Below are 115,343 nucleotides of genomic sequence, written 5' to 3' on the forward strand. Positions count from 1 at the left end.
CCTGTCCTTTTTACTTTATTCTATTTATGACAAACCCGGAATCTCCCTATGTTTTGTCGCTTGTTCAAAAGCATATGCTAGTTTAATCAAGATCCCCTCAGAAAAAGCCGTGCTTGCAAGAGTAATTCCAAACGGTCTCCCGTTATCCATATATCCCGCCGGTATCGCTATAGATGGATAACCTGCTTTCGCACATATAGTGGAGCCGATATAGGAAGGGAATAGAATCGCATCGAGATTATATTTTTTCAGTGCAAAGTCAATACCTTGTTCTTGCGAAAAATATATATCTTCTAATCTTGCGTTTATATATTCAGGATTTCTTAACGTATTGGGAAAATCTTTTCTTCCTTCTAACTTAGTTTGCCCATATTTCAAAGCTCTTTCTGCTATGTTCTCGTTAAACTTCATTAACTCTGAAATAGAATGCACCGGAATAGTAGAAGGTAATTTCGAAAGATAGTTATCTAGACTATGCTTTAGTTCATAAAGCGGAACTCCCCAGCTCCATTCTCTATGAAAAGAAGGAATATCAATATTTTCTACTACTGTTGCTCCCTTACTACGCAATACTTCAATTGTTTCCTTAAACAATTTTTCATCATACTCACCAGATTCATAATAATCTTTTGGCGCATTGCTATATACACCAATCTTCGCTCCATGTAAGCCATTAACATCAAGATATTTTGTATAATCATGTTCTGCTATACCTTCACTTTTATGAGTAGCTACATCCTTCTCATCTACCCCAGTTAAACTCCCTAACAAAATAGAAGCATCTGTTACTGTTCTCGCAAATGGACCTGCTGTATCTTGCGAATACGTAAACGGAATAATGCCTCTACGACTAATTAAACCGACAGTCGGTTTAATACCGACTACAGAATTTTGAACAGCTGGACTTAATATAGAAGCATCCGTTTCTGTTCCAACAGATACTACTGTAAAGTTAGCAGCAACTGCTATCGCAGATCCTGTACTTGAGCCACCAACAAACATATCATCCTCACCTGTACCGTAAGGGTTTATTGTTTGTCCACCTCTGGCACTATATCCAGCCCACATGTCAAATGACATTGCATTTGCTAATTCTGTCATATTTGTCTTTCCTATTATGATTGCTCCTGCTTCTCTCAGTTTCGTAACGAGAAATGCATCCTCACTACTAATATTTTGTTCCAAGGCAATCGTACCTGCACTTGTATGCATGGAATCATTCGTTTCAATATTGTCCTTAAGTAAAACAGGTATACCATGTAATGGACCTCTTATACCTTTTATCTTTCTTTCATAATCTAACGCTTCTGCAATAAAAACAGCATCTGGATTGATTTCTAAAATAGAATTAATTTTTGGTCCGTCTTGATCATATTTTGCAATTCTATGAAGATAATACATAACTAATTCTTTTGAAGTTAATTGTCCAGCTTCCATCGCTACTTGTATTTCATGAATTGTTAATTCTTTTTGTAATTGTGTGTTGAACTGAATCTCCATCTTCATTCTCCTTCTATAAAGCCTTTTATTGATATCATGTATCTATTTACTTGTTCATTTTCTCCGCTCCTCGCATATACAACTACAATCCAATTAAAAGAATTCAACTTACCAATGTAAAAACCTTTTATTTCCTGAAAAATATAAAAAGTCTGAAACGAGTTCACCTTCGCTTCAGACTCTTTTACTACTTTACACATACCTCATCTAGCAAATGTAAAAACTCCCCTTGTTTCCCGGCTAATTCAGGGCATTTTGCAATATCAATCCATTCGTAGCAAAATACTAAACCTTCATCTTCCTCACCAGCACTTACAATATGTTCCCAATCATCTTTTACATCTGTTAGTAACGTTACATGGAAGAAATGGCGCTTTTGATATTCTTTTTTGTCTTTCACAAGTATGATGTAATCGGCTAGGAATCTTTCTATGCATAAATGGCGTAATCCAGATTCTTCTTGTACTTCACGTAAAAGCGCCGCTTCTAATGTTTCCCCTTCGTCAACTGTTCCCCCTGGTATTTGTATACCAGCTTCAGGTATATCACGATGTTTAAAAACAAGCAGTTGCATAACTCCTTCTTTTTCTCTTGTTACATATGCGTGTACTTTTTTCTTATATAACACCGTCATAATCCTTCTCTCCCCTCAATTGTTCACTGCGTTACTTCTTCAAGTGTCAGTTGATTTTCATATAAATATGTAGCTTGTGGATTTCCCACATACCTCACATGCCATGGTTCATATCGATAACCTGTAAGCGATTCTTTCTCTTTTGTATATCGAATGACAAAACCAAATTTATGGGCATTTTCAGAAAGCCACTGCCCTTCTTTCGTTTCGCCAAAAATTGTCTCTAATTGAAACTTAGCAGATTGAGATGTAATATCCATAGCTAGTCCAGTTTGATGTTCACTTGTTCCAGGAACTGCGCTAGACATCGCTGTTTTTGCTTCTCCATCTTGTTTTTTATACATCGTATTTAATGCTTTTTGTCGATCAAAAGATCTAAATCCAGAAACCGCAAAAAGAAAAGCGCCCTCCTTATCAGCTTGCTGAAACATTTCCTCAAGCGCACCTGCTGCCTCTTTTCTCATTTTTTTCTTTTCTTGATCACCTTCACTTGAGTAACGCACTTTCGGAATAACTAAATCTGGCGGTCTATATCCATCTGGTAAACGCCTATTTTTATTCACAAGCACAAGCATCGAATTTGGATTACTAATTACCGCAATATCTCCATCCATATTCGCAATCGTTTCTTTCGCTTTTGGAAATATGTTATTTACATTTACCTCACGCGCCTGCTTATCCTTATACATTTTATAATTGATTCCTGCTACTCCAACAATGAGTATCATCGCTATGATACCAAGTAGTGTCCATCTTTTTTTCATATAACGACCTCTTATTTTAATAATTTGGCCATTTCATACTCATCGATGTTCTCTCCATCGATAATAAGAGCAGCTCTTTTGACACCTTCTTTCTCAAATCCAGCTTTTGTATATAGTGCCTGAGCTCTTGTATTGTGGGCCATTACCGTTAATTCTAAACGCCATACATCATGTAATCTTGCCCACTTCTCAGCCTCTTTAAACAATCTCGTCCCAATACCTCGCCCGCTATACTCTTGCAAAATACCAATTACAATACCTGCTACATGTCTTTTTCTTTGAATATGATTTCCATTCACTAAAATAAACCCTACTATTCTCTCATCTTTAACTGCTACAAATATCGTTGCATACTTATTTTCTATAAAGCGATGAATCATTTGTTCTTGTTGCTCGGCTGTAAATCTTCTTTCTCCTGGTTCATATAACATAAATTTCGTTTCTTCATCTAATTTCTTACTTAATTGCAAAAATGGTGCTGCATCTTCTATTTTGATCTCCCTAATCACTTCTATCACCCTGCCAGTTTCATAATAAAAAGTTTTCCTTGTAAAAAGATTTTCTCTATTTTCCTGAAAATCCCTTTGTAAATCTCCCAGTATAATTTGACAAATTTCGATATTACTATAGCAACGACAAATTATGTCTATTCTGTGACATCTCATCATGACAAAAAAACGCAAGCTTTACACTCACGTTTTTTCAAACTCTCCCACTCATTTATGTTTCACTTTATCCATTCACCTTTTCTGCCTGCCAGAAATATTCACCAAACGCTTTAGCAAGGGCATCAATCGATCTATTTAGTTCTTCCTCCGTATTATCTACGCCACCAACTTCAATTAATATTGCTTGCCCGGATAAGTCTTGATTGTAGACACCATTTCCTGTTTGGAATCCTTTTTGAATGACACCACGACTCATTCCTGGATACTTCTTACTAATCGTCTCATGTAAAGCTGTTGCTAATTGCAGGTTTTTTTCATAGTTTTTGTTTCCTTTCCCTATTACAAATGCAAGCTTCGCATATGATTTATCGCCAATGGTTTTTGTCGTAACATTCTTCCGAGCACTGTCACGGTGTAAGTCGAAAAAGTACTGCAATTCTTTATTGCCAGTCATTGCTTCTTGTACAATTTCCCGTGACATTTTGTAAGAACTATTACTATTTAACCCTTTACTAATCAACTTTTGACCGATATCTGTCTTGTCGTTAGTAGCTCCGATCCCTTCGCTTACTAATTGTTCACGAAATCGATCGCCCACTATTGATATGTTCGTAACAGAACTGGTCGCTTTATTCGCATTTGGATCGTTTGCTAAATTAAGTAACGGCAAATAAGATTCCCAACTATGCGAATGATAAATAAACGCAACTTGTCTTTTTCCTGTCGTTTGAGCCGGTTGCTTTTTCTCTTTGTTCGTATCTGGCTTTTGAGCCTGTCCACCTTCACCAGTTCGTTCTTTTACTACTTCTTCAAGTGGAACGCTCGACTCTATCGGTAAGTTAGAATAATTTGTCCCTTCACCCGCAATTACAATTTCTGTATCGTACTTACCAAAACCAGGTAGCTCTTTGCCAACAAAACTGCGTACATCGTTAAAACGAATATTCGTAGCCATCGAAAAGAGAAAAGAAGAAATCGAAAAATCTTGATTTAAATTTCGATACTCTTGTGTAAAATAATGATTCTCTTTCCCAAGAACGTACATGTAACCATTCATCGATAGCTCATTTAACCAATTATATAAATACGTTGACTTTGTCTCTTTCATAGAAGTTACCATCATACTAATAAGAAAGAAAGTCGCTAGTACTGTAGCAATAATAAATAAAACTAACTTACGTACACTTGTGAATTTCACATAAAAAAAGCCTCGATTCATACTATCACCCTCTCTATTCCAAGTTATGTACAAGCTCTAGAGAATAGACCGTCTAAATTCCGGCTATATTGTTTATGAGGTGAAATGAATTGAAGCTACTAATAGGAACATTACCCATTGTACTATCATTTATTTTTTATTGGCTTGCTAAGCATCATACAATCCGTATTGCTTTGCATATTTTAGCGTACTTAGCACTTTATGTACTCGGTACAATTATTTCTATTAATATATATGATGTTTTAATACAAGATTTAGTTTTCATGACAAGCATTCACGGTATTTTACTAAATCCATTTTTTCTTATATCAGGAGCGTATATAGGAATATACACTTTATACTTACTTTTGTCTTACATGATTACAAATATGAAAAATGGAGCGTAATGAAATGCAACCACCATTCATCTGTCATATATGCAAAAAAAGAATTGCGCGAAAGAAAGATCTTATTACTGCCACATCGTACTTCCGCTTATTTTTATTTCACGGTGATTGTTTTAAACGACAGCAAGTGTTCCTCTCACGATTTATTCCTGTGAATACACTTTTTAATTTCTTTCTTATTATATATGGACTTATTTTTGGCAGCATTCTTATGTTTACAGAGCCATCTATCATTTGGCTTATTTTTTTGTTTCCTATTCTATATCGGTTTCTTTCCTATTATTATGTTGAACGTTTTTTCTCTAAATAAAGTGCAGACTGTCCTTTCGGAATACTTAAACATTCCCACTCATTTTCTTTTAACATTTTACCGATGTAAATAATCTGTCCAATATGCAAAGCGTAATGAGAAATTTGTCTTTCAATTGCTTGCATAACAGTCTGTGCTTCACCGCGAATATATACCGTCTGTAATAAATGTTCCGGCGTTAGGACATTCATCGTTTTAAAAACATATTCCCATCCTTCATTCCATACTGTGAGTACCTCTTCCTTAGAATGATAGCCACCTTCAAATTCAGCATCTCGGTTACGATCTATTTTTTCACCATCAGATGTTAAAAAATCCGTCCATCTAGAACGCATGTTTCCGTTCAGATGTTTTATGATAACCGCTATGCTATTAGTTGCTTCATGAGAGGACCATTCAATCTGTTCATGCGATAATTGCGAAAGTACCCGTTCCCCTTGTTTCTTTGTTGCTTTAAAATTTGAAATGGCACATTGTAAATATTCTCGTCCAATATCCATGTTCCCCCGCCTTTACACTAACTAATTTTCGTTCCATTTGGTAATTCCATATTCGGCTGCAGTAATACGACATCACCAGCTTCAGGTACTCCTCCTAAAACAAGTACTTCTGATTTAAATCCAGCTACACGTTTTGGCGGAAAATTCACAACAGCAGCGATTTGCTGACCGATTAAATCTTCTGGGGTATATCTCTTCGTAATTTGAGCACTTGACTGCTTAACTCCAAGCTCTCCAAAATCAATTTTCAGTTTAATCGCTGGAACTCTCGCTTCTTTAAACTCCTCTGCATAGATTACAGTTCCAATTCTTATATCCAAAGTCAAAAAATCTTCAAAATTAGCCATTTTATCATTCCTCCCATTTATTACTTAGACAAAATACTAAAATCCCCTTTTTAAAAAAAGAAAGGCGCCTAAGCACCTTTCTTTTGTAGTTCACTTGATTCATTTGATTTATAGAAGAAGAAACCGAGAATCCCGCCAATACATGATGGGATTAACCATCCTATTCCTTCTTTATATAATGGTAACATTTGTAACACGTTAGAAATCGCGTCAATTTTAATGTTCGCACTTTCTAAACCGCTAAAGAAACTAATTAACAATGCACCTAAAATAGCTCCAATATAAATTGTATTACGCTTCCCAATCCATTTATGGAAGTACGAAAGTACAATTAATACAATTGCAACTGGATAAATGACCATTAACACCGGTAAAGTAACTGCGATTAATTGTGTTAAACCTAGGTTAGATACAATTAAACTAAACACACATACCATTGTTACAATCGTTTTATGCGAAAGTTTTGGGAATAAGTTTGTAAAGAAGCCTGCACAAGCTGATGTTAATCCAACAGAAGTTGTTAAACAAGCGAGTATAATAACAACCCCTAATAAAATTTTACCACTTGTTCCATATAACTCATTTACAACATTCGTTAAAATAAGCCCACCATTCTCTGATACACCAAGTGATGTACTCGTTGAACCAAGATAAGCAAGTGATAAATAGATTAACGTTAAACCAAGTACAGCAATAATACCTGATACTACTGTTATTTTTGCAACTTCACTACTCTCTTTTATCCCTTTAGAGCGGATAACTTGTACAACGACAATTCCAAATACGAGAGCACTAATTGCATCCATCGTTAAATATCCTTGTATAAATCCACCAAAGAAAGCATTTTCTTGATATGCCGCTAGCGGCGCAGCTGGTTCTCCAATTGGATCAATAATTGCCTTTCCGACAATAACAGCAACAATCAATACTAACAATGGTGTAAGAAATTTTCCGAACCAATCCACTAATTTAGATGGATTTAATGATAAATACCACGTTATTCCGAAGAAAACTATCGTGAATAGAAACAGCATGTACCATTCTGAAACCAATGCCTCTGATAGAAATGGCTTCATACCCATTTCAAATGAAACGGCTCCCGTACGCGGAATCGCGAAAAATGGTCCAATCGCTAAATAACTAATCAATGGAAAAATAAACGCAAATATAGGGTGAACTCTAGAAGATAGCGCTTTCAAGTCCCCCTCTACAAACGCGACAGCTGTTACAGCTAATAGGGGTAATCCGACTCCCGTTACAAGGAATCCAATTGTAGCAACCCAAACATTCTCTCCAGCTTGTTGCCCTAAAACTGGTGGGAAAATTAAATTTCCCGCTCCTAAAAATAGTGCAAATAGCATTAAACCAATCGCTACCGTATCACCTGGCCTTAAACGTCCCTTCATACTTTTCATTTGCATAGCACTTTTTCATTGTTTATCTCTATTTTCACAATATGCTATGCATCCTCCTCTCTGCTCAAGATGATAAAATATGCCCCTTACAAAGCAGTGTCTTTCTCCATAATTTCTCCATTCCCCTTATTCTTACTCTAACTATTAATTTTTGATTTTTTTGAATATTTAACCCATTAGAGTGGTATTGCGTGGAGTATAGTTGTCAGACCTCTTTGTTTTTATCACACATATAGTAACATATTTAGTTGAAAAATAAAAACATATTTTCAAATTGATTTTTTTGAAAATCAAAATTATCTACATTTTTTATTCTTTTACACAAATATTGTTACAATCTCACCTTTTATCCCACCATTATGTTCAAATAACTTTATGCACGCAACATAGCAAAAGCCACCCAACATAATTAGATGGCTTTTGCATGTCACTCTATCGTTTCAACTTCACGTGGATTTTTCATCTCTTCCACATACACAACTCTAAATCCATGATCTTCTAAATCTTTCAATAATGTCTCTAATTCACCTTCGTTAAACTCTTCTCCTAATGTAAACATAATTCTACGAACTAATAAGGCATCATTATCAAAAGTCATTAAACTTTGGATACCTGTATATTTTTTTAATACTGTTGATAATTTTTGAATGGCCCCATTATAATCTTGTGTTCCAATCATGACAGAATATTTACTAGAATGAACGCCCCAAGCATCTTCTAACAACTCAAAAACTTTTTTATGCGTTAAAATTCCAAGGAAGACTCCTTTTTCATCAACCACTGATAAATAAGGTAATTTTTTTATTGTAAAAAATACCTTAAAGAACGAAGAATCTTCTCTGACATATCCCTCTTTATCGTTTAATAATTGTAATACACTCTCTTCCAGCGAACCTTTATATTCTAAAATATCTACTTTATATATATTCCCTAAATATTTCTCTTTTTTTTCATCTAAAACTGGTACACAACGATAGCCAGTTTTATTTAAATGCCCCAGTGCTTCCCCTATTGTCATTGAACTTGAGCAAAATAAAACTTCCCTTTTCGGCACATAATTCCCTTTAATCCTCATAAACAGCCTCCTTATGTTAAAATACTTTCTGTGCCATAACTATATTATATTTTCAGAAAAAAATAAACAATTTATTTTACTTTTCTGAAAATTATTCATTTTCTTGTCATAATTTATTCACGTTTCATTCACTTATATCCCCTACAATACTAAACTTCTTTAAGAAAAATATATTGTAACTTACACAGAAAAAAGCTAAAATAAGAATAAGAATTTTCTGAATATTCTAAGAGTAGGTGATTACATGTCTTTATTGCGCTCACATATATGTAAATTTATCGTCGGTGTTCTCATTATTTTTATCATTAGTCCTATCCCTGCTTTATTCATTACACATAAATACTCATACATAACTGGCTTTATAAGCATTTTCCATAACTTCGCACAACTTTCTTCTATGACAATTCCAAAGATTGATTGGATGCACGAATCTATCTTTTTCTCAGCAAATCAGATGGTTCATACTTCTAATCATACAACACCGTTATTCCCTTACATATGGGAAATATATTTTGTATCGATTGTTCGTTTTACCTTTACTCTTGCGATCGGATTCTTCATCAGCTTAGGGATCGGCCATTTATTTTTTAAAGTACCTCATTCTGTTAAGAAGTTCACTTCTTTATTAAGATGGATACCGTACTCTTTTTGTACTGTATTATTACAATGCTCAGTCTTATTTCTACTCCTATACATCGCAAAATTTATAAAACTTCCCTACTACTCATCTTTTATCATCGTTTGTAGTACTTCCATGATTATCGTTATGCAAGCAATAAAAAAATGGGTCCCTTTCTTAAGTAACAGAAATGAATATGAAATAAAACAATCTTCTTTCCTTGTAGATACATTGTTTTTGGCGCTTACTTCAAATCATAAATCTATTCTAGGTTCCATTATTCTTTCATTCGTTTTTATGGAATGCGTTTTTCACGCAAGCGGACTATTACAATTTATCGTTCAATTCGGCGGAAATGCACCTGTAATTGTTACAATAAGCTTACTACTTTTGTATATCCCGTATTGCATACTCTCTTTTCTTCAAACACTATGGACGACAAACCACTTTAAACAACAATCCTACGCTTTAACGAGAAGTATTCCAAAATCTTAATGCGAAATAACCCTCTAGAATCTGAAAGTAGGGGGTTATTCCTTTTGTATAGCGGACAAAATAACAGCACATTCAAAAACTATTGCAGAAACATACCAATATTTACCCTTTTTCTTTGACTATTCTTTTCATTTGGATTTATTATAAAAGCATAACATAATTGCAGGAGGTGACATCTTTATTCCAAACTACGGAATAGAGAACACACTTGGACATATTAAATATTTTTCTCATCTTTGTACTTATCCTAATTTCCGGCTTTTTCGTTGCATCAGAATTCGCTGTTGTAAAAGTACGAAAAAGTCGAATTGACCAGCTTGCAAATGAAGGCAATAAACAAGCTTTAGCTGCAAGAAGTGTCATATCTAATTTAGATGTTTATTTATCAGCTTGTCAGCTCGGGATTACGATTACTTCTTTAGGGCTTGGTTGGCTTGGTGAACCGACTGTTGAACATTTACTACGACCGCTCTTTGAAAAGATTAATATTACTGGAACAATGGCGAATACTTTATCCTTTATTATTGCTTTTAGTGTTATTACATTTTTCCATGTTGTATTAGGTGAATTAGTTCCAAAGTCTTTCGCAATTCAGAAAGCAGAAGCAATCACACTTAAGTTTGCACGGCCACTTATTTTATTTGATAAAATTATGTATCCATTCATTTGGTTACTTAATAGTGCAGCTATCTTTTTCACAAAATTACTCGGCTTAGAGCCTGCGAAAGAAAATGAACTGGCCCATTCTGAAGAGGAACTACGACTCATTTTAGGTGAAAGTTTTAAAAGCGGTGAAATAAACCAAACCGAATATAAATATGTAAATAATATTTTTGAATTTGACGACCGAGTTGCAAAAGAAATTATGGTCCCTCGTACAGAAATGATTTGCTTATCTACTGAAAACACGTTAGAAGAAAATATGAATATCGTCGCAACTGAAAAGTTCACACGCTATCCGATCATCGAAAAAGATAAAGATGATATTATCGGTATGATCAATACGAAAGAAGTTTTTCACGATCAAACAAAAGGCATTCATAAGCCACTTGAATCTTACATACATCCAGTATTAACTGTATTTGAAACTGTTCCAATTCGCAAAACACTCGTACATCTACAAAAGAATCGTGTTCAGATGGCAATCGTTATGGATGAATATGGTGGTACGGCTGGACTTTTAACAATGGAAGATATTCTTGAAGAAATCATTGGAGAAATTCAAGATGAGTTTGATGCGGATGAATCACCTATGATTGAAAAACGTACGCCAAAGCTTACTGTTTTAGATGGGAAGGTACTCATTTCTGAAGTAAATGATATGTTTGGCCTACATATTGATGATAGCGATTTAGATACAATTGGAGGCTGGTTCCTCTCTCAAGCAGTGGACTTAAATATTGAGGCTGGTTATTTCATTGAATTTGCCGGTTTTCAATTTAAAGCACTAGAACTTGATGGACATCAAGTAAAAAAAATTGCGGTACATAAATTAGACACGAAGAAGGAGTTATAAAGTGACAGTATTATTTACAATCTGTATCATTGCCTGTTTCATTGTTTCATTTCTCGCCTTTATTTACCCTATCATTCCTGGCATCCTTGCTGTATGGGCTGGATATTTCATTTACCATTTTGGTATAAATGGCGGAGAACTAACAACTTCCTTTTGGATTATTCAAGTCATTTTCACACTTTTCATTTTCGTTGCTGATTTTATTGCAAATGGATATTTCCTAAAGAAATACGGGAGTTCTAAATGGGGCGAACGTGTCGGTATGATTTCTATCATTGTCGGGTCTTTCTTCTTCCCACCATTCGGTTTAATTATCATACCGTTCTTATCAGTATTTATTACAGAACTCATGCATAAAAAAGCGCCAAAAGACGCCTTTCTAGTAGGAGTTGCTACTGTAGTCGGTTTTTTAAGCAGTACAGTAGCGAAAGCCATTCTCCAAATTATAATGATTATCATATTTGTATGTTATATCATCTTTTAACCATCCCAATCTCGGGATGGTTTTTTAATAAGAAATACCTACTCGACTATTCTCATATTCGTTTTCACTACATAGATTCCACGTAAATTGCGCTGTATCACCAACTGTTATTTTCGCTCCCCCTTCCGGTAGTACATCTTTTTCAGTTCGATATACCCCTGTCACATCACCGTCTATTAAATGCGTCGGACAAACGACCGTCCAACATAAAGTACTACGACTAAGTATCTTATATGCAGCTAAATGATCTTCTGCTGCGGTTGTTGTCTTCCTTTTTGATTCAGTTGATTGAAATCGATATAAATTTAAATTTGTTCTTGCTTGTAAAATACCAGCTGTTCCTATTGTAATGATTTTATGAATGCCTTCTTCTTTCATTTGCTTTATAATTAGTGGCATACTCTTCGCTAATGTCCCATTTTGATCCGTTCCAAGTGCACTAATTACTATATCGCTTCCTTCTATCGCTTTCTTTATATCATTTTCATTCCATGCATTACCTTCTATAACTCGTAACCTTTCATGATGTATTTCCATTCTATTTACATCACGCGCTAATGCAGTCACTTCAGCTAAATCCTTTAATGCTAATTTTATTATGTTTGAACCTACTCGCCCAGTTGCTCCCAATATACATACTTTCATTTGTTTCCCCCTTTTTTCATTCTTTCTCTATTTTTCAATAATCTCACTCAATTTACAACAAAAAAGCTTCCTCATATATAAGAGGAAGCTCTATTATTATTTTACCCCGCCTTAACGGGCAGTAAGACCCTACCTCAAAATTCAGTAAAAACAAAGAAGTTAAGTGGGGATCAACTGCCCGTTAAAGCCCGATTGGTTCAACTAATAATTAGTGGGGGATGCCCCCCACTGATTAAACTTTTACTTTATTTCTTTTCTTTAGAATCCGTAGACTTCTCAGTTCCACTTGTTTCTTTATCCTTTTTGTCCTCTTGTTGTGTTGTATCGTCTTCTTTCTTCTTGTCCTCACCTTTACTACAACCTACCATTAATAAAGAACTTGCAAGTGCCATAGCAGTTAATGATTTAACCCATTTGTTCATTTGCGTTTCCTCCTTTAGATAGAATATGTACAATCCCATATTACTCTCTATTTTTAAAGGAAAGATTGAAAAATAGTAAATAAACGGTAAATATTTGTAAATTTTCTGATAATAGACATAGACTCCTATTCTTTTTTTCTCCATGAAAAATAAGAAACTAAGGCGCCTATCTTTCCGCCTTAGTTTCTTATGCAAACTTCTCATTTTCATATACATGTTTAATCTTATACTCTTTCTTCACAACATATTGCCATACACTATAGGCATAACGGTTCATTTTCAGGAAGCAATTTTCTAAAAACGAGCGGAATTCTGGATTCGCAACTTCAACCGCCACTTGAGCGAACTTTAGTGCTAACCGTTTTAAATGCGAAATATAACAAGTTGCAATATGGACATCCCCTGTATATTTACTATCATTTGCATTTTCGTTTTCATAAAAATGAAATGAAATTGGTTCACAAGTTATATGCTGTACATTCTCTCCTTCTTGAAAATTCACTTGTTCATTATATGCTTGCAGCATATAAGGTAAATGCTGCTGTAATAGCTCCTTTAATTCTTCGTCTCTTACCTTTCCTGTATACTCCCCAACCTTATATATAAGCATATAACTATACCTCATTAATTCTTTCATACAATCCATGAAAGTGCCTCCCTTCTCTTTTGTCTATATGTTATAAATATGATGCTATAACATTTGCTATTCTTGCTAAAAACCAATCCCATTTACTAATTTTCTCAAAATCTTCTTTCGAATATCTTTTTGATTTATGAAAATCTACTTTTAATCGGTTCCATACGTCAGCAACAACTTTTTTATCATATATGAGACAATTAGATTCACAATTTAAATAAAAACTTCTATTGTCAAAATTCGCTGTACCTATATCGACAATTTCTCCATCAATGATTGTTACTTTCCCGTGAAAAAAACCATTCCGATATTGATAAATTTCCGCTCCAGCGTCGTCCATATCTTTCAAATACGGATAAGCCGCTTGTTTTAACAATACCGCATCACTTTTAAATGGTACGAGAATTTTCACATTGACACCACGATGTAATGCATCTTTTAACTCATTCATCATTTCTTTACTTGGTACAAAATATGGCGTAGCAATAATTAAAGACTTTTTAGCCTGCTTTAAAAGCGCTCCATATTTCTCCCATAAACCTTTTCCATCTGAAAATAAATATTGATATTTCACATTCCCTATCGCAGGTAAACTTTCATTTACAGGCATTTTTTCTCCTGTATCTTCTTTCCAGTCAGCAGCAAATTTTCTTTCCATATCCATAGCACCATTGCCATTGACTCGTATATGATAATCACGCCACGGACCAAATTTCGGATCTTGTCCAAGATACTCCTTTCCAATATTAAAACCGCCGACGTATGATACCTTCCCATCTATCGTAACAATGCGTCTATGATTCCGTTGATGCAATGAATAGAATACATGTTTCAGTTTAAGCTTTTTACTAAACGTAAACTGGACACCATTTCTTTTTAGTTGACGAATTATCTTTTTCTTCAGCTTATATCCACCTATTCGATCGACTGACAATTTCACTTCTACTCCGCTCGATGCCTTTTTCTCGAGTAACTGCAAAAATTCTTGGCTTATTTCATCTTTACCTACAATATAAAAATGGATATATATGTACTTTTCTGCATTACGTATATCCTCAAATAAATTCTTATATAACTCTTCGCCGTTTGTATATAGTTGAAAATCACCTAATCGAACTTGTCCTAATTCATATTCACTAGCCATTTTTTTCCCCATTTCCAAATCGATGTTCATCCAAATGAATACACCTACTAAAAAAAGGAGTACAGCGAAAAAGTGTTTCATGGATATTTTCCTTTCTCCATTTACTGTTATTTCTATATCTTCCCTTTTTTAATACATTATCATTCAAGAAAATATGTCATTACATGATATATGTCCATAGCAAACGATAGCTCATTTGCATATTGTATGTTGTATCTTAAAATAAAAGGAGGAAATAACAATGGGCTTCGCACATGGTAATGGATTCGCGCTATTAGTCGTATTATTTATCCTCTTAATCATCGTCGGTGCTGCTTGCTTCTGCTAAGTAGTTATCGTCATATGATATGTGGATGAAAAAACTATAAAAGCGGACACCTATTTTTAGGTGTCCGCTTTTCATATGAAAAACATTTCAGTCCGTTATAATACCGTTAACGACTACATATTCAACTCAAAAAGTTAGTAATGTGGCTACTTTCTTACTCTCCGCCTTACGTATATGACGTTGTTCTGCACGTAACACAGCAATGCGATGTAATTCTTTCTCTTCTTCCGTTTCGGGGATTACTCGAGGAACTGGAACTGGATTATTGTCCTTACTAAGTGCAACGAATGTAACAAATGATGTTGCTGCTATACGTTTCTCACCTGAAATTAAATCTTCTGCTACTACTTTCACAAATACTTCCATAGAAGTTCTACCTGTCCAAATTACAAAGGATTCATAACTAACACAATCTGAAGAGCGAACAGGATGTAAGAAATCTACCCAATCCATAGATGCTGTCACACATTCTTTTCTTGCATGCCTCGTTGCGGAGATAGAAGCAACCATATCCATCTCGGCTAATATCTTTCCACCAAATAGCGTATTATGATCATTTAAATCTGTTGGAAATACTCGGCTCGTTTTAAACACTCTGGATTCATTAGCTGTTTTTCCCTTTACTTCAGTCATTGTTATCACCTCTTTGATTATTTAATCCGCTATTTGCAGACATTAAGACTCCCACCACAAAATTCGGCTGGAGCAAAGAAGTTCGGTAAGAGTTCCATTTCCCATTAACACTAGAACGGTATGAGCTTACTATCACTACACGTTTAATATTAACAACATTCAGAACTCTTAGTCCACAAAAAAGAACCGATGTAATCAATCGGCTCCTCTAAATACATATTGTTCTTTCGGCTGTTCAACTTTATTCCATTTTGTTACTTCTAAAACAGGAATGTTCGCATGGAATGGCTGATAAAATTCCGTTGATATCTCTCCTTCAACTTGAATCCAATCATCATTGTTCCATTCTACCCCTTCTGGTTTTTTCACTAACATACCATATACACCTGAATCCGCTACACAATGTATAATACCGAAACGGAATAAGAAATATTGTTCTTTTTGAGAAGAATCATCTTTGAAAACAAACCCTTTAAAAGATAATTTTTTCCCGGTAAACTCACCAGGATAATTATAAATTGTTTCCATCCCTTTTAGAAAATCTTCATCTTTTAAAGTAATACTATCTTTCGTAACAAACTCTTTTTTCCCTTTCTCCATTACACCACGGTATCCTTCTTTCCCGTAATAAATACTCGTATCAGGTCTTAGAAATTGCCTTGTCATAAATGGATCTTTACTTTCTGCTTGTGCTACTGGAAAATGAAACCCTTTCGCCTTAACAATGTCCGAATCTAATGTTGCAATCGGGAAAAACAATCCTGTGACTATCGGAAAACAAAATAATGTGTACGAAAATGCTTTTTTCCACCAAGTATTTTCATCTTTCGAATGATCATGCCCGCAATGGCTATGATCGCAACCACAATTGTGCTGTTCTTTTTCTTTTTGATGTTCTTTTTGGAAAACGATAATAATTTGAACGACCGTTAAAAAACCTAAAATAATAGCTGCTGTTTTTGATAAATAGGCATACTTCATATTGATATACTTCGTAATATTACCTGAAATATGAAGCTGCGCGATTAAGATTGTAAAACCTAATAATATATATGCTCGAAACATAACCTACCACCCCATCGCATAAATGAGTAGTGAGCTTGCATAAACAACAAGTGTAACTGTAACTGTAACGACAATTACAAATTTCGTTTTAAATGTTGCAAGCATCATAAACATATTTTTAATATCCACCATCGGTCCGTATACGAGGAACGCGACAAGTGATGCTGTTGAAAATGTACTTTGGAATGACGAAGCAATAAATGCATCCGCTTCTGAACAAAGTGATAAAATGTAAGCAAGTCCCATCATAACAGCTGGTGAAGAAAACGGCCCTTGTCCTATAGCAAGAAGTGTTGAAGTTTGTACGAACGTTTGAACTGCCGCTGCAATTAACGCACCTAATACTAAATATTTTCCCATCGAGAAAAATTCCTCAACAGCATGCGTACATACATCCCACATTTTTTTACGTAATGGACGCTTATGATTCACTTCTGGGAAGTGATCATCTCTTAATTGATGTTCTTTAAACATAAATGATAATATAATTCCAACGATAATTGCTACGATAATCGCTACAATAGAACGATACCATACCATGTGCATACTGCTTCCAAAGGCAACGTATGTTGCAAATAATACGACCGGATTAATAATTGGCCCAGTTAACATAAATGCAATCCCGGCATATGGTGGAACCCCTTTTCCGATTAACCGCCTTACAATCGGAACGATTCCACATTCACAACCCGGAAACATCATACCTAAAAAAGTAGCCATTAAAACAGACAGAAATCGGTTTTTCGGCATCCATTTTGCTACCATATCTTCTGTCACAAACATTTGAATGAATCCTGAAATAAATACACCAATGAGCACAAAAGGAAGTGCTTCGATCAAAATAGAGATAAAGATTGTATTCATTTGCAGGAATGCTTTCGGTAATTGAAACAATTCCATGATGTATTTCCTCCAACTTTTCATTAACAATATGTAATTTTAACCCTATTTTATTAATTGGACAAGGCTTATACGGAATTCCTACCTTTCAGATACATTACATTTTATAAGTTATATTCTATTCAAAACTTTGGATTTCATAGCAAAAAAGCTGCTCTAGCGCAGTTACACAACTATGCTAGAGCAGCTTTCTTCTCGTTAAAAGTAACGTTTCTTCCAAAAAACAAACGCTAATGTGAAAGATAGTGTTACACATATTATGAGTACAATTACAAAACCATGTGCTTCCCCTTCAAACGGAACCTTTACGTTCATTCCAAAGAAACTAGAAACCATCGTTGGTAACGATAAAATGATTGTGATAGACGTTAACAGTTTCATAACACTATTTAAATTATTTGATATAACGGAGCTAAAAGTATTCATCATTCCACTTAAAATGTGACTATATATTTCCGCCATTTCAATCGCCTGTTTATTTTCAATTAATACATCTTCTAATAAATCTTGATCGTCTTCATACATTTTTAAAAATGTACTGTTACGCATTAATTTTTGAATTACAATTTTATTCGCCTTTAATGATGTTGTAAAGTAAACTAAACTTTTTTCAAGGCCTAGCAATGTGAAAATCTCTTTATTTTTCATCGACTTATTTAATTGATGCTCTAAATCGATTGTTTTTCTGTTAATTTGCTTTAAGTATCTTAAATAATAAGTAGAAATCGTATATAAGAGCTGAAGTGCAAAGCGTGTCTTTTTAAACGTATAAAATTCTTTAATACGTTGATTAATAAAGCGTTCGAAAATTGGGTTTTCTTCTAAACAAATTGTCACAAAGCAATCTGGCATTACAATCATACCTATTGGAATCGTGTCATAAATCGAATTTCCTTCTTCATCATGTCTAACTGTTGGAATATCCACGATTATTAAGGTATTATTGTCTTCCTTTTCAATACGAGAGCGTTCTTCATCATCTAAAGGGTCTTTAATGAAATCTAAGTCTACATTTAAAGTTTGTACTAGATATTGAATTTCTTCTTCCGTTGGATGAAGTACATTAATCCAGCAACCCTTTTGCATTTCCTCAACCTCTTGTAGTTTTCCGTTTCGGTCTGTTAAATAAATATTTAACATACTATCACCCCGATTCTTTTTACATGTAGGAATCTACCTCTCTTACAGAACAGTTTTTGAACCGCCATTCTCAGCATATGAAACATACGTTTAAATTTCAATAGAAAAATTATTTTGAAAACGTTTTTATAAGAAAAATATTCTAAACAAAGAAAAAGACAGAGTGCTCTCTGCCTTAAAAAGCTTATGTTGCCTTTATAACATATTTAGAAAGCATCCACAAGTTAAAGCCAACTGAAATCGTATAACCAGCGTATGTTGAAATAATAAAACTTACATAATCGAAATACGGAAGCAATACGATATTTAAAACTATCTTTACAATAATGCCAATTACTAATCCTAGCACTGTTTTCTGTTGTTGGTTAATTCCTTGTAACATCGCAGCTGTTACTGTAAAAAGCGAAAATAGTATACAGGCAGGAGCATAATACTGTAAAATAACTCTCCCCATCTCCGGATCATTTCCGGCACCAAATAAAAGAGTATATACTGGTTTTGCTAACAACATCATTCCAATCGCCGCTGGTACCGTAATACCTACTACTAATACATTCGTTCTCGTAAAATGTTTGTACAGTAACTTCACATTCCCTGCTGTATAGGCTTTTGTCATCTCAGGTACGAGAGACATACTAAAAGCAGTCGCAACGGAAACTGGGATGAGTACAACCATCTGAACAAGACCAATTATTGCATTTATCTTCTCCGCTTCTCCTTGCATATACCCTATTTGTATAAGTAGTTTATTAATTGTAAATGTATCAATCGTCTGATACAACGGAATTGCTAAACCAACCACAACAAACGGTATTGAATATGTAAAGAGCTCCTTATACAGTGAGAAGAAAGATTTCGTTGTTTGCGGTATACTTGCCATCTCTTTTTTCTTTAAGTGCTTTCTCCTTCTTATGTAATACGCACTTAAAACAGTTAATCCACCTATCGCTCCCATAAAGGCACCGAACGTTGAAATACCAACTGCTAGCGAGATAGAAGCTTTTAAAATATATAAAACGACAAAGCTTCCTATTAAAATGGTTAAGACCCTAAAAAACTGCTCAACAACTACACTTAAAGCAGAAGGCCCCATCGATTGAAACCCTTGAAAGAATCCCCTTAATAAACTCATTACCGGTACAAGTATTAACGCAAAACTTACAATTTGGATATTAGTAGTGACCGCTGCTACACTATTCCCCGTTTGATCATTTCCATCGATTACAAGTTTAGCTAAATGTGGAGCTAATATATATAGCGTAAAACATGAGATTACTCCCATTATTAACATAAAAAAGATACCGCTCTTTAGCACTCTCTTAACCGTATGATAATCATTCAGTTGATCATATTTTGATACCATTTTTGAAACGGCAAGTGGTAGTCCCATCGTCGCAATGCTGAGCATAATCGTATATGGACGATATGCATACGTGTATAAAACGTACCCACTCGTACCGACCATTGCTGTAAATGGTATAACATATATAAACCCTAACATTTTAGATATCATCGTTGCCATCGTTAAAAATATCGTTCCACGTATAAACGGTGACCCTTTCATCACATTCCTCCGCTACGCTTTATTATTACACATTATGGACAACTCCTTTTTTTTAGAACCGAAACAAATAAAAAAGCCAATGAAAAATCATTGACTTTAACGCGCTGCTTTCTTCTTTTTGAAATACTTCAAACCGAAGTATAAAGCAACAAAAAGAACAGCTCCTATAATTATGTAATGTGTGTAATCAGATGCATACTCTTTAATGTGTCGCCAATTCCCACCAAGCTTTTCACCTAAGTATATAAATAGTATTGACCATGGAATAATCGCAACTACTGTATACAGTGTAAATAGTTTTAATGGCATTTTAGCTAATCCTGCTGGAATAGAGATTGCATGACGTACGACTGGAATAAAGCGTGCAGAAAAGATTACTCCTGCTCCGTAACGCTTAAACCAACCTTCCGCTATGTCTAAATGGTGTTTATTAATAAGTAGATATTTCCCATATTTCTCTACAACTGGACGCCCTCCGTAATATCCAAGCCAGTATAAAAAGATTTGGGCTAAAGTACCACCAATAGTTCCGGCGATAACTGCACCGACAAAACTAATTTTACCATCCGCTACTAAAAATCCAGCATACGAAAGTACAATTTCACTCGGGATAATTTCAATCATTAAAGCTAGCGCTACTCCAAAGTAACCTAAGCTTGCAAAAAATTGCAATAACTGATCTATTATGCTTGCTAACATTTTATTTTCTATCTCCTTTTTTCTTCACATACCATCCCATTATTACATAAAGGTTGCATTCTGCCAATATCTTCATTTCAACAATATGATTGGCATAAGCATGATTAATCTATTAATATTTCTTTCTGAGGTTCTTTCATAAAGGCAAACATTTCTTTAATTTGTTCTTCGGTATTTCTAGCAATCGATAAATTAGGCAATTCATTTTCACCAAAGAACTCCACATCTTCTGTTTCAATACTCGTTTTCTTTTCGCCACCAATAATCTTACAGCCAATAAAAATTTTATATACGTGTGTTGCTGAAGGCGATGGTTGATGTTTTTCTTTATCAAATATAGCGAATAGTTTAAAATCATCCACTTCATAACCCGTCTCCTCTATAACTTCTTTTGCTGCTACTTCTGTTGGCGTATAGCCGATATCAGCCCATCCACCTGGCAATGCCCATTTCCCATCACTTTTTTCTTTCACAAATAATAACTTTTCATTTTGAAAAACGACTGCTCTAATATCAACTTTTGGTGTTTGATAGCCTGTCTCATTTGCAAATAACTTCTCTACAACTTCCCAATCTGTCTTTGTGTAATGTGACATCATGGAAATGGAAATATCCCGTAATTGTTGGAAACGCTCTATATCATACACATCTTTAGAATACGTTAAACCCGCTTGGGCTATAGCTTGTATTTGTTTTACCCAATCAACCCACTTAACTGTCATGTTTCCACATCTCCATTCTTTATTAAGTAAATATTACTTCAATTCAATTAATACATCTTTATTATACAAAAAAAGAGATTGATAATGTTCCAATCTCTTTCAAAATTAATCCAATTCATGTAAGTGGTCTTGTATATACTTTCTTCTTTTATTTATATATTCATCGATCATATCAGCTTCTTGATCAAATGTTTCTAATTTTTCTTTCATATATGGATCTTGTAGTAAATATGGACGAATCGTTTCACACAAACTTTCAACTTTCGGCATCATAAACGAAACGGTAAATTGTTCTTCTAGTATTTCTTCCAAAATACTTCGGTATTGTTTTCTAAATACAGGTATATCTAACAATCTTGCACTTAACGTGTTATAGCCTTGAATGCGAATATACTCATGATTAAGTGGTCTCCCTTGTACATCTCGCCCCCAAGTCGCATCATAATCCCACGGTATCACTTCAAATAAATTTGTTTCATCGTTATGATATAGTGCATAGTTATGAACGAAACCATCAAAGTTTTGTGTAAAAATAACGCCAGCTAACCATCGTAAATATTTATCAACATGCAAAAACTTTCCAATTTCTTTTTCATAAGCTTCCCTCGACAAAGCATTTGCTTGAAATACAAATTCACTCAGCTGTTCTTCACTATTTTTATTCGAATATTTAAATTCATAACCCGCAAAGAGCTCAGTCTTAACATCTTTATCCCTCTCACTCATTAAAGAAAAATTCGCATCATCATCTATCGCATAATAAATAGAACCACTCGGTAATCCTCTATTTTTCAAAAAGTTTTCATCAACTGATTCTAACTGTAAATATACACCTTGAATTTGACCATTAATTTTTATAAATACATGTTGTGATTTTGGTGAAAGTACACCAATATCATGAAAAAAATCTAAAGATAATTTATTTCGTATGAGAGACGGATCCATAAACTCAGAATTTAAATGAATCTCTTTCGCACCTTGAAATTTTTTCGGTTTATAAAACATAACATGATAAGACTTTTTCTCAAATTCACGAATATGAGCACCCCGGTATACGATATCAATATCATACTTCTTTTTTCCATAAGTTAATTTTGCTGGCACTGGACTGTCTGACCAAATGTCTTTTTTTAATTCCACTAAGTACATTGGATGAATAAAAAAATCATATGAAGGTAGCATGTTTTCTCATCCCTTCTCAGTTCTCTTCATTCAATGTATGCGCCTTGTCTTGTCCATACATCCGCTATCATCCATTTATATAAAATTACACTCTTGTCTTGTTCAGAAAGACGTCATATCTCATATCATGTTAAGGAAAAAGAATACCTTTTCACCTGAATACATGATAAGGAGGATTTCTATGAAACGTGATATTAGAAAAGCTGTTGAAGAAATCAAAAGTGCTGGGATGGAGGATTTCTTACACCAAGATCCAAGTACCTTTGAGTGCGATGATGATAAATTCTCTCATCATCGATGTACAACAGGTTGTAAATGTACAACTGGGGGTAAATGTCCAAGAACAAGATGTACTCGCGTGAAACATTGTACTTTCGTTACAAAATGTACGCACGTAAAAAAATGGACATTTGTTACAAAATGTACTCGTGTGCGCGTTCAAAAATGGACATTCGTTACGAAAGTGACTCGTAGAAAAGAATGCGTTTTAGTTACAAAACGTACTCGCAGAAAACATTGTACTTTCGTTACAAAATGCATACGCTTTGAAAAGAAATTTTTCTGGACAAAACGAAGTTTCTGTAAAAAATGCGAATTCTTCCCTAACAGACACGGTCACTCTTGCGATGATTCATGGGATCATGGTAAAGACTGTCACGATGGCGGACACAAGTGGGACGATTGCAAAGGCGGACATAAATTCCCATCTTGCAAAAATAAGAAATTCGATCACTTCTGGTATAAAAAACGTAATTGCTAGTTTTTATACCAACCAAAAAAGGCCGTTTTGCGGCCTTTTTTACATTTATTGAAAATGACTTATATCTGCAAATTGCTTCACTTCACCTTTCCCTTCTTCAAATTCTATTATACTTAGACTAGCACTATGCATAAATGGATCATCCCATACATTTTCTATTTCAATACCCGCAAAATGTCCTACAAGTAGTTTTGCCGCTGCCGCATGGGAAACAATTAATATACTTTCTCCTTTATGCTTTTCTAAAAGAAGTTGTATCCCATCCATTACCCTTTTATGAACAGCCTCAAAATTTTCTCCCGATGTTGACTGGAAAAGATGTGGCTCATACCAAAATAACTGTATTTCGTCTGGGTACTGCCTTTCTATATCATCGACTGTCTGTCCTTCCCATATACCCATGTTAATTTCATAGAAATGCTCATCCGCGATTATCGGTATATCACGTTCGCCCTTTATTAACTCTGCAGTATGAAGGGTTCTTTCACTCGGACTACTATAGATCGCATCGATAGATAAATCTTTCATTCGATCTCCTAATTGCTTAGCTTGTAACATACCATTTTCAGTTAAAGCAGAATTTTTCCGGCCTTGCATTCGTTTCTCTACATTCCATTCCGTTTCACCATGCCTTGTTACATATACCGTTGTCTTCACTTCAATTCCCCCTTACCATGTCGGCCGCAATTCCCACGGTTCTACTCGTCCTACAATCCATTCATCACATTTACTTTCAATTCCTTTTATTACTCCATCCGATATTTCTTCATGGGTAAGCCATCTTCCGTATGTATCTTCTAATATAAAACCTAATATTATTCTATGATAGCTACATCGCGTACCGCCTATTTTTTGTGCGGCTATTCTCGACGCTTTACTGCCTAAAATATGAAAAACGTTGTATGTTTCAGACGACAAGTCTAATTCTCTACAAATGAGTGATAATGCATCCTTTGCACTTGCGTGTATCCATGCGACAACCAATGTTATTGGGCCATTCCTCTCAATTGTGTTTTTAATAGCTAACTTTACATCGTCATCATGATGATAATCTAACGGAAGGCATGTGATACTTTCAGGTGTGGTACTCTCCCGTTTAACATTTTCTAATTTCACTTCATCTCTTCCAATAATAGAAACATGAAACCCTTGCTCACAAAGCCACATAGACACCCTCTTTAGCATTCCCGTTCCACCAATTACTAACGCATGCAACTTCTTTCCCCCTTAGTAAAATGTCATATGAGGTTTATCTTCCCTATAATAATTAATTCGGTCTTGCAATGTCCCTGAATGAAACTCAAACTTATGTCCATCAGGATCAACAAAATATATAGACTCACAATCTCTTACATCCCGTTCTCTTCCTTGTAAAATATGAACATCGTTTTCTTCTAATCGTTGCAGTAGACGTTCAAAGTCTTTCTGTTCAACAGAAAACGCAATATGCGTATAAGATTGATGAATCTCATTTCTCGGAATATGTGTTTCTTCATTAAGTGCTATCCATACTCCACATATGTTAAAATATGCCAATTTTCTCCCTTTAACTAATAATTCTCCCCCTAATACTTTTTCATAAAACATAATAGAGTTTTCTAAATTAGATACCGAAAAACAAATATGATTGATTCCCCTTAACAACTATAATTCCTCCTTATACAAAAAAGATGAGCAAAAATTCACTCACCTTTTATTGTACTATTTTTTTGTAATATATGCCCATTTATAACTGAAGTCCCCGCCAAACGTATGATTCGCGATACCTTTTACAAACGGCTTCTCTAAATAAGCTGTGCTTTGTTGATACGTAGGAGAAATTGCTGCATCTTGACCAATTAAGATTTTTTCAGCTTCCGCAAGTGCATCCCAGCGTGCTTTATCATCTTTTAATAGCTCTCCTTTTGATTTCGCTACTAAATCATCATACTTCGGATTAGAATAATCCATTTCATTAAATGAGCTTCCAGTAACAAACATATCAATATAAGTCATTGGATCTGGATAGTCAGGGCTCCATGCAGATAATGAGAATTCATATTCGAATTTCTTTTCTAAATCTAGCTTCTGCTTGTATGGTTGCTGTTTCAAATTCACTTTAATACCAGGTAAGTTTTTCTCTAATTCTTCTTTAATAAAGTCGCCTACTTTTTTACGGCTACCATTATCATCATTTAGTAATTCAACCGTAATTGTATCTTGACCAAGCTCTTTCTTCGCTTCTTCCCATAATTTTTTTGCTTTCGCTGCGTTATCTTTACTATCACGGAAGTTTTTATTTACAGAGCGGAAGTCTTTTCCATCCGGACCTGTCGTGAATTTTTCAGGTACTAAGAAATATGCTGGCAAAGAACCGTCATTTAAAATGACATCAGCAATTCCTTTTTTATCGTATGCCAAATCAATTGCTTCACGAACTTTTTGATTTTTAAACGTTGCATTTTTTTGGTTAAAACGTAAGAAATACATACGTGGATCTAACTTCGTTTTAAATTCATCTGGCTTATTCTTTTTATATTTATCAACGAATTCAGAACTTAAAATAACTCGATCCGCTTGATCACTATCATATAAATTTACTCCTGTGCTCGTTTCCTTCACAATATTTACATTAATTTCTTCTAACTTCACAGTATCTTTATCCCAATAATTAGGGTTTTTCTTTAGCTGATAACTTCGTTCATGTTTCCATTCACTCATCGTAAATGGTCCATTATATAATAATTTATCTGCTTCTAATCCGTATTTATCTCCTTGCTCTTTCACATATTTTTCATTTAATGGGAAAAATGTAGGGAACGACGTAAGCTCAAGAAAATAAGGTGCTGGTTGCTCTAATTCTACTACCAACGTTTTATCATCTTTCGCTTTAACACCCAATTGATCTGATGGTAATTCTCCTTTATTTACTTTCTGTGCATTTTTCACATCAAATAAAATGAATGCATATTCTGCCGCTATTGCTTTATCTAATGTACGTTGCCATGCATATACAAAATCTTGTGCTCGAACTGGATCACCATTTGACCATTTCGCATCACGTAATTCAAATGTATATGTCTTTTTATCTTCACTAATCTTCACATCTTTTGCCATGCCTGGTGTTGGTTTATTATCTTTATCTAGACGATATAAACCTTCCATTGCATTTACAAATACACGGAAAGATACAGAATCCGTTGATTTAGATGTATCCATTGAAGGAATTTCAGCTGTTTCTAGCAAATTTAAAACTTGTTTATCTGCCATTTCCTTATTCGATTCTTTCTTCGTTGTCGAAGCCTTCTCACCATTCCCACATCCTGCAACCAATACACTCGTCGTTAACGCAAGTGCAGCAATTGTTGTTGTCTTTCTCTTCATTCTTCCTTCCCCCAATCTATATGTATAAATGAAAGCTAGCATAATACATATTATTATACAAAAGATTCAGATTATTTCAAATATTATTTTTGTACAGTAAAAAAAGAAGCGGATAGAACGCCTTTCTATCCGCTTCTTTTTCTATTCCTTTTACTTGTAATCCATCCTCTATGTCAAATGGATTTTGAACTTTAAATATTTCGTCCATTATCTTCAAAAACTCTTCCTCATTTTTGGATTCGCCATTAATCGTCAATGAGTACGGCTCAATCTCGCCCAATTTATAATCAACAACAAATTGGATTTTCACCTTTTTCCTTGGCATATCAGGACTTTCTCCTTGGAACTCTACCAATTCTAATCCCTCTGTGCCACGATAATATACCCAACCTGGATTTCTAAAATAATTTTCAAACGATTCACCAATGGAAAAGAACGGATATTCATATAGTGAGCCTGCACGAACCTTTTGTATAATATCTCGATCAGTCGGGAAAAAGAAATGGCTGAAAAAGATACTAGCAACCGCTAAAATCGTAACGATGGTTGCTCCCATTTTACTCGTTCCACCACTATCACAGATGAGATACTTCTCAACCGATTCATCTTGAATTTCTCGTGCTTTTATTCGATATATACGTCTTTCTGCAAATTGATAATATAATCCATTCGCAAAAATAGCCATTCCAAATAAAATAAAAACGAGTAACAAAAACGTAAGAGGCACCATATTAATGATCGGCAGTGCTACGTTGAATCCCATATAATAAGAAAACGCATCGCATGCTAATAATAACAATATAAATAAAGCTGCAGGCAAATAATACTTACGATATCCAAGCCAACCTACATTAAAAATAGCTGCCCAACCATTCCAGCTCCACCTAGCAATCCGCTTTTCCTCAAGCTCCCATTTCCGTTTGTAATTCGGATATTGTCTCCCTACATATACTTCTAATTCCTTGTCTATTTGCGAGCATCCTTCACCTTGTTCATTATGCAAGGTCCGCTGGCAACTTTCACAATTCAACTGATCTTCCTCGCAAAGTTGCCCACAATTTATACATTTCAAAACAATCCCTCTTCCCATCCATACGTCATTTCAAAATACCTTCGTGTTTTAATAGCCACTCTTTCCTCCATAAACCACCCGCATACCCAACAAGCTTCCCACTCTTTCCTATTACACGATGACACGGAACGATAATTGAAATTGGATTACGACTATTTGCTCCTCCTATCGCTCGTACAGCTTTCGTATTTCCAACCTTCTCTGCAATATCTAAATATGAAGCACTTACACCATAAGGAATAGTATAGAGCGCATCCCATACATTTTTTTGAAATGATGTTCCCTCAGCAGACAGCGGGACCGTAAACTCTTTTCTTTTCCCCTTAAAATATTCATCTAACTCATTTATACATTGAACTATCGTTTCATTTTTATGTTCTTCTTGTCTCTCATCAACAAATATAACAGACGTAATTCCTTTATCGTTCGCTGTAATTTCCAGCAAACCTAATTCACTTTCATAATAAGCCTGGTACATATGTCATCCTCCAATTCAATTCATATTAATTATTGTAACACGAATAGACAAAATTTTTCGTATAAGCGTTTTATTAGGGAAAACAAAAAAGAGAATGATACAATGTAAGAAAATTCAATCTAGGAGGCTGTTGGATGATTTCCAAACTTTTTTCATCTTATACAATTAAGAACGTTACATTAAAAAACCGTATCGTTATGTCACCTATGTGCATGTATTCATCAGAAAACGAGGATGGTCAAGTAACTAATTTCCATCTCATTCATTACGGAACAAGAGCTGCCGGTCAAGTTGGTTTAGTTATGATTGAAGCGACAGCCGTGTTACCTGAAGGAAGAATTTCTAAAAAAGACTTAGGTATATGGGATGATAGCCTAATTGAAGGCTTACATAAAACGACAACTTTTATACATGATAACGGTGCAAAAGCTGCCATTCAACTCGCTCACGCCGGAAGAAAAGCAGAATTAGAAACGGATGCTCTTGCTCCATCAGCAATTCCGTTTAATGAAACAATGAAAATACCAGTAGAAATGAATATACAGCAAATAAAAAATACCATATTAGCTTTTCAGCAAGCTACAATACGATCAAAACAAGCTGGATTTGATATTATTGAAATACACGGCGCTCACGGTTATCTTATTAATGAATTTCTTTCTCCACTTTCTAATAAGCGGACTGATGAATATGGGGGCTCACGTAAAAATCGCTATCGTTTCTTACGTGAAATTATTGACTCTATAAATGAAGTTTGGAACGGACCGTTATTCGTTCGTATTTCAGCAAATGACTATCATCCTGATGGGTTAACGGTTCAAGATTACGTTCAGTATACAAAATGGATGAAAGAACAAGGGGTAGATGTAATCGACTGTAGTTCTGGGGCTGTTGTACCAGCACACATCGATGTATATCCCGGGTATCAAGTACAATACGCGAAACATATTAAAGAGCATGCTAACATTGCAACTGGTGCTGTTGGATTAATTACGACCGGGGCACAGGCAGAACAAATTTTAAATAATAACGAAGCAGATTTAATTTTTATCGGACGTGAGTTACTTCGCAATCCTTACTTCCCAAGAATAGCCGCCAACGAACTTGGCTTTGAGTTACAAGAACCGTACCAATACAAGCGAGCACCAGGGAAAATCCATACGAATAAATAAAGTGAAACTTTAATCAGCCCTCACCAATCGGACCTTTAAAGCGGGATAAAACCAAGAATATTATGTACGACTACTTACAGAGAAATTAAAAGTATACTACAAGACTATATTTGTTATTTTATAATATCATTTTAAGGTGTATCGACATTTTGCTTGATACGCCTATTTTTTTATCTCCTTATTCTAACTACGTTTAGCATTACATTTAAATAACGTTATATAATACAAATAAAATTCAATGAACAAAACAAGCACAGTCACACTCTAAATATGCGACAAGGTTGTGATCCACATTCCATAATGTGGATCACAACTGAACTAACAAAAAAAAATTTCTCAAATTAAGTAGAAAATTGTTTTTTTATTATAATATTATACTGTTTTAAATTCGTTTGTTATTCTATCGTTGTAATTTCATTTGAGTTATAAAAATAGATACCAGTTTCTTCTCGCAATGCAGTGATATACATCCCTTTCGCCACATCTTTCGCTGAAATTGGTTTATACTTTTTGAAAGCCCCTTTAAATATAAATGGAATCATACGAGATAACTTCTCAGCCATTCGTTCACCAAAACGAAATTCTTGTCGATTTCCTACTAATAAAGACGGCCTAAAAATGTGAATACCACCAATCACTAATTTTTGTAATTCCTCTTCCATTTTCCCTTTCACTTGCGAATAAAAGAAAAACGATTTAGGATTTGCTCCCATCGAGGACACAACTAGGAAATTTTGCACCCCTTGTTTTTCAGCTAAACAAGCAGCTCGTAACGTATATTCATAATCTACCTTTTTGAAATTTGCCTTTGTTTTTGCTTTTTTGATTGTTGTTCCTAGGCAACTAAATACGTCATCTACAGCGAAAAATTCTTTATATTCCTCTAACATCGAAAAATCTACTTGCTTTTGCTGTAATTTTTCATGTTGCCATTGCATTGGTTCTCTTACAAAAATAGTAACCGAATCGTAGTAATCTGATTCAAGTAATAGACGCGTTATCTCTTGTCCAACTAAACCACTTGCACCAAGTACTAACGCTGTTCGCTTATTCATATATGCATATACCTCTTATTTTACTTTTCTCTCCTTCAGTAAAATACAACTTTTAGGAGTTTCCTTCTCTCATTTTACCACAAGTAAAGCACTATGCGTACGCATAGTGCTTTACTCACTCTTTTTTCTCATCTTTCTCTCGTAATTTTGTGACTGTTGATGCATCTCCTAAATTACTTATTAATCTTCTTAAAAAAATTAAGACTAAGGCTAATGGGAATACTACCGCTAATATCAATAAAATAGCTTCCATTAAGTAACCCAAACACTCATCCCCCTCTACACCCTCCTTTCATATATATATGAACACAGCGTTGTCACATATGCATGTATTCGCAAAAATAACACATCTATATTTGACAACTTTATAACAAAATCAAATCGGAATGATTATTATTTATTGCAACTTTATAAAAGATGTATTATACTAAGTTCGCAAACTAAAACGTAATTATTCCGTTTTGTATTAAAATGATATTTTTCTTCTATAATTGGGGAAAATATATCCGTAAAAAAAGAAAAGAGGAGAACTTCATGCCTAAAAGATTGACTATATTTTCATTCTTACTTATTTTCACTTTAATTTTTACTGGCTGCTCAAATAAAAAAGAAGGTAAGGCCAAGAAAGATGGAAAACTAACTGTTTATACAACTATTTTTCCTCTTGCTGATTTCGCAAAAAAAATTGGTGGCGACTATGTAACTGTTGAAGCGATTTACCCGCCTGGTGCAGATTCTCATACATTTGAACCAAGTCAAAAACAAACCGTACAAGTTGCAAAAGCCGATTTATTCGTTTATAACGGTGCTGAATTAGAACCATTTGCTGAAAAAATGGAAAAAGCATTGCAAAAAGAAAATGTTAAAATTGTAAATGCATCAAAAGGTATTGAACTGCGTACTTCTACAGAAGACGAGCATCACGATCACGGAGACGGCCATAAAGAGGATGAACATCATCACGATAAAGACCCGCACATTTGGTTAGATCCTACTTTAGCAATGAAACAGGCAGAAAAAATTAAAAATGCACTTGTAGAATTACAACCTGACCATAAACAAGAGTTCGAAAAAAACTTCGCAGCACTTCAAACAAAATTCACTGATTTAGATGATCAATTTAAAGCAGCTGTTACGAATGCAAAAACGAAAGATATTTTAGTTTCTCATGCGGCTTATGGTTACTGGGAACAACGCTATGGCCTAAAACAAATTGCTATCGCGGGTATTTCAGCTTCTGATGAACCATCTCAAAAACAGCTTGCTGACATTACAAAAACAGTAAAAGAACATAATCTACAATATATTTTATTTGAAACTTTCTCTACTCCAAAAGTAGCATCTGTCATTCAAAAAGAAACGGGTACAAAAATTTTACGCTTAAATCATCTTGCTACTATTTCTGAAGATGATGCGAAGAGCAATAAAGATTACTTCACTTTAATGGAAGAAAACGTAAACACATTGAAAGAAGCTACTAACTAATCATTTTTTTAAAGAAGCTGCATATGTCATGCAGCTTCTTTTTTATTTTTCCTTACTTGACTTGACCAAAATAACAAGTAAAATTATCCATATTAGCTTTTAAGCTATATTAATTTAGAAGGTGAGTTGGAATTATGACTCTTCACATTTGTGAAGTAACAGAAAAAAATTGGCGTTCGGTAGCTGCTTTAAACGTCGCAAAAGACCAGCAGCAATTTATTGAAAGCAATGCGTTTTCTCTAGCAGAATCATTATTTGAGGGAAACGGAACGTCAGTAGGGTTATACGATGGAGAAACACTTGTAGGATATGCAATGTACGGATGGTATTGGGAAAAACGTAAAAGCGTATGGTTAGATCGCTTTATGATTGACGAGCAATATCAAGGAAAAGGATACGCAAAACGTTTCCTTCGCATACTCATTCAATTCTTACAAGATAAATTTGAATGTAAAATAATTTATTTAAGTTTACATCCAGACAACAAACTCGCAATGGGATTATACGAGTCATTTGGCTTCCGCTTAAATGGCGATATTGATGACGAAGGCCCAGTTGTAGGTGTTGTAATGGAGTTACTATTAGATGAACATACAAGCCTGTGAAAACGGGCTTTTTATTACCCTTCGTTTTTTGCAATCTAGCATTTTTCCATAGAGTACTTAGTTAATTCCAAAAAATAAGCCTGCAATATATGCAGACTTATTTCACACACTCCTCAAAATGTTCTTGGAACCATTCTTTATTAATATCTTTTCCGATAAACACGACTTCACTTACTCGTTCTTCGCCCTCTTGCCACTCTCTATCGTATGATGCAGCAAACAGTGTATGCACACCTTGGAAAACGATACGTTTATCTACTCCATCAATCGATAATATTCCTTTGTAGCGATATAAATATTCACCTAGTTCTTGAACGACAGCTGACATCCATTCATTTAGCTTTTGTAAATCTAACGGACGTTCTTCACGTAGTACAAACGATTTTACACCTTCTAGATGATTATGCTCTGTATGAGGATAAATTTGTAACGTATCTTTCGTTTTAAATGTCTGAATTTGAAGTAACGATTGAATATCTACATCACAGTTAGTCGCCTCGATTAACTTTGCAGTTGGGTTAATACCTTGCAGTTCCTGCAAGAGATTTTCCTTTTCACTTTCATCCACTAAATCTAATTTATTTACTAAAACGACATCAGCAAATGCAATTTGTTCCTTTGCTTCTAGTCCTTTTTCAAAATGTTTATGTATATGATAACTATCTACTACTGTTACAACACCGTTAATTTGGTATGCAGATTGAATAACAGGATCTAAAAAGAATGTTTGAATAATCGGACCTGGATTTGCAAGACCAGTCGTTTCAATTACTAATCCATCAAAATCCATTTTCCCTTCTGCTTTTACGTCCAGTAATTGTTTTAAAGCGACGAGTAAATCTTCACGTACAGTACAACATAAACACCCATTCGTCATCTCCATAATCTCTTCTTCGACATTCATAATCAACTGATTATCAATACCAATTTGCCCTATTTCATTTACAATCACTGCTAATTTCTGACCGTGATTCTCTGATAAAATGCGATTTAATAATGTCGTTTTCCCTGATCCAAGAAAACCAGTTAATATTGTTACTGGAATCATTCCCTACATCTCCTTATAGCTATATGTTTCTACATTATAGCATATAGAGAAAATCGTTTTTGTAGCAAAACATATTTATTGTATGTAAGACACTGTAACTATATAATAATACATAGTAAGAAAGCCTTTTCAAAAAAAACATTCATTCATCAGGGGGGTACTTATAATGGAACGAGTTCAAATGGCTGAAACGCTAGAATTTTCTCGTATTATTCAAGGTTTTTGGCGTTTAGCAGAATGGAATATGACAAAGCAAGATTTACTTTCTTTCATTGAAGCTTGTATGGAGATGGGAATTACTACTTTCGATCACGCTGATATTTATGGCGGCTATACGTGTGAAGGATTATTTGGAGAAGCGTTACAACTCAAGCCTTCCTTACGCGAAGACATGCAAATTGTCACAAAATGTGGAATCGCTCCCCCATCGCCGAAATTTCCAGAGCGATATGTTGCTCACTACAATACGAGTGCTGAACATATAATAAAAAGCGCGGAAGACTCATTACAAAACTTACATACAGATTATATTGATGTATTGCTCATTCATCGCCCTGATCCATTTATGGATCCAAATGAAGTAGCAGAAGCGTTCTCGCGCTTAAGACAAGAAGGCAAAGTCCGCCACTTCGGTGTATCTAACTTTTTACCTTCACAGTTTAATATGTTAAGTTCCTATTTAGATTTCCCGCTCCTTACAAATCAAATTGAAGTATCTGCGATGCATCTTGAGCATTTCGAAAAAGGAACAATTGATTTATGCCAAGAAAAACGAATCAATCCTATGATTTGGTCGCCTCTTGCTGGCGGAGAAATCTTTACTGGTCAATCACAACGTGCCGTACGTGTACGTGAAACTTTACAGAAGGTTGCTACTGAACTAGGTGTTACTAGCATCGATACAGTTATGTATGCATGGTTGCTTGCTCATCCAGCTAACATGATGCCAATCGTTGGATCTGGTAAATTAGATCGTGTTAAAACAGCCGCTCTTGCTACGAAAGTTAATTTAGATCGTCAACAATGGTTTACAATTTTCGAAAGCTCTAATGGACATCCTGTACCATAATACAGAAAAAGAAGAGCTATTTCTTTACAGCTCTTCTTTTTCATATGTATTTCTAGTCATGGCAAATACACACATATCCCTTAATCCATTTCCATCTACTGCAACACTCGCACTTTCTAACGTACCTTCTAACTTAAAGCCTAATTTCTCAGGTATCGCTCTACTCTTCTTATTTAAAGAATCGCATCGAATTTCTACGCGGTTTGCTTTCAGTTCAGTGAAAGCGAACTCCATTATACCTTTTGCAGCCTCTACCATATAACCCTTTCCACTAAATCTCGAATCGATCCAATACCCAATTTCAAATTGAGGTATATCCCAATTAATACGATGTAATCCAGCTGATGCAATAAATTCACCTGTTTCTTTCGAAAAAACTAGTAATCTTAAATCCTCACGCTGCAAAAATTGAATATGCGATTTTCTAATACTCACTTCTACTTCTTCCTCTGTTTGCTCTTTTTGTGCAAAAACCATCCATGGTTTTAATTCTTTCATAGAAGCTTGAATTGCATCGTATACAACTTTACCGTCACCTGGTTTTGGCATTCGAATAATTAGCCTATCAGTATAAAATTCAGAAGGAAAATCAAATAATAACGGATTCACTTTCAACACTCCCCATATTTCTTTTATATATAATAATATCCATCTCAAGTTACACAGTAAATAAATTTCTGAATTTTAAACCTTTTATTCATTTACCTCTACCGCTACACGCACACCAGATTCAATTGCACCTTGTATCCATCCGTGATATAACGTTGTATGATCACCTGCAAAGTATAATCTCCCCTCTGGTTTTATAATCGCTGGTTGTAGCTCAGATTCTTGACCTGCCTGAAATAGCGCAAATCCTCCAAGTGCATATGGATCCAATGTCCAACTTTTTGATATGCCAGACATGAACTCATCATATACTTGACCGCCTAATATGGTCGCTAAATTTTGTAGTGTGTAATAAATACGATCACCTTTTGATAACCCATCCCATAGCAACGCATCATAAGACCATGTATAGCTGCCTAACATCATAGCAGGTCCTTTCTCTCCAATTCCGTGACTTGGATAATAGGCATAACGAATTGGCAAATCCGTTATAATTCTCCCACCTAACTGTCCTTGTTCTTCCCAAAATCGACTTTTAAATTGCATTCCTATTTTCGTTGCTGGCATATAATGCAATTCACGAATTGCTTTCCATTTTTCATGAGATATAGAATCAAATGGATCTACTTCCACAAAACGCATTGTCGAAAATGGAATTGTAATAATAACTAAATCCCCTGTAATACTACTATATTCAAAAGTTTGCTCGTTTCGATAAAAAGCTGTCACACCGTTATCGTGCTGATGTAGCTTCATTAATTTTTGATTATATATAATATTTTCTTCTAATTTTGGTAAAAAGGACTTTGGTAATCTATCATTTCCTCCTACTATTTCACAAAATCCACTCTCCTCTTGCATAATATATAAAAAACGTAACGTTTCTACAAATGACCTTTCCAAAAAACCTTCTAAATCTAATAGAACACCAATCATCTCAATTGTTACTGGTGAAAAGTAAGTATTATATTGATAAGGATGATACTTTAAAAATTGTCCTGTAGAGTATCTTCCAAAATCCTTTACTACTATATCCCAATTTTTCTCTGGGTTCTTTTTTATAAAATTTATAATTGGCTGTACCGCTAACAATAATAGCTCCTCAGACGTTTTCCCGACTTCATTCATTTCTACAGGATACTTTAATATACTTGGGTCTTTTTCATATTGTTTTAATGTCGTTTTCCGGCCATTTACGTAAATAATATCCGTCTCATTCCTATTAATGAAAGGGCTTACCTGTAGCCCGAATTTTCTTATATACGCCATCGTTAATGTGTGCGAATATGGAATTCTCATTGCCCCTACATCCAAATATAATCCGGTATCTTCCATTCTAACCGTCTCTATACGGCCACCTACACGGTTGTTTGCTTCAAAAATCTTTACTTCATGTCCTGCAGCTTTTAATAAAGATGCCGAAACTAATCCAGCCATGCCTGCGCCTACTACAATAATTTGCTTCGGGCGCGTCGTCTTCTTTAATCCTTTATTTATAATTTTCAACACTTCATCCATCTCAGTGTTATACATTATATCTTTCTGCACAATTCCACCCCTTACTTCATAAAGTGAAACTATAATTAGTGGGGAGTTCTTCCCCCACTGATTATAGTTGAACCAATCGGGCTTTTATGGGCAGTTAATCTCCCACCTATCTTCTTTGCTCCAGCCGAATTTTGAGGTGGGAGTTTTACTGCCCGTTAATGCGGGATAAAATGGGCACTAGTGGTTTAGTGCATTTTATTCATAAATTCCTATAAACATAACAACATAGCAAGTGGAATATTCACTAAAAGTACATAAGAGATAGCTCCCACATATCTTCACGCTTCGTATAATATAGCAACAGCAAAAAAGGCGTGGTTGAAAATGAAACAAACTTACGATTACCACGATACAAAGAAGTATTTAGAAGGAAAGAAACAACAACTATGCAACAAACTTAGTAGTATGCATCTATCTAAAAAAGAGCGTGAACAATTAAATCTTGAGATTGATAACTATGAATATATTTTAGACTTAGTCGAAATGAATCATTATGAACGGGGCTTTTCTCGTTAGAAGTAGATATAGGATGTATCCACTTCTTATTTTGAGCATTTTATTACGCATTTTTCGTAAGTAAATATATAATAGGATGTACATTAAGATTGAGAGGTATATTCTATGATCAAATTAAGTGTATTAGACCAATCACCTATTTCAGATGGTAGTACAGCAGCACAAGCTTTTTCTCATACAGTTACACTTGCACAAGAAGTTGAAAAACTAGGATTCACACGTTTTTGGGTATCTGAGCATCATAATTCCGTCAGCCTTGCTGGTTCAAGTCCTGAAATACTTATTTCTCATATTGCTGCAAAAACGGATCGTATGAGAGTTGGTTCAGGTGGTGTTATGTTACCGCACTATAGCCCGTATAAAGTTGCTGAGAATTTCCGCGTTTTAGAAGCTCTTTATCCAAATCGTATTGACCTTGGTGTCGGCAGAGCACCTGGCGGTATGCCAATTGCAACTCGCGCACTACAAGAAGGAAAAATGGTCTCACTGGATCAATATCCAGAACAAATTGCAGATGTTGCAATGTACTTACATGATCAAGTACCAGAAAACCATCATTATGCAAACTTAAAGGCTACTCCTGTCATTCCAACATCTCCCGAGATGTGGATGCTCGGTTCTAGTGGAGAGAGTGCTATGATTGCTGCAAAACAAGGTGCTTCTTTTGCATTCGCACAGTTTATTAACGGATACGGTGGCCCTGAAGTAATGAAGGCTTATCAGGAACAATTCCAACCTTCCTATTTAGGAGACAAACCAAAATCAATCGTCTCTATTTTTGTTATTTGCGGAGAAACAAATGAAGAGGCGGAAAAAATTGCTTCTAGTTTAGATTTATCAATCTTATTACTAGAACAAGGAAAGCGTACAACTGGTACTCCTTCTATCGAAACTGCACAAAATTATTCATACAGCGCTTATGATTTATTCCGTATAAAAGAAAATCGTCAACGTATGATCGTCGGGGATCCATCTTCTGTGAAAGAACAAATCGTAAACTTAAGCAAAGCGTACAATACTGATGAATTTATGATTGTTACAATTACTCATCGATTTGAAGATAAATTGAATTCTTATCGCTTACTAGCAAATGCTTTTCATTTATAATGATAAAAGGGAGATCCATCAATTACGATGCATCTCCCTTTCTTACTACTTATTGTTTTCATTTTCTATATATTCAATAGCCTCTTTTAATAACTCATCAAAATGATTAGGATAATCATGATTTAAGTTAGGTACAACTTTATACGTATGTTCAATGTGTCTATCTTTTAATAACTGAACAAATTGCTGTGTACATTCAAAACAATCTTCATCTTGATCCCCGCACACTATATACCCCTTTATATTTTTATCTTGTAGCACTCCCAATAACTCATCCCATTCTTCAATCTCTGGAAGCCACGGCGCCACAAAAATAAAACCATCTACATCTATATCTTTTTGTAAAATTGTATACAAAGCTACTCTTGCGCCAGCAGAAAAACCACCCATTATTACACTTTCTACTGTATGATTTTCAATAAACGTAACGTAATGCTCTTTTAATTCTTCTTTCCCTCTTTGTATATCATCCCAAACAAACCCATCTGAAAACTGAATTTGCGAAGACTGTGGTAAAGCCAACGTATAATCTTGATCCAAAACAGATTTCCAATATGGTTCTACTATTGCTATATTTTCTTGATCTCCGTGCATTGCAATAAATAGTTTTTCTTTTTTCTTACCTTCAATAAATTTCACGTCTGCTCGTTCTGTTTTCTTTGCTAATTCTTCTCTCTCTTTACATAATTGAACCATTTTATGAAACTCTTCAAATATATGTAGTGGTTTTAAATCGTCGTCCGTAATTAAATACTCATTTCCATACCAAAAACCCTTTTCTATTATGGCTTCCTTCATTACATGCATCGCTTCTTCTTCAAGCCCTGCTGCACTCGCTAGTGCATATTTGAAATTATATATTTGCGCCTCATTCCCCACTATGCCTTTCGCATGCTCCATTATATAAGTGTATGCTTCCAAACTTCCTTTATTTGCGTAACAATGTAACGTTTCATTTAATAATTGAATGTAAGTCATACTATTTTTCATACCCCATTCCCCCGTAATCTTTTATAATATTTATTTCCCAAACCTTTATACCATTTTGTAATCACTGTATATAGCTCATACTAACAGTACTTAATCATTATTCCTCTTCGTCCAATAAGTTTAGTATAAAGTTTAATAATTAGAAAAATCAATATTTTTAAAAACAAAAAAAGACAACAATATATTTATTGTTGTTTTCCATACTTCTATCCACTCTTTTGTTTTTTTCTGTCTGGTTTACTTGAAACTAAATAATGTTTTTCTGAAATATATAAATTTCTTTTTAATATACGATTTAAATACGGTCCTAATTTCATCCCACATATAAGGCGATCTTCACTACCTTCAACAATTGGAAACATTTCTTTTTCTGTTACGTATTGATCTACTGCTTTTTGTACGATATCAATTTCTTTAACTAGGTTTAGATTTTCTTCTGTATGTTCAAATACCTCAAGCGTTTCCTTCGTAATAAGAAAACTATTTGTTGGAAATGCAAGTAAATACGGCTTTAACAAATCATAATTTACTGTATAATCATCATTTACTAATACTGTATAAACAATATTAGCATTCTTTTCTAGAAACTTAGCCATCGCTTGTTCTAATTCATCTTTCGTTATTTCACGCTCTTCTTTTCCAGTTCTGAAAAAGCGAAACATCGCATCGCCTCCTTTTTACTATATTATAGCATAAAAGAAAACTGAAAAATCACAAAAAAGCCATTGAAAGAATTTTTCAATGACTTTTTTCTTTATATACTTATATTTATTTTAAGAACGCACTTAACATCCATACATGTTGTTCTAATGTTGTATGAATTGCTAATAGCATGTCCGCTGATGTTTCATCACCAGCTTCACCAGCAACTTCCATACCTTCTTTTAATTCTTGAATAAGTGCAGAGTAATCATTCACTAATGTTTGCACCATTTCTTCTGCAGACTCCTTGCTCGTCCCTTCATTCACACTAGATGTTGCAAGATATTCTTTCATTGTCGCTAGCGGTTTACCTTCCAACGCTAAAATACGTTCTGCTAATTCATCAATATTTGTTCCAGCTTCATTGTAAAACTCTTCAAATTTCTCATGTAATGTAAAGAAGTGTGGTCCTGTCACATACCAGTGATAATTATGTAATTTCACATATAACACATTCCAGTTTGCTACCTGCTTGTTTAATACTTCAACAACATTTGTTTTCGTACTCATACAATCCACTCCTCTTATCATTTCATAATGTTTATCTTTTAATAACCTAGTTACATGTTACCATACATTTCCTACCCTTTGGAACGATTGGCTCATATGTAACAAAGTTTTAACACCTTTAATACTTCCCTAATATCTTTTAATTCATGTATGTTTTCAAACACTTCATACGTCTAATTGTCCAAGCTCATACATATGCATAATAGTAAATCAAGCTCATCGTAGTAGAAAGAGGGATAACATGGACAATCAACAATGGCAAGTAGCAAAGAAGGTCGCTGCTACTTATATTGGAACAGTCGTTGGAGCTGGATTTGCTACTGGACGAGAAATTGTTGAATTTTTTACAGTGAACGGATTATATGGAACAATTGGCATATGTGTAAGTGGATTTTTTTTTATTTGGCTTGGCACAAAGATGATGTTACTTTCATCACAAATTGGTGCATTTTCAGCGCAAGAATTTAACAAATATTTATTTGGAGATGTATTTGGAAATGTTGTAAACACACTATTATTACTCGTATTATTTGGTGTAACGAGCGTTATGTTATCAGGAGCTGGGGCGGTATTTGAAGAGCAACTTCGTTTACCAAGACAACTTGGTATTTTCATTATATTGATCGCCTGTCTCATTATAGGTAGTCGCGGATTACAAGGGGTTTTTGAAGTTAATACACTTGTCGTACCTATTATGATGATTTTTATTATCGGACTTGCTATTACAACTTTTTTTCACGGTACAACTCCTATTAGTGACACTATTCCTGCAGAAAGCTGGAATATGAAGTGGATTACTAGTCCTATTACATATGTCGCCTTAAATCTTTCGCTCGCCCAAAGCGTTCTCGTCCCGTTAGCCAGTGAAGTAAAAGATCGAAAGGCCATTTTATGGGGCGGTATTTTAGGTGGTGCAGGACTATCTTTAATTTTATTATGTAGCCATTTAGCTATCTTATCAGTCGATCAATTTTATCAATATAATATCCCAATGGCTGAAGTCATAAGAAAATTCAATGCAACTTTTCACTTTTTCTTTGTTCTTATCATTTTCGGTGAAGTGTTCACAACTTTAGTTGGCAATGTGTTCGGAATGACAAAACAAATGCAATCCATCACCAGTTGGAAAAGTAACAATATTATTTTCTTTATTTTACTAATTAGTTATTGCTTTAGTTACATTGGTTACAGTGAATTACTCCACATTCTATATCCTATAATTGGATGGGTCAGCATCATTTTACTTCCAATCATTGCTTTTAAACAACTTCAAAAAACATAAAAGAAGCATCCATGTTATTGGATGCTTCTTTTATGTTCATTCACAATCATCACATACTTCCCAGTATGGCCCCATTTCGAGTGCTAAATATGGCTTTAATTGCAAGCGAATCATCCGACTAGGCATACGTTCTAAAACAAATTGAATCCCTTCTTCCTCTTCGTCTAATTCAACTTTTGAAATCGCAATTCTTTGCATAGTAGAAATAGGCATTCCATCTTTATATAAAGTGATTTTCACCTCATCATATTCATTAAAATACAATTCAACACTCATTTGATTTTTCAACATTTCATCAACAATTTCATATTTATCTTTTCGTTCCTGGATTATATATTTCCAGCCGCCTCTACCTTCTTCTTTCGGAGCTGCTTGAAATAATGTCATCAAATCCTCGTATAGCATAAGATAACCCCTCTCTTACTAAAAAACGATGAGTATTTTATATACCCTTTATCTCTATCACTATCCATATGTATTGTACCATATATCGCCGTTCTTACCGTATTCATTTGCCTCATAACGGTATGTAAAACACCTGATTCTCTTCATTATTATATGAATTATCTCTTACTTCATTTCTTACTATTCTTCTTAAGCTTTCAAATCATATCAAACTTAATGAAATGCTTTCTTTGTCCATCCTACACTTATTATTTCCTTGCAACAACAAAAAAGAAGAGTGACTTATAACACTCTCCTTAAAAGAATTTCCCAGTAGCTGCTAACGCTAATACTAGTATTAAAATTGTAAATAATAATGATACGATGAAACTAAAAATAGGTAATGCTTTCTTTTCATTCTTCTTAAAGAGTAACTTTAAACTAAGAAAGATGTTTACTGGTACAAGTATAAAATAAAAATATTTAACAATTTGCACCGAACTATTCGAAAGTGTTTTTAAAACAAACACTTCAATTAGAAAAACAATAAAAAATGAAATACTTAACCAAAATGAGACATAACTAAGCCAAGAATGTCTTTTGGTACCCCAATAAACTCCCATAGTAATCTCCTTTATTTGCATTCTATATGATTATAATTATACACAAAGTTAACAAATACCTCTATTTTTCGACAAATATAATACAAAATATTCCTTTAAATATTATTAAGATACTCTCTATCTCATTTAATATTACATAGTAAAAACAGACTACTCCAATAGCATACTGCTATTTTGGAGTAGTCTGTCCTCTGTTAAACTTTAAATCTTTCAATTAACCCTTGTAACTCCTCAGCCATTTGAGATAATGTACCAGCCGCAGAACTAATCTCCTCAATGGATGCTAGTTGTTCTTCTGCTGATGCTGCAACGTTTTGAGTACTCGTCGCATTATTCTGTGCTGTCATTGCAATTTGACCTACTGAAATAGATACTTCATTTGCACCTTTTGACATCCCATTAGCCGTTTCAACCATCGTTTTAATTTGATCTGCAATTTCATTTGTAGATTGTAAAATCTCAGTAAAGTTTTGCTTCGTTTCATTCGCAATAACAAGTCCAGATTGAACTTCTTCATTTACATGACTCATCGATTTTACTGTCTTACTCATGTCTTCTTGTATTTCACATATTAATTTACTAATTTCACTAGAAGATACGCTAGACTTCTCCGCCAATTTACGTACTTCATCTGCAACGATTGCAAATCCTCTTCCATGCTCTCCCGCTCTTGCAGCTTCAATTGCCGCATTCAAAGCTAGAAGATTTGTTTGATCTGCAATATTTTGAATTACTTCTAGTATGTCACCAATTTGTTTTGATTTATTATTTAGTAACTGTATAACTTCATCCGATTGTGAAACAGATTCTGCAATAGACTGCATTTGATTTACTGTTTTTCCTACTAGTTTCCCGCCATCTTCTGCTTTTTCACGAGTATGAGCAGAAGCCGTATTAATTGATGATGAACTTTTTGCTACATGCTGAATTCCTTCTGTTACATCAAATAATAACATTGCACCATTTTCTACGCTCGTTGTTTGCGTTGTTGCCCCGCTCGATATTTCATCCATTGCCATTGTAATTTGCTCAGTCGCTTCGCTTGCTTGTCTTACACTTGCCGTTAGCTCTTCTGATGCTGCCGCAACATGTCCAGCCGAAGTATTAATTCTTCCAATTAGCGTTCGCAATGCATCTGTCATCTCATTGAATCCTTTTGCAAGTTGGCCAATCTCATCATTAGAATGAATTTCGATTGTTTGCGTTAAATCTCCCTCACTTATTTCTTTAGAAGTATTAACTAATCTTTTTAATGGCTTCGTTATAGAAAGTGTCACAAAATAAATAAGTGCTCCGCCTATAACTAATGAAATGAACATAACAATTAACATATTATAAAATACAGGTTGAGCAGCTTCAATTACTTCATTTGAGTACATCGTCCCACCGATTTTCCAACCTGTTTTTACATTTGTAGCAAATACCATTTGCTTTTCGCTACCGTCATACGTATATGAAAAAGCGCCGTGATTATCTTCATAAATTTTCTTCGCCCAAGAATCGGCTGCTTTTTCTCCTGATTTTTCTTGAGGATGTGCAATTATTTTTTGTTTCCCATCTAAAATGAAAGCATACCCTTTTTTACCAATATTGATTAACTTTGTTGTTTTTAATAAATTATCTAAACTTAAATCTACCGCTACAACACCGTTTTTATCTTCTGCTTGTTTTGCAATCGTTACGACAATATGTCCATTTCCTTGTGCCTTATACGGCTCAGTAATTACAATACCACCTTGTTTTGCCACTGCATCTTTATACCAAGAACGTTCTGTTGGATCATAGTCTGCTGCCATTTGTATATTTGGTTCTTGCACAAATTTCTTATCATTCCCAGCAACGTATACTTGTTCAACATCTTTATTCAAATTGATATATTGAGATAACATTTTTCTTAATTCATCTTGATTATCCCCTTGATACATATTACCTTGAATCACCCGTGCAAAATTATTCACATCATTAAATTTTGCATCAATCATTTGATTGATTAAATTATCTAATATTTTTATATTGTCGTGAGCACTGCTCGTAATTTGTGATTCAAAATTCTTTTTAGCCGTTTGATAAGACATGCCTCCGATAATAGAGACAGCCGCAATTAAAATGACAAAAAATGAAATTAGTAGTTTTTTTGCTACTTTCATATCACGAAACCAATTTAATAATCTATCCATTACAAACCTCCTGCTTTTCAATTTCAAAAGTTAAATCTAGTGAATTGTAAATATTTCCTATTCCCGAATTATTATTTTCATAACCTATTATGATGAATACTTTGTAAAGTTTAAACAATTAATTTCTCTTTGTCCATATATATGAATAATATTATTATAAAATTTACAAAAGCAAAAAGCCAAAGGGAACCACCCTTTGGCTTTTCATATTTTTTTATGCTGTTTAGAAATCTTTTTCCACTTATCACGCTCTGCTCTTGCAAGAACAGCATCTTGTTTTCTCATAAAGTACGCCAGTTCTCTTTGTAGTTTTTTATAGCTTTGCAAACGATTTATCGTAATAATTCCGTTATCAATTGCATGATGCACTGCGCACCCTGGCTCATTTTCATGCTTACAGTCCCTAAAACGGCACGTTTTTGCTAATTCTTCAATATCAGAAAATGTTGTTTGAATTGCATCGCTTCCTTCCCAAAGTTGCAGTTCCCTCATACCCGGAGTATCAATAACTAAACTACCACTCGGTAATCGGAACAATTCACGATGAGTTGTCGTATGCCTTCCTTTACTATCTTCCTCACGAATATCTCCCGTTTTTGCTACTTCAAGTCCTATAAGTGCATTTAACAAAGTGGATTTTCCAACCCCCGATGATCCGACTAAAGCAATTGTTTTTCCTGAAGAAACAAATTGCTGCAACGATTCAATACCAGTATGTTCTAAACTATCAACGATGAAGATCGGAACACCAATTGCCACAGCTTCCGTTTCTACAATTTTCTGTTCCACATCTTCACATAAGCTACTTTTTGTTAAAACAATAACAGGCATTGCACCACTTTCATACGCTAATAGTAAATAACGTTCCATTCTTCTTACGTTAAAATCATGATTAAGTGCATTCACTAAAAATAGATAATCTACATTTGCTGCTATTACTTGTTCTTCCGTTCGAGTACCAGCCTCTTGTCTAGAAAAAGAGCTTCTTCTCGGAAAAATACGATGAATAATTGCTTTCTTTTCATTCTCTATTTTCTTTATATACACCCAATCACCAACCGCTGGATAATCTCCCTTCGTTACTGCTTCATGTCGAAACTTTCCAGACAGCTCTGCCATATATTCACCATCATTACAAATAATTCGATATATATGCTTATGCTCAAGTAAAATACGTCCTACTTCAAAGTTCTCTACAGCTTGTTCCTCAAAAAAAGAATCCCAGCCGAATGATTCTAAAATATTTTGATTCAAATTGATATCCTCCCTAGTTTAAGCTAAGCGGAAGGATCGTGCGCTAACTTATACAGTCTCGCCCTTTCCATCCACTTTTGTATTTGGTTTATTATTCATATAAGTTATTTTCGCCATAATACATCACCCCGTTCTCATTTTAATTACTCTTATTATATGGAATATTTATTTAAAAAGCTACTTTATTTAACGTAATTTTCAAATAATTTATTTTTCATCATTCTAATTTGCCCACGGTGATTAATCTCATCTTCTAGCACATGAAACCACAGATAGTGCTGGTTATACGCTACATCGTTAGGCCACTTTCTTTCTGACATAAGCCATTCATCATCTTGTTCACTCAAATACTTCAGAGATTCTTCTCGAACACTTTGTAAAAGTTGTACATAATACTGTATGTCATGACCACGAATTATTTTCCCTGCTTCCCCTAAATACAGTGCGTCCTCCCATATTTCTAATTCTTCTTTTGTAAAGTCGCGCTCTTGAAATGAAATAAGTTGATGAGCTTTTTCTATAGCTGCTATATGTTTTAATAACGCTCCGATAGAATTTCCTCCACTCGGCATAATTAAATCTAATTGCTCAACTGATAGATCTTTTATTTCCTGTAATGTTACAGCCCTCGTATGCTCCAGCATGCTTACTAATTCCCCTATATTTTTTGTATAACCATCCACACTTCTTATTCGATAATCTATATTCATATCACGCACCCCTTTCTACATTCATATTAAGGAATAACCGCTTCATATAATAGACTGAAATATATCAGATTTTTCTGTTATAATTAAATTGAATACGTAATAAACCCAAACAAACTTTCTCAATATGCTTCTATGAAATATTAAAAGGAATCAATATAAAAGAATCGAATCTTATTCACTAAAAGGAGTGGATTCGATGGAAATGTATCAATGGCTAACCGCTATACTCGTTGGTGGCATTACCGGTTTCGTTTCCCATCTAATCAATAACCAAGGTAAGTTATTGCTTCCACGCCGTTTGAAAACTTTTTTTCACTTTGGTTTTTTGACTGATATTCTCACTGGTAGTCTAGCTGCACTTCTTGGACTCGTTTTATTCGATGTCACCTTAATAAAAGAAATTATAAAAGTATCCATTGTGACTGCTATTTCCGGTCAGACTTTCTTACTACACCAAGCGCTTGGTGGTGAACAAGCTAAAAATACACAGATTGGGAAAGCTGATGAGAAGATTCAAGAAATTGACAAATTATTACGACGTTAGTCTATACTTTCTTTAAAAATTATTGCTATAATAAACAATAAATATTTTCTATTGCGTCGTTTGTCAGAAGAGAGGGTGTTTCGTATGACAAAAAAGAAAATAGAAGATTTCTTAACAAACACTGAAAAAGAGGAACTGCTAGAAAACTATAAATGTTTACGAGAAGCCCGCACAAAAAGCGAAGCTAACTATTTTGGTGAAGCAGTAAATCATCTATTAAATAAAGCAAAACAACGAATTATTAGAGATGCAGGCATACACGATGAAAATGCAGCAACTGTTCAATCAAAGAAAAAAGCACTGTTTTAGTTCATTAGCTAAAACAGTGCTTTTTGTTTAGAAAAATTTTCTTCCCGCATTTTTCACATTACTTTCACATCTATTTCACAAATATAAGTAGTCCTATATGATAAACTAAGTATATCCTTTTCCAAGGAACTATATGCCGATTTATAAATCCCTATCTTTATAGGGATTTTTTATTTTTGGATTCCTTATAACTTTGTTGCAATACATTTCTACTACTATTTCTATACTTTTAGTAACCACTGTAATTAAAAGCACATTCATATATTCACACTCTTATTAATTCTGGTTTGCGAAATATTTATATAGGCTTTATGATACAATTCCTGTTTCACTATTTTCAGTAAGTTTTTCACTTTTTCTAAACAGAAATAAAGCTACTACATATAATAACGCAGTAAAACTACCTATAAGTATAAAATTGTGAGATGCTGCAAATAACATTCCTGCTATTGCCGATCCAATCATTTGACCAATATACATAGAAGCATTTGCAAGCGCTGCTCCTGTTCCTCTTGCTGCACTAGACAGGTTTTGTAAGTGCCTCATCATTAATACAAATAAAATCCCTGTCACAAAAAATAAAACAAAGAATAATAGCTCCACAAATATAATGTTCTTTACATAAGGTAGTAATACATATAGCACTGCTGTAAATATAATTCCACCATAAAAAGAAAGGTTATAACCAATTTTATTTACGATTCTTGGGCCCAAAATATTCCCTGTTAAATTTCCTAACCCTAATACAAGCATAGCTGTTCCTATTTCATGAACTTGTAAACCAAATTGAATGGAAAGCCATACACCGAAAAATGAAAATGCAGCAAAATTACCAGTTTGAAAAACAAAATATGCAAAATAAGAAAGTGAAACCTTTGAATCTGTAAGTAATTGTTTATAGCGCTTTAAGATGTTTGTTTTACTTCCACCTATATAAACCGGTTGTATTTCTGGTAATACTACATAGATAAGAATCACAAGTAGTGCTGATAATATACCAATGACGAAGAATGGTGTTGTATAGTGTACCATTGCCAAATACGATCCAACTGGCAACCCTAAAATTTGAGAGATTGCTAACCCTGCTGTTGCAATTCCAATTGCCTTTACAATTTGCTCCTTCTCTATAAGGAGCGGAATAGATGCCCACACTTGTGGAGATACAAAGGCTGCACTTACACCTGCTAAAAATCTAAATGCTAGCATCCATAGAAAACTCGGTGCCATTCCACATAAAAACGTACTTAACGCAAAACAACTCATTCCTATTACCATCACTTTTTTTCTGTTTAAGCCATCTGATATAGGACCAGCAATAAGCGCAAATCCAGCGTATCCTAAAGCATATGAACTCACCATCCATCCTGATAGCTCAGTTGAAACATGATACACCTGTTGTAATGTCGGTAAAAGTGGTGAAATTAAGAAAGTATCTGTACCTATCATAAACATGATCATAAAGAATACAGCTAGTACTCTTTTCATTTAAACCTTCTCCTTTTATATAAAAAGAGGGAACTCCCCCTCTTCTCAACTAAGCTTCTAAAATAGATTCAATCTCTTTCATAACCTTCTCATTCAGTGATACTTCCACCGCTCTTACACTTTCTCTTATTTGCTCCGCTCGTTTCCCACCAGGAATAACAGTATCAATTCCTTTTTTGTTTAGTAACCATGCTAAAGCTAAATGCGAAACTTCGATATTTTTTGCTTTAGCTAAACCTTTTAACTTTTCAACTTTTTTAAAGTTACTCTTATATGTATTTTCTTCAAATAGATTTACACTTTGACGCCAATCCCCTTCGCTCAATTTAAAATCTTCTGTATATTTTCCACCTAATATCCCAAAGGCAAGAGGTCCGTATGGAATAAATGAAATACCTGATTCTATACAATATGGCAAAAGTTCTTCCCCAGCAGCACGATCCAACATATTATACGGTGATTGTACAACATCTATTTGTCCATACTGATTCGCTTCTTTTAATTGCTCTACGTTTACGTTAGATATTCCAATTGCACGAATTTTTCCTTCTTCTTTTAGGCGAGTAAGCTCTCCAATTGAATCTATGTAACTTGTTTCTGGATTTGTAAAATGTAAATAATATAAATCAATATAATCAGTTTGTAATCTTCTTAAGCTATTTTCCACAGCATTTCTTAAATAGCTTCGCTCATTATTAATATAAACCTCTCCATTTAATAACGGCTGTATTCCACCTTTTGTAGCAAGTACAACTTCTTGGCGTTTTCCTTTCAATACTTCTCCTACCAATTCCTCTGATCTACCGAAACCGTATGAATCCGCTGTATCAAAAAATGTAATCCCTTGCTGGATAGCTTCTTCTATTAATCGTTTTCCTTCTTCCTCATTCACATCAGCATATAAATTATGTCCCCCTACAGCGTTTGTTCCTAACCCCAACTTTGAAATATGTAGTCCTGCCTTTTGTAATTTTGTATACTTCATTGTTTCTCCCCCTATATTTCTATTGTTCGAATATATTCGAACAATAGAAATATACCACTTTATATGTTATAGTGCAAACTATATTAACTTATACAAGCAGGTGAAAAAATGCGTACTCTCTATCATCCAAATCGAGAAGAAATTCAATTCTCTTCTGTCTTATACGCACTTAGCGATCAAATTCGTTTACAAATTGTAACGATGCTACTAGAGAAACATGAACAATCTTGTGGTGCGTTAAACATTCCAATTGCGAAATCAACTTTATCCCACCATTTTAAGGTTTTACGTGAATCCGGTGTTATGTATACACGCCTTGAAGGAACACAGCGTTTCATTTCAATTCGTGAAGATGACTTACATGCTAGATTCCCCGGTTTATTAGACGTCGTATTACATGCAACAGAACCATACTAAAAACATCTCATATTCATATGAGATGTTTTTTAGTTTTTGCTATTCTTTTAATAAAACGCAACTTTAATCAGTGAGAAATTGATTTATCACACAATAGGAATATAAACGACTCATTCTTTTTTACTTTATTTTTGTACTGGATCCTTTGGACACTTTAATTATTTGATTACATTTTATACACATCATTAATATAGGGCCACCTATCTGTTTCAATCCCTGTAGTTGTTTATGCTCACACTTCCCCATCTTATTCCCTCCCCTATCACATAATTAGGTCATTTTGTAATCATTAAAACTACTAAGTCCATTCCTAATGTAATGTCTGAATAAAACGTTTAAATGCCGATATCCCTTCGTCATCTCGTTTAAAAACACCAGCATCTTCAAGCGCGTGTATAAATTTCTGTCCTAATTCTTCTCTTACTATCTCCTGTACATTTTGTTCATGTATCCGATTGTCATATTTGATTTTTAATTGTTCTGCCCATCGCATATGAGGCGTTGGAATATCACTTGGAATGTTAAGTAAAAATTTTTCCACTTCCTGAAGTTCTGTTTTTAAACGCGCAGGTAGTACAGCTAACCCCATTACTTCAATTAGACCGATATTTTCTTTTTTAATATGTTGTATTTCCGCATGAGGGTGAAAAATACCTAGCGGATGTTCTTCACTTGTACGATTGTTTCGCAAAACAAGATCCAATTCGTACATATTATTTCGGTAGCGGGCAATTGGCGTAATCGTATGATGTGGAACATCATACGTAAATGCGAATATATTAACGGATGGATCACTATACCCCTTCCACCTCTCTAATATGTACTCCCCTGCATTTACTATTTGTTCTATGTCGTTACTTCTTAAGCGAATAACTGACAGAGGCCATTTAATAATAGAACATTGCATTTCTGAAAATCCGGTGAGTTCAAAAATCAAGTCGTTTGATGCATTTGCCATAGCAAATTCATAACTTCCACCTTGATAATGATCATGTGATAGAATAGATCCTCCTACAATTGGCAAATCTGCATTGGAACCAAGGAAATAATGCGGGAATTTTTCTACAAATCTTAACAAACGTAAAAATGTTTGACGGTCAATTTTCATATCTCGGTGTTCTGAAGACAATACAATACAGTGTTCATTGAAGTATATATACGGAGAATACTGTAGAAACCAGCTTTCATCTGTAAGGTTCATCCGGATCATACGATGATTTGAGCGTGCTGGATGTCCAATTCTGCCTCTATATCCTTCATTCTCAATACAGAGTAAACATTTTGGATAATTTGTACTTTCCAATACTCTCTCTCTAGCAATTTGTTTCGGGTCTTTTTCTGGTTTTGATAAATTAATTGTAATATCAATGGGTCCATATTCCGTATTCACTTTATAATTTATATTTTTGTCAATTTGCTTCATTTGTATATAATTGCGATTTTTACTTAATTCATAGAAGTAATTTGTTGCAGCTTTCGGATTTTGTTCGTATTTTTCATAAAATATAGAATTGATAACGGACGGTTTAGACATAAAAACATCCATAATTGCACTTGCTAAAATCTCCTTCTCGTCCATTACTGCCTCAATGACTTTATGCATACAAGCAAATTCAATTAACTCTTCCAATAACTCCGAAATTGCTTTCTTTGCGGGCGCTGACGTTTCCACTACAAAGTCATCTAAACGAAGTAAAGAAAGAATTTTATTCCTTGTATATATTTCATCTTCTTTTTCAATTAATTGAACTTCAATAGCCCGATCAATTAACTGCTGGATAGCTTGATATATCATCAGTATATACCTCCTCTAACCTTATAACGGTTTATGTTGTTACGATGCCATTTCTATGTACCTTTTATCATTTTATGAACAGATCTATGGGATAACCACCACCCTAATAAACATTTCATGAAAAAGAAATAAATACTAGATTCCACGATATATTCGACAAAGCCATACAAAAAAACATCTCATAAAATTATGAGATGTTTTTAGTATTTACTATTCTTTTAATAAATCTATTAATCCATTTCCTTCAGATGTACGTTCATACCCTAAAGGTATAGTTCTTTTAATAAGTTGTGCATATATTTCTGGCTCTGATAACTTTCTACCATATTCCCTCTCACACTGCTTAATGATCAATGCGAGCGCTCCAGCAATATGCGGTGTCGCCATAGAAGTTCCACTTAATACCGCATATTTCCCTTCAGGATACGTAGATAATATTTCATCACCTGGCGCCACTAAATCAATTTCTTGATTTGAATTACTAAAACATGCGATTTTCCGTTCTAAATTGACAGCGCCGACTTCAATCACTTCTGCGTACGCACCTGGGAAGTCTAGTTCCTCCGTGTTATCATTACAATCTCCATTATTCCCAGCAGCACATACGACGAGAACATCTTGCTTTACCGCGTTTTGAATTGCTTCATGTAATTCTGGAACGTCTTGCGGACCACCAAGTGACATTGAAATGATTCTAACTCTTTCTTTATTAGGCCCTCTCCAATTTACAGCATAATGAATCGCCTCAATAATTTGCTCATAACTTCCAGAACCATCTCCCGCTAAAACCTTTAACACTAACATTTTAGCAAGTGGTGCGACTCCTAAAACACCGACACCATTTTCAGTCGCTGCTATTGTCCCCGCTACATGAGTACCGTGTCCGTTATTATCAAGATAAATATTCGGATCCCCTTCGTAATCTTTCGTGAAATTTCTTCCACCGATAATGCGATCCTTTAAATCTATATGATTCACATCACAACCTGTATCTAATACGGCAACAACAATATCTTTTCCTTTCGCACTCTTCTCCCATACTTGTGGAGCATGAATGAGTTGTACACCTGGTGGAATTTCATTTACTTGTTCAACCACCTTATCTACTGTAAAAGGAATCAATTGTATACCTTTTTGTTTATTCGCTGTACTACTATTCATCGTAATCCCTCCTGAAAATATATTATTTTCATTTCAGACCACTTTTGAAAACGTTTAAATGTAACATTCGTTTTATTCGTTTCATTTTCCTTCCTTAAAAATATTTCTCAATATAGCTTACTAATTTTATACTACTCTTTTTATTTATCTCGTAATTTTTATTCACCAATAACCAAAATAAAAGGACCAATTTAATGGCCCTTTTATAGTTTTTAAAGAATGATATGAAATTTTAAAAATAAAATAAATTAAGACTAAGCTTCACTCTTATTTAAAAACTTCTCTATTTCTTTTATTAAATGTTTCGCTCCATCTATACTAACAGTAATGTTTCCATTTGCTAATGATATGTTTTGATCTGAAACATCACCTGTTATTTGACAAGCATTGTAAGGTTGATATTTTTGTAAAATGATTTTTTCTTCTTCTACGAAAATTTCAAGTGGTGATTTGATTTGGATTCCTAATACTTCTCGTAACTCTTTAGGAATAACAATTCGTCCTAATTCGTCTACTTTTCGAATAATTCCTGTTGCTTTCATATTACTCCCCCCTTACTTTCTATTATTTTTTCCACCTCGCTCTTTCCATTTTATCACTTTTTGGTAATACTTGTATCTTTTTAGAAAATTTTGTACTCAAGTTAAAAAAACACAATTAACGAATACGTAATCTCTCTTTTAATTGGTTTAAATAGCGAGATCGTATTAGTAAGAAATATACAACTTGAATTCCTATGAAAATACTTAATACAATCGCATTTTCTTTAAATAGCGAGTACTCAAACATCTGTCCCAGTGCAGTTAACGCTACTGCCCCGTGTAATGTTGCAACACCTATTGGAACGAAGAATAAAAGTGCCAATCGGATTGTAACTACTTTCGATAATTCCCCGCTCGTTAAACCTACTTTTCGAATCATTTCAAACAAACGAGTATCATCCTCCAAATCAGAAAACAAACGGAAGTAAAGGAAGCTTCCTGCACATACGAAAAATACGATACCAATAAAGAAGCCTACAAATAAGATTGGTCCTGCGATTTGTAAACTTTGGTTTTGTTCGTACTCTTCTGCACTAAACGTTGCATGTTCTTCATAAGTCTTCATCTGATGCGTAAGTTCTTTACCAACCTCTATTTCATCTTTCGTTCCTTCTGTTTTGTACACATAATCTTTTTCCTCTTTAAAGCCATCTTGTAATGCATCATACTGATTTTTAGAGATTACATAAACGTTACCTCGCAGTATTTTACTTAACGAAGAGGTATTAACTTTTTTAACTTTTAAAGATTCATTCAAATGTGGTAAAGTAATTTCTTTTCTTTCTTTCATCGGTGGTCCTGGTATATCGACTGATAAAAATAAAGCTTCTTTATTTGCTACAGGTTGAAATGGTTCGCCTGTTAACCTCGCATATTCCTCATAATCTGATTCTTTTATGAAAATAGCACTTCTTAACGACTGTTCCTCTGCCCTTTTCGTTAAAATAGTAGCTTTAGAAGCTGCTATATTATGTTTCTTTAATCCTTCGTCAATCATCTTCAAATGCTGTGATTCATTACTATTTCCTTGCTTAGAATGATACTGAAACGCAATTGGTCTCTCCATAATTCCTTTCGTCATTGATGTGAAACCAACTAATGTGCCTATTGCTGAAAATGCTACAGTTGAAATAATAGTTACAATAAAGAACATTCTTGCGTTATCTCTCATACGGTAAGCTAAATCTGATAACGTAATTATATTTGTCTGTGTCCAATAGAAACGTTTACTTTTTTTACATAATCTAATAATAAAGACACTCAACTGCTTGTACAGCAAATACGTACCAATAATGACTACCGTTGTAACAGGAATCATCATGACAAATACCATTGCACCATGTGACAGAAGCGCTCCTGTATATCCCGCACTAAGTAATATGACTGCTAATATAGAAGAAATAATAGATGCTTTCGGTTCTGGCTTCGCTTCTGCTGATCCTCTAAACAATTTCATAATTTTATTTTTTCGAATCATTCCTGCACTAAATAATGAAATAATCATAAATAATACGAAAAACATAATACTCGTTACAACAATGGCTTTCATTGGTATGTAATAAGCTAAAGAAATATCTAATTTTAATATCATCGGAGCTACAAATATTAATATTCCGGAAAATAGCATTCCTGTAAGTATTCCAAAAATAATTGCCCCTATCCCAATCATAATATTTTCAAAGAAGATAAGACGCTTTAATTGATATTTCGTCATACCTAACATCATTAAAATTCCTAATTCACGCTTTCTCGTTTTTAAAAACATTCCCATCGAATATAAAATAAAGAAAAACGTAAATAAGTAAATAATGGACTGTGCAAAAGACATACTTATGAATACATAACGTCCCAATTCTCCAGCGCTTAATGCCGGATGAAACGCAAAAAATGAGTACACAAAAAAGGCCATAATTGCAAATGCACTACTTAAAAAATATGCTGAGTATGTTCGTCTATTTCGCGTTACATTCCGATATGCGAGTTCTCTAATGTTCATATTACTTCTCCGCCCTTCTGCTAACTATGTTCTTATATTAGTAAAATGCGGAAATAGCTTCCATCGATTCAAATGACAAAAACCTTACATCATTGAAAGGTTTCAAAAAATTGCTTAAATGAAACAGTTTCATTATAATGACTACATTCATATTCATACACGCATCCTATTGTATATTCGTTAGTTTTGCGAAATAATAAAGGATAGAAGTATGTACCAATATACATATAAACTTATTTACCGCTTTAATATGAATAGGAGGAAAACATAATGACATTACAAGAACAGATTATGAAAGCATTACATGTTCAGCCTGTAATTGATCCGAAAACAGAAATCCGTAAACGTGTTGATTTCTTAAAAGATTATGTAAAAAAAACGGGTGCAAAAGGATTTGTACTTGGAATTAGTGGCGGACAAGACTCTACATTAGCTGGACGTTTAGCTCAGATTGCAGTGGAGGAAATTCGTAATGAAGGTGGTAACGCAACGTTTATCGCCGTGCGCCTTCCTTATAAAGTGCAAAAAGACGAAGATGATGCACAATTAGCATTACAATTTATTCAAGCTGATCAATCTGTTGCATTTGATATCGCGTCAACAGTTGATACTTTCTCAAATCAATACGAAAACGTATTAGGTGAATCATTAACAGATTTCAATAAAGGTAACGTGAAAGCACGTATCCGTATGGTTACACAGTACGCAATCGGTGGTCAACAAGGGCTACTTGTGATTGGAACTGATCACGCTGCAGAAGCTGTTACAGGATTCTTTACAAAATTCGGAGATGGTGGTGCAGACCTATTACCATTAACGGGATTAACGAAACGCCAAGGACGCGCTCTATTACAAGAATTAAGTGCAGACGAGCGCCTTTACTTAAAAATGCCAACAGCTGATTTATTAGATGAAAAACCAGGTCAAGCTGATGAAACAGAGTTAGGTATTACGTATGATCAACTTGATGATTATTTAGAAGATAAGGCTGTTCCAGCTGACGTAGCAGAAAAAATTGAAAAACGTTACACAGTAAGTGAACATAAAAGACAAGTTCCAGCATCAATGTTTGATGATTGGTGGAAATAAAGTGAAACTTTAATCAGTAGGGGTTCTCTTCATCCCCCACTGATTATCAGCCCTTACCAATCGGACTTTTATGGGCAGCCCGACTCCCCATTAAAGCGGGATAAATTAAACATAAAAAAGAAGCTAACCTCATTAGCTTCTTTTTTTATGTTAACGATACACCCCTACTCTTTTCTCTAGTAAGTCCTGCAAACAATCCTCATGTTGTTGATTAAACAATGGTGGCATTTTATTTAGCGGGAAAAACTTCAAATCTAACGTTTCATCACCGTCTATTTTTTTCTCTCCTCCGGTAATTGAAAATGAAAAGAATATTAAAATGGACTGGGCTCTATCCCCATTTGGATATGCTTGAAAATATTTTGTATACACCCCAATAAGCTCATTTATTTCTACATCATAGCCTGTTTCTTCTTTTATTTCTCGAATCGCAGTTTCTGCGGCAGATTCTCCAATTTCCATTGCACCGCCAGGAAATCCCCAAGCATTAAAATCACCTCTTTTTTGCAGTAATACTTCTCCATATTCATTCAACACACAACCACCCGCAAAGTTTATGAGAACACAGTCGTGTCCTACTTTTTCACGTAATTCTTTTATATAATTAGCCATCCTCTTCCCCTTTTCATACATCTTCTATCATTATTTCTTTTCTTTTTCCAGCAATTCAATAATTCGCTCTAGCTTCTTATTCATATTAATTACATGTTGTTTTTTTGCAGCGCTGTTTTGCATTAACCTTCTAACAAACAAAGTAAATGATAGGAAAAACAAAATGATAAGTCCGATTACTAAACAAGCATATATCAATGCAAAAATATTATTTTCGAACAAATCCATTTAGATTCCACATCCTTCCTTTTTATATTTTATCATACAATTCAGTTTTTTGAAGTGATACATAATAAAAAGAGCACCTTTTACAGATGCTCTTTTTCATTGCTTAATAGGTAAATGTAATTGTCGCTAATGAATAATCTGCCATCGCACTATAAGGTGCTACTTGATAAGATACACGCTTTGCACCTTTTGGCCAATTTATTTCATTTAACACTTTCTTTATATCTTGCATTGTTCCATCCATAGATTGCTTATATCGTACTTCTACCTTCTCTGGCTTAGAAGCGAATTGTTGCTGTAATTTTTGCTTAAATTCACCGTAATTGTCTGCCCCGTATTGTGCAGATAAGTATTTTAAGTTTGTTTCTTTTAAAATTTGTTCATATGCAGCAGTCTTTGAGCTACCCGCTTTTATTTTGTTTGTTAATTCACCAAAGTAACTTGTAGTTGCTGCTGGATATTTACTACGATCCCATTCGTGATCTTTACTTAATTGCTCATCAGACATATTAAAATATGAATATGTTATGCGCCCAGCTTTATCCGGTACTGGATCATCGAATGTCGTATCAATATGATACCATTTGTTTTCAATGTTCACTATATTCCATGCGTGAGCTTGTCCATTTCCTGTACCTGTTACAATATGGTTTTGGATACCCGCTTCTTTTAGCAATTCATATGTTAATAACGTATATCCTTGGCAAACGGCAGAACGATTCGCTAATGCTTCATATGCTGTATACGCTTTATAAGACGTATCATAAGATACATGTTTTACAACGTAATCATGAATAGCTTTTACTTTCTCATGCTCATCCATTCCAGGTTTTACAATTGAACCGATAATTGCTTTTACCTGCGATTTTACATATTGTGTTTGCTCTTTTGATTCACGATATTTCACTTCCAGTGTAAACGTATAGTTTCCTGGTAACCCTTTAATAGAATATTTAGTAGAGGCTACATTATATTTTACATACTCATCTGTATCTACAATTTTATTAAACTCGCCATACAATTGATCCATAACATTTCTAGCATTTCTATCTTTCGTTTTATATGTGATTGTAATATTTTCTTCTCGATTATCAACCTGTTTTTTCAATTCTTTTCTGAAATCATTTAATAGCTTTGCATCTGATTGTGTTGTCGCTACAGTCGGATTCGTAGCTGCATAAGATACCGTTGACGCGTGTAAGCCTCCCATTACTATAGTTGAACAAAGCAGGGTAGCTGTCACATACTTACTTGTCTTTCCCATCTCGTCACTCCTTACATTCTATAACTATACGAAAAAAGTATCGTATAGTTTCAGAGTATACAATACTTTTTCGTATAGGTCATATGAGATTATGCATATTTAACATTGTAAAAAGGCTGTTCTTTTTACAAGAACAACCTTTTTCATTAACAAGTTTGTAATACACAACATGCATTTTCAAAACGTCGATTTTTTAAGTCTTCATTTCCAATGCAGAAATAAAGCATCCCTAAATCTCCCCACATCATATTACAATTTTTAGTATCTGAATCAATTTGGAATAAAAGTGTCATTTGCTGCGGGTCTATTCCCATATATTCTCCTGTCTCATATAATACTTCCTCTTGTACAGAGAATGGCTCTCCAAACATTTGATGGTTATCGTAGTTGTCTGGGATTAGTTCTTCAAGCAATTGTAAGAAACGATCTGAATCAGCCTCATCTTCAATGAAAAGTTCTGGCAATTTATATGTCAGTTCAAACGTAGTTGCACACTGGCTATAATTCGTTTGGAATCCATCTGCTCTTCGTAATTGCTCTACAGGAACATCATAATAAAGTACACGTCCCGCTTCAGTTGGGTTCACATCTTCTTCAAAGTAATTTCCAATGCTAAAGAAATATAACATCCCCGTATTAGGAAGATCATGATCCATACCAACATTTTGTAAATCATTTAAATTAAATTGAGCGATAAACTGTAACGGATTCCCTTTGTGCATTGGGTATTCAAATGAATCTGGTAAATCGGGAACGCCGCCCACTTTCGAACTACCTATTGCTACTGTTTCCTCCTGCTTTGGCACAACTTTCACACAAGGAAATACAGTATGAATAAGTTCCTCTTTCAAATGTGTCAGCCCATATTTATCAATTAATACTTCAATTTTATTTTTCATAAATTCTCCTTACATGTACATACTTATTTGTATCATCGCACAAAGATTATACTCCATTCTTTGTAAAAACAACAAGCCTTCAAAAAACGGGCTCTTCCATCATACGCGAACAAGTTGAAAAAAGCATAGTATACATTGTTCCTACAAACACGATAGTTCATTATTTCTTCCAGTACATTTTCCCCTCGTTCATTTTTATTTTTAATTTAAGGAGGAATTCCACATGGGTTACGGATATAGTTGCGGCGGTTACGGTTACGGCGGTAGTTGTGGTGGATGTGGTTATGGAGGTTTCGCTTTATTAATCGTTTTATTTATCCTTCTAATCATTATCGGAGCTAGCTGTTGGGGCGGCTTTGTAGGCTGCTAGTAAATTTAAAAACTATTGTAAAAAAGCACGTACAATACGTGCTTTTTTGCCATTTCCAAATCTTTTATTCGAAAGGAAGTATGTTTAATGAAAATTGATGGTGTTTTTGAAGGAGGCGGTGTACGCGGAATTGCGCATGTAGGGGCAATTTGCGCGTTAGCTGAAAAAGGCTATGAATGGGAACGTGTAGCTGGAACATCAGCTGGTTCCATTATCGCTGCGCTCCTAGCAGCAGGATATTCTTGTTCAGAGTTAAAAACAATTATAACTGATATTGATTATAATAAATTTACGAAAAAAACCTTTATTGACAGAATCCCGTTTATCGGCAAAGGATTAAGTGCATGGACTACTCTTGGTATTTACTCTAATATTTTTATAGAAGAATGGATTGAAGAATTACTTCGAAAAAAAGGAGTTCACTTATTTACAGATTTGCCTGATTTAAATAAGCTTAAAATTATCGCTTCTGATATAAGTAATGGTAAAATGGTTGTCTTTCCTGATGACTTACCAAACTACGGATTTTTAAATTATCGTTTCTCTATTGCTAAAGCTGTAAGAATGAGTAGTACAATCCCCTTCTTCTTTGAACCGGTAAAATGGAGAACTCCAAAATGGAAGCAACCTTGTTATATGGTTGATGGAGGGATTTTAAGCAATTACCCCATTTGGATTTTCGACTCACCTTCCTCTCCTCGCTGGCCGACTTTTGGGTTTCATTTCGTAAAAGATGAGATTCAAGCTGAGCCAGCCCACTATAACGAGCCTATCTCCATGTTCAAAGGACTTTTTAAAACAATGATGCAAGCCCATGATTTACGTCATTTAGATAAGGAATCAAAAGCAAGAACGATTACAATTCCGACTGGGTCCATTACAAGTACAAACTTTGAGTTAACAAAGGAAGAAAAAGAGTGGCTTTACAATTCTGGTTATAACGCCGCAAATAAGTTTTTACAATCTTGGAACTTCAGACAATATATTGATGACTATAGAAACGGAAATCAGGACCGAAAAACGAATCGATATTTCCGTCAACTTGACTCATAATACTATTATTTTTCATACGAGAACACGTAACACTTTCAAAAAAAATAAGCCTAGTAATATCATATAATACTAGGCTCATTTACTTCCTGCATCAATATTATTTGTTGCTTAAGGATACGTTAACCCTTCTGCTTCTTCCGCAGTAATAACTGTGTATCGATTTCCTGTTCGTAATCCTAACAATTCTGCTTTTTCAATTGCATCCTGCTTCGTCTCCGCATAAGCAGCTAAATATTTTTTCCCATTAATAATTTGGCAAATTACATATTGTTTCATTACTTTCTCCTCTTACTTTTTCATTAATTGTGCAAGTTTTTTTATACCTATTTCAATTTCTTCTAACGTTGCGTATGAATAGGATAGACGCAAAAATTGGTTTGCACTTCTATCATACAAATTACCTGGATTTAATAAAATCTTTTCTTTCAATGCTTTGTCAAATAAGCTACGGTTCGAAACGGATACATTCATATGTAGCCAAATATAAAAACCACCTGACGGTTTATACCAAGTTGCTATATCATGACAATATTTCTCTAACATTTGTATCATAAAATCTCTGCGCTTTTTCAACTTAGTTCTTACAAACTGTAAATGTTCATCATACAATCCATCTGCAAACCATTCCGCTGCAATTTGTTGGGATATAGAACTTGAACCATAATCTGTTTGCATCTTTATGTCTGCCAATCTTTGAATGACTGGCTCAGATCCAACAATCCATCCAATTCTTAGCCCTGGACTAATGACTTTAGACATACTCCCGATATGTAGTACAATCCCATTTTTATCATATGCTTTTAAAGGTTTTGAAACAGGCCCATCAAACCATAAGTCTTGATACACCGCGTCTTCTATAATAGGCAATCCAATTTCGTTACATATTTCCATAACTTCTATTCGTTTCTTTTCGTTCATACTAAAGTTTGTCGGATTATGAAAAGACGGGATTGTATATAAAATAGATGCATTAAATTGCTTCTTATATTTCATAATATATGATGCATGTAAACCATTCTCATCCATCGGTATTCCAATTAAGCGCATTCCTGCTGATTGAAAAACATTAAGAGAATATAAATATGATGGTTTTTCTAATAAGATGGATGCCCCTTTTGGAAGAAGCCCCATAGAAATAAGTTGCAAAGCTTGAATTGCTCCTGAAACAATTAATATAGAATCAGGAGTTACATATACACCATGTCCTTTTAAATAGTTCGCAATTTTCTTCCTTAAATAGAAATTCCCTTTCGGTTCTTCATACCCAAGTATCATACTCGACCTTAAAAGCTTATTCATAATATCTTTCATCTTTTTTTCAGGTAAAAGACTTGGCGCGAGCTCACCTGTTCCTAAACGAATTACATTTGGATAAAATTCAGCTTGGTTAATCTCTTGAATAGCAGGAAGGTTCGGATAATGAAGTCCTGTTTCTACATAAGACTGCCAATTAGGTGGCGGGGCATAAGCTAAGGTATTCACATTATTATTTACAACAATTGTTCCTTTCCTGCCATTTCCTTCAATGTATCCCTTTGCCACTAGCTCATCAAAAGCCATTACAATTGTACTCCGGTTCACACCAAATGTATGTGCCAAATCTCTTTGTGAAGGTAATTTCGTTCCAACAGTCCATTCTCCATTAACGATTCTTTCTTTTATATACGTTTCTATTTGTTTATACAGAGGTGTCGTTAGAGACATATTCGGTTTCCAAACGAATCTTTCCATCATATCACCTTATATTCTTTTTGGTTGGTAACCTCCCCAACCATATGGATGGATACAAATTTTCATTTCTTCTATACAATATACACTATCATAATAAATTTAAATAGGAGGTAATATGATGAGTGAAGCAATTATTCATGGTATCATTCTTGCATTTGGTCTTATCATTCCATTAGGTGTCCAAAATGTTTTCGTCTTTAACCAAGGTGCGAGCCAACCAAACATTTGGAGGGCAGCTCCTGTAGTATTAACTGCCTCTATATGTGATACGTTACTCATATTAATTGCGGTGCAGGGTGTCTCCCTTGTACTCCTTACTTTTTCTTGGCTAACTAACACGTTATATATAATTGGATTTTTCTTTCTCCTATATATGGGCTTTGTTATTTGGAGAAGTAACCCTTCCAACGATATAAAACAAGAAAGTAGCATGCCATTAAAAAAGCAAATCCTTTTCGCTGCATCGGTTTCGTTATTAAATCCACATGCAATTTTAGATACAATTGGTGTAATTGGAACAAATTCTATTCAATACATAGGAAGTGAAAAATGGGCTTTCACACTTGCAACTATTATCGTTTCTTGGATTTGGTTTATAAGCTTAGCTTTAGCGGGGAAATTTCTAAAAAGAATAGACTCAACTGGAAAGACCATCGCATTATTAAATAAGTTTTCGGGTCTCATCATATGGAGTGTCGCAATTTATATGTTAACACAAGTGATTTATTCTTAATGAACGAAAGAGAATTGCATGTTCCATAAAATATCATGCAATTCTCTTACAAATTATGAAGTAGGTTCCGGTTCCTGTTTTACGTTCTTTTCCTCTTTTGCTGGTTTAATCCAAATGATCGCTATAACTGCACCAATACCAGCGAATATACTTGTTAAATAAAACACTTCATGGTCAGCACCTTTCATGAAAAAAGAGTATAGAGGTGGTCCAGCTGCTACACCGATAAATCGCATGGAACTATAAAATGACGTAACGGTCCCCCTTTGCTCCTTTTCAATCCCTTGTGTAATTAAAGCATCTAAGCATGGGAGTGCCATACCAATTCCGATTCCCATAATAACGAGACAAAGAAGTAGTAAATAGATTCCTTTTATAAATAAAGGAATAATGACTGAAGCAGAAGCCATTAAAAAACCAATATAAATACACTTCTTCATCACATTTTGATTATCTCCAATTTTTTTACCAGCCATATATGAACTAAGCGAGAGTACAAGTAACGGGATAGCAAGTACACACCCTTTCCATATACCATGAATGTCATACTTTGATTCCAGTATAGTCGACAAATAAAAGAGAATTCCGAATAAAATAAGCATAATAATTGCACCTAATACAAAAATGGCAATCAACCATCTTCCCTTTTCTCGAAACGTAGAGAGAATAGATTTTATAAACTCTTTAAGTGGTGGTACTTCTCCTTCTTGTTTCTTTGCCTTTACTAGAACAAGTAATAAAACAATTGATACTACACATAAAATTGGAATCGCCCAAAATGGTAAGAACCATACAATGGCAGCAAGAGCAGATCCTAAAATAGGGCTCAGCACTTTTCCAAATGTATTTGATGTTTCAATGATTCCTAAACCTGTACTAACTTGTTTTTCATCTTTGTATAAATCACCAACACACGGTATAACAACTGGCATTGCACCAGCAGCACCAATACCTTGAATCGCTCTACCAATCAATATCCAAGTGTAGGGATTATCAACTTTCCAAGATACCCAACCAGTTATCGCTCCTCCTATAGCCGCAATCAGCAAACTTGGAACCATTACCATCTTTCGTCCCCATCTATCTGATAAATAACCAGCAATCGGTATAAGTAAAATGGCTACAATAGAGTAAATTGTAATAATCATGGATACTTGAAATGATGAAATATGTAGCTTCTTTTCGATAGTCGGTAGGATTGGAATGAGCATTGAATTCCCTAATGTCATAACAAGTGGAACTGATGCAAGCGCAATTAAACAACAGTTTTCTTTTTTTAACATGTTGGCTTCGGAACCCTTTCATCATATATTTCTTACCATATAATAGCCCTGCTGGAACGTAATTTTTCATTCCACCAGGGCTATTACATCTTTACTACTTCCCATTTACAACAAAAGAAATTGGGGAAAATATAGTATAATTCCTATTCTTTGAATCCAGTTCGCAATATATCCATACCAATTAATTGAAAAAAAAAGAAAGGAAGAATCCTTCCTTTCTCCTATAACCTTCTACAATTAGCGAATATATCCGCCACCAAGTTGTTGTTCTGCCATCGCTACTAGACGTTTTGTAATTTCACCGCCTACAGAACCGTTTGCACGTGAAGAAGTATCAGCGCCAAGTTGTACACCAAACTCTTGTGCAATTTCATATTTCATTTGATCTAAAGCCGCTTGTGCTCCATGTGATGCTAATTGATTAGAATTACGATTTCTAGCCATTACCAATCACCTCCTTATTTATATATAAATTGTGTTAAATTTCAATTTAAATACATGGTAATTTTTGGTTATTATTTTTTTATAAAAAAAGAGTCTCTACGATGAGAGACTCTTACATCATTTTATATTAAGAAGTTACTACTTCTAAATTTCTATTTATTAATACTTTCATTTCTTCTTTTAATATATCTTTCGCATTATGTCCAAACCATTCGAGTGAAGCAAAATGGTTAGTACCTCTCACTTCCTGAATAATCTCATCATAATTTACGACACCTTCAAATAATGGAACCATACCAATTCGACTTCCCGCTGCTGCATATACATTATTCGGTTCAAACACATGTAAATAATCTGCTGACGATATATTCTTAAAATGATAATGTTGTATCCACGGCTTTAGTCGATGAAAGCTGTCTATTGGATTTGCTCCAGACTCCCATATATGAAGAAAATCCATGTTTATTTTCAAATTCGGATGATCTACTTCTCCTAATAATTCCAAAGTAGAAGGCAACGTATCCGTTAACGTATTTGGATGCGTTTCTAAAAGTACATACATATTATGCTGAGCAAATACTTCACAAATGATGCGAATACGATTCACATACTCTTTTCTCTCCTGTTCCGAGAAATCTTCGCTACCTTTTTGTCCAGCAAACGTACGAATTTTGTTCGTTTTAAACCAATTAGCTAGTATTGCAAGTTGTTCACATTTCTCTATCGTTTTTTCAAAATCTGCCGATAAGGATATGTCTAAGTAATCACTTATCATCGTAATTTCCAAGTTTTTATTCTTTAAACAATTCAATTCTCGTTCTGTCGTTTCATACTCTTGCATATACAAATTTTGTGCATGAGTACCCCACAATTCAATCCCTTCAAAACCGTTGTCATATGCAAATTGAACAATATCAGTAAATGAAATTAATTGATGACGAAAGGAAATAGTACATAATGAATATTTCATAGGTTCGAACTCCGATACGATAAACTTAACTAAATCTATACAATCCAATCAAATTTACACAAGTTAGTGCTTCAAAGTGTTCTCGCAACCCCGAAGGGACGAGGGGTATAACACTCCACACGAGGCAGTATCGTTACCTCCTATTATCAAGCAATTATTTTACCCATCTTGATAAATTTATCGCAGCATTTAAATCTCTATCGTGGTGGCTATTGCATGAAGCACAACACCACTCACGTATTTTTAAACTCCACTGTCCTTCTGGTTGAACTGAATGGTCGTATTTTACTCCGCAACATGAGCAAATCTTGCTTGAGGCGAACCATTTATCAGCTTTTACATACGCAATGCCGTACTTCTCGCACTTGTATGACAAACATTGAAAGAAGAAGTTTAATTTTTGAAATGAAAATGCTTTCGATAGTTTTTTGTTTTTTAACAGGTTTGAGATAGATAAGTCTTCCACAACAATCCTCATTGGTTTGGTTTTCACCAATTTAGCTGTCGCTTGATGGATATGGTTATTTCGGATATTCGTAATTTTCCTAGATAACCGCAGGTGCTCAGCTTTCGCTTTTTCATATCCGGCAGATTGAATTTTTACACCTTTTTAAATCTCCTAGACATATCTCTTTGTGCTGACTTTTTCCTTTTCAAAAGTTTTTTAACCTTGGCATCTTTGTTTATATTTCGTTCTTTCATACCATTAGAAGCTACAAACAGCTCTTTTAAACCAACATCCACACCAATCGACTCATCGGTTAGTTCTTGTAATTCAAAGTCTTCTTGGAATCCTACACTAATCCACCAGTGACGACCGTCAAATGTAGCTCTTGGATTGGATGGTTTTTTGTTTCTTGGTAGTTGTTGGCTTGTTTTCACTTCTCCAATAGACTGAATATGAACTACTTTCTTTCCTATAATCAGTCTTTCATAATTAGCATAAAATCCTTGGATTACATCTTTTTTGGATTTATAAGAAGTGTGAGAACCATTTTTGTACTTTTTGAACGAATGTTTCCTCGCCGTATCAAAATCTTTTGAAGCCTGTTTGGGAACTTGTGCATTGATGTCTTTTAACCACTCATATCTCTTTCGCTTCTTGATCTTTGTAAATCGTTTCTGTAAAGCTAACTGTGAAACAGATTTTCCAAATAGCTTATAGTATCTATCACTCATTCTTTTACAATAGTTATAAGCAAATCTTGCAGCACCAGCATGGTTTCTAAGCACTTTTTCTTGTTCAGGCGTTGGAATTAGTCTAACTTTCTTCGCCAATATCATCAGAATGTAACTCCTTTAATGAAAGATTTGTTCTTCTGAATCGTAGCGTGTTCCACCAGCATTCTCCTAAGACTACCAGGATACAAACCTGTTAATTCCGATACTTGACTAACTCGTGAAAATTTCATTATTATTCTCACCTCATTGAACCAAACGTAGCACGTACGTTCGATAAATTCAATAAAGTTTGATAGATTCAATAAAATTTATCTTGTTCAACTAAGGGCGCAATTCCTTAGCCAGTTCTCTTATGAACTTCTCATGTTTTCACATGAGCGCAGACTATATGTTTATCTCTTTAGAGATAGAGGATTTTTCCACCACCATAGGCTTGTGGTGTACTCTCGTCAGTTATACGAGATAGTCGTTGAACGTTCATCTTATCCATTTTGACTTAGATGATTCGAGGCGGAAGACCCATTGTTCTAGTGTTTAGGATTTAACCTTGCATCATCTGATTGATTTTTTCTGCTTTCGCGACATTCACGCTCGCCATTTCTAGCCACGTTGTAGTTCAATCAGCTTTAGGGATTGCCCGCAGTTAACCCTCACTACTAGCCAATCACTTGACTAGCAGGGCTTACTGATATATTTAATTAACTTTCGTTATAATTGGTTAAATAAATCGTAACAGTTAGTTACCCTTATATTAAATTCAATGAACTTACACTAGTTAAGACAGACTGATTTTTCTCCATTTTTCTCCATTTTTCTCCATAACAAAAACTGTTTCTCTAGTTCACCCTTAATCTGCAGTTCAATTGCATTCATTTCATCCAACTTTTCAACAATTGCTAATAACATACCTTTATTATTCATCATTGCCATTTTAATTGCACGATACTGTACATTTGTAAATCCTTGTACAATATCTTCTACCCGATCACACCAATAATCAAACTCTTGCTCCGAATATTGCAACGTTTCACGGAAGTATGCAAAGGCATGTTCATAACTATATTTACGTATTGCGAGTACTGGTATTTGTTTGACTGCCGCTACAAGACTAGAAAGCGAATACCCTTCTACTTCATTTGCCATTTTTATAATTAAATTTTTCAGCTCCATAGTCAATTCATTATCGTTTCTTTTGAAAGTTTCTATGAAATAACTCGCTACCATTTCTTCTGTTGGCTCCTGAATTTTTTCTATATCAATGAAATACCCTCCGCCAAATGGGTTATCTCGAACAGAGTGAAGTACTTTTTCTCTTTCCATATTCCCTTCCCAGCGAAAATCAGGATCTAGCATGAACCATTCTTCTTCTTTCTCTGTCTTTGATATCATTAAGTAATGCGGAAACGGTTTTTGATGGAATTTATTTTCCCTCTCTGGCAATAGAGACATATCAACCATTACAATGACATAGCGATTCTCTGGCGTGTTTTCTACTAATTGTAAAAACGTTTCTACATTGCTATCCTTATCTTTTGCATGATCATACCATTCGTTCACTTTTATGCCATACAACTTTTCATACCATAATAAATAATTATCGTGGTTAATATTTTCGGAGTGATACGAAATAATGCCGCCTTCTGTTATATCAAAATCGCCGTCCCATAGTCCGAAATAAAAGGGACGAAAATCAATATCGCTACGCCTTTTTATAATTTCGCAAAAACAACTCACTAAACAGTGCACTTTAATTGAAGTCATATTCTCATCCACTTTCCTAAAGGCTAATTATTTACATTTACTTCTTATACCGGTTGTAACTCCTCCATAAAATCAAGTAAAGATCCTACAGTAAGAAACGCTTTTGGGTCTACCTCATCCTCTGGAACGCATAGCTTTACATCCATTTCTATGTATACTATAAGCTGTAACATCATTACCGAATCTATATATAAATCTTGGTTCAAACGCATCGTTTCTTCTAAATGTGTTACATTTTTTAGTTCCATTTTTTCTATCATAATTTTCAAAATTTCATTTTTTAATGTTTCACGTCTCATGTTGTAACCTCTCCCATCTCTAGTAGCTTTCTACTTACTTTTCCAGTTTTATTTTTCGGAATCTCAGTTACACTTTCAATCTCATGTGGAACTTTATAAGATGGTAAATGCTGCATACACCATTCTCTTATTCGCACTGGATCAACATGGGAGATGACTTTCGCTTTAACAATTTCGCCCATCACGGGATGTTTCCCTCGATATACAATTGCCTCTTGAACACCTTCTAGTCGAAGCATTGTTTCTTCTACCTCTAAAGGAAAGACTTTTAATCCTGAAACGTTAATCACATCATCCATGCGCCCCATAAAATGAAGGCCTCGCTCCGTCTTATACCCCAAATCTTTCGTGAAAATTTCCTTATCGTTCATTTTCACTACGATTTCTTCAGGCATATTTTCATCTGAACCGATGCTTATACTCGCATGAGGTAGTGGCTTCCCTAAATCTAAATGGCTTTTCATATCATGACATATACTAATACAACCTGCTTCAGAACAACCATATTGCTGCATCATATATGTTGTCGTTTCTTTTAGTTTATAAAATAATGCTTCTGGCAAAGGTGCTCCAGATGTCATAATTTTATGAAACTGATACGTTCCTTGCGGGAAACTCCCCATAATATGTAACATAAGTGGTACTGCATATATGATATGTTTTTCTGTATGGCGAACGATATTTAATGCGAATTTAGGGTTTTTATTCGTAATGATGATAGGTTTACTTCCCCTTGTAATTGCAGATAACGTACCACATATTAGTCCGTATGAATGTGAAACAGGAGCCATAACGATCGGCACTTCATCTACTTCACAGTTTAAAGCTTCATTATAAGCAGTAATTTCTGTATCCACTTCCGTCCATGCTCTACGAATCAGTTTTGGTTCTCCTGTTGTTCCAGAACTATATTGCAATAAAGACGGCTCTTCTAATAAAGCGTTCACTACTTCTAATTTCGTAAAACCGCTATATTCTCCATATAAAATCCCAATACAATTTGCACGCTTTGCCATTTCAATAGCCGTTTCTTTTGGCGTATCTTCATGTATAAGTAAAACTGAGGCTTTCTTTTCTTTTAAGAAAAACACAAGCGTAATAATATCGAATGGATCTTTCAGACAAAGCGCAAACCTATTTCCTACTACTTCTTGAAATTGCTCCATTTCCTCATAAACTTGTAACCTCAAATCAAAATCACTTTTGCTATACTCTTCTTTATTAACGATTAGCATAATTTCCCCCTGTAACAACTGAATTTTGTTTGTTTAGTTGTCTTGCTCTATACAATGGATTTGGAACTTCATGAACGAGCGATTCCACATCCATATATAATCGACGCTTCGTTAATTGCTCAGCATAGAATGTAGGAGTGTATAGCTGAATACTTTCAAATCTATCTTTCAAGTGTGGATATTTTCTAAAATGATTTTCAATTTCTTCGACAACTATCATCCAAAAACTTTCTTCTTTCCAATCATATTCATCCGTAAGTACGAAAGCTAATTCTCCTACATTAAATAAGAACAGTGCATCTAATACCATCTCTTGTAAACATTCAATACGATCCATTTCAAAGAAATCATTCATTTTTCCATTCGCATACGTTTTATGCATTTTAGTAAAGTCCGGACATTTATTAACTTCTTTTAAGAATGGACGATAAAACTCAAGTCCTTCATGGAAATCCTTTAATGCAATACGGACAGGTAACCCTTCTTTATGAACTAAAATCATATTTTGTCCGTGTGATTCTAACGCCATCCCATGCTCTACAACAAGATGTATAACTGGTATGATTGCTTTTCGAATCAGTAATCGTAGCCAATTTTCTATCCCATATTTGTTTAACCATGTATCAATAACTGGTGTACCATCTTTCTCTTTTGCATATAAGCCGTTAAAGGGAACCGCATCCTCTTGCTCATCTAAATGAAGATGAACACTTTCACGCCAAATGCATCCTAATGAACCATATGTGGCTTTCTTATTCGTATCATACGTTACACTCGAAAATTCTTTTAACAAAATGATGCGTGATTCATCCCTTAAATAAGAATCCCGACTTACGATATCACTTAACCAATTCGATATAGCTGGTGCACTCACAACTGAATATGGTTTCAGCGTACGAAGTGTTGAAGTGTTAAGTATGTTCAACGACAACTTTACATATGGTCTCTTTGGATGCGTAACATTTCTTAACGTCCTCATTGATTGTTGCGCGCAATAATCATCCGCTGATTGTCCTAAATAAATAATATTTTTATCCTGTATATGATCAGCGTAATTTGGAATGATGAAATTCTCCCATTGCCAAGGATGAACAGGTATAAACACGTACTGTTTTGGATTACATCCCGCACTATGAATTCGTTCCATATACGTTTCTAATGTATGCGCGCCTATCTCACCTTTTAAAATATTGTCATAAACCACTTCATTTTCATAACCTGCAGCTGCATATTTCTTATGGGCTGCAATCCATATAAGTTTTATTGGCCTCATAAATTCATATCCATATTGAAAATTGTCGCGATATTGAAATCCAATGCGCGCTTTATAGCTAGGATGATATGGGTGACCGTCTATTAAATGGCTTTCAAAGTCATCGTATGATTTTTGAGTATATTTCACCTTATTATGTCTTTCATATTGCGCAACCGTGTCCTTAAATATCGTTTGTTCTAATTCGTGAATAAAAGAATCTAATTTCGTTTGTTCTACGTTAACAACTCGAAAAACTTCTTCTAAAAATTGCGAAACTGATTGTACTTCTTGTTTTTCCTCTTGAAATCTTACTATTAATGAATCTATAGAAATACGTCCAAATGTCATTCGTTCTCTTCCATAGCATTTATACGTGACACTTTTGTTCTCTTCATCAAGTCCTTGTATTATAAAGAGAATTTGTTCTTCACTTTCTATACGAACTGGCGTAATGATTCTCTCATAAATTAACGATTCTACTAATTGACGTAACACTCTTCTTCGCACTGAAATGTAATCTTCTGATTCAAGCGCCTTCAATATTTTCGTATGATACATGTCCACCCTCATAACCCCCTCCACCTTACGGGAAATACCATTATTTGTATTACGTGAAATTTTAACGTTATTTATGAACGAACAGCCACTTCTCTAACGAGCGGATTCTGTACCTGTACGTAAATTGCTTGTTCTAAAGGATTACTTAACTCATCGACATCAAAAAATCTCGTTAATAAATTGGCTTTACATGCCAACTTATCCTCTTCTAACAATTCTCTTAAAAAGGTAGAAGGCTCACGGTTATAAGGAAGGAACGACTCAAGTACAGATCTTAATTCAGAGAGAAGAATTTCCTCCTGAATTAATCCTGCTGTGCCAAAACCGTTAATGAGTCCAAACATATGATTAAAAATTAAGTAGTAACGAAATCTTTCATCTACAATATAATCGTCATATAAATTTCCAGTACGTTCTCCAATACCAGCTAACTCATTATTAAGCATCTCTTTCATTGAATTACAGAAATAAAACCCTTGATTATCACGGAAATAATATTTAACCGGATAACCGTCCTTTAGCTGAACAACACTATTTTGCTGATGAGCTTCTAATGCAACACCATAACGTAAATACATCCATACCATCGGCTTTAAAGAAATATTCATATATCGTCTGAACCACTCTAAACTGACTTCTTCGCAGCTTCTACTTTCTACATCTGCTAGTCGATGAATAATATTCGATAAACGAGTACGTTCTCCAGGTATAGCATCTTGAACTAGTCCAGCAATTAATGTAGCGTCATTTGCATGTTCTCTATAAAAAGGATTTTCTCGTATTATTACTTCAAATCCAGATTCTTCTGCTCCGTAATTTAATGTAATAAATGCTGGATCACAAATAAAATCAAAACCCGGAAACTTTTCTAGCACTTCACCAATCGCTGTATTTAGCATTTCCTTTCCTTCAAGACCACTTTCTAGTTCCTTCAATTTGTTAATGCGCATTGAATTTGTTACTTTTACTGGAAATGAAAACTTAAGCATATATTTTGAGTGGGGATGATATAACGTCCTAAGTGATGATGTTGCCATATAATACTTACCGGCCGGACCGATATATTCAAGTACTCCTTGATTTAACCAATCCTGTACGTAAGATTGGTGTAATAGCCATTCTGCCTGAAGGGGATGAATTGGAAGTAATGAATATTCATCTTCCTTACAATACTTCGATATAAATTCCTTACTCACCATCTCATCATTACGTAACTCTTCTTTTAGAATTACTGTTGCAGAATCAAATAATAATGATTTTTCATTTACTATACTTTTATGTGCTCTAAAATAATGAAGCTGACATTCTCCTTTTAATTCTGGAGAATACATTGCGTTTTTCCATTCCAAAATACCTTGTCTACTCTTTGGCGTTGGATGCGTTAAATGTCCAAATAATAAAGATTGCTCCGCCTCTATAAAGGATGTATGGAAACCGTATAATACAGATGTATCTTTTATTCTCTCTTTTATAAATTCCTCAATATTTTGACAACTGCGTATAACTCGAAGCATAAGTTCGGCAGGATTCGTCCCTTCTCCGTAGTTGATAGACATCTCTTTTATTAAGAATGTAATAACTGTAACGTAATCTGCTTTTATAATATTCTTATTTTCTCCCATTTGATAATAAAATTGTTCTCCAAACAAGTGGCGATCTGTTGCTGATTTATATATAACTTCTCCATACAAAGTAACGTTCTGCGCCGATAGTCGGCAACATAAATATGTGGGGACTGTATCTCTATTCAACGTATTACTGAAGATACTTACTATTCTTTCATCCTCCGTAATCCATTCTCCACTCCCTGTTTCTCTTAAATAACAGTTTAAAAAGCTTTGTAATGTTGCATGTTCTGCGATTTGTTTCGCATGCTGCATGTTGGTCCTCCTCTTTATATTAACGCTATGAGAATTTCATATTACAATTGATAATTGAATATCTTTATCAACTATGATTCTAATTGATAATGATATTCAATTCAATAGTATATTTCAGAATTTTTTTATCTAATTTAATTTTCCTTGTTTTCTCTCTTTTCTTTAATCTAGTTAAAAATACACGAAAAAAATTCTCACTTTCAAACTACATACTTACTTTTTTCATTAGTAATCCCCTTCAAAATAGTTAAACAAAAGAGGTATACCTTAATTGGTATACCTCTTTCAAACATAAAGTTTACATAATAATATTATTTATATCCCTCCAACAATATGCTGTCTCTTCTACCTGTACTCGCTCTAAAAATTTTGTATCAATTTTTTCTGGATTATATTTTTCATAAAACTTTTTAGAAGGATTATTCGTAACAACCCAAACTAAAAGTGATTGCATATCATTGTTTATACATTCCGATAATAAAGCTTGAAATAACTTTTGTCCTATTTTCATTCCTTGATACTCTTGTAAAAGGTAGATCGCATATAATTCCCCGTCACAATTATATGCACCACTTCTTTCAACTCCCCCGTCAATGAACCCAATTATTGTTCCATCTAACGTCTCTGCTACAAATCTATATGGGTATTTATCTTCTTGTTGAAAAATGGTTTCCCATTGTTTTTCTCGTTGCTCATATGTTATATTTTCTAAAATTTCGTCAGCAAATATCCCTTTATACGTTGTTTTCCAGCTATCAGCATGCACCTTTGCTATACCTGGTATATCATCTTTTATTGCTCTTCTAATATGTATTTCCATCATTTCTCCCCCTTGTTTACTCATCATTATATCAATTTATTCCCTTAAAAATCCAAATAAAAAAAGAGTGAATTCACTTCACTCTTTTTTTCACAATTATCTACTTTCCACTTCAACTGAAACTACTCGGTCAATCTCTTTTAGGGAACTATATAACTCTGTTGTATATAAATCCTCTGGAGCTAAAATAACCATCTCCAGTTGCTGAAATGCTCCACTATCTATATCTTTAATTTTCACTCGTTTCACATGCATACCTAAATTTTTGATTTGCTTAAATATACCATCTAACTCATGATGCTCTTTTACAGTAATTTTTATAGATAAATCCTTTTGTCTTAATGAATACGGACCTGCAATTTTCACAAGTTGTGGAAGTACGTTAATTGCTAAAATAATTAAAATCATAGCAACCGTCGCTTGTAAATAAAATCCCGCCCCAATTGCTATACCTAAAGCTGAAGCAGCCCACACCATAGAAGCTGTCGTTAATCCAGAAATAACGTCATTACTTCTTCGTAAAATAACACCTGCCCCAAGAAAACCAATCCCACTCACAATTTGAGCAGCTAGACGCATTGGATCCATATTTGTATGCCCTGGAACAGAATATACATGTACGGCTTCAATTGAAACCATCGTAATTAAACAACTTGCTACAGAAATAACCATACTTGTTTTCACACCAAGTGGTTTATTCTTTAGCTGCCTATCTATCCCGATGAATAATCCTAAAAAGAGTGCTAAACCTAATTTGAGTAAAAATTCATATGACATATTTCCATTCTCCTTACTTTACAATGTTTCCCTTGGAATAATTCACTATAACTCTTTTATGATATCAATTCCAGCCTTTTCTATTCATTTAACGTAAAAAGCCGAAAAAACATTTGTGACGATGTTTCTCCGGCTTTTTATTATGCTTAAGATTCTTCTTTATTTCTGATCTTTAATCTTAATCTCTGCATCTTTGTAGAATGCTAATTTACTGTCATTATACTCTTTTGTAAAATTGTTAAATTGCTCTTTTGATTTTTGTGCTTCCACAGTTGATTCATTAACAGCTTTAACTTTTTCACCAATCTCTTTTAATTTCGTTTCTTTTACTTTTAATTTTTCATACAGTTCTTTTTCAGTCGCTAACGCCTTCGTATAATTTTCATTCATCTTCTGGAATGCATCATAACGGTTTTTATACGACTCTTCTACTGCTTTCGCTTGTTTTTGTAACTTCTTATCTTCAAGCTTCTCTATATTTCCTTGCACAGATTTCGTTTCTTTCTGAGCTTTTTCTAGCATTTCTTTCTCAGTTTTTAATACTTTTTCACGGTCATCTACATTTGCAGTAGCTTGCTCTATCTTCTTCATAACAGCGTCATTATGATCTTTACCTTCTTGTAAAATTTGAGAATATAGCTCTTGACCTTCCTTCTCTAACTTCTCTAACTTCTTCGCTTCATCAACTAATGATTTTTCTTGTGTTGCCGCTGTTTCAAAAGCTGTATAAAGATTTTCTTCTGGTTTTTCACCGAAACAACCTGTTAATAGTCCTACTGATAGTGCTCCAACTACTGCTACTTTTCTATACTTCAACGTTCATTCCTCCATTACATACGGTTATCATGCCAGAAATTCACTGGGAAGTGACTCTCTTCATGATAAGCTTCAAACTCATAACCCTTTTCTTTTAACCCTTTTAAAATTGCTGGCACAGCAGCAACTGATTGTGGGTGAATGTCATGCATTAAAATAACTTCCTGTGGTTTTGTTGCATTTGTTATTACGTTTTGAGCAATTTGTGCTGCCGCTGCATCAACTTGCACTTTGTTATATTTCCAATCTAATGAATCAATTGTCCAATCCCATACTTTAAAACCGCCCTCTACCACTTTGTTTCGAAGACCTTCATTTAATCCAGGCATCGAACCGTATGGCGGACGTGTTAATTTAGGTGATTTTCCAATAATATTTGCGATTAAGCTTTGATCTTCTTTCATTTCATTTACATACTCGCCATTTTTATATAACTTTGCAAAATTATGTGTCATACTATGCATACCTACATAATGACCCTCTGCATTTTCACGTTTCACTAAATCCGGAAATTCTTTCACATTCGCTCCAATTAAAAAGAACGTCGCCTTCGCATCATGCTGTTTTAACATATTTAACAATTCAGCCGTATATTTCCCTGGGCCATCATCAAATGTAAGATAAGCAACTTTTCTTTCTTTCCCATTAAAACGACTTGGTGCCGTTTTATTCATTTCTACTTTCGGTTGTTCACTTGCAAGCTGTACTACGTTTTCTTGTTTTGCAACAGCCTTTGCTGGTGACGTAATGGATTGAAACATGAAATACCCAATAGCTACTGCTGCAATCGCTATTAAAACGACTACTACTCGTTTAATTTTAAAAGCTTTTTCCATTCTATCGAATTCCTCTCCCTATTAATCTTATATATAAATCACCCAATATAATTATACATCTATTTATTTTATTACACTATATAAACAGACCTATATATGTATTATAATGGGAGTTTTATCAAAATGGTTGTTCCTATTCCTTCTTTACTTATAAAACTAAGTGTACCTCCATGAAGCTCTACCATTTTTTTAACGATAGCTAAACCAAGACCGGCACCTGTAGCGTGGTTATTAATCTGGTAAAATGACTGTTCTATATATGGTAAATGCTCTTTAGCAATTCCAACCCCTTCGTCTTTCACCTTGATCACTGCTTGTCCTTCATTTTTAGTCGCTTCAATATATACTTTACCATTTTTATGTGAATATTTAATGGCATTTTGAACAATATTCAAGAAAACTTGCTTTAGCCTATTTCGATCTCCCATCAATTCAATTCGTTCTATAGTTTTAATGAATTGCATTTGCTTCTCTTCAGCATTAGGAGTTAATTGCCAAATCGTCTCCTCTAGTATATCGTATAATTGCACCTTTTGTTTATATAAATTGAAATGATTTGATTGTAATCTTGAAAAATCTAGCAATTCTTCTACTAAATGAATCAATCGGTCTGTTTCACCTGATATAATTCCCATGCCTTGCTTTATCTCTTCTTCCGTTAAATGATCTACCGTTTTTAACGTCTCACTCCAACCTTTAATTCCAGTTAAAGGCGTTCGTATTTCATGAGAAACCGAAGCAATGAATTCATTTTTCATCTGTTCCGCTTGTTCTATTTTATTAGACATATGATTTAAACTATGTGCCAGCTCACCTAATTCACCAGGATAATCCTCTTTAATTTTATTTTTCAACGTTCCTTCTGCGATTTGTGAGGATGCTTGAATGATAGATTCAATTGGCTCAACAAATGAATTGGCTAAGCGCCTGCTAATTAAGAATACAATGCCTGAAATAACAATACCTACAGAAATAGTAAACATAATGATTTCGATAATCTTTGCATTTACATTCGTTAAAACAGTCGTATATTTCAAAATACCTATCGTTTGTCCTTGATGAATAAGTGGACTAATCACTTCTAATTGTTTCACATTTTCTTTCGTAGTAGTCACTTGATGGTACATTTCTCCTTCTAGTAACGAATACGGAATAACTACTTTACCTTCTACCTTTTGTCCACTTGACGACTGAATAATTGTGCCATGGCGATCAATTAATTGTAATTCAGTTCCTTCTAACTGAAAGCTCTCAATTATATCCCCGCTGTATTCTTGCAAACGAATAAAGTATAGTGAATTGTATTCAGAGAAAAATCGTGTACTTGTCTTCGCATGAGATTCTATATATTGCACAATACCATTATAATAATATCGATAAATGGAGACTGAAAATACGACTTCAAATAATACAAGCATAAGTATAATGACCGTCATAAAATATAAAGTCACTTTTCTTTTCATCTTATGCTTTCCTTCCACACATATCCTTTTCCCCACACAGTAAGGATAAATTCAGGTTCTGATGGATTACATTCTATCTTTTGACGTAACCGTCTCATATTTACATCTACTACTTTCGTCTCACCTACATAATTCGTTCCCCAAATCATATTTAAAATTTCATCACGCGAAACCGGCTTTGAAGCCTGATTCATTAAATATTGTAATATCATATACTCTGTAGGGGTTAAATCGACTAATTGTCCACTTTTATATAATCTCTCTTCTATAACATTTAACGAAAACGGGCCAGATATGATCGTATTCGCTTTTTCATCATGTACTTCTATTCTTCTTAGTAACGATTGTATACGTGCAGTTAATTCCACTGGACTAAACGGCTTTGCGATATAATCATCTGCACCAATTCCTAGTCCTTGTACTTTATCTTCATTTTGTACGCGTGCGGTTAACATAATAATACCTATTTTTTTATTTTCTTCCCGGATGGATTTACAAACTTGAAAACCATCAATTCCTGGTAACATTACATCAAGCAATGCTAGATCAACAGTATGTTCACATAAAATCTGTAACGCCTCTTCTCCCGTACTAGCTTCTAACACATAAAATCCAGCACGTTTCAAATTTAAGACGATAAAACTACGGATAGGCATTTCATCTTCTAAAACTAAAATTGTTGGCATAATTTCCACCTCCCTACTCTTGTTGATAATCCGCTAGCGGTTTTACATATGCTTTCACTTTTTCAAATTGTGGTTGTTTCGGTACGGCGTATACGTGAGAAGCCGTTTTCACTGCTGCCTCGTAACCTTTTATTTTGAACCATTCTTTCCGCTTAAATATATGGACTTCAAGCCATAGTTCATTTGTCGTAGTATCTATAAACTTTTGAACATCTGATGCTTCTCGCTGAACTGGGATAGTTATTTTTCCAATTAACGTTTGCGGGATTTTGACAAAATAACCTTTCTCTATATTTACATATCTTTCTTCTATCGGTTTAATTCCATCTTCACTCCACTGAATATAACGTTCAAACATCGTACTCTCTCCGTACGATACTTCTTCCCAACCTTTTGGACGCACTGTACGAACAAATTCAATAATGCCGTCTTCATTTATATCTTTGCTTTCGACTACATAATCATTGAATAAATCTTCTTTTCCATCTATAGGTAGTGGCTCATAATGACCCTTATCAAATTTTGCTACATATGTTATCCCTGAATGAGCGCCAACACCTGCGTCAATTACAACCGCCTTTAGTGATTTAGAAATGCGGCCCATTTGTATTCTTTGAATGCTATTTATAAATGGATCGAATGACGCTTCAGATAAAGTCTTAAATTGTTCCATGAACTCAACTGTCAATTTCTCATCCTTTTCATACGTAACAAGGCTTATATCTTTCAATCCATTTTCATTTAAATCCTCTATGAATAACTTCGTATAACTTCGATTATATATTTCCTTCATATCTTCATTTTCTTCTGAAAAAACATACATAACATGTTCTAACGATTCACGGTTGATAGAAATTCCGATTAATAACTCTCGCTTCCCGTTCCCTGTAAAATCACCGACTTCAACGATATCTACATCTCCACCATCAAATCTATGTGTGGACTTTACTTTCCAGCCATTTCCGACTTCTTCATATACGGCTAAATATACGCTATGATCTTCATTCGGCAATTTATAAAACAAGATGGCTTCTTTCTTATTATCTTGTTTAAAATCCATTGACCAAATCATCTGTTTATCTTTATTAGACATTGGAGTAAGCAATCGATAATTAACAGGCAAATCTTTATCTACTTGCTCTTTTAGTTCATTAATCCATTTTTCATTGGCAGGAGCATCCATTAAACTTGTTGGAGCTTCAGACATTTTACATCCAGTCAACATAAAAATGATTCCCATAATGCCTATCCATTTCTGCATATGATATCTTTCCTTATTACAGATTTTCATTATTTTTCTTTACTTTTTGCTTCTCCAATATTCTCATACATATGAGTATAATTTTTCTAAAATAAAAAATCGTTACAGAAAAGTTACAAATCCATTCCGATGAACGAAACAAAAGAGTTCAACCTACCTTTTGACAGCAATTCATCTCCACCTGAATTGTTGGGTTTCACCCGTAACACAAATCAGATGGAGTCTTCTTTCCAAAAGGGATAAAAAAAGATTGGCAAAGGCCAATCTTTTTTTATTATTCATTTCGAACTGGTTTTGGTGTTACACCTAAATGCTCATTTAATTTTTTTGAAATATCTTTTACATTTTTTTCGTTTGGAATGTAATAATAAATACCTCCGATACGTTTATCCGTACCTTCTATTTGCATTTTTTCCATTTCTAAATTAGATCCTGCCATATTTTTTGTAATCGCAAGCATATCATCGAAAGTTAAGTTCGTTTTCATATTTTTATCAACCGCATCAAGTAAAGAACCCATTTTGCTAATTGATTGCACAGACATCGCTTTTTTTGCAATTGCTTCTATTACAAGTTGTTGTCTTTGTCCACGCATTGCGTCACTATCAATTTTACGCGTTCTTGCAAGTGCAAGTGCTTGTTCTCCATTTAAATGTTGGAAGCCTTTTTCTAAATGAATCATACCCGCTTGGTCTTTACTATCTTGCTCTGTGAAAGTAACAGGTACATCAATATCAATACCACCAAGTGAATCGACAATTTGTACGAATGATTCAAAGTTAAACTTCACATAATAATCAACAGGAACATTTAAAAATCTTTCCACTGTATCTCGTGTACTTTCAACACCACCAAATACGTGTGCATGTGTAATTTTATCTAATTTCTTTCTAGATGGAATATATACACGTGAATCACGCGGAATACTTACTAATTTAACTGATTTATCATCTTTATTAATTGTTGCTAATAAAAGTGCATCTGTGCGAACAGCTTCACCATATTGACTTTTTCGCATTTCACTACCATCTACACCCATAATTAAAATAGAGATGTTATCCTTTAAAGGCTCAACTTGTTTATCACGTTTTGATGATTTATCAATTTGTGCATACGCATCACTTACAACCGCTTTTGCTTTATTATATATTAATGATCCATATCCTACTCCTCCAAAAATAAGTAGGAAAAATGGAATTAAAATGAACCATTTTATTGACCTTCTTTTAGAACGTTTTTTATTGCTTCTCGTATTTTGTTCTAATTCAGAGCTCATCTTCATTCGCCTCTCTTTCTCTTTCCCTAGTATAATGTATGTCTAACAATCTTCATATTGAATTTCCTTTCAAACACCTTACATTTTTGTAAGGTTACATGATGAATCCAATATGTATTCCATTTCACATTATACTCTCGTGCTTATTTTTGGCAAGTCACTATTTTTCAACTTCAAAAATTTAACGCTTCGTAACATCCGAAATTACAGATTTATAAATTTATTCGTTTCGAACCCTTCAATTTTCACCTAAAAAATTAGTAATGCAACAATACAATACATTTCATATTATCCCTCAAGCGGTGTATACATTGTTTTCTTCCCATGATTATATATAACAGCGGATTTTGCTTTTAGTTTCGCCTTATCTATTTCTATCTCTTCATTTGAGAAATTCACAATAACTTTAATATCTTTTCCATATGAAGCAGATTGGACTAATTTTTCTTCTGACAAATATGCAAAATTCGTCATTTCTTCTTTTACTGCCTTTTTATGAACTTCATTCCAAACTTTCAGATGCTGCGTAATTTCTTGTTTATGCTTATTCCACTCTACTTCATCTAAATGGTACAACGGAGGAACATTATACAATAACTCATATAGCATACGGTTTCCTACCTCATCTTTTACTTTCAAGCTTCCCCATTCCCAGTGATGCGTTGTAATTACAGAATCGTTGTATACTAATTTATATAACGGTACCGAATATACTGGATTTAAATATACTTGTTTATATTCTTCTTTCAACGGTACTTGTTTTGCATATTTTTCTGGAACATTTTGATTCGGTGACCAATATCCACCCACATAATACGGACTTGTTTTATTTTTCCTCATATCTTCATCGTCCCATTTAATAACCGGCGTTTCAATGCCGTGAGCAAATGCAATCGTGCTACTTGCAAAGTCATTTCCACCTTCTGAACCAACTACCATACCTTTTTCTTGTGCAATATAATCCATGCGTTGCAACCTTGCTTTTAAATCTTGTTCTTGTGTTGTTATATGTTTGGCCGAATAGTCATCATAAATTTCACCTGTCGCATCACAATCAATAAACCATGAATTATATTTAGGTCCATTTTGTAATATATCGTTCATTCGCTCTTTTACACTAGGAAGAGATAAAGTTGGATTTAATTTTCGCCCTCTACCTAAAAACCCTTGCACTTTTTCTCCATTGTTCTTCGTCACAGTTGCCTCTTCATATAACGATGGATCATGAAAAGAAGCTGTATTCCAATTTTTATCAGCCTTTTCGTGAATAGAATGGTAAGAATCATACGGACCAACTAAATATCCCATTTTCTTAGCTTCTGTCACGAAATCAGGCTGCATATACCCTTGTTCCCAGTTCGGTAACCCAATCCACGCATTGTCTATTCCTGCTGCTTTCATCTCCTTTATAATATCCGTTCCATCTGCCTTACCCCATTTACTTACTTCTTCAACCGCATCACCGAGCGCCGACTTTAATACATGTTTATTTAAGTCATATAACTCCATCTTCGATAACTGATCCACGCCTTTGTTTAATAACTCACTAGCCTTCTGATCAACCTTTGGGAAAATATCCTTTTTATACAATTCCTTCATTGATAATACTTCATTTACATAACGCAAAATAACATTTTTTTGGTACTGATCAATGAAATCTTGTTTACTTACTTGCTCAAATACATTCAATTCTCCAGGCTCCGAACTATTCTTTTGAATAAGCTCTTTTATATGGCTAAACACAGGACTATTTATTTTCTCTCTTATCTTTGGCCAATTTACGTTACTGTCAGACAAACCATTTTGATTCCAAAAATAAAAATGAGCCGCACCATAAAGTTTTTCAATCTCTTTATTTTTTCTAGCCTTTTCTTGCAATGTTTTAAATTCACCTTTTCTAGCAATAGTATCCTTATACAATTTAGCAATACTGACTGCATCATTATTTGTCACATATAATTGAAATCCATATGCTTTATTTTTATTTATACGCGGGAATTCATGTATAAAATCAAATCCTATTTTCGGATCCGAATGAAATTTCAATTCATTATTAAACATATTGTTCGCAATATATACAATGGAATATTTCGAACCATTTAACGCAAAAAACTTCATAGAAAATGATTCAACAAATGAATATGCATCATCCTTTAAAAACTTCTTCCAATTTTCATCATTACTCGGAATTTGCTTACCTTCCCATAACGGAAGTGTATAATTTTCAGCTTGTACTTTCGGCCACGTAAAGCTTTCTGCACCAGTCGATTCCACTTCAATATTTAAGTGATCTTTTTTCTTTTCTACATTCACTTTTACTTTTTGATCTGGATATTCCCAAGATGTACGATCCTTGACTTTTTTCACATTCGAAACCTTCATTTTCGGTAACGGCTGTGACGCCTGTTCCTTTACACCATCATGTTCTACAGTTAACATGAAAGTCTCTGGATTTACATCGTAAGTAAACTCTTTATACGTCGCTTTCTTTACTTCAGACTCTTGTACAGTCTTGTTACCTTTTACATCACACCCAACTAAAGTCGAAAATGACATAGTTGTAAGAAGACATATTGCTATCATTTTTTTCATCTTCTGCACCTCCACCACTGAATATACAGGGGCTTTGTTACAGAAATGTGGCAAAAAAATAGAACCAGCATAACGCTAGCTCTATTTTGAGTATTATAAATAAGTGTGTATGAACAACTATAATTTGCTTAAAGTATATGTAATACAATAACCGTGTTTTTTCATCCTCACTACTTATAAAAGCAAATAATTCATAACTTTAATGGGCATTTCTTAACTAAAAAAATAAGTGTATATAATATAGCCTAAAACTAGCACTAAAATTACTAGCGCTGTACCTTTCCAATTCATACCACCTGTCATATCAACTGGACTACCGGATTCAGCTCTGTTTAATCCATCCTTTAAAGAGCCGGTAGGATTATTTTTCAATTCACTTTGCCTTATACGTTCTCTTTTTTCTTCTGGTGACTCTGTCTTCATACGATCACCTCCAAATGAATACACCCTTTACTAAATTATACATGATTACTTTTCTTTTATATGCCCACTGAAAAGATATTTACAACAAAAAAAGCTAGCAACGCTAGCTTTTTTTTAGCCCTATATGTTCTTCTTTATTTACAGTAATTCCTCTATGATCGATTTCTAGTTCACACACTTTCATAGACGTAAATACTCTCGCTAATTGCTCAGCAATTTCTTGACGTTTGCCATATGGCGTTAATATAAAAATGGATGGGCCTGCACCGCTAAGCGCTGTGCCGTATGCTCCAAATTCTTTTGCACATTTACGAATAGATGGTAATAACGGGACGAGTTCTAAACGATACGGCTCGTGAAAATGATCTCTTTCCATCATTTCACCTACAACTTCCCACTTCTTTTGACAAAACGCAGCTACTAATACGTTGCTGATTGCACTAGCCTTAACTGCTTCATGAAATGGAAACACATCTGGTAATACAGATCGGCTTTCATCTGTATTTAACTCTTCATTTGGAATAAGAGAAATTACGCCTAATTCCTTACTTTCAATTCTTACAACCGAAACATTCTTTCCATCAAGTGCTCCGATTACAGTTCCTCCTAATATAGAAGCAGCAACATTATCTGGATGTCCTTCAAAATTTGTAGCAATTTGAACTTTTTGATCAGTTGTTAAGTTCAAATTGCCAAGTTGATTCGCAAGCTCTATCCCTGCTACAATGGCTGATGCACTACTTCCTAGACCTCTTGTTAGTGGGATATTACTAGTAACTTCTATTATATGGGGTAATAGAGAAGGACTCACTTTACATGCCGTGCTAACGATTAAATTTTTATCGTCTGTCGGAATTGATTCTTCAAAAGAATGAATTACTTGCCATTTATTAGCTTTCTCTTTTACTACTACATCTAAATATAATGACAAAGCTATTCCTACTGAATCAAATCCAGGTCCAACATTCGCTGTACTAGCAGGAACTCGAATACTTAATGGTATCACGACATAATCACCCCTTTTATATGCTCTTTAATTTGTTCTATATCATTTGAAACACTTGCAATATCTAATGTATTAGAAGAAATTGCTATATCAGGATCTTTCAAGCCGTTTCCAGTTAAAACTGCAACAACTGTCTCTCCTTTTTTGATTTTTCCAGATTGAACATGTTTAATAACGCCGGCTAATGAAGCATTTGATCCTGGCTCAGCGAAAACCCCTTCTGTTTTTGCTAATAATCTATACGCATGTAATATTTCTTCATCTGATACCATATCTATTTCACCGTGAGACTGCTTGGCGGCCTCTACTGCATATGACCAACTCGCTGGGTTACCGATGCGAATCGCTGTTGCAATTGTTTCAGGTTCTTCAATGACATGTCCCTTTACAATAGCAGCTGCTCCTTCCGCTTCAAACCCGTGAATTCTTGGCTTCTTATAGCCTTTTTCTTTCTCATATTCACAGAAACCTTTCCAGTACGCTGTAATATTTCCAGCATTTCCAACAGGAATCGCTAAAACATCTGGTGCACTTTGCAACTGTTCACAAATTTCAAATGCTGCTGTCTTTTGCCCTTCAATTCGATAAGGATTCACTGAATTTACTAATGTAATCGGCTCTTCAGCAGCAATATTTCTTACAGCCTTAAGTGCATCATCAAAATTTCCTTCTATTGAAATGATTTCAGCTCCATAGGCGACTGCTTGCGCTAATTTTCCATGTGCAATCTTTCCTTCAGGGATTACGATTATACATTTCATTCCAAGGCGTGCCGCGTATGCTGCGGCCGATGCCGAAGTATTACCTGTTGATGCACAAATAATTGCCTCCGAACCTTCTTCTTTCGCCTTCGCAACAGCCATTACCATACCACGATCTTTAAAAGAACCCGTCGGATTCGCTCCTTCATACTTACCGTATAACTGAATTCCTAATTGTTTTGATATGTTTAATAACGGAATAAGCGGTGTATTTCCTTCCATTAAGCTCACATCAGGTGTATTTTCATTCACCGGTAAATAAGAAGCATACTGTTTTAATAATCCTTTATACATATTGTTTTTCCTCCTCAATAATGTAATAACTGTTTATTTCACTTGCGACATCTTCTATCGCTCCTAGCACTCGTTCGAATTGATACTTTGAAGTTTGATGTGTCACAACAACGACTTCTGCAAGTTCACGATTTAAAGGTAATTGAATAACTTCTTTTAAACTTACAGAATAATTAACGAAACATTCTGTTATTTTTTGCAACATCCCAGGTTCATCTCGTAATGAAATACGTAAGAAATATTTCGAAACGACTTCTTCATCTCCTTGTAATTCATACGGTTCTGGTTCTTTTAACGCACTTTTATTTTTCGGAACTTGATTCATACTTTTAACAATTGAAATAATATCACTTACTACAGCAGAACCAGTCGGTAACTTCCCAGCTCCAGGGCCGTAAAACATTACTTCTCCTACCGCTTGACCGTGAACATATACTGCATTAAATTCATTATTTACATTTGATAATGGATGATGACTTGGTAAAAGTGTCGGTTCTACACTTAAATGAATGGCTGATCCTTGTTTCTCTGCTTTCCCAATTAATTTCATAGTAAACCCTAACTTTTCAGCCATTTGTAAATCTTCTTTTTCGACCTTTCGAATCCCTCTTACTTGCACATCATCTAAAGAAACATTCATCGAAAAACCTAAGTTTGCAAGAATGGCTACCTTTCTCGCCGCATCTAGCCCATCTACATCCGCTGTTGGATCCGATTCTGCGAAACCTAATTTTTGTGCTTCTTGTAATGCCTCTTCATACGACCATCCATTTTGACTCATCTTTGTTAACATGTAATTTGTTGTACCATTTACGATTCCCATTATTTTTTCAATTTGATCTGAAGCTAATCCGTCTGTTAATCCTCTTAACACCGGAATACCGCCCGCTACACTTGCCTCGTAACATAAATCACAATCATTATCGTTCGCCAGTTGGAGAAGTTCTGCACCGTATACAGCCATTAAATCTTTATTTGCTGTTACGACATGTTTCTTATTTCGTAAAGCCTTAACAATGTGCTGCTTCGCTTCTTCAATTCCGCCCATTACCTCTACTACAATATCAATATTTGAATCATTTAGAACTTCATCGACATGACTTGTTACTACGATTCCATCAATACAAACATCACGTTCTTTTTCTAAGTCACGTACAACGACTGTCTTTACCTTCACTTCATACCCTGTATCAAGTGCAATTTTTTTATAATGTTCTTTCAAAATATGGACAACACCACTTCCGACCGTACCTAAGCCTAACACCCCAACATTAATAACGTTATTCATCTTCTAATCTCCTCCTACAATTTTATTTTTTATCTTTATCAATCACCTTGCTCTGCTTTTTAATCATGCAGGTGGTGGTTATTTCCGTACGTACAAATCGTTTCATGTTACAGCACCTCCTTTCAAAGTAATAAAAAAACACACTCATCCCTAGGAAAGGGACGAATGTGTTTTCGTGGTTCCACCCTTGTTCCAACCTAGACGTATTTCCCCCTAGATTGCTCAAGTTCAGATAACGGCTGATTCCGTCAATAATTACTAGATTACTCATTCACTATTGAAGTTCAAAGGTGGTAAAACCATTTCTCGTGTTAGGAAGCTCACACCCTTGACTTCCCTCTCTGTAAACCGTAAAAATGATTTCATGTCCTTATCGTTACTTTTCGTTCATGTTTATTTGTTAACTCATTATACTCGCATAAAAAACAAAATCAATACTATTTTTTAATTATTTTTAATTTTCAATCTTGTAATTCGTAAAAAAAACACACTCATCCCTAGGAAAGGGACGAATGTGTTTTCGTGGTTCCACCCTTGTTCCAACCTAGACGTATTTCCCCCTAGATTGCTCAAGTTCAGATAACGGCTGATTCCGTCAATAATTACTAGATTACTCGTTCACTATTGAAGTTCAAAGGTGGTAAAACCATTTCTCGTGTTAGGAAGCTCACACCCTTGACTTCCCTCTCTGTAAACCGTAAAAATGATTTCATGTCCTTATCGTTACTTTTTCGTTCATGTCTATTTGTTAACTTATTATAATTATCAACTTTTTAAAAAGCAAGCCTATTTTTACTAACTATTTTCAAAATCATTTTTTATTATATTTCACAATAACATTTTACAATTGCCGCTCGATTTACCTATTTTGTTATTTCTCCAGTTTGTAAATCAATGGTTCACATATAAATATCCCATTCTAAAACGCGTAGATACTTACCTTACAAAGATATATTAATAAAGTTTTTTAATACAATCTTTTCGTATAACTTTCTTCTAAAGAACGTGCAACATCCTCTTCCGAAGTATTTACTTTCGCGTGCTCCAGCAACATTTTTGCTGCTGAAGGTAACTCTTTTTTATTTAACCAAGATTCTGGATCCCACATTTTCGAACGAATAAAAGCTTTTGCACAATGAATGTAGCATTCCTCTATTTCAACAACAATTCCAAGTAGCGGAGTGCGTCCATTCGCCTGCATTTCTTGCACAATTTCTTCGTCGTTTGTTATATACGCTCGGCCATTTATTCGGAGTGTCTCCCCAAGACCTGGAATAAAAAAGAGTAATCCTACACGTGGATTTGAAATAATATTCAAAATGGAGTCTATACGGCGGTTGCCTGGTCTTTCTGGAATAATAATTTTATTATTATTTAATACGTAAACAAATCCAGGTGCGTCTCCTCTCGGCGAAGCATCGCACTCTCCTAATTTATTTGCAGTAGACAATACTAGAAAAGGAGATTTAGACAAAAAATCTACGCAATGCAGGTCTAGTGATGAAATAACTTTCTTTAACGCTCTCTCACTTGGTTGCCCTAATATTTTCCGTAATTCTTCCTCTGTTGAAATAATCGATTTTATTTCCGCGCTCTCTCTCGTCACTTATACCCTCTCCTTTTTCTTTATTTTCCCAAAATTCAATACAAATATTGTATAATAAAATTTGCAGAAAGGGGAATTTAAATGACAGAGTGGTTAACAATATTTGATACTGAAAAAAATATACTTGGGAAGAAATTACGTGATGAAGTGCATCGTGACGGTGATTGGCACGAAACATTTCATTGTTGGTTTGTAGAAAAAGATGATGAAGATATGTTTTTATATTTCCAATTACGCTCTAAAAATAAAAAAGAAGCTCCAAACATTTGGGATATTACTTCAGCCGGACATATTATGCATGATGAAGATGTACAAAGTGGTGGTCTTCGTGAAATTGAAGAAGAATTGGGGCTTTCTTTTCAAACGACTGATTTAGCATACAAAGGCATCTTTAAAATAGATTATGAAATTTCAAATCTTACAGATCGCGAGTTTTGTCATATGTATTTCCACAATGTCATCAATCCACTTCCATTCGCACCAGGTGAAGAAGTAGACGATGTGATGAAAATACATGCAACTCCTTTTCTACAACTATTACAAAGAGAGATTTCATCTTTTACGGCTATTTCTATTTTAAACAATAAACCGATAACGATAACATTTGAAGATATTTATCCATATGATCTTGCATACTATGAATTTGTTATAAAGCAAGGAAAAGACTTACTAGAAAATAATAGTTTATAAATAAAATAAGACTCCTAGCATTATATTGCGTGGAGTCCTATTTTTTCATTATTGTTCAAGTATTTTTAATCTACTCTCTACTCGTATAAATAAACGAATGATTAATAACAGCATAATCACCATAATCGCTATCATTGTATGTGGATATCTAAACAGTATACTAACAACACTTCCAATTAACATCATGATGAATCCGTTTTGCTTCATCACTTCTGAACTATACCTATTACCTACATCCCATAATTCTTTATTTTTCATAGATCGTTTCGTACGATAACCATATGCCGCATTAATATCGGTCGGTGGATTTTTTTGAAGGACAATTGCCGCAAGTATAAATATAATACCTATTAAAATACTCATTCCTATGTTTATTAGTGCATACATCAATTATATCCCCTCCTAACCTACAGCTTCATCATACGACATAATCCTGTTTTTTCCAATTCCACAACACATTCATTTTCTTTCTTTTGATGTCTGGAACATACTTGGAAGTGTTACAAAACGCGCCCCTTTTGTTTTTAACTGAGGAATGATTTTGTCTAGTGCATCTACAGATCCTTGTAAACGCCCACCTGGTGTTGAATGCTGAAGGATGACACTTCCGGGAAATGAATTCCCTAACACATTATTTGTAATTGTTTCAGCGCTTACTCCTTTCCAATCAACTGTATCAACACTCCACTGTACAATCATAAAATTTTGCTCTGTCGCCCACTTCAATTGATTTTCAAGTATTTCACCATACGGCGGACGAATAAACTTCGGTGCATAGCCAGCTAAACGATTTAATATTTCTTCTGTTTTTATAATTTGATTACGGTACTCAGCATCATTTACTTTCGCTAAATTCGGATGGCTGTACGTATGATTGCCAATTATATGCCCTTCATTCGCAATACGTTTTACTACATTCGGAAACTTTTCTGCATTTTCACCAAGCAGGAAAAAAGTCGCTTTTACATTATGTTGTTTTAACTTATCTAATATTTTTGGTGTGAATTCTAAATCCGGCCCATCATCAAATGTAAGAGCGACTTCCGCTTTATTGTACGGTCCTGAAAATGCGTACGCATATTTTTCGACCCAAAAAAATGGTGTCCACGATCCACGCTCATCTGCTTTTATTTGTACTTCATAGTTTTGAGGGGTATATACGTATAGCAATGGATTTATATAGTTTCCATAATAAAATGAGTGATATGGCATATAGGCGTATGAAACATCTCGTTCTAGTCCTCCCCATTGATATGGAGCAAACATTTGTGGCGAATAAAAATAATACATGATAAAAACCTCCCTAAAGTTTCATATGTGATTCCTCTGCACTTTGTTAGAGAAATTCCTATTCATGAACAAAAATAAGACTGTCCGTAATTTGGACAGTCTTACTGCTTACTATTATTAATAAATCGATGTACTATCTTTCGGCAAAGCTTTCACATGTTTTAGATAACTTGTCACTCTGTCATCATCACCTTGCGGGTACTGATATCCATAAGCATTAGCAATTTCATTCGCTACTTCCCTAAATAAATTACCCATGACAAAGAATGACTCCCATATGTTTTCATATTCTGCATTAGAAAAAGTTCTTTTAAATTGCTCCCACATATCTTTTTCAATATATTGCTCGAAATGCTTCCCAAACTTCCCTGCATTACCTGTAAAGTCTGTTTTCATACCAATATGCCATTCTAGCATTACGATGAACATATCTCGCATCGGACCATCGAGCATCCCTTTCGCATAAGAAAGTTCTTCTCTCCATAGTCCTTTTGCCACATTCGTACTACACCACCAAAATTCATTACAGCAATCTAAAAACTCTTTTTCTGTAGGCTTTTTTATTAAGTAATCTTTATCGCTTGCTGGTGGAAATTCATCCATACAATTATCTTTATCCAGAAGCAGTTCACTTAAACTATCTTGTCCAACGAACTTATTTATCAAATCAAATGGAACGAGCGTTAAATCAATTCGATTTCCATCCATAAACTGCATTAAATACGGAAATTTCCCGTCTTCGTCCGCTGGAATTAATGACATTTCTTCTGGCATTTGTACAATCATTATTTCTCCAAATCTATGAATCCAATTATGATTAGACGTAAAAGATTGTATATCATGTACAACATACATAATATCATAGTCTTGAAAACAGTCTCTCTTCACATTTGGATTTACACGTGATCCATTCATAATGACAGCTCGAATTCTTTCATCCTCTTTTGCTGTATTCATAATTAAGTCTAGCATTTCTTTTTGAGTTCTCATCTATTCCTAACCTCCAATGTTTATATAAACTTATATTTTCAAGTATGTTGGAGGTCCACGAGCTAGCTGCGTTATACACGATACATGTTATAATTTTTGAAATTTCTTTTTCATCTTTTTATCTCCTTTCGTCATTCTTTTACGACTGCCATGACAAATCCATCGTATCCTTTACTTCCTACAGTTTGAAGCGCAGTAGCACTTACACGTGGCTCTGCAGCTATTAATTCATAGAAGCGACGTATCCCTTGCACGCGAGGATCATTACTCATATTGTCAATAACTTCTCCTTCACGTACTACGTTATCCCCAATAATTATAGTACCAGGGCGTGATAGCTTCAGTGCCCATTCAAAATAAGCAGGGTTATTTTGTTTATCGGCGTCTATAAAAATAAAATCAAATGGTTCATACTTCTCATTTTCGATTTGCCGTAAAGATTCTAAAGCTAATCCTACTCGTACTTCAATTTTATCATTCAAATTGGCACGCTCAATATTGTTACGTGCAATTTCTGCATGTTTTTCATTTGCTTCCAATGTAACAATTCGGCCTCCAGATGGCAAGCACCTTGCAAGCCATATCGTGCTATATCCGCCTAGAGTACCAATTTCCAAAATGTTTCGAGCTCCTTGAATTTGTACTAATAGTTGCAAAAACTTCCCTTGCGTTGGTGATACATCATGTGCTGGTAAATTAGCTGCCGCGTTTGCTTGAAGAACTTCTTCTAATATAGAATCTTTCGGTATTAATACATCACTCATATATTGATCAACAGCCGTCCACTTCTCAATTATACTCATGTAAATACCATCCCTTTCAATACTTTTCTACTACTCACATTTGATTATACCGAAAATTCTGTCTCCTAAACAAAAATAAAGAAGGCACATCTACTCCATTACAGAATAAATATCCCTTCTTTTGTTTATACATTTATCCCCTACGGATTAGTAGACCAAAGTCCTGCTGATTTAATAAATGTACGTTTATTTAATTTCAGCTGCGCTACGATAAACTCTGCAATATCTTCTGCTTGCATTACTTTATCTGGGTTTCCATCAGTTAATCCTAAATCTACAGCCATATCCGTTGCTACTGTACTTGGTGTTAAAGCTGTCACACGAATGTTATGTTTACGAACTTCCATCGCTAACGATTCTGTTAAGCCAAGAACACCAAATTTAGAAGCACTGTATGCACTTGTTACAGGTGCACCCTTTTGTCCTGCTGTAGATGAAATGTTAATAATATCACCAGATTGTTGTTCAATCATACTTGGTAAAGCTGCACGAGTTGCATAGTATACACCCATTAAGTTTACTTGAATGATTTTTTCCCAATCAGAAACGTCTAATTCTAAAAACTTACCGAATTTAGAAATACCAGCGTTATTAATTAAAATATCGATAGATCCTAAACCGTTTTTTAACGTCTCAATCGCAGTAGTCACTTCTTCGTATGAAGAAACATCAGCAGTCGCAATAACAGCTTTTACGCCTTCTGCTTCTACTTCTTTCGCTACAGCTTTTAAGTTTTCTTCTGAACGAGCTAAAAGACCTACATTTACGCCCTCTTTCGCTAATGCGATCGCTACAGCACGCCCTATCCCTCTACCTGCTCCTGTAATTAAAGCATTTTTTCCTTGTAATAATTCTGCCAAGTATAACACTCCTTAATCATCTCAGTTATGTATTATATTAAAATTGTATCTATGTTTATGTAAAAAGGCAATGATGCACTTTCATGTGCGTAGGTTACTTGTAGGTAACTATAGTGATTGTCTCTGTAAGAAAAATAGTATTAGGATGGACCCGTCATATCTATCAAACTCAGATATACAAATACACTAAAACGAAAAAACGAGCTCAATTCTCTAAAATATAATTACTATTTTTCAATTTTGTTCATTCTCGAATAATGTAAACGATGCACTCAGAAAGAGTTCGCTAAAAATTTAATACAATACAAAAGATTTAAGGTTGTTGTAAGATTCACTTTAGATTCAGGAAAGGTAAACCCATTACAATTAAAGTTGAAAAAACAACTAAAAATTTGAATGGAGCTGACTTTTTATATGAGTGTTTCAGCTATTATACAAACACAAAACCTGTCCAAAACATATGGTTCTATTAATTGCGTAAATAAAGTTGATCTTCATGTCCATGAAGGAGAAATCTATGGTTTTTTGGGTCCAAACGGAGCAGGGAAAACAACTACACTAAAAATGTTATTGGGACTTATTAAGCCTTCGGAAGGGACAATTAAAGTTTTCGGGGAAAGTCTGCAGAAAAATCGTTCATCTATTCTGCAGCGTACTGGATCGCTAATCGAATCCCCTTCTTATTATGGACATTTGACAGGGCTTGAGAATATGAAGGTCATGCAGCGTCTTCGGAATGTTCCAGATAAAAATATAGACGAGGCGCTTCGTATTGTACGGCTAGAAAATCAGAAAGACAAGAAGACTGAACAATATTCACTTGGAATGAAGCAACGGCTAGGAATTGCAATGGCTCTGCTTGCCTTCCCAAAACTACTGATTCTTGATGAGCCAACGAATGGTCTTGATCCCGCTGGTATTGGTGAAATTCGAGAACTTATCAAATCATTACCGGCACGCTATGGAATAACTATATTGCTTTCCAGCCACTTACTCTCTGAGATTGAACAAATCGCTACCTCTGTAGGGATTATTAGTGAAGGTAATTTATTGTTTCAAGGAAGTATGACAACATTGCGAAAAAAAAGTAGAAACGCCATCTTTATGAAAACTGGGAATAATGTCAAAGCTGAGCAGCTACTTATCGCTCAAGGATATAGCCCGATTAACAATGGCAAGCGGATTGAATTGAGTAATCTTCAAGATAAAGAAATAGCAGAAATGAACAAATTGCTTGTTGAACATGAAATTTCTGTCACCCGAATCGAGGAGCAAAAGAAAAGTTTGGAGGATATCTTCCTAGAGTTTACAGGAAAGGAGCGGAGCTTGTGATCAAAATATTAGCACTGGAATATTTTAAAATTCGTCATAAAAAAATATGGACCATGATTATACTATTTCTTATCGTGGAGTTGTTGTGGGCTTTTATGTCTATTAGTCGGTCCATTGCGAGCAATCCAGATAACCGCGTTTGGGAATCTATTTTTTTTAGTATATCTTCCATGAATGGTCTTTTTATGCCAATTATTTCGGCCGTTGTTGCCTCACGTATTTGTGACATGGAGCATAAGGGATCGACTTGGAAAATGCTTGTTGCTACAAATGTGGAACGTAAGCAACTCTATGCAGCAAAGTATATCTGCATTAATAGTCTGATGTTGAATGCTATCTTTGCACAAATTTTATTTATAATAGTGTTCGGGCTAATAAAGAATTTCCCTGGCACTGTTCCAATCGAATTACTAACCCGCTTCATTTTTGGAAATCTACTAACAACTCTTGCTATCACAGCACTTCAACAATGGGTTTCGTTCTCCATCAAAAACCAGTCTTTTGCGTTGTGCTTGGGTATGCTAGGCGGTTTTATAGGAATGACCGCTGGGTTATTTCCGTCTGCTATTAGACATATTTTTATTTGGTCTTATTACTTAGATCTCAGTCCCGTTACTTATCTATATGTTGAGCCTATGGGTTTTTATATGAGACAGCCAGTAAACTTTAAAATTATATTAGGTGCATTGATTATGACAGGCCTGTTCTATTTCGCTGGACGTATTCAAGTAAGTCGTCAGGAAATCTAAGGAGGGAATTTAATGAAACGTAGTATTTTTGCTGAATGGCTCAAACTACGCCATTCCAGGATTAGTCTTGTGATAGCTGTACTTCCAATTATAAGTATATTGATTGGAAGTGCGAATTATTATTTGAACCAAGGAGCTCTGCAAAATGGTTGGTACAGCTTATGGACTCAGGTCAGTCTGTTTTACGGTGTTTTTTTCTTACCTATTTTGATAGCCATCTGTTGCTCTTATATATGTAGGCTGGAACATTTAAACCGGAATTGGAATATGATTATGACCTCACCCATATCGGTTTCCAATGTATTTCTTGCCAAATTAATAATCGTTAGTATTTTAATTTTGTTTGTGCAATGCCTGTTCATTGGACTCTATTGGCTTATAGGTACCTTGTTCTCCTTACCCGGGCCGTTCCCTTTAGAAACTATAGAATGGACGTTACGTGGATGGTATGCTTCTATCTCAATTAGTTCTTTACAATTGGGGCTTTCGCTACGGATTCGCAGTTTTGCTACACCGATTGGAATAAGTCTGTGTGGAGTCTTTATTGGTTTAGGTATGTATATTGGCAAGTTTGGCATGTTATTCCCATTCTCATTACTTAATATTGGTATGAGTGTGATGAATCAGGATAAGTTGACGAATATGCAGGGCTTTTTATTTGGGATGATTAATATGGCTTTCATTATTATTTTTGCATCGAGGTCAATCCGAAGATTAAAGAACAGAGATATTGTCTCATCCTAATTGAACTTAGGAGGAATTTATAATGCAAAAAATATTGTTGGCACTAGGGGGCATTATCTTGTTTGGAGCGTGTATGTGGATGTTCTTCTTTACTCCGGAGAAACTTACACCTGAAAATCCTGCAGGGAAAACAGTCTATTATACAAAGATAACTGGATCCAGTGTTCAAGGTAAAAATGGACGTTACGACTATGAGGTGATTGCTTATGATGAGAAAAAAAAGAAAGAAGAATTAAGTTTTTCGGCAGGAAAGAAATTGAGAGAAGGTGCTTATATCCGACTATATTATACAATGATTCGAGGCGTTACATATTGGGAAGAGATTAGTTTCGAGGAGCTGCCTAAGGCAGTGCAACAGCAATATGAAAACTAATAATGATTTGAAGAAGAAAATATTGTCCTATAGTAGTCAAGTTATGTAAAAGAATGGAATACAAAATAATTCCATTTTTTATTTCTCACACTGAGCAAAGATATTTTTATAGTACCGTAACCTACCTCTTCCAAAGGTGACTAAATGCATTTTTCAAATAATGATTACTTCTCTATCAAATATATAACACAAATTGCTCTACTTTATGGTTGTACATATGAGAGTTAAAGAAATAGTAATCATTTTATTTCAAATATGTTTGCTTTGTTCTAAAAAGGAACTAAGTAGCGAATACGAACCTACCCACCAATAATTCCCTTTTTCATGTATAATCAAATAAGGTGATGGAAAATGGAAAATTTAAAAGACAAAAAAATATTAATTGTAGACGATGAACACGAAATCAGAATAATGATTGAAAAACTTTTAAGAAAAGAGGGATTTTTTCGTATTTATGTTACTGGTGACTGTACCTCTGCTCTATCATTTTGTCAGACAAACACTCCAGATATCGCGATTCTAGATATTATGTTACCTGATGGTGACGGATTTTCATTACTGTCTTCCATTAGGCAATTTTCGACTATACCAGTTCTTTTTCTTTCCGCGCGGGGAGAGGATGAAGATCGATTGCTTGGATTGGGCTTAGGGGCAGATGATTACTTGGTAAAACCGTTTTTGCCACGTGAGTTGGTATTGCGGCTAATAGCGATTTTGAAACGTGTATACTCCTCCTCAATCGCAGATCGTCTATCTACTTTTAAGTTAGGAGAACAAATTGTCGATCTCGAAAGCGCTGTTGTGTACAGAGGACAGAAAGAAATTCCCTTGACAGCAAAGGAGCATGCCATTCTTGTAAAACTCTATGAAAATCAAGGGCGAATCATTACAAATGACGCCTTATGTCAAGCAGTTTGGGGAGATGACAGCTACGGTCTTGAAAATACATTAATGGTTCACATCAGGCGGATACGTGAAAAGATTGAGCTGGACCCTTCCAAACCAATCCATCTACTTACCTTCAGGGGACTAGGATATAAATTACTAGTAAAGGAGACATATTGATTGGAAGGAATTACTCGTATATTACAACGCTTTGTTACTACAACCATCCTCATCTCACTGTTTGTACTTATTTTTAATTTCGTGCTACTTGGTACCTTAGTATTCACTGAAACTAATCAAAAAATGCCATCAGAAGTTTTACTTAAGAAGCTTTCTCAAAATCTAGACAAACAGGATAACAACTATCAATTGAACGAAAGCACTATCAAGATTTTGCAGCACAATCTTGCATGGGCTATGTTTATCGATGAAGATGGTCATGTGCGATGGGACTACCATTTACCTAAAGATGTTCCAAGATTTTATAATTTAGTCGATGTAGCTAAGTTCTCGCGATATTATCTTTTACAATACCCTGTTTATACTTGGGAACATGACAATGGCCTAATTGTGGTCGGATATCCTAAGGAAAGCCACTGGAAGTATCAATTTTCCTTTCTTTCTGATTGGTTAAGAGAAATGCCCTTAAGAATTGGGCTACTTCTACTCATTAATATCGGAATAACTCTATTGATTTCTGTTGTGATTGGTACGCGTTTTATAAAAGGGATACGTCCTCTTGTTTCAGGCGTCCACAATCTTGCTAGAGAGGAATCCGTTCAATTAGATTCTAAGGGTATACTTGGTGACTTGGCTCAAAGTATTAATTCTGCGTCAACTACACTCAAAAAGAAAACAGATGCCCTAAAAGCGCGAGACGAAGCTCGTTCTAATTGGATTGCTGGAATTTCTCATGATATTCGGACTCCCCTCTCAATTATTCTTGGCTATGCAAGTGAGATGGAAGATTGCTTTGAATTGCCAGAGGAGCATAGACAGCAGGCCGGTATCATTCGACAGCAGGGTGAGAAACTCAGGTCACTTATAAGTGATCTGAATCTAGTCTCCATGCTTGAGTATGAAATGCAACCTTTACATTTGAAACAAATCCGTCTATCCGTTTTAGCGAGACAGGTCGCTACAGATTTTTTGAATAATGGGTTGGATGATCGATATGAATTTGTTTTGAAGCTGAATTTTGAAGCGGTTCAGGTTATGGGAGACGAGAAATTGCTACTTCGCGCAATCACTAATCTTGTCCAAAATAGTGTAACTCATAACAATCAAGGGTGTATAATCACGTTGGAAACATCTCTATCTAAGGATCAATCCCAATATCGCCTTATTGTAAAGGATAATGGACAGGGAATTCCAATGGAGAAATTGACAGAGATTACCGAGTTACCCTATTCCTCTAGAAGAAAGCGAACTGTCCAAGAAGGTCATGGTCTAGGAATTCCAATGGTGGCAAGGATTGTGCAGGCTCATCGCGGAAACCTAAATCTTGCAAGTAGTGAGGATCAAAGTGGGTTAATAGCTACTATAGAATTACCTGTACATTGTGAAATCACAGTGCCTATCAAAGGTACCTGAAGCTAAAGGAAAATCGTACCTATAAAACAAAAAAACGTTATTCCTTTTGTAGGAATAACGTTTTGACTATATATTCATCTTATTGGCGATGAGATTCCTCTAATACTATTCTTCTTGATTCGGAATACACACAATAAATTCCGTCCCATTCCCTTCCTCACTCTCAACCTTTATTTCTCCTTGATGTAGGTCGACTACTTTTTTTACTATCGCTAACCCTAAACCACTTCCTCCATATGCTCGATTTCGTGAAGAATCAGCTTTAAAGAACCGTTCAAATATATGTTGTTTTTGTTCTTCTGATATACCAATTCCCGAATCGCTAATACGTACTTCCACTACTTTCTCATGTTCTTGTAACTGAATTGTAATTGTGCCACCACTTGAAGTAAATTTAATACTATTATGAATTAAATTAATCCAAACTTGACTCATACTTTCCCGATCGGCAGTTATATGCACTTTTTCTAAATCAAGGTCTAATTCAATTTCTTTTTCAGCCCAGAGCGGTTCACTATTTAACACAATTTGCTTTAACTGTTGATCTAATCGATAAGTCGTTTTTTCTGGTGTATACTCTTCCGACTCTAAAAGAGTTAGTTTCAGTAAATTTTGACTTAGTTTAGATAATCTCGTCGTTTCTGTTTCAATAATAGTAAGATAATGCTTTCTTTTTTCCTCCGAAAGATTATCATCTTGTAGTGCTCTTGCGAATCCTTTTATAGAAGTTAATGGTGACTGTATTTCATGAGAAACATTCGATACAAATTCCTGACGCATTTTCTCCATCGTATTCAGTTCATCTGTCATATCATTTATACTTTTTACGAGTACACCAATTTCTCCATCATACTTTTCTTCATTGCGTATTTTTACGGAGAAGTCTCCTTTTGCAATTTTTTGTATCGGTTCAATAATCGTCCAAATCATTGCCTGTCTTTTTGGTCTCATTAATATCCCAATCAATGTCCAGATAAGAACAATAAATACAAAGCCGACCATATCACTAATTAAAAAAGTAACAAACGGCGATACATTTACTTCCAGAGCATTCAATATACTAGTTGCTACATAAAATGCGATAGACCAAATTATAGTGAGAAAAGAAAAAAGCGCTAATACCGCTCCAATTACTTTCAACATCTTCAGCCTACTCATTTGTTTTCTTTTCCTCATTTACTTACCTCTAAGCGATACCCTAAACCTCTTATCGTTTTAATACTGAACTTCGACTTCTCTTCTTGAAACTTCTCACGTAGCCGATTAATATGAACGTCTAGTGTACGTTCATTCCCTTCAAAATCATATCCCCATACATCTTCAATTAATTGCTCTCTCGAACACGTTCTTCCTGCTTTAGAACCTAAAGTAAAAAGCAATTCGAATTCTTTTAGCGGTAATGTAACTGTTTGTTCTCCAACTGAAACTTCAAATGTTTTACGATTTAACAATACATCTCCAACTTGAATCGATTGCGACACTGTATTTTGGTAACGTTTCAATAATGCCTTAACTCTCACTACTAGTTCTATCGGATCAAATGGTTTTACAAGATAATCATCCGTGCCAAGGTGAAATCCTTTTACTTTTTGGGACGTCTCCCCTTTCGCAGTTAGCATCAAAATCGGAATATCATAGTACTTCCTTAATTCAAAACATACATCAAATCCATCCATATTCGGCATCATGATATCAAGAATAACCATATCAACTTTTACTTCATCTATTTTCTGAAGTGCATCTAGACCATCAATTGCCTCATATGTTTGAAAACCTTCTCGTTCTAAAAATACAGAAACAAGTTCTCTAATATGCGGATCGTCGTCCACTATTAAAATGTTAGGTATCAAAGAAACCATTTCCTTTCTAATTAGCATCCGTAATAAAAATTTTAAAAATGAATAATCAGCGGAGTACCACCCCCACTGATTATTCATTTTATAATGCGCCCTCTTTAATTTTCAATTGTTGCGTTGCAAATTCGCGATACATATCATGTGTGCGTAACAATTCATCATGTGTACCGCTTCCTGTAAGATTCCCTTTTTCTATAAAGATAATTTTATCGGCATCTACAACAGTAGAAAGTCTATGTGCAATAACTAACGTTGTTCTGCCTTTCATTAAGTTATTTAACGCCTTTTGAACGACAGACTCTGATTTACTATCCAGACTGGAAGTTGCTTCATCTAACATAAGAATTTGTGGATTTCGAAGTAATGCTCGGGCAATGGCAATTCGCTGTCTTTGTCCTCCAGAAAGCTTCACACCACGTTCTCCAACTTCTGTTGCGTATCCGTTTGGCAAATCATGAATAAATGCATCAACATATGCCATTGCTGCTACTTTTTCAATTTCTGCATCAGTCACTTCACCCTCAACACCGTAGCAAATATTATCACGAATCGTTCCATCAATTAACGGACTATCTTGTGATACGTAACCGATGTGACGTCGCCATGACTGTAGTGAATAATTCTTAATTGAGTCTTTTCCTAATTTAATAGCACCGCTAGTTGGCTCATAAAAACGTTCTAATAGTGAGAATAACGTCGTTTTCCCGCTACCACTTGGTCCTACAATTGCTGTTACTTTTCCTGATTCAATTGTGAAATCAATATTCTTTAAAACTTGCTCTTCTTCGTTATACTCGAAATGTACATTTTCAAGAACGATTGGTTGCTTAGCATTTGTGACCTTCATACCAGTTTCATGATCTTCTACTTCATATTCTAAAATTGTATTAATTCTTTCCGTTGCACCAATTGCCTTTTGGAATTGTGTAAAGAACATAGATAATTGACTCATCGGCATTATAATTTGTACTAAATATAAAATAAACGCTACTAGTTCCCCTGTTGTTAATGCACCGCTAGAAACACGCATTCCACCATACCCTACGATAATAACAAGCAATGCCATTAAAACAAACGACATAACTGGTGAAATTAACGCTTGCACTTTACCTTCTTTCAAACCAAATTGCAATAACTTTTCAATACCTTTATTTCCAGTTTCATATTCCCTTTTTTCTGTGTTCGAAGATTTTACTAAACGAATTTCTGATAATACTTGCGTTAATACACTAGTAAAAGAAGCCGTTTCATCTTGAAGTGCTTTTGAAATCTTATACATTTTTCGTCCAAGTGGAACTAAAATAAGTACTGATAATGGAATAACGGTTAAAAGTAAAAGTGTCATTTTCCAATCTAAAACAAATAATACAATTAATGATCCAACAATTGAAATACCACCTGTTAATAAGTTTGACAAGTGCTCAGAAATTAATGTTTTCACAACTCCTGTATCATTTGTCATACGGCTAATTGTATCGCCTGTTCTATTTTGATCATAATAAGTTACCGGTAAAATAAGCACCTTTTTCCACAAGCGTTCTCTCAGTCCAGCTACAATCTTCTGCCCAATATAATTTAATAAATATATAGATAATCCTGCAGCTATAGTTTGCATAATAAAGAATGCAACTAGCCCAACAATTTGTCCTGTACTTATTGACGAAAGTGAAAAATTATCTACTAACCCTTTCGTTAACATCGGTATAAATAAACTCGCTCCTGTAGAAAGTAAACTCATTAATAACGCAAAAGCAAGAATCCCTTTTGGAGGATTTGTATCTTGAATAAGGCGTAAAAACTGCCTCCAGTTCCCTTTTTTCTTCATCTCATTTCTAACTTCCATTCCTGTTCATCTCCTCTTGTTAAACCAAACTGTTCTTTCTAAAAATAGAATACAATACAAATGTAAACTGAATGTAAACACACTTTTTCTGTTTTTACAAAATATACATACAAACGCATCTTTACAACAGATATAAATATCTGATATTATTACCTAGTGCTAAATATTATTCTATGTGAATTATAAATTACCAATTTACGATACTATATAAATCTCCCGTTATTGAAAGGAGTATCCTTTTTGCAAACAAATATACATTCCGAAAAGGAAACAATTATTTTTATTCATGGATTAGTCGGCAATCGTCGTGCCTTCAAAAAAGAGCATAAACGATTTTCCGCCTCTTACAACGTTATTACTTACGACTTATTAGGTCATGGTGATGATAAAGGTGCAGATATCGAATTTTCATTACAGCGTCTCGTAGATCAATTATTGAATTTATATGAAAAAGAAGGCATTCAAAAAGCTCATATTTGCGCTCTAAGTTACGGCTGTTATATCTCTACAATTTTTGCACAAATGCATCCAGAAAAAGTATTGAGCATTTGTCACATTGGTGGACATTATAATAATCCATCCCTTTTATATAACGTATTTCAAAAGTTTTGGGAGAAGCGAGGAGACGAGTACTCTAAATGGCTCTCTCAATACGCAAATACCATTTTCCCAAGTGGCATGCTAAAAGCAAATCCGTTCGCAGTCATTTCAAGAAATATTTATTACCGTTTCGGATTGCAATTACATTCATCAATTATCGCCCAATCATTACGGCATCGTTTAGAATTCGATTTAAAATCTAAATTAAAATCACTTCCCCACCCTATTCTATGGGTAATGGGTGAACATGATCATCTCTATAAATCTTGTCTTTTTGATTTGAAATCCATTCTTCCTAACGTTTTATATAAAGAAATACCGCTTGCAGGACATGCAGCAAACTTATTTCGCCCGAACTACTTCCATGACCTATACGCTCGATTTTTAAATGGGAAGTTACAGTAAAAACTACTACATTCCCAATTTATTCAACTATAAAAAGGCTTCCCAAGTTTCCCTGGAAAGCCTTTTCTCTATACGAAAAGTATATAAACTACTTTTTCTTAGTATGCTTTTGTGTAACCTAACATGTGCTTGCTCCAGTAAGAGTTACTTACAGAACTAATACGTACACCAGTTGCATCAGTTTCTGCACTAATGAACTGACCGTTTCCTAAGTAAACACCCATGTGAGAAGGACCTGATTTATAAGTATTTTGGAAGTATACTAAATCACCTGGTTGTGGATTGCTAGTTTTTGTTTTAGAGCTCCAGTATCCAGCAACTGTTTGACGAGCGCCTTTATGACCAGTTTGATTTAATACATAGTGAATGAATCCACTGCAGTCAAAACCAGCAGGTGTTGTACCAGCAGTTCTGTATGGTGAACCATTTAAAGATCTAGCGAATCCAGCGATTGAAGATGTATTTCCACCTGTTGTTGGTTGTTGTACGTCTTTACCTGGTTGTTGAACGTTATTTGTAACGTTGTTTACTCCGCCTTTTACAAACTTAACGAAGTCTGCACTTACGTAACCTGTACGGCCATTATGGTTAATTTTGTACCAACCATTTTCAGCGCCAGTAACGTTTAATACTTTACCGTTTGTTACGCCACCGATTACAGCGTTGTATGTAGCTGGGCCTGTACGTACTTTTAAAGCACCAGTGTTAACAACATAAGAACCACCAGTTTGAACTGTAGTAGTGTTGTTGTTTGTAGTTGGTTGTTGTGTTTCGTTAGATACAGCAGAACCACCTTTTGTTACGAAGTCTTTGCTTACGTATCCAGTTCCACCATTGAAGTTGATTTTAAACCAATCTTGTACTTCACCAACAACTTGTACTGTTTTACCTTTATTTACAGAACCTAATACTGTATGAGATGTACTTGGGCCTGTACGTACGTTAAGTGAAGAAACGTTTACTGTGTAAGTACCAGTTCCTTGTTGAACAGTAGTTCCTGTTTTACCACCAGTCGTTACGAAGTCACCACTTACATAACCAGTTTGACCGTTTACAGTTACTTTGAACCAACCGTTTTCTTGTCCAATTACTTGTAGTACTTGACCTGATTTCACTTTAGAAATCACGTTATGTCCTGTACCAGCACCTGAACGAACATTTAATACATCAGCTGTTACCGTGTATTTTAATTCAGAAGTTGTTTCTACCTTTTTTGTTTCAGTTACAGTCGTTTGAGTTTGAGTTTGTCCATTAATTTCTTTTAGCGCCTCATTTGAAACTTGTGCTTGAGCAGAATCCATACCTGGAACTGCAACACCCACTACAGAAGCTGCTGCTAAACCTGCAATTACTTTTTTCATAAGTTGTCTTTACTTCCTTTCCCTACTATCCTCTTAAAAAAACTTATAAACTTAATACATTACAATATTATCAAAGTAAAATATTCATTAAGTTCCATTTTTTAACAAGAGTTTTATTTTTCACACAGAGTTCATTTTAAACGAATGAAGTGAATTCCGTGTGAACTTCATGTGAACTTTACCATTAAACTTATTGTTTTTGCAATGCTTTTTTCAATTCTCTTATGTATTTCATTGAAAATTCGACATTTCATTCATTATCTTAATATATATTTTCCTATCCACTCCGAAAAACTCTATTAATCTAATACAATGCAAAGAATGTACTTCCTAGTAAGGTTCCTTCCATGAAGCATACTCTTATCATGACAAAAAATGCTTTTTTTATCAATAGTATAATATTTTCTGAAAACTTTTTTTGATACTGTCTATCGCCTTTAAAAGATTTGATGATTTGTAAGATTTAACTTCAAAAATTCTGTTCTAATTTGACGAAAATGCACATTCCACTCACTATTTTCCGCTACATATGGAATTTTCAGGATATTTATATTATCATATATACAGTGGTATCTTAATCCATACCTGTATTATCCACACTACCCGGAAGCCAATCGAACTTTTACAGGTCGGTATTCTCCACGTAGCATTGAATTTTGAGATGGAAGTCTTATTGCCTGCAAATATTGTGATGAAAGAAGGAGGTATATTTATGAAAAACATAATAGATGATCCTATAAATAAAAATATAGAACTGTACTATGCTTTTTTTCAATTCGTTTCAATTATTACCTTACAAAAAATATCAACTATTGAAACACGTAAAAACGAATTAAAAAATCAGATGAAAAATTCCTATCAAAAAAATCCTTACTCCTTATAAAAAGGTGAACAGATTATATTTCTGTTCACCTTTTATCCCGCATTATTTATAAATTTTCACACGATTCTCTAAAGGTTGGTATTCTTTTTCACCTGCAGTTACCACCGGTTTACCAAACGGCATTTGCGCAGTTAGTTTCCAGCTTTCTGGAACTTCCCATTCTTTTCTCACTTCTTCATCAATTAATGGATTGTAATGCTGCAATGTAGCACCAAATCCTTCAATTTCTAAAGCCGTCCAAATTGCAAATTGTAACATTCCTGAGGATTGTTGAGACCAAACCGGAAAATTCTCTTTATATAAGGCAAAGTTTTCTTGCAGTTGTTCCACTACTTGACTATCTTCGAAGTATAGGACCGTTCCATAACCATTTTTAAATGCATTCATTTTTTCTTCAGTAGATGCAAAATTATTTTCAGGTACAATTTTTCGTAACGTTTCTTTCGTAATATCCCATAACTTATCGTGTTGTTCTCCAAGCAAGACGACAACGCGAGCGCTCTGAGAGTTAAAAGCTGAAGGTGTATGTTTTACAGCATGATAAATCACTTCTTGAATTTTCTCATCAGAAACTACTTGCTCTTTACTAATCGCGTAAATAGATCTTCTGTCTTCAATTGCCGAGTAAAAATCTTTTGCCATCATAATTCCCTCCAATTTTCATTTGAGGCTTTTTCATATGTACACATCATATTCTGCCTCTTAAAACTTATCATTAATAAGTTTCTAACTTTATAATATCAACAAACAATAATAAACTCAAATAATAACACTCACATTTTTTACCTTCTTATTTCCTAGTTCTAAAAATAAAAAGGTAATTTATCGTTACCTATAATAAGTAACAACAAATTACCTTTCTTATATAATGATCTAACTCAATATTTCACTTAATTAACTAAGCCAAATGCATAAGACATTAACTTATTCGTCTCTGTAAAACGCTTCGTTTTACCTTTCGTTCCCATTACAACTGTAATAATACGAGTATTACCTTGTTTTGCTGTACCCGTAAAACAATACCCCGCGCTATCTGTAAATCCTGTTTTTAATCCGTCTATTCCTTCTATATATAAAGCTTTATTATTTTTGTTTAACATATCATTTGTACTTATAACATTAATATTATTAAATGCTAACTGACTTTGACGTAAATGAGTCACTTCTAATATTTCTGGATAATCTTTTATAAGATGATACGCCAAGTTTGCTACATCAGCAGCTGTCATCTTTGTCTCACTTCCATCAGGTTCTTGTAGTCCTGACGCATTTGCAAATTTAGCATAATCCGACATTTTTAACTGCTTTGCTTTTTCATTCATACGCTGAACGAAATCTTTCTCTGTTTTTGCCATATGTTCTGCTAAAGCTACAGCCGAATTATTTGCTGATTCAATCATTAATGCATGATACAAATCTTTAACAGTTAATGTGTCATTAACTTGGACTGGGATTCTCGCACCCTCTGTTTGTGCCGCTTTCACACTCATTTTCACCGGATCTTCCCAGCGAACTTTCCCATTATGTACATTTTCTAATAGTAGGTACGCTGTCATCATCTTAGACATACTTGCTGGCGCAAAAGCTTCATTTTCATTATGTTGATAAATTATATCTCCATTACTCGCATCGATAATCATAGCTGCTTTTGCATCAATTTCCGGTGGTATGTACTTTGGTGGCACTACTTTTTCAGTTAATCCTGTTTTAGGTAGTTCTGCCACCTGTAAAGGTTGTCCCTCTACATTTGTTGCACTCTTTTGAGTTCCTTGGAATAAGAACCAACATATCCCTAAAATAATGACTACTAGGATCGTCACCCTTCCCCATTTTAACCGCTTCATTTCAAAACTCCTTTAGCAAACCATTTATACACTCACATTTAACCATAACAACAATTACTTTATATCGTCAAGGTAAAAAGCATATTTATTCATCCCATACATTTATGTTACACTTAAAATACCGAAATATAAGAATATTCAATGTTGCATTATCGTAATTTAACTATTTAATAGAAAGGATTCTTACGATGCTACTTCCAAAAACATTAAAATACGGAGACACAATCGGCATTTATTCGCCCTCTTCACCAGCAACCTACACTTCTCCAAAAAGATTTGAACGAGCGAAATCCTACTTACAACAGAAGGGATTTCACATATTAGAAGGTTCACTAACAGGTCGACATGATTATTATCGTTCTGGTAGTATACAAGAGCGTGCCGAGGAACTGAATGCTTTAATAAGAAATCCTAATGTAGCTTGTATTATGTCAACAATTGGCGGTATGAATTCTAATTCCTTATTGCCCTATATTGATTATGATGCTTTTCAAAATAACCCTAAAATAATGATTGGTTATTCAGATGCAACCGCTTTATTGCTAGGGATTTATGCCAAAACAGGAATTCCTACATTTTATGGTCCGGCACTCGTCCCCTCCTTTGGAGAATTTGAGCCTTTTGTAGATTATACATACAACTATTTTGCAGAAACATTACTACATAATCAAGTGCTTCCTTACAACATAAAACAACCTTTATTTTGGTCAGATGAATTTATTAATTGGGAAGAGAAGACGAAAGAAAAAGAACGTAGACCAAACAATTGGATTTCTGTAACAAACGGACAAGCTACTGGCCGTATTATTGGTGGGAACTTAAATACAATAGAAGGCATTTGGGGTAGCCCTTATATGCCAAGCATTCAAGAAGGTGATATTTTATTTATTGAAGATAGCTCAAAAGATGCAGCTACTATTGAAAGAAGTTTTTCATTACTTAAAATTAACGGTGTATTTGAAAAAGTTTCAGGTATACTTCTTGGAAAACATGAGCAATTTGATGATTGTGGTACGAATCGCAAACCTTACGAAATATTAGTAGAAGTACTGCAAAATCAAAGAATCCCTTTACTTGCTGACTTTGATTGTTGTCATACCCATCCGATGATTACTATGCCGATAGGTGTTCAAGTGAGCATGGATGCAACGAATAAAACAATACATATTTTAGAAAAGTGGCAGTTATAAAAATCGCTTATATTATAGGAAGAAAATATTATTAACTTTCCATTAGAAAACATAAAAAAGCTCCGTCCATCACAAACGGAGCTTTTTATTATTGTCCTAAATTTTGAACCTTGTCTTTCAAATCACGAACTTGATCTATCGTCTGCATAAGCTCAGAGTTTTTAAATTGCTCTACATCCACTTTTCCTTCTTCTATCTTCGTCATTGCCGTATCAATTAATGTATTTAACTTTTCGTTATATACGACGATTTGCTGATGAAGATCCTTCGCTACATCAGGCGGTGTTAATTCATTGAAAGCAGGTATATCTTGTTTAATTTCACTAAGCTTCGTTTCTAATTCTTTTCGAGCTTCGCTATCATTCACAGCCTTTTCAGCTAATGCTGGTGCATCATTTGCAAATGTACTTATTTCATTTACATAGTCTGTCGCTTTTTGAGCATAATCTATGGAGTTCTTTCCTTGCTCTACTAGTGAACATCCCATTAAACCAATTGAAACTATACATACTAATAAAATTGATTTGATTTTCATTTTAGACTCCCTTCGTCATTATACTTGTCTGTAATCTTCTTTATCATAACTTCTAGTTAAATCACCTACAACCTTTTTCAAATAGCTATTTAACCGCTCACATGCCCTATTATCGTTACAACATCTATTTCTATATGTACGCTAATAATATCTTCAATTATATCCATATATCCTTGTCCTATAGCTGCTCCATAGTGTAATGTAAGCCCCTTCTTTTCATACACTGACTTTGGCACTGAAAAAATAAATCTCCTCAAGTTTCTTTCATCAGCAGGCTCCATAATTAAAACAATTCCATCCTCTTCAAACATATACACTCGCCCTCCAACTTTACATTCACTATGGCTCAGTATTGCCTTTGTCAGCTAAATTTAAAACCAAAAAATAAGTTGAACATTGCTCTATAATTAAAATAAGAAGCATTAATTCTTGTTTTAAGGTTTAATGCTTCTTCAAAACTTTGATTTAACTGTCCATAATCCGTATTATGCGAATTATTTCAATTCCCCTCAATTCTTCATTTCCGGACAATATAGAGTACATTAGTTTCAGATAAACCAAATTTCCTCGCACTTCTCATTCCTTGTTTTTCAGCTATGTTATACAATTCAACCTTAAATCCTACATTCATTAATCGTTGTATAAATCCTGATTGATTATAAATTCTTACATGTTCTTCATGACCAAAAGCTAATTTTCTCAATTTTGGCGTTAAAATTAATTCATTCTCTATAATAATATCTACATTCATTACGATTGGAGCTTGAATAATTCCCCATCCATTTGTTTTTAATACTCTATATAACTCTCTCATCGCTTTTTCATCATCTTGAACGTACTGTAATACATGACCACATAAAATCACATCAAATGTATCATTTTCATATGGAATTCTAGTAACATCAATTTCCTGCATTAATGGATCCTTCGGTTCAATATCTCCACATACATATGTAATATTTTTAAACTGAGCAAACCAACTTCTTAACTTCGCTTCTGGTGCAATATGAAGCATAGTATCATTTCCACTTAATAAATCCGTTTCTCTTTCAATATATACACGATATAACCTTTCACGGTCCATCGAATCACATACCGGACAAATCCCCGTATCTTTATTCCACATCTCGAATTTATATTTTGGAAAAGCGTAATGTTCTGGCCAAGGAGAAAATTTTTCAAATTGTTGATTGCAAAATTGACAATAGCAGACTTCTTTCTCAAATAAAAGATGAACTAACTTATTTAGTTCCTTCTCTATCTTTTCATTATCAATTTGATTTAATTGACTATTATTTACCGCATCCTTAATTATTAACACCGCATTTTCCAAACAATGAGTTAAACATTCTTTATAATCTTGCTCACAATTTAAAAACCCACTATTATATGCATCTAGTATTAATTCATTCCATTCTTCAATTGTCTTTAATGTAAATTGCATTTGTTTTTGATTTTCCTCACTATGTTGTCTAAAATAACTAAGGGGTTCCTCTATATAAACTACTTTCCCTTTCCTCATCATATCTAGCCATGTTGCAATGTCATGAATAGCAGAGTAACCCTTCCCCTTAAAACACCCAAAATCCCCTCCCAAAAATTTTCGATTAAACAGAACTGTTGTAGGCTCACCAACTACATTTTTTAAGTTTTTTAACATATAATCCCCTAATTCTTTCCCTTCAAAAAGTGTAGTTTCTTTGGCAATTTTCATATTCAATGTTGATGGTGGTAATATTTTTCCATTGTCATCAATTAATTCACGATATGACGTCACAAACGAAATGTTTTCTAGACTAAAAAAACAGTTCATCATTCTTTTAATCTTTTCAGGATGAAATAAGTCATCATCTAATAAAAAGTTTATATAATCTCCATTTGCAAGTTCTATACACTTATTAAAGTTCTCTGCTTCTAATCGAGGTTTATTTTTAACATATGTGATACAACCATATTCACTTAAATATGGTTGTATCATCGCTTGAACTTCACCGTTTGTACTATCGTCAGAAATTATTACTTCGATATTTTCATATGTTTGATTCAAAGCACTTTTGAGAGCTAATTCTAAGTAATGAGGTTTATTATAGGCAGGAATCAGTATACTGACTTTCGGTAAATGAGACTTGTTATTCTGATACTGTTTTTTCTTTTCTATATTTATTTCCTTTCGCTTAATTTTTCGGTAATAGTCTAATGTATATAATATTGATGATGGAACTAATTTTTTTGCATAGTCTAGGAAATTAGTTATCGCTTTATATAACTCTTTTTCAGTAGATAAAAAACCATACTTTTCTCCAACTATAATACTATGCGAAAAATCCTCTACTCCATCCATCAGTTTATTAGATTCATTCAACTGTTGACCTGGATGTAATCGGAAGTAACTAAGTGTCTCTGCTATATATACTGCTTTTCCTTTACTTAATAAAGATAACCATGAGGCTATATCTACATTACATAAATACCTTCTCTTATCAAAAATCCCATACGGTTCTTGTAAATCATTTTTACGAAATAAAACTGTTGTCGGTTCTCCAATATAATTTTTTTGATCTACAATTACCCTATTTCCTAATTCTGTTCCCTCTATAATCGTATCCTCTTCAAATAAACGGACAGTTGAATAAATATGTCGTAGTTCTTTCCCTTTATCATCAATTACTTGACGATGAGATGTTATAAGCTTGATTTCATTATCTAGATCATTGACAAAATACTTCATCATTTTTTCAATTTTATTCACATGAAATATATCGTCATCCATTAAAAAATTTATATACTCACCGTTCGCTTCATTAAATAACATTAGCGCATTTTCAAATTGTCCGAGAGTTGACCTGTTTTTTATATAAATAATATTTGAATGATCACATAAGTATTTTTGTAACACATTTTCTGTTTCGTCATTCGTGCTATCATCTCCAACAATAATTTCTATATTAGAATATGTTTGTTGTAATACACTACACAATGCTTTTTCAAAGTAGCCAGGAC

120 protein-coding genes, 3 pseudogenes and 2 other annotated features (1 of these 125 running past the window's edge) are annotated in these 115,343 nt (G+C 34.4%); of the genes and pseudogenes, 31 read left to right on the forward strand and 92 right to left on the reverse strand.

Annotated elements, in window-relative coordinates; all coding sequences use genetic code 11:
* Window positions 1-24: 24 nt before the first annotated feature.
* The 5 genes from K5S59_RS06345 to spoIIP all read right to left on the reverse strand — a co-directional run bounded on the left by K5S59_RS06345 (window position 25) and on the right by spoIIP (window position 4,785).
* On the reverse strand, window positions 25-1,500 hold the full coding sequence (locus K5S59_RS06345; protein WP_098258720.1) for an amidase family protein: 1,476 nt from the start codon (window positions 1,498-1,500) through the stop codon (window positions 25-27).
* A gap of 187 nt (window positions 1,501-1,687) precedes the next feature.
* Window positions 1,688-2,134 (reverse strand): NUDIX hydrolase, encoded by a 447-nt coding sequence (locus K5S59_RS06350; protein ID WP_000217582.1) that lies wholly within the window; start codon window positions 2,132-2,134, stop codon window positions 1,688-1,690.
* A 23-nt stretch (window positions 2,135-2,157) separates the two neighbouring features.
* Window positions 2,158-2,898 (reverse strand): M15 family metallopeptidase, encoded by a 741-nt coding sequence (locus tag K5S59_RS06355; RefSeq protein ID WP_000747713.1) that lies wholly within the window; start codon window positions 2,896-2,898, stop codon window positions 2,158-2,160.
* Between the two features lie 11 nt (window positions 2,899-2,909).
* Window positions 2,910-3,407: a GNAT family N-acetyltransferase gene (locus K5S59_RS06360; RefSeq protein ID WP_000617580.1), complete on the reverse strand. Its 498-nt coding sequence runs from the start codon at window positions 3,405-3,407 to the stop codon at window positions 2,910-2,912.
* A 223-nt stretch (window positions 3,408-3,630) separates the two neighbouring features.
* On the reverse strand, window positions 3,631-4,785 hold the full coding sequence (gene spoIIP, locus K5S59_RS06365) for a stage II sporulation protein SpoIIP (protein WP_001079294.1): 1,155 nt from the start codon (window positions 4,783-4,785) through the stop codon (window positions 3,631-3,633).
* An 89-nt stretch (window positions 4,786-4,874) separates the two neighbouring features.
* On the opposite strand from spoIIP, the gene K5S59_RS06370 reads away from it, so the two are divergent.
* Both K5S59_RS06370 and K5S59_RS06375 read left to right on the forward strand, forming a co-directional pair.
* Window positions 4,875-5,171, forward strand: a complete 297-nt coding sequence (locus K5S59_RS06370; RefSeq protein WP_000770743.1) for a hypothetical protein — start codon at window positions 4,875-4,877, stop codon at window positions 5,169-5,171.
* Window positions 5,172-5,175: 4 nt separating this feature from the next.
* Complete coding sequence (locus tag K5S59_RS06375) at window positions 5,176-5,481, forward strand: permease (protein ID WP_120449881.1); 306 nt, start codon at window positions 5,176-5,178, stop codon at window positions 5,479-5,481.
* On the opposite strand, the gene K5S59_RS06380 is transcribed toward K5S59_RS06375, so the two are convergent.
* The 4 genes from K5S59_RS06380 to cbpA form a co-directional block, all read right to left on the reverse strand.
* On the reverse strand, window positions 5,454-5,981 hold the full coding sequence (locus K5S59_RS06380; RefSeq protein ID WP_000351100.1) for a DUF1572 domain-containing protein: 528 nt from the start codon (window positions 5,979-5,981) through the stop codon (window positions 5,454-5,456). The two genes, K5S59_RS06375 and K5S59_RS06380, sit on opposite strands and share 28 nt — an antisense overlap.
* A gap of 17 nt (window positions 5,982-5,998) precedes the next feature.
* Window positions 5,999-6,328: a chaperone CsaA gene (gene csaA, locus K5S59_RS06385; RefSeq protein ID WP_001263030.1), complete on the reverse strand. Its 330-nt coding sequence runs from the start codon at window positions 6,326-6,328 to the stop codon at window positions 5,999-6,001.
* Between the two features lie 68 nt (window positions 6,329-6,396).
* The gene (brnQ4, locus tag K5S59_RS06390; RefSeq protein ID WP_418656664.1) at window positions 6,397-7,734 is read right to left on the reverse strand and encodes a branched-chain amino acid transport system II carrier protein BrnQ4; all 1,338 of its coding nucleotides are present in this window, start codon (window positions 7,732-7,734) and stop codon (window positions 6,397-6,399) included.
* A 436-nt stretch (window positions 7,735-8,170) separates the two neighbouring features.
* Window positions 8,171-8,818: a cyclic di-AMP binding protein CbpA gene (cbpA, locus tag K5S59_RS06395; protein WP_001220517.1), complete on the reverse strand. Its 648-nt coding sequence runs from the start codon at window positions 8,816-8,818 to the stop codon at window positions 8,171-8,173.
* Window positions 8,819-9,062: 244 nt separating this feature from the next.
* Here cbpA and K5S59_RS06400 point away from each other — a divergent pair, with 244 nt between their 5' ends.
* The 3 genes from K5S59_RS06400 (at window position 9,063) to K5S59_RS06410 (ending at window position 11,932) form a co-directional block, all read left to right on the forward strand.
* Window positions 9,063-9,932 carry a hypothetical protein gene (locus K5S59_RS06400; RefSeq protein ID WP_000055287.1) on the forward strand — a complete coding sequence of 290 codons (870 nt, stop codon included), beginning with the start codon at window positions 9,063-9,065 and terminating at the stop codon, window positions 9,930-9,932.
* Between the two features lie 208 nt (window positions 9,933-10,140).
* Window positions 10,141-11,448: a hemolysin family protein gene (locus tag K5S59_RS06405; RefSeq protein WP_098258724.1), complete on the forward strand. Its 1,308-nt coding sequence runs from the start codon at window positions 10,141-10,143 to the stop codon at window positions 11,446-11,448.
* 1 nt (window position 11,449) lies between these two features.
* Window positions 11,450-11,932, forward strand: a complete 483-nt coding sequence (locus tag K5S59_RS06410; protein WP_120449879.1) for a DUF456 domain-containing protein — start codon at window positions 11,450-11,452, stop codon at window positions 11,930-11,932.
* A 24-nt stretch (window positions 11,933-11,956) separates the two neighbouring features.
* Here the strand turns inward: K5S59_RS06410 and K5S59_RS06415 are convergent, their stop codons facing one another.
* The 4 genes from K5S59_RS06415 to cls form a co-directional block, all read right to left on the reverse strand.
* Window positions 11,957-12,577: an NAD(P)-dependent oxidoreductase gene (locus K5S59_RS06415; RefSeq protein ID WP_000861618.1), complete on the reverse strand. Its 621-nt coding sequence runs from the start codon at window positions 12,575-12,577 to the stop codon at window positions 11,957-11,959.
* A gap of 245 nt (window positions 12,578-12,822) precedes the next feature.
* Window positions 12,823-12,999 carry a hypothetical protein gene (locus tag K5S59_RS06420; RefSeq protein WP_002071461.1) on the reverse strand — a complete coding sequence of 59 codons (177 nt, stop codon included), beginning with the start codon at window positions 12,997-12,999 and terminating at the stop codon, window positions 12,823-12,825.
* Window positions 13,000-13,186: 187 nt separating this feature from the next.
* Window positions 13,187-13,645, reverse strand: coding sequence for a spore coat protein (locus K5S59_RS06425; RefSeq protein WP_000340555.1), 459 nt, complete (start codon window positions 13,643-13,645; stop codon window positions 13,187-13,189).
* A gap of 31 nt (window positions 13,646-13,676) precedes the next feature.
* Entirely contained in the window at window positions 13,677-14,861 is a 1,185-nt protein-coding gene (cls, locus tag K5S59_RS06430) for a cardiolipin synthase (RefSeq protein WP_120449877.1), read from the reverse strand.
* Window positions 14,862-15,021: 160 nt separating this feature from the next.
* Between cls and K5S59_RS06435 the strand changes: the two genes are divergently transcribed.
* Window positions 15,022-15,108 (forward strand): YjcZ family sporulation protein, encoded by an 87-nt coding sequence (locus K5S59_RS06435; RefSeq protein WP_000505094.1) that lies wholly within the window; start codon window positions 15,022-15,024, stop codon window positions 15,106-15,108.
* 126 nt (window positions 15,109-15,234) lie between these two features.
* On the opposite strand, the gene K5S59_RS06440 is transcribed toward K5S59_RS06435, so the two are convergent.
* From K5S59_RS06440 to cotH, 8 genes are all read right to left on the reverse strand, one after another.
* The gene (locus K5S59_RS06440) at window positions 15,235-15,741 is read right to left on the reverse strand and encodes an acyl-CoA thioesterase (RefSeq protein ID WP_000141166.1); all 507 of its coding nucleotides are present in this window, start codon (window positions 15,739-15,741) and stop codon (window positions 15,235-15,237) included.
* Window positions 15,742-15,936: 195 nt separating this feature from the next.
* Window positions 15,937-16,806 carry a TIGR03943 family putative permease subunit gene (locus K5S59_RS06445; RefSeq protein ID WP_000488035.1) on the reverse strand — a complete coding sequence of 290 codons (870 nt, stop codon included), beginning with the start codon at window positions 16,804-16,806 and terminating at the stop codon, window positions 15,937-15,939.
* Window positions 16,807-16,809: 3 nt separating this feature from the next.
* Window positions 16,810-17,706, reverse strand: coding sequence for a permease (locus K5S59_RS06450; RefSeq protein WP_000418724.1), 897 nt, complete (start codon window positions 17,704-17,706; stop codon window positions 16,810-16,812).
* 198 nt (window positions 17,707-17,904) lie between these two features.
* Complete coding sequence (locus K5S59_RS06455; RefSeq protein WP_000932392.1) at window positions 17,905-18,846, reverse strand: magnesium transporter CorA family protein; 942 nt, start codon at window positions 18,844-18,846, stop codon at window positions 17,905-17,907.
* Between the two features lie 184 nt (window positions 18,847-19,030).
* Window positions 19,031-20,410 (reverse strand): putative polysaccharide biosynthesis protein, encoded by a 1,380-nt coding sequence (locus tag K5S59_RS06460; protein WP_002071458.1) that lies wholly within the window; start codon window positions 20,408-20,410, stop codon window positions 19,031-19,033.
* A 96-nt stretch (window positions 20,411-20,506) separates the two neighbouring features.
* Window positions 20,507-21,109, reverse strand: a complete 603-nt coding sequence (uptA, locus tag K5S59_RS06465; RefSeq protein ID WP_000881202.1) for an undecaprenyl phosphate transporter UptA — start codon at window positions 21,107-21,109, stop codon at window positions 20,507-20,509.
* 104 nt (window positions 21,110-21,213) lie between these two features.
* Window positions 21,214-21,831: an NUDIX hydrolase N-terminal domain-containing protein gene (locus K5S59_RS06470; RefSeq protein ID WP_000216930.1), complete on the reverse strand. Its 618-nt coding sequence runs from the start codon at window positions 21,829-21,831 to the stop codon at window positions 21,214-21,216.
* 105 nt (window positions 21,832-21,936) lie between these two features.
* Complete coding sequence (cotH, locus tag K5S59_RS06475) at window positions 21,937-23,013, reverse strand: spore coat protein CotH (RefSeq protein WP_000937987.1); 1,077 nt, start codon at window positions 23,011-23,013, stop codon at window positions 21,937-21,939.
* Between the two features lie 181 nt (window positions 23,014-23,194).
* Here cotH and exsB point away from each other — a divergent pair, with 181 nt between their 5' ends.
* Window positions 23,195-23,773 (forward strand): exosporium protein ExsB, encoded by a 579-nt coding sequence (exsB, locus tag K5S59_RS06480; protein WP_000817496.1) that lies wholly within the window; start codon window positions 23,195-23,197, stop codon window positions 23,771-23,773.
* A gap of 45 nt (window positions 23,774-23,818) precedes the next feature.
* Here the strand turns inward: exsB and K5S59_RS06485 are convergent, their stop codons facing one another.
* The 6 genes from K5S59_RS06485 to K5S59_RS06510 all read right to left on the reverse strand — a co-directional run bounded on the left by K5S59_RS06485 (window position 23,819) and on the right by K5S59_RS06510 (window position 28,686).
* Window positions 23,819-24,430 (reverse strand): phosphoserine phosphatase 1, encoded by a 612-nt coding sequence (locus K5S59_RS06485; RefSeq protein WP_097889426.1) that lies wholly within the window; start codon window positions 24,428-24,430, stop codon window positions 23,819-23,821.
* A 12-nt stretch (window positions 24,431-24,442) separates the two neighbouring features.
* Window positions 24,443-24,988 (reverse strand): short-chain dehydrogenase, encoded by a 546-nt coding sequence (locus K5S59_RS06490; protein ID WP_000543151.1) that lies wholly within the window; start codon window positions 24,986-24,988, stop codon window positions 24,443-24,445.
* 12 nt (window positions 24,989-25,000) lie between these two features.
* Window positions 25,001-25,417 carry a FosBx1 family fosfomycin resistance bacillithiol transferase gene (gene fosB, locus K5S59_RS06495; RefSeq protein WP_000943776.1) on the reverse strand — a complete coding sequence of 139 codons (417 nt, stop codon included), beginning with the start codon at window positions 25,415-25,417 and terminating at the stop codon, window positions 25,001-25,003.
* 57 nt (window positions 25,418-25,474) lie between these two features.
* Window positions 25,475-27,136: a peptide ABC transporter substrate-binding protein gene (locus tag K5S59_RS06500; RefSeq protein ID WP_000824264.1), complete on the reverse strand. Its 1,662-nt coding sequence runs from the start codon at window positions 27,134-27,136 to the stop codon at window positions 25,475-25,477.
* Between the two features lie 76 nt (window positions 27,137-27,212).
* Window positions 27,213-28,226 carry a DUF2628 domain-containing protein gene (locus K5S59_RS06505; RefSeq protein ID WP_080000108.1) on the reverse strand — a complete coding sequence of 338 codons (1,014 nt, stop codon included), beginning with the start codon at window positions 28,224-28,226 and terminating at the stop codon, window positions 27,213-27,215.
* Between the two features lie 7 nt (window positions 28,227-28,233).
* Entirely contained in the window at window positions 28,234-28,686 is a 453-nt protein-coding gene (locus K5S59_RS06510; protein ID WP_000283891.1) for a methylated-DNA--[protein]-cysteine S-methyltransferase, read from the reverse strand.
* 134 nt (window positions 28,687-28,820) lie between these two features.
* Between K5S59_RS06510 and namA the strand changes: the two genes are divergently transcribed.
* Entirely contained in the window at window positions 28,821-29,858 is a 1,038-nt protein-coding gene (gene namA, locus K5S59_RS06515; RefSeq protein WP_000623959.1) for an NADPH dehydrogenase NamA, read from the forward strand.
* Window positions 29,859-30,253: 395 nt separating this feature from the next.
* On the opposite strand, the gene K5S59_RS06520 is transcribed toward namA, so the two are convergent.
* Together K5S59_RS06520 and K5S59_RS06525 are read right to left on the reverse strand one after the other, a co-directional pair.
* Window positions 30,254-30,913, reverse strand: coding sequence for an oxidoreductase (locus K5S59_RS06520; protein WP_097864419.1), 660 nt, complete (start codon window positions 30,911-30,913; stop codon window positions 30,254-30,256).
* Between the two features lie 115 nt (window positions 30,914-31,028).
* Entirely contained in the window at window positions 31,029-31,178 is a 150-nt protein-coding gene (locus tag K5S59_RS06525; RefSeq protein ID WP_000540924.1) for a hypothetical protein, read from the reverse strand.
* A 269-nt stretch (window positions 31,179-31,447) separates the two neighbouring features.
* Between K5S59_RS06525 and K5S59_RS06530 the strand changes: the two genes are divergently transcribed.
* Complete coding sequence (locus K5S59_RS06530) at window positions 31,448-32,398, forward strand: metal ABC transporter substrate-binding protein (RefSeq protein WP_120449875.1); 951 nt, start codon at window positions 31,448-31,450, stop codon at window positions 32,396-32,398.
* Between the two features lie 134 nt (window positions 32,399-32,532).
* Window positions 32,533-33,003, forward strand: coding sequence for a GNAT family N-acetyltransferase (locus K5S59_RS06535; RefSeq protein WP_000172418.1), 471 nt, complete (start codon window positions 32,533-32,535; stop codon window positions 33,001-33,003).
* A 97-nt stretch (window positions 33,004-33,100) separates the two neighbouring features.
* Here K5S59_RS06535 and K5S59_RS06540 read toward each other — a convergent pair whose 3' ends face one another.
* Window positions 33,101-34,051: a CobW family GTP-binding protein gene (locus tag K5S59_RS06540; protein ID WP_000613441.1), complete on the reverse strand. Its 951-nt coding sequence runs from the start codon at window positions 34,049-34,051 to the stop codon at window positions 33,101-33,103.
* 166 nt (window positions 34,052-34,217) lie between these two features.
* Here K5S59_RS06540 and K5S59_RS06545 point away from each other — a divergent pair, with 166 nt between their 5' ends.
* Window positions 34,218-35,120, forward strand: a complete 903-nt coding sequence (locus tag K5S59_RS06545) for an aldo/keto reductase (protein WP_000442781.1) — start codon at window positions 34,218-34,220, stop codon at window positions 35,118-35,120.
* 24 nt (window positions 35,121-35,144) lie between these two features.
* On the opposite strand, the gene K5S59_RS06550 is transcribed toward K5S59_RS06545, so the two are convergent.
* Both K5S59_RS06550 and K5S59_RS06555 read right to left on the reverse strand, forming a co-directional pair.
* Window positions 35,145-35,729: a GNAT family N-acetyltransferase gene (locus K5S59_RS06550; protein ID WP_001068754.1), complete on the reverse strand. Its 585-nt coding sequence runs from the start codon at window positions 35,727-35,729 to the stop codon at window positions 35,145-35,147.
* An 84-nt stretch (window positions 35,730-35,813) separates the two neighbouring features.
* The gene (locus K5S59_RS06555) at window positions 35,814-37,277 is read right to left on the reverse strand and encodes a flavin monoamine oxidase family protein (RefSeq protein ID WP_001168149.1); all 1,464 of its coding nucleotides are present in this window, start codon (window positions 37,275-37,277) and stop codon (window positions 35,814-35,816) included.
* Between the two features lie 324 nt (window positions 37,278-37,601).
* On the opposite strand from K5S59_RS06555, the gene K5S59_RS06560 reads away from it, so the two are divergent.
* Complete coding sequence (locus K5S59_RS06560; RefSeq protein ID WP_000815499.1) at window positions 37,602-37,793, forward strand: DUF3896 family protein; 192 nt, start codon at window positions 37,602-37,604, stop codon at window positions 37,791-37,793.
* Window positions 37,794-37,898: 105 nt separating this feature from the next.
* On the forward strand, window positions 37,899-38,900 hold the full coding sequence (locus tag K5S59_RS06565; protein ID WP_000594047.1) for an LLM class flavin-dependent oxidoreductase: 1,002 nt from the start codon (window positions 37,899-37,901) through the stop codon (window positions 38,898-38,900).
* A 45-nt stretch (window positions 38,901-38,945) separates the two neighbouring features.
* On the opposite strand, the gene K5S59_RS06570 is transcribed toward K5S59_RS06565, so the two are convergent.
* The 3 genes from K5S59_RS06570 to K5S59_RS06580 all read right to left on the reverse strand — a co-directional run bounded on the left by K5S59_RS06570 (window position 38,946) and on the right by K5S59_RS06580 (window position 41,102).
* Window positions 38,946-39,890 carry an alpha/beta hydrolase gene (locus tag K5S59_RS06570; protein ID WP_220784044.1) on the reverse strand — a complete coding sequence of 315 codons (945 nt, stop codon included), beginning with the start codon at window positions 39,888-39,890 and terminating at the stop codon, window positions 38,946-38,948.
* Window positions 39,891-40,096: 206 nt separating this feature from the next.
* The gene (locus tag K5S59_RS06575) at window positions 40,097-40,552 is read right to left on the reverse strand and encodes a DUF3939 domain-containing protein (protein ID WP_000488200.1); all 456 of its coding nucleotides are present in this window, start codon (window positions 40,550-40,552) and stop codon (window positions 40,097-40,099) included.
* A 106-nt stretch (window positions 40,553-40,658) separates the two neighbouring features.
* A complete protein-coding gene (locus K5S59_RS06580) occupies window positions 40,659-41,102 on the reverse strand; it encodes a Dps family protein (RefSeq protein WP_000105194.1) in 444 nt (147 codons plus the stop codon).
* A gap of 241 nt (window positions 41,103-41,343) precedes the next feature.
* Between K5S59_RS06580 and K5S59_RS06585 the strand changes: the two genes are divergently transcribed.
* The gene (locus K5S59_RS06585) at window positions 41,344-42,384 is read left to right on the forward strand and encodes a YkvI family membrane protein (protein WP_000370200.1); all 1,041 of its coding nucleotides are present in this window, start codon (window positions 41,344-41,346) and stop codon (window positions 42,382-42,384) included.
* Window positions 42,385-42,420: 36 nt separating this feature from the next.
* Here K5S59_RS06585 and K5S59_RS06590 read toward each other — a convergent pair whose 3' ends face one another.
* The 6 genes and pseudogenes from K5S59_RS06590 to K5S59_RS06610 form a co-directional block, all read right to left on the reverse strand.
* Window positions 42,421-42,789 (reverse strand): DUF3979 family protein, encoded by a 369-nt coding sequence (locus K5S59_RS06590; RefSeq protein WP_000965082.1) that lies wholly within the window; start codon window positions 42,787-42,789, stop codon window positions 42,421-42,423.
* A 296-nt stretch (window positions 42,790-43,085) separates the two neighbouring features.
* On the reverse strand, window positions 43,086-43,391 hold the full coding sequence (locus tag K5S59_RS06595; protein ID WP_000539576.1) for a hypothetical protein: 306 nt from the start codon (window positions 43,389-43,391) through the stop codon (window positions 43,086-43,088).
* A 194-nt stretch (window positions 43,392-43,585) separates the two neighbouring features.
* The gene (locus K5S59_RS30655; RefSeq protein ID WP_429795287.1) at window positions 43,586-44,533 is read right to left on the reverse strand and encodes a methyl-accepting chemotaxis protein; all 948 of its coding nucleotides are present in this window, start codon (window positions 44,531-44,533) and stop codon (window positions 43,586-43,588) included.
* A pseudogene (locus K5S59_RS30660) lies at window positions 44,528-45,568 on the reverse strand (cache domain-containing protein); the annotation flags it as partial. The pseudogene K5S59_RS30660 and the gene K5S59_RS30655, both read right to left, overlap by 6 nt.
* Window positions 45,569-45,772: 204 nt before the next feature.
* Window positions 45,773-46,822 (reverse strand): ribosome small subunit-dependent GTPase A, encoded by a 1,050-nt coding sequence (gene rsgA, locus K5S59_RS06605; RefSeq protein WP_001073063.1) that lies wholly within the window; start codon window positions 46,820-46,822, stop codon window positions 45,773-45,775.
* A 182-nt stretch (window positions 46,823-47,004) separates the two neighbouring features.
* Window positions 47,005-47,532, reverse strand: a complete 528-nt coding sequence (locus K5S59_RS06610) for a DinB family protein (RefSeq protein ID WP_001018105.1) — start codon at window positions 47,530-47,532, stop codon at window positions 47,005-47,007.
* A gap of 196 nt (window positions 47,533-47,728) precedes the next feature.
* Here K5S59_RS06610 and K5S59_RS06615 point away from each other — a divergent pair, with 196 nt between their 5' ends.
* Window positions 47,729-48,076, forward strand: coding sequence for a DUF4257 domain-containing protein (locus K5S59_RS06615; RefSeq protein WP_000426314.1), 348 nt, complete (start codon window positions 47,729-47,731; stop codon window positions 48,074-48,076).
* 84 nt (window positions 48,077-48,160) lie between these two features.
* On the forward strand, window positions 48,161-48,385 hold the full coding sequence (locus K5S59_RS06620; protein WP_000162607.1) for a hypothetical protein: 225 nt from the start codon (window positions 48,161-48,163) through the stop codon (window positions 48,383-48,385).
* A gap of 53 nt (window positions 48,386-48,438) precedes the next feature.
* On the opposite strand, the pseudogene K5S59_RS30455 reads toward K5S59_RS06620, so the two are convergent.
* The 3 genes and pseudogenes from K5S59_RS30455 to K5S59_RS06630 form a co-directional block, all read right to left on the reverse strand.
* Window positions 48,439-48,646: pseudogene (locus K5S59_RS30455) on the reverse strand (hypothetical protein).
* 48 nt (window positions 48,647-48,694) lie between these two features.
* Window positions 48,695-49,870 carry an MFS transporter gene (locus K5S59_RS06625; protein ID WP_120449873.1) on the reverse strand — a complete coding sequence of 392 codons (1,176 nt, stop codon included), beginning with the start codon at window positions 49,868-49,870 and terminating at the stop codon, window positions 48,695-48,697.
* Window positions 49,871-49,919: 49 nt separating this feature from the next.
* Complete coding sequence (locus K5S59_RS06630) at window positions 49,920-50,855, reverse strand: aldo/keto reductase (protein ID WP_000877941.1); 936 nt, start codon at window positions 50,853-50,855, stop codon at window positions 49,920-49,922.
* A gap of 108 nt (window positions 50,856-50,963) precedes the next feature.
* Between K5S59_RS06630 and K5S59_RS06635 the strand changes: the two genes are divergently transcribed.
* Window positions 50,964-51,272, forward strand: a complete 309-nt coding sequence (locus K5S59_RS06635) for an ArsR/SmtB family transcription factor (protein ID WP_001259913.1) — start codon at window positions 50,964-50,966, stop codon at window positions 51,270-51,272.
* A 310-nt stretch (window positions 51,273-51,582) separates the two neighbouring features.
* Here the strand turns inward: K5S59_RS06635 and galT are convergent, their stop codons facing one another.
* The 4 genes from galT to K5S59_RS06655 all read right to left on the reverse strand — a co-directional run bounded on the left by galT (window position 51,583) and on the right by K5S59_RS06655 (window position 56,766).
* Complete coding sequence (gene galT / locus K5S59_RS06640) at window positions 51,583-53,067, reverse strand: UDP-glucose--hexose-1-phosphate uridylyltransferase (protein ID WP_120449871.1); 1,485 nt, start codon at window positions 53,065-53,067, stop codon at window positions 51,583-51,585.
* A gap of 210 nt (window positions 53,068-53,277) precedes the next feature.
* Window positions 53,278-54,228 carry a serine protease gene (locus K5S59_RS06645; RefSeq protein ID WP_098872366.1) on the reverse strand — a complete coding sequence of 317 codons (951 nt, stop codon included), beginning with the start codon at window positions 54,226-54,228 and terminating at the stop codon, window positions 53,278-53,280.
* Between the two features lie 254 nt (window positions 54,229-54,482).
* Window positions 54,483-54,770, reverse strand: a complete 288-nt coding sequence (locus K5S59_RS06650; RefSeq protein WP_000648284.1) for an AbrB/MazE/SpoVT family DNA-binding domain-containing protein — start codon at window positions 54,768-54,770, stop codon at window positions 54,483-54,485.
* A gap of 115 nt (window positions 54,771-54,885) precedes the next feature.
* Window positions 54,886-56,766: an ABC transporter permease gene (locus K5S59_RS06655; protein WP_120449869.1), complete on the reverse strand. Its 1,881-nt coding sequence runs from the start codon at window positions 56,764-56,766 to the stop codon at window positions 54,886-54,888.
* Window positions 56,767-57,036: 270 nt separating this feature from the next.
* Here K5S59_RS06655 and nadE point away from each other — a divergent pair, with 270 nt between their 5' ends.
* On the forward strand, window positions 57,037-57,855 hold the full coding sequence (gene nadE / locus K5S59_RS06660; protein WP_212982122.1) for an ammonia-dependent NAD(+) synthetase: 819 nt from the start codon (window positions 57,037-57,039) through the stop codon (window positions 57,853-57,855).
* A gap of 150 nt (window positions 57,856-58,005) precedes the next feature.
* Here the strand turns inward: nadE and K5S59_RS06665 are convergent, their stop codons facing one another.
* From K5S59_RS06665 to K5S59_RS06680, 4 genes are all read right to left on the reverse strand, one after another.
* Window positions 58,006-58,467, reverse strand: a complete 462-nt coding sequence (locus K5S59_RS06665) for an NUDIX hydrolase (protein ID WP_000024989.1) — start codon at window positions 58,465-58,467, stop codon at window positions 58,006-58,008.
* Between the two features lie 30 nt (window positions 58,468-58,497).
* The gene (locus K5S59_RS06670; protein ID WP_000362873.1) at window positions 58,498-58,695 is read right to left on the reverse strand and encodes a DUF4083 domain-containing protein; all 198 of its coding nucleotides are present in this window, start codon (window positions 58,693-58,695) and stop codon (window positions 58,498-58,500) included.
* 103 nt (window positions 58,696-58,798) lie between these two features.
* Window positions 58,799-59,959, reverse strand: coding sequence for a transglutaminase domain-containing protein (locus tag K5S59_RS06675; protein WP_000520872.1), 1,161 nt, complete (start codon window positions 59,957-59,959; stop codon window positions 58,799-58,801).
* A 146-nt stretch (window positions 59,960-60,105) separates the two neighbouring features.
* Window positions 60,106-60,858, reverse strand: coding sequence for a YwqG family protein (locus K5S59_RS06680; RefSeq protein ID WP_000790903.1), 753 nt, complete (start codon window positions 60,856-60,858; stop codon window positions 60,106-60,108).
* A gap of 223 nt (window positions 60,859-61,081) precedes the next feature.
* On the opposite strand from K5S59_RS06680, the gene K5S59_RS06685 reads away from it, so the two are divergent.
* Together K5S59_RS06685 and K5S59_RS06690 are read left to right on the forward strand one after the other, a co-directional pair.
* Window positions 61,082-61,228 (forward strand): YjcZ family sporulation protein, encoded by a 147-nt coding sequence (locus tag K5S59_RS06685; RefSeq protein ID WP_000540425.1) that lies wholly within the window; start codon window positions 61,082-61,084, stop codon window positions 61,226-61,228.
* A gap of 87 nt (window positions 61,229-61,315) precedes the next feature.
* A complete protein-coding gene (locus K5S59_RS06690) occupies window positions 61,316-62,281 on the forward strand; it encodes a patatin-like phospholipase family protein (RefSeq protein ID WP_000686801.1) in 966 nt (321 codons plus the stop codon).
* Between the two features lie 108 nt (window positions 62,282-62,389).
* On the opposite strand, the gene K5S59_RS06695 is transcribed toward K5S59_RS06690, so the two are convergent.
* Both K5S59_RS06695 and K5S59_RS06700 read right to left on the reverse strand, forming a co-directional pair.
* A complete protein-coding gene (locus tag K5S59_RS06695; protein WP_000816385.1) occupies window positions 62,390-62,557 on the reverse strand; it encodes a DUF3933 family protein in 168 nt (55 codons plus the stop codon).
* Between the two features lie 12 nt (window positions 62,558-62,569).
* On the reverse strand, window positions 62,570-64,015 hold the full coding sequence (locus tag K5S59_RS06700) for an aminotransferase-like domain-containing protein (RefSeq protein ID WP_120449868.1): 1,446 nt from the start codon (window positions 64,013-64,015) through the stop codon (window positions 62,570-62,572).
* Between the two features lie 115 nt (window positions 64,016-64,130).
* Between K5S59_RS06700 and K5S59_RS06705 the strand changes: the two genes are divergently transcribed.
* Window positions 64,131-64,745 (forward strand): LysE/ArgO family amino acid transporter, encoded by a 615-nt coding sequence (locus tag K5S59_RS06705; RefSeq protein ID WP_001287310.1) that lies wholly within the window; start codon window positions 64,131-64,133, stop codon window positions 64,743-64,745.
* Between the two features lie 53 nt (window positions 64,746-64,798).
* On the opposite strand, the gene bcbE is transcribed toward K5S59_RS06705, so the two are convergent.
* The 24 genes and pseudogenes from bcbE to K5S59_RS06820 form a co-directional block, all read right to left on the reverse strand.
* Window positions 64,799-66,028 carry a bacillibactin exporter BcbE gene (gene bcbE / locus K5S59_RS06710; RefSeq protein WP_000913350.1) on the reverse strand — a complete coding sequence of 410 codons (1,230 nt, stop codon included), beginning with the start codon at window positions 66,026-66,028 and terminating at the stop codon, window positions 64,799-64,801.
* Window positions 66,029-66,265: 237 nt separating this feature from the next.
* Window positions 66,266-66,472 carry an alpha/beta-type small acid-soluble spore protein gene (locus K5S59_RS06715; protein WP_000113544.1) on the reverse strand — a complete coding sequence of 69 codons (207 nt, stop codon included), beginning with the start codon at window positions 66,470-66,472 and terminating at the stop codon, window positions 66,266-66,268.
* A 127-nt stretch (window positions 66,473-66,599) separates the two neighbouring features.
* Window positions 66,600-67,442, reverse strand: coding sequence for a sugar phosphate isomerase/epimerase family protein (locus K5S59_RS06720; protein WP_000877666.1), 843 nt, complete (start codon window positions 67,440-67,442; stop codon window positions 66,600-66,602).
* Between the two features lie 154 nt (window positions 67,443-67,596).
* A pseudogene (locus K5S59_RS06725) lies at window positions 67,597-68,726 on the reverse strand (RNA-guided endonuclease InsQ/TnpB family protein).
* A complete protein-coding gene (locus K5S59_RS30100; protein WP_000672788.1) occupies window positions 68,726-68,854 on the reverse strand; it encodes a hypothetical protein in 129 nt (42 codons plus the stop codon). Before K5S59_RS30100 ends, K5S59_RS06725 begins: the two are co-directional and overlap by 1 nt.
* 541 nt (window positions 68,855-69,395) lie before the next feature.
* Window positions 69,396-70,385: a DUF6005 family protein gene (locus K5S59_RS06730; RefSeq protein ID WP_120449866.1), complete on the reverse strand. Its 990-nt coding sequence runs from the start codon at window positions 70,383-70,385 to the stop codon at window positions 69,396-69,398.
* Between the two features lie 44 nt (window positions 70,386-70,429).
* Window positions 70,430-70,684: a petrobactin biosynthesis protein AsbD gene (asbD, locus tag K5S59_RS06735; protein ID WP_001250754.1), complete on the reverse strand. Its 255-nt coding sequence runs from the start codon at window positions 70,682-70,684 to the stop codon at window positions 70,430-70,432.
* Entirely contained in the window at window positions 70,681-71,919 is a 1,239-nt protein-coding gene (gene asbC / locus K5S59_RS06740) for a 3,4-dihydroxybenzoic acid-AMP ligase AsbC (RefSeq protein WP_098258266.1), read from the reverse strand. The genes asbD and asbC overlap by 4 nt, the downstream gene beginning before the upstream one ends.
* Entirely contained in the window at window positions 71,906-73,744 is a 1,839-nt protein-coding gene (locus tag K5S59_RS06745; RefSeq protein WP_033656034.1) for an IucA/IucC family protein, read from the reverse strand. The genes asbC and K5S59_RS06745 overlap by 14 nt, the downstream gene beginning before the upstream one ends.
* 59 nt (window positions 73,745-73,803) lie before the next feature.
* Window positions 73,804-75,612 carry an IucA/IucC family protein gene (locus tag K5S59_RS06750; protein ID WP_098258267.1) on the reverse strand — a complete coding sequence of 603 codons (1,809 nt, stop codon included), beginning with the start codon at window positions 75,610-75,612 and terminating at the stop codon, window positions 73,804-73,806.
* Between the two features lie 298 nt (window positions 75,613-75,910).
* Window positions 75,911-76,459 (reverse strand): GNAT family N-acetyltransferase, encoded by a 549-nt coding sequence (locus K5S59_RS06755; protein ID WP_002071419.1) that lies wholly within the window; start codon window positions 76,457-76,459, stop codon window positions 75,911-75,913.
* Window positions 76,460-76,528: 69 nt separating this feature from the next.
* On the reverse strand, window positions 76,529-77,209 hold the full coding sequence (locus K5S59_RS06760; RefSeq protein WP_000119503.1) for an MgtC/SapB family protein: 681 nt from the start codon (window positions 77,207-77,209) through the stop codon (window positions 76,529-76,531).
* A gap of 159 nt (window positions 77,210-77,368) precedes the next feature.
* Entirely contained in the window at window positions 77,369-78,025 is a 657-nt protein-coding gene (locus tag K5S59_RS06765; protein WP_000877377.1) for a YkyA family protein, read from the reverse strand.
* A 14-nt stretch (window positions 78,026-78,039) separates the two neighbouring features.
* Complete coding sequence (locus K5S59_RS06770; RefSeq protein WP_000409392.1) at window positions 78,040-78,861, reverse strand: peptidoglycan-N-acetylglucosamine deacetylase; 822 nt, start codon at window positions 78,859-78,861, stop codon at window positions 78,040-78,042.
* 101 nt (window positions 78,862-78,962) lie between these two features.
* Window positions 78,963-80,324, reverse strand: a complete 1,362-nt coding sequence (locus K5S59_RS06775) for a sensor histidine kinase (RefSeq protein WP_098873312.1) — start codon at window positions 80,322-80,324, stop codon at window positions 78,963-78,965.
* On the reverse strand, window positions 80,321-81,010 hold the full coding sequence (locus K5S59_RS06780) for a response regulator transcription factor (RefSeq protein WP_001142158.1): 690 nt from the start codon (window positions 81,008-81,010) through the stop codon (window positions 80,321-80,323). The genes K5S59_RS06775 and K5S59_RS06780 overlap by 4 nt, the downstream gene beginning before the upstream one ends.
* 13 nt (window positions 81,011-81,023) lie before the next feature.
* Window positions 81,024-82,271, reverse strand: a complete 1,248-nt coding sequence (locus K5S59_RS06785) for a hypothetical protein (protein WP_120449863.1) — start codon at window positions 82,269-82,271, stop codon at window positions 81,024-81,026.
* 274 nt (window positions 82,272-82,545) lie between these two features.
* Entirely contained in the window at window positions 82,546-83,547 is a 1,002-nt protein-coding gene (locus K5S59_RS06790) for an LCP family protein (RefSeq protein ID WP_120449861.1), read from the reverse strand.
* 288 nt (window positions 83,548-83,835) lie between these two features.
* A complete protein-coding gene (locus tag K5S59_RS06795; RefSeq protein WP_000738138.1) occupies window positions 83,836-86,139 on the reverse strand; it encodes a glycoside hydrolase in 2,304 nt (767 codons plus the stop codon).
* Between the two features lie 213 nt (window positions 86,140-86,352).
* A complete protein-coding gene (locus K5S59_RS06800; RefSeq protein ID WP_000846275.1) occupies window positions 86,353-86,562 on the reverse strand; it encodes a DUF6366 family protein in 210 nt (69 codons plus the stop codon).
* Between the two features lie 103 nt (window positions 86,563-86,665).
* Window positions 86,666-87,568, reverse strand: a complete 903-nt coding sequence (gene thrB, locus K5S59_RS06805) for a homoserine kinase (RefSeq protein ID WP_098258272.1) — start codon at window positions 87,566-87,568, stop codon at window positions 86,666-86,668.
* Window positions 87,565-88,623 carry a threonine synthase gene (thrC, locus tag K5S59_RS06810; RefSeq protein WP_000276443.1) on the reverse strand — a complete coding sequence of 353 codons (1,059 nt, stop codon included), beginning with the start codon at window positions 88,621-88,623 and terminating at the stop codon, window positions 87,565-87,567. Before thrC ends, thrB begins: the two co-directional genes overlap by 4 nt.
* Window positions 88,616-89,911 carry a homoserine dehydrogenase gene (locus K5S59_RS06815; protein ID WP_001066912.1) on the reverse strand — a complete coding sequence of 432 codons (1,296 nt, stop codon included), beginning with the start codon at window positions 89,909-89,911 and terminating at the stop codon, window positions 88,616-88,618. The genes thrC and K5S59_RS06815 overlap by 8 nt, the downstream gene beginning before the upstream one ends.
* Before the next feature lie 154 nt (window positions 89,912-90,065).
* Window positions 90,066-90,297 (reverse strand) — a binding site (T-box leader).
* Between the two features lie 115 nt (window positions 90,298-90,412).
* Window positions 90,413-90,644 (reverse strand) — a binding site (T-box leader).
* A 234-nt stretch (window positions 90,645-90,878) separates the two neighbouring features.
* Entirely contained in the window at window positions 90,879-91,517 is a 639-nt protein-coding gene (locus tag K5S59_RS06820; RefSeq protein WP_000196479.1) for a pyridoxamine 5'-phosphate oxidase family protein, read from the reverse strand.
* 81 nt (window positions 91,518-91,598) lie between these two features.
* On the opposite strand from K5S59_RS06820, the gene K5S59_RS06825 reads away from it, so the two are divergent.
* The gene (locus tag K5S59_RS06825) at window positions 91,599-92,207 is read left to right on the forward strand and encodes an NUDIX hydrolase (RefSeq protein ID WP_098873309.1); all 609 of its coding nucleotides are present in this window, start codon (window positions 91,599-91,601) and stop codon (window positions 92,205-92,207) included.
* 48 nt (window positions 92,208-92,255) lie between these two features.
* On the opposite strand, the gene K5S59_RS06830 is transcribed toward K5S59_RS06825, so the two are convergent.
* The 5 genes from K5S59_RS06830 to K5S59_RS06850 form a co-directional block, all read right to left on the reverse strand.
* The gene (locus K5S59_RS06830; RefSeq protein WP_120449859.1) at window positions 92,256-92,594 is read right to left on the reverse strand and encodes an SdpI family protein; all 339 of its coding nucleotides are present in this window, start codon (window positions 92,592-92,594) and stop codon (window positions 92,256-92,258) included.
* A gap of 72 nt (window positions 92,595-92,666) precedes the next feature.
* Window positions 92,667-93,497, reverse strand: coding sequence for a peptidoglycan-N-acetylglucosamine deacetylase (locus K5S59_RS06835; RefSeq protein WP_098873308.1), 831 nt, complete (start codon window positions 93,495-93,497; stop codon window positions 92,667-92,669).
* A gap of 117 nt (window positions 93,498-93,614) precedes the next feature.
* Window positions 93,615-94,487: an aminoglycoside 6-adenylyltransferase gene (locus K5S59_RS06840; protein ID WP_001260270.1), complete on the reverse strand. Its 873-nt coding sequence runs from the start codon at window positions 94,485-94,487 to the stop codon at window positions 93,615-93,617.
* Between the two features lie 131 nt (window positions 94,488-94,618).
* Window positions 94,619-95,290: an O-methyltransferase gene (locus K5S59_RS06845; RefSeq protein ID WP_000022254.1), complete on the reverse strand. Its 672-nt coding sequence runs from the start codon at window positions 95,288-95,290 to the stop codon at window positions 94,619-94,621.
* Between the two features lie 140 nt (window positions 95,291-95,430).
* Entirely contained in the window at window positions 95,431-96,150 is a 720-nt protein-coding gene (locus K5S59_RS06850; RefSeq protein ID WP_000818987.1) for a 3-ketoacyl-ACP reductase, read from the reverse strand.
* Window positions 96,151-96,564: 414 nt separating this feature from the next.
* Here K5S59_RS06850 and K5S59_RS06855 point away from each other — a divergent pair, with 414 nt between their 5' ends.
* The 6 genes from K5S59_RS06855 (at window position 96,565) to K5S59_RS06880 (ending at window position 101,826) form a co-directional block, all read left to right on the forward strand.
* On the forward strand, window positions 96,565-97,482 hold the full coding sequence (locus tag K5S59_RS06855) for an ABC transporter ATP-binding protein (protein WP_000116408.1): 918 nt from the start codon (window positions 96,565-96,567) through the stop codon (window positions 97,480-97,482).
* Window positions 97,479-98,231 carry an ABC transporter permease gene (locus K5S59_RS06860; protein WP_000590583.1) on the forward strand — a complete coding sequence of 251 codons (753 nt, stop codon included), beginning with the start codon at window positions 97,479-97,481 and terminating at the stop codon, window positions 98,229-98,231. Before K5S59_RS06855 ends, K5S59_RS06860 begins: the two co-directional genes overlap by 4 nt.
* 12 nt (window positions 98,232-98,243) lie before the next feature.
* On the forward strand, window positions 98,244-98,975 hold the full coding sequence (locus K5S59_RS06865; protein ID WP_098258277.1) for an ABC transporter permease: 732 nt from the start codon (window positions 98,244-98,246) through the stop codon (window positions 98,973-98,975).
* A gap of 22 nt (window positions 98,976-98,997) precedes the next feature.
* Window positions 98,998-99,348, forward strand: coding sequence for a YxeA family protein (locus K5S59_RS06870; RefSeq protein ID WP_001169522.1), 351 nt, complete (start codon window positions 98,998-99,000; stop codon window positions 99,346-99,348).
* Window positions 99,349-99,699: 351 nt separating this feature from the next.
* Complete coding sequence (locus K5S59_RS06875; RefSeq protein WP_000429250.1) at window positions 99,700-100,413, forward strand: response regulator transcription factor; 714 nt, start codon at window positions 99,700-99,702, stop codon at window positions 100,411-100,413.
* A complete protein-coding gene (locus K5S59_RS06880; RefSeq protein ID WP_000398542.1) occupies window positions 100,414-101,826 on the forward strand; it encodes a sensor histidine kinase in 1,413 nt (470 codons plus the stop codon).
* 105 nt (window positions 101,827-101,931) lie between these two features.
* Here the strand turns inward: K5S59_RS06880 and hitS are convergent, their stop codons facing one another.
* The 3 genes from hitS to K5S59_RS06895 all read right to left on the reverse strand — a co-directional run bounded on the left by hitS (window position 101,932) and on the right by K5S59_RS06895 (window position 105,525).
* Window positions 101,932-103,002, reverse strand: a complete 1,071-nt coding sequence (gene hitS / locus K5S59_RS06885) for an envelope stress sensor histidine kinase HitS (RefSeq protein WP_001231606.1) — start codon at window positions 103,000-103,002, stop codon at window positions 101,932-101,934.
* Window positions 102,999-103,676, reverse strand: coding sequence for a response regulator transcription factor (gene hitR / locus K5S59_RS06890; RefSeq protein WP_217359749.1), 678 nt, complete (start codon window positions 103,674-103,676; stop codon window positions 102,999-103,001). Before hitR ends, hitS begins: the two co-directional genes overlap by 4 nt.
* 88 nt (window positions 103,677-103,764) lie before the next feature.
* Entirely contained in the window at window positions 103,765-105,525 is a 1,761-nt protein-coding gene (locus K5S59_RS06895) for an ABC transporter ATP-binding protein (RefSeq protein WP_212982074.1), read from the reverse strand.
* Window positions 105,526-105,765: 240 nt separating this feature from the next.
* Between K5S59_RS06895 and K5S59_RS06900 the strand changes: the two genes are divergently transcribed.
* Window positions 105,766-106,530 carry an alpha/beta fold hydrolase gene (locus K5S59_RS06900; RefSeq protein WP_001194294.1) on the forward strand — a complete coding sequence of 255 codons (765 nt, stop codon included), beginning with the start codon at window positions 105,766-105,768 and terminating at the stop codon, window positions 106,528-106,530.
* 98 nt (window positions 106,531-106,628) lie between these two features.
* On the opposite strand, the gene entFM is transcribed toward K5S59_RS06900, so the two are convergent.
* On the reverse strand, window positions 106,629-107,891 hold the full coding sequence (entFM, locus tag K5S59_RS06905; protein WP_120449857.1) for an enterotoxin EntFM: 1,263 nt from the start codon (window positions 107,889-107,891) through the stop codon (window positions 106,629-106,631).
* Window positions 107,892-108,603: 712 nt separating this feature from the next.
* Here entFM and K5S59_RS06910 point away from each other — a divergent pair.
* On the forward strand, window positions 108,604-108,774 hold the full coding sequence (locus tag K5S59_RS06910) for a hypothetical protein (RefSeq protein WP_000789343.1): 171 nt from the start codon (window positions 108,604-108,606) through the stop codon (window positions 108,772-108,774).
* 42 nt (window positions 108,775-108,816) lie between these two features.
* Here K5S59_RS06910 and K5S59_RS06915 read toward each other — a convergent pair whose 3' ends face one another.
* Together K5S59_RS06915 and K5S59_RS06920 are read right to left on the reverse strand one after the other, a co-directional pair.
* Window positions 108,817-109,419 (reverse strand): nitroreductase family protein, encoded by a 603-nt coding sequence (locus K5S59_RS06915; RefSeq protein ID WP_176523306.1) that lies wholly within the window; start codon window positions 109,417-109,419, stop codon window positions 108,817-108,819.
* Window positions 109,420-109,664: 245 nt separating this feature from the next.
* On the reverse strand, window positions 109,665-110,618 hold the full coding sequence (locus K5S59_RS06920) for a D-alanyl-D-alanine carboxypeptidase family protein (RefSeq protein ID WP_098873306.1): 954 nt from the start codon (window positions 110,616-110,618) through the stop codon (window positions 109,665-109,667).
* Window positions 110,619-110,806: 188 nt separating this feature from the next.
* Between K5S59_RS06920 and K5S59_RS06925 the strand changes: the two genes are divergently transcribed.
* Window positions 110,807-111,808 (forward strand): S66 family peptidase, encoded by a 1,002-nt coding sequence (locus K5S59_RS06925; RefSeq protein WP_000926337.1) that lies wholly within the window; start codon window positions 110,807-110,809, stop codon window positions 111,806-111,808.
* Between the two features lie 88 nt (window positions 111,809-111,896).
* Here the strand turns inward: K5S59_RS06925 and K5S59_RS06930 are convergent, their stop codons facing one another.
* The 3 genes from K5S59_RS06930 to K5S59_RS06940 all read right to left on the reverse strand — a co-directional run.
* Window positions 111,897-112,343: a DUF6376 family protein gene (locus K5S59_RS06930; RefSeq protein ID WP_000695195.1), complete on the reverse strand. Its 447-nt coding sequence runs from the start codon at window positions 112,341-112,343 to the stop codon at window positions 111,897-111,899.
* Window positions 112,344-112,432: 89 nt separating this feature from the next.
* On the reverse strand, window positions 112,433-112,654 hold the full coding sequence (locus K5S59_RS06935) for a hypothetical protein (RefSeq protein WP_000461288.1): 222 nt from the start codon (window positions 112,652-112,654) through the stop codon (window positions 112,433-112,435).
* A 206-nt stretch (window positions 112,655-112,860) separates the two neighbouring features.
* Window positions 112,861-115,343: the 3' portion of a glycosyltransferase gene (locus tag K5S59_RS06940; RefSeq protein WP_098873305.1), read on the reverse strand. The gene runs 79 nt beyond the window's last position; 2,483 of the gene's 2,562 nt are visible here — the last part of the coding sequence; the start codon falls outside the window, past its right edge; it ends in the stop codon at window positions 112,861-112,863.

The sequence above is a fragment of the Bacillus sp. BML-BC051 genome (genome assembly GCF_019656175.1).
GTDB lineage: Bacteria > Bacillota > Bacilli > Bacillales > Bacillaceae_G > Bacillus_A > Bacillus_A mobilis.

Bases quoted from the DNA above. Each gene is read 5' to 3' on its own strand.
- K5S59_RS06435 (WP_000505094.1), top strand. From the start codon at position 15,022: ATGGGCTTCGCACATGGTAATGGATTCGCGCTATTAGTCGTATTATTT.
- K5S59_RS06665 (WP_000024989.1), bottom strand. From the start codon at position 58,467: ATGGCTAATTATATAAAAGAATTACGTGAAAAAGTAGGACACGACTGT.
- K5S59_RS06845 (WP_000022254.1), bottom strand. From the start codon at position 95,290: ATGAGTATAATTGAGAAGTGGACGGCTGTTGATCAATATATGAGTGAT.
- K5S59_RS06350 (WP_000217582.1), bottom strand. From the start codon at position 2,134: ATGACGGTGTTATATAAGAAAAAAGTACACGCATATGTAACAAGAGAA.
- K5S59_RS06815 (WP_001066912.1), bottom strand. From the start codon at position 89,911: ATGAATAACGTTATTAATGTTGGGGTGTTAGGCTTAGGTACGGTCGGA.
- K5S59_RS06715 (WP_000113544.1), bottom strand. From the start codon at position 66,472: ATGGCTAGAAATCGTAATTCTAATCAATTAGCATCACATGGAGCACAA.
- K5S59_RS06840 (WP_001260270.1), bottom strand. From the start codon at position 94,487: ATGAGAACTCAAAAAGAAATGCTAGACTTAATTATGAATACAGCAAAA.
- K5S59_RS06450 (WP_000418724.1), bottom strand. From the start codon at position 17,706: ATGGAATTGTTTCAATTACCGAAAGCATTCCTGCAAATGAATACAATC.
- K5S59_RS06460 (WP_002071458.1), bottom strand. From the start codon at position 20,410: ATGAAAGGGTCACCGTTTATACGTGGAACGATATTTTTAACGATGGCA.
- K5S59_RS06915 (WP_176523306.1), bottom strand. From the start codon at position 109,419: ATGATGGCAAAAGATTTTTACTCGGCAATTGAAGACAGAAGATCTATT.
- K5S59_RS06800 (WP_000846275.1), bottom strand. From the start codon at position 86,562: ATGAAGACAGAGTCACCAGAAGAAAAAAGAGAACGTATAAGGCAAAGT.
- K5S59_RS06895 (WP_212982074.1), bottom strand. From the start codon at position 105,525: ATGGAAGTTAGAAATGAGATGAAGAAAAAAGGGAACTGGAGGCAGTTT.
- K5S59_RS06910 (WP_000789343.1), top strand. From the start codon at position 108,604: ATGAAAAACATAATAGATGATCCTATAAATAAAAATATAGAACTGTAC.
- K5S59_RS06415 (WP_000861618.1), bottom strand. From the start codon at position 12,577: ATGAAAGTATGTATATTGGGAGCAACTGGGCGAGTAGGTTCAAACATA.
- K5S59_RS06720 (WP_000877666.1), bottom strand. From the start codon at position 67,442: ATGAAATATTCATTATGTACTATTTCCTTTCGTCATCAATTAATTTCA.
- K5S59_RS06635 (WP_001259913.1), top strand. From the start codon at position 50,964: ATGCGTACTCTCTATCATCCAAATCGAGAAGAAATTCAATTCTCTTCT.
- K5S59_RS06785 (WP_120449863.1), bottom strand. From the start codon at position 82,271: ATGCAGAAATGGATAGGCATTATGGGAATCATTTTTATGTTGACTGGA.
- K5S59_RS06670 (WP_000362873.1), bottom strand. From the start codon at position 58,695: ATGGATTTGTTCGAAAATAATATTTTTGCATTGATATATGCTTGTTTA.
- K5S59_RS06610 (WP_001018105.1), bottom strand. From the start codon at position 47,532: ATGAATATAGATTATCGAATAAGAAGTGTGGATGGTTATACAAAAAAT.
- K5S59_RS06505 (WP_080000108.1), bottom strand. From the start codon at position 28,226: ATGGGAAGAGGGATTGTTTTGAAATGTATAAATTGTGGGCAACTTTGC.
- K5S59_RS06700 (WP_120449868.1), bottom strand. From the start codon at position 64,015: ATGATGGAAAGATTCGTTTGGAAACCGAATATGTCTCTAACGACACCT.
- K5S59_RS06695 (WP_000816385.1), bottom strand. From the start codon at position 62,557: ATGAAACAATATGTAATTTGCCAAATTATTAATGGGAAAAAATATTTA.
- K5S59_RS06875 (WP_000429250.1), top strand. From the start codon at position 99,700: ATGGAAAATTTAAAAGACAAAAAAATATTAATTGTAGACGATGAACAC.
- K5S59_RS06425 (WP_000340555.1), bottom strand. From the start codon at position 13,645: ATGGATTGTATGAAAGAATTAATGAGGTATAGTTATATGCTTATATAT.
- K5S59_RS06455 (WP_000932392.1), bottom strand. From the start codon at position 18,846: ATGTTAAATATTTATTTAACAGACCGAAACGGAAAACTACAAGAGGTT.
- K5S59_RS06790 (WP_120449861.1), bottom strand. From the start codon at position 83,547: ATGAGCTCTGAATTAGAACAAAATACGAGAAGCAATAAAAAACGTTCT.
- K5S59_RS06445 (WP_000488035.1), bottom strand. From the start codon at position 16,806: ATGTTTCGAGCATATATATTATTAGGTTTTACAATCTTAATCGCGCAG.
- K5S59_RS06530 (WP_120449875.1), top strand. From the start codon at position 31,448: ATGCCTAAAAGATTGACTATATTTTCATTCTTACTTATTTTCACTTTA.
- K5S59_RS06760 (WP_000119503.1), bottom strand. From the start codon at position 77,209: ATGTCATATGAATTTTTACTCAAATTAGGTTTAGCACTCTTTTTAGGA.
- K5S59_RS06625 (WP_120449873.1), bottom strand. From the start codon at position 49,870: ATGAAAAGAGTACTAGCTGTATTCTTTATGATCATGTTTATGATAGGT.
- K5S59_RS06935 (WP_000461288.1), bottom strand. From the start codon at position 112,654: ATGTTTGAAGAGGATGGAATTGTTTTAATTATGGAGCCTGCTGATGAA.
- K5S59_RS06565 (WP_000594047.1), top strand. From the start codon at position 37,899: ATGATCAAATTAAGTGTATTAGACCAATCACCTATTTCAGATGGTAGT.
- asbC (WP_098258266.1), bottom strand. From the start codon at position 71,919: ATGCTAATCGTTAATAAAGAAGAGTATAGCAAAAGTGATTTTGATTTG.
- galT (WP_120449871.1), bottom strand. From the start codon at position 53,067: ATGATATATCAAGCTATCCAGCAGTTAATTGATCGGGCTATTGAAGTT.
- K5S59_RS06645 (WP_098872366.1), bottom strand. From the start codon at position 54,228: ATGAATAGTAGTACAGCGAATAAACAAAAAGGTATACAATTGATTCCT.
- K5S59_RS06745 (WP_033656034.1), bottom strand. From the start codon at position 73,744: ATGAGGGTGGACATGTATCATACGAAAATATTGAAGGCGCTTGAATCA.
- K5S59_RS06630 (WP_000877941.1), bottom strand. From the start codon at position 50,855: ATGAAGTATACAAAATTACAAAAGGCAGGACTACATATTTCAAAGTTG.
- K5S59_RS06925 (WP_000926337.1), top strand. From the start codon at position 110,807: ATGCTACTTCCAAAAACATTAAAATACGGAGACACAATCGGCATTTAT.
- K5S59_RS06680 (WP_000790903.1), bottom strand. From the start codon at position 60,858: ATGAAAAATAAAATTGAAGTATTAATTGATAAATATGGGCTGACACAT.
- K5S59_RS06705 (WP_001287310.1), top strand. From the start codon at position 64,131: ATGAGTGAAGCAATTATTCATGGTATCATTCTTGCATTTGGTCTTATC.
- K5S59_RS06580 (WP_000105194.1), bottom strand. From the start codon at position 41,102: ATGAGTACGAAAACAAATGTTGTTGAAGTATTAAACAAGCAGGTAGCA.
- exsB (WP_000817496.1), top strand. From the start codon at position 23,195: ATGAAACGTGATATTAGAAAAGCTGTTGAAGAAATCAAAAGTGCTGGG.
- K5S59_RS06775 (WP_098873312.1), bottom strand. From the start codon at position 80,324: ATGAAAAGAAAAGTGACTTTATATTTTATGACGGTCATTATACTTATG.
- K5S59_RS06345 (WP_098258720.1), bottom strand. From the start codon at position 1,500: ATGGAGATTCAGTTCAACACACAATTACAAAAAGAATTAACAATTCAT.
- K5S59_RS06520 (WP_097864419.1), bottom strand. From the start codon at position 30,913: ATGAATAAGCGAACAGCGTTAGTACTTGGTGCAAGTGGTTTAGTTGGA.
- hitS (WP_001231606.1), bottom strand. From the start codon at position 103,002: ATGAGGAAAAGAAAACAAATGAGTAGGCTGAAGATGTTGAAAGTAATT.
- spoIIP (WP_001079294.1), bottom strand. From the start codon at position 4,785: ATGAATCGAGGCTTTTTTTATGTGAAATTCACAAGTGTACGTAAGTTA.
- K5S59_RS06575 (WP_000488200.1), bottom strand. From the start codon at position 40,552: ATGTTTCGCTTTTTCAGAACTGGAAAAGAAGAGCGTGAAATAACGAAA.
- K5S59_RS06795 (WP_000738138.1), bottom strand. From the start codon at position 86,139: ATGAAAAAAATGATAGCAATATGTCTTCTTACAACTATGTCATTTTCG.
- thrC (WP_000276443.1), bottom strand. From the start codon at position 88,623: ATGTATAAAGGATTATTAAAACAGTATGCTTCTTATTTACCGGTGAAT.
- K5S59_RS06930 (WP_000695195.1), bottom strand. From the start codon at position 112,343: ATGAAAATCAAATCAATTTTATTAGTATGTATAGTTTCAATTGGTTTA.
- K5S59_RS06865 (WP_098258277.1), top strand. From the start codon at position 98,244: ATGAAACGTAGTATTTTTGCTGAATGGCTCAAACTACGCCATTCCAGG.
- nadE (WP_212982122.1), top strand. From the start codon at position 57,037: ATGACATTACAAGAACAGATTATGAAAGCATTACATGTTCAGCCTGTA.
- K5S59_RS06535 (WP_000172418.1), top strand. From the start codon at position 32,533: ATGACTCTTCACATTTGTGAAGTAACAGAAAAAAATTGGCGTTCGGTA.
- K5S59_RS06755 (WP_002071419.1), bottom strand. From the start codon at position 76,459: ATGATGAGTAAACAAGGGGGAGAAATGATGGAAATACATATTAGAAGA.
- K5S59_RS06830 (WP_120449859.1), bottom strand. From the start codon at position 92,594: ATGTATGCACTAATAAACATAGGAATGAGTATTTTAATAGGTATTATA.
- cbpA (WP_001220517.1), bottom strand. From the start codon at position 8,818: ATGAGGATTAAAGGGAATTATGTGCCGAAAAGGGAAGTTTTATTTTGC.
- K5S59_RS06675 (WP_000520872.1), bottom strand. From the start codon at position 59,959: ATGGGAAAGACAAGTAAGTATGTGACAGCTACCCTGCTTTGTTCAACT.
- K5S59_RS06730 (WP_120449866.1), bottom strand. From the start codon at position 70,385: ATGACTTCAATTAAAGTGCACTGTTTAGTGAGTTGTTTTTGCGAAATT.
- cls (WP_120449877.1), bottom strand. From the start codon at position 14,861: ATGAAACACTTTTTCGCTGTACTCCTTTTTTTAGTAGGTGTATTCATT.
- K5S59_RS06650 (WP_000648284.1), bottom strand. From the start codon at position 54,770: ATGAAAGCAACAGGAATTATTCGAAAAGTAGACGAATTAGGACGAATT.
- entFM (WP_120449857.1), bottom strand. From the start codon at position 107,891: ATGAAAAAAGTAATTGCAGGTTTAGCAGCAGCTTCTGTAGTGGGTGTT.
- K5S59_RS06920 (WP_098873306.1), bottom strand. From the start codon at position 110,618: ATGAAGCGGTTAAAATGGGGAAGGGTGACGATCCTAGTAGTCATTATT.
- K5S59_RS06750 (WP_098258267.1), bottom strand. From the start codon at position 75,612: ATGCAGCATGCGAAACAAATCGCAGAACATGCAACATTACAAAGCTTT.
- K5S59_RS06540 (WP_000613441.1), bottom strand. From the start codon at position 34,051: ATGATTCCAGTAACAATATTAACTGGTTTTCTTGGATCAGGGAAAACG.
- K5S59_RS06355 (WP_000747713.1), bottom strand. From the start codon at position 2,898: ATGAAAAAAAGATGGACACTACTTGGTATCATAGCGATGATACTCATT.
- K5S59_RS06655 (WP_120449869.1), bottom strand. From the start codon at position 56,766: ATGAACATTAGAGAACTCGCATATCGGAATGTAACGCGAAATAGACGA.
- namA (WP_000623959.1), top strand. From the start codon at position 28,821: ATGATTTCCAAACTTTTTTCATCTTATACAATTAAGAACGTTACATTA.
- K5S59_RS06560 (WP_000815499.1), top strand. From the start codon at position 37,602: ATGAAACAAACTTACGATTACCACGATACAAAGAAGTATTTAGAAGGA.
- K5S59_RS06570 (WP_220784044.1), bottom strand. From the start codon at position 39,890: ATGAAAAATAGTATGACTTACATTCAATTATTAAATGAAACGTTACAT.
- asbD (WP_001250754.1), bottom strand. From the start codon at position 70,684: ATGAGACGTGAAACATTAAAAAATGAAATTTTGAAAATTATGATAGAA.
- K5S59_RS06770 (WP_000409392.1), bottom strand. From the start codon at position 78,861: ATGGAAAAAGCTTTTAAAATTAAACGAGTAGTAGTCGTTTTAATAGCG.
- K5S59_RS06510 (WP_000283891.1), bottom strand. From the start codon at position 28,686: ATGTACCAGGCTTATTATGAAAGTGAATTAGGTTTGCTGGAAATTACA.
- K5S59_RS06380 (WP_000351100.1), bottom strand. From the start codon at position 5,981: ATGGATATTGGACGAGAATATTTACAATGTGCCATTTCAAATTTTAAA.
- K5S59_RS06585 (WP_000370200.1), top strand. From the start codon at position 41,344: ATGGACAATCAACAATGGCAAGTAGCAAAGAAGGTCGCTGCTACTTAT.
- K5S59_RS06400 (WP_000055287.1), top strand. From the start codon at position 9,063: ATGTCTTTATTGCGCTCACATATATGTAAATTTATCGTCGGTGTTCTC.
- K5S59_RS06685 (WP_000540425.1), top strand. From the start codon at position 61,082: ATGGGTTACGGATATAGTTGCGGCGGTTACGGTTACGGCGGTAGTTGT.
- K5S59_RS06835 (WP_098873308.1), bottom strand. From the start codon at position 93,497: ATGTATTATTTTTATTCGCCACAAATGTTTGCTCCATATCAATGGGGA.
- K5S59_RS06615 (WP_000426314.1), top strand. From the start codon at position 47,729: ATGGAAATGTATCAATGGCTAACCGCTATACTCGTTGGTGGCATTACC.
- K5S59_RS06780 (WP_001142158.1), bottom strand. From the start codon at position 81,010: ATGCCAACAATTTTAGTTTTAGAAGATGAAATGCCTATCCGTAGTTTT.
- K5S59_RS30100 (WP_000672788.1), bottom strand. From the start codon at position 68,854: ATGAAATTTTCACGAGTTAGTCAAGTATCGGAATTAACAGGTTTGTAT.
- K5S59_RS06595 (WP_000539576.1), bottom strand. From the start codon at position 43,391: ATGGGAGTTTATTGGGGTACCAAAAGACATTCTTGGCTTAGTTATGTC.
- K5S59_RS06440 (WP_000141166.1), bottom strand. From the start codon at position 15,741: ATGACTGAAGTAAAGGGAAAAACAGCTAATGAATCCAGAGTGTTTAAA.
- K5S59_RS06620 (WP_000162607.1), top strand. From the start codon at position 48,161: ATGACAAAAAAGAAAATAGAAGATTTCTTAACAAACACTGAAAAAGAG.
- K5S59_RS06690 (WP_000686801.1), top strand. From the start codon at position 61,316: ATGAAAATTGATGGTGTTTTTGAAGGAGGCGGTGTACGCGGAATTGCG.
- bcbE (WP_000913350.1), bottom strand. From the start codon at position 66,028: ATGTTAAAAAAAGAAAACTGTTGTTTAATTGCGCTTGCATCAGTTCCA.
- cotH (WP_000937987.1), bottom strand. From the start codon at position 23,013: ATGCTACCTTCATATGATTTTTTTATTCATCCAATGTACTTAGTGGAA.
- K5S59_RS06870 (WP_001169522.1), top strand. From the start codon at position 98,998: ATGCAAAAAATATTGTTGGCACTAGGGGGCATTATCTTGTTTGGAGCG.
- K5S59_RS06470 (WP_000216930.1), bottom strand. From the start codon at position 21,831: ATGACAGTTAAGTGGGTTGATTGGGTAAAACAAATACAAGCTATAGCC.
- uptA (WP_000881202.1), bottom strand. From the start codon at position 21,109: ATGTTAGCAAGCATAATAGATCAGTTATTGCAATTTTTTGCAAGCTTA.
- K5S59_RS06545 (WP_000442781.1), top strand. From the start codon at position 34,218: ATGGAACGAGTTCAAATGGCTGAAACGCTAGAATTTTCTCGTATTATT.
- K5S59_RS06375 (WP_120449881.1), top strand. From the start codon at position 5,176: ATGCAACCACCATTCATCTGTCATATATGCAAAAAAAGAATTGCGCGA.
- brnQ4 (WP_418656664.1), bottom strand. From the start codon at position 7,734: ATGAAGGGACGTTTAAGGCCAGGTGATACGGTAGCGATTGGTTTAATG.
- csaA (WP_001263030.1), bottom strand. From the start codon at position 6,328: ATGGCTAATTTTGAAGATTTTTTGACTTTGGATATAAGAATTGGAACT.
- K5S59_RS06825 (WP_098873309.1), top strand. From the start codon at position 91,599: ATGACAGAGTGGTTAACAATATTTGATACTGAAAAAAATATACTTGGG.
- K5S59_RS06500 (WP_000824264.1), bottom strand. From the start codon at position 27,136: ATGAAGAGAAAGACAACAACAATTGCTGCACTTGCGTTAACGACGAGT.
- K5S59_RS06420 (WP_002071461.1), bottom strand. From the start codon at position 12,999: ATGAACAAATGGGTTAAATCATTAACTGCTATGGCACTTGCAAGTTCT.
- K5S59_RS30655 (WP_429795287.1), bottom strand. From the start codon at position 44,533: ATGACAGATGCATTGCGAACGCTAATTGGAAGAATTAATACTTCGGCT.
- K5S59_RS06855 (WP_000116408.1), top strand. From the start codon at position 96,565: ATGAGTGTTTCAGCTATTATACAAACACAAAACCTGTCCAAAACATAT.
- K5S59_RS06590 (WP_000965082.1), bottom strand. From the start codon at position 42,789: ATGCTATACGAGGATTTGATGACATTATTTCAAGCAGCTCCGAAAGAA.